The 115,343-nt window shown below is 35.9% G+C and carries 121 protein-coding genes and 1 pseudogene (2 of these 122 running past the window's edge); 24 read left to right on the forward strand and 98 right to left on the reverse strand.

What is annotated here, in order from left to right:
* The 22 genes from REB14_RS02595 to tpx (REB14_RS02700) all read right to left on the reverse strand — a co-directional run.
* A protein-coding gene (locus REB14_RS02595; RefSeq protein WP_309521418.1) for a S9 family peptidase crosses the window boundary here: on the reverse strand, positions 1 to 253 show its 5' end (the start). The gene continues 1,751 nt to the left of window position 1, outside the view; 253 of the gene's 2,004 nt are visible here — the first part of the coding sequence; the start codon lies at positions 251 to 253; its stop codon lies beyond the left edge, outside the window.
* A gap of 173 nt (positions 254 to 426) precedes the next feature.
* Positions 427 to 885 (reverse strand): DoxX family protein, encoded by a 459-nt coding sequence (locus tag REB14_RS02600; protein WP_309521419.1) that lies wholly within the window; start codon positions 883 to 885, stop codon positions 427 to 429.
* A gap of 109 nt (positions 886 to 994) precedes the next feature.
* Positions 995 to 1,453: an SRPBCC family protein gene (locus REB14_RS02605; protein ID WP_309521420.1), complete on the reverse strand. Its 459-nt coding sequence runs from the start codon at positions 1,451 to 1,453 to the stop codon at positions 995 to 997.
* Positions 1,454 to 1,543: 90 nt separating this feature from the next.
* Positions 1,544 to 1,972 (reverse strand): SRPBCC family protein, encoded by a 429-nt coding sequence (locus REB14_RS02610; RefSeq protein ID WP_079242148.1) that lies wholly within the window; start codon positions 1,970 to 1,972, stop codon positions 1,544 to 1,546.
* A 119-nt stretch (positions 1,973 to 2,091) separates the two neighbouring features.
* The gene (locus tag REB14_RS02615; protein ID WP_309521421.1) at positions 2,092 to 2,958 is read right to left on the reverse strand and encodes a VOC family protein; all 867 of its coding nucleotides are present in this window, start codon (positions 2,956 to 2,958) and stop codon (positions 2,092 to 2,094) included.
* Positions 2,959 to 3,099: 141 nt separating this feature from the next.
* Positions 3,100 to 3,339, reverse strand: coding sequence for a helix-hairpin-helix domain-containing protein (locus tag REB14_RS02620; protein WP_238594261.1), 240 nt, complete (start codon positions 3,337 to 3,339; stop codon positions 3,100 to 3,102).
* 34 nt (positions 3,340 to 3,373) lie between these two features.
* Entirely contained in the window at positions 3,374 to 3,787 is a 414-nt protein-coding gene (locus REB14_RS02625) for an SRPBCC family protein (protein ID WP_079242150.1), read from the reverse strand.
* A 75-nt stretch (positions 3,788 to 3,862) separates the two neighbouring features.
* Positions 3,863 to 4,294, reverse strand: coding sequence for a VOC family protein (locus REB14_RS02630; RefSeq protein ID WP_079242151.1), 432 nt, complete (start codon positions 4,292 to 4,294; stop codon positions 3,863 to 3,865).
* An 89-nt stretch (positions 4,295 to 4,383) separates the two neighbouring features.
* A complete protein-coding gene (locus tag REB14_RS02635; protein WP_309521422.1) occupies positions 4,384 to 5,163 on the reverse strand; it encodes an alpha/beta fold hydrolase in 780 nt (259 codons plus the stop codon).
* The gene (locus REB14_RS02640) at positions 5,163 to 5,663 is read right to left on the reverse strand and encodes a DinB family protein (RefSeq protein WP_238594263.1); all 501 of its coding nucleotides are present in this window, start codon (positions 5,661 to 5,663) and stop codon (positions 5,163 to 5,165) included. The genes REB14_RS02635 and REB14_RS02640 overlap by 1 nt, the downstream gene beginning before the upstream one ends.
* A 226-nt stretch (positions 5,664 to 5,889) precedes the next feature.
* Positions 5,890 to 6,351, reverse strand: a complete 462-nt coding sequence (locus REB14_RS02645; RefSeq protein ID WP_309521423.1) for a hypothetical protein — start codon at positions 6,349 to 6,351, stop codon at positions 5,890 to 5,892.
* 29 nt (positions 6,352 to 6,380) lie between these two features.
* Positions 6,381 to 6,791, reverse strand: a complete 411-nt coding sequence (locus REB14_RS02650; RefSeq protein WP_079242154.1) for a VOC family protein — start codon at positions 6,789 to 6,791, stop codon at positions 6,381 to 6,383.
* Between the two features lie 97 nt (positions 6,792 to 6,888).
* Positions 6,889 to 7,296, reverse strand: a complete 408-nt coding sequence (locus REB14_RS02655) for a VOC family protein (RefSeq protein ID WP_309521424.1) — start codon at positions 7,294 to 7,296, stop codon at positions 6,889 to 6,891.
* A gap of 77 nt (positions 7,297 to 7,373) precedes the next feature.
* Complete coding sequence (locus REB14_RS02660; RefSeq protein ID WP_079242156.1) at positions 7,374 to 7,964, reverse strand: Crp/Fnr family transcriptional regulator; 591 nt, start codon at positions 7,962 to 7,964, stop codon at positions 7,374 to 7,376.
* 255 nt (positions 7,965 to 8,219) lie between these two features.
* Positions 8,220 to 9,431, reverse strand: coding sequence for a DUF763 domain-containing protein (locus REB14_RS02665; RefSeq protein ID WP_309521425.1), 1,212 nt, complete (start codon positions 9,429 to 9,431; stop codon positions 8,220 to 8,222).
* A 63-nt stretch (positions 9,432 to 9,494) separates the two neighbouring features.
* Positions 9,495 to 10,625 (reverse strand): FAD-dependent oxidoreductase, encoded by a 1,131-nt coding sequence (locus REB14_RS02670; protein ID WP_309521426.1) that lies wholly within the window; start codon positions 10,623 to 10,625, stop codon positions 9,495 to 9,497.
* 49 nt (positions 10,626 to 10,674) lie between these two features.
* Positions 10,675 to 11,508, reverse strand: coding sequence for a helix-turn-helix domain-containing protein (locus REB14_RS02675; RefSeq protein ID WP_079242159.1), 834 nt, complete (start codon positions 11,506 to 11,508; stop codon positions 10,675 to 10,677).
* Between the two features lie 36 nt (positions 11,509 to 11,544).
* Positions 11,545 to 11,949, reverse strand: a complete 405-nt coding sequence (locus REB14_RS02680) for a glyoxalase superfamily protein (RefSeq protein WP_309521427.1) — start codon at positions 11,947 to 11,949, stop codon at positions 11,545 to 11,547.
* An 11-nt stretch (positions 11,950 to 11,960) separates the two neighbouring features.
* Positions 11,961 to 12,308 carry a VOC family protein gene (locus REB14_RS02685; RefSeq protein WP_079242161.1) on the reverse strand — a complete coding sequence of 116 codons (348 nt, stop codon included), beginning with the start codon at positions 12,306 to 12,308 and terminating at the stop codon, positions 11,961 to 11,963.
* An 86-nt stretch (positions 12,309 to 12,394) separates the two neighbouring features.
* Positions 12,395 to 13,084 (reverse strand): alpha/beta hydrolase, encoded by a 690-nt coding sequence (locus REB14_RS02690; RefSeq protein WP_309521428.1) that lies wholly within the window; start codon positions 13,082 to 13,084, stop codon positions 12,395 to 12,397.
* A gap of 77 nt (positions 13,085 to 13,161) precedes the next feature.
* On the reverse strand, positions 13,162 to 13,737 hold the full coding sequence (locus REB14_RS02695; RefSeq protein WP_079242163.1) for a Crp/Fnr family transcriptional regulator: 576 nt from the start codon (positions 13,735 to 13,737) through the stop codon (positions 13,162 to 13,164).
* 84 nt (positions 13,738 to 13,821) lie between these two features.
* Positions 13,822 to 14,322, reverse strand: a complete 501-nt coding sequence (gene tpx / locus REB14_RS02700) for a thiol peroxidase (protein ID WP_079242164.1) — start codon at positions 14,320 to 14,322, stop codon at positions 13,822 to 13,824.
* Positions 14,323 to 14,678: 356 nt separating this feature from the next.
* Here tpx (REB14_RS02700) and REB14_RS02705 point away from each other — a divergent pair, with 356 nt between their 5' ends.
* Positions 14,679 to 16,898: an NADP-dependent isocitrate dehydrogenase gene (locus REB14_RS02705; RefSeq protein ID WP_309521429.1), complete on the forward strand. Its 2,220-nt coding sequence runs from the start codon at positions 14,679 to 14,681 to the stop codon at positions 16,896 to 16,898.
* 202 nt (positions 16,899 to 17,100) lie between these two features.
* On the opposite strand, the gene REB14_RS02710 is transcribed toward REB14_RS02705, so the two are convergent.
* The gene (locus REB14_RS02710; RefSeq protein WP_047377604.1) at positions 17,101 to 17,436 is read right to left on the reverse strand and encodes a winged helix-turn-helix transcriptional regulator; all 336 of its coding nucleotides are present in this window, start codon (positions 17,434 to 17,436) and stop codon (positions 17,101 to 17,103) included.
* A 101-nt stretch (positions 17,437 to 17,537) separates the two neighbouring features.
* Here REB14_RS02710 and REB14_RS02715 point away from each other — a divergent pair, with 101 nt between their 5' ends.
* From REB14_RS02715 to REB14_RS02745, 7 genes are all read left to right on the forward strand, one after another.
* A complete protein-coding gene (locus REB14_RS02715; RefSeq protein ID WP_167595392.1) occupies positions 17,538 to 18,284 on the forward strand; it encodes an SDR family oxidoreductase in 747 nt (248 codons plus the stop codon).
* Between the two features lie 243 nt (positions 18,285 to 18,527).
* Complete coding sequence (locus REB14_RS02720; RefSeq protein WP_309521430.1) at positions 18,528 to 19,427, forward strand: heme-binding domain-containing protein; 900 nt, start codon at positions 18,528 to 18,530, stop codon at positions 19,425 to 19,427.
* A complete protein-coding gene (locus REB14_RS02725) occupies positions 19,424 to 19,867 on the forward strand; it encodes a hypothetical protein (RefSeq protein ID WP_309521431.1) in 444 nt (147 codons plus the stop codon). The genes REB14_RS02720 and REB14_RS02725 overlap by 4 nt, the downstream gene beginning before the upstream one ends.
* A gap of 80 nt (positions 19,868 to 19,947) precedes the next feature.
* The gene (locus tag REB14_RS02730) at positions 19,948 to 20,961 is read left to right on the forward strand and encodes a sensor histidine kinase (protein ID WP_309521432.1); all 1,014 of its coding nucleotides are present in this window, start codon (positions 19,948 to 19,950) and stop codon (positions 20,959 to 20,961) included.
* Positions 20,942 to 21,700: a LytR/AlgR family response regulator transcription factor gene (locus REB14_RS02735; protein ID WP_079242169.1), complete on the forward strand. Its 759-nt coding sequence runs from the start codon at positions 20,942 to 20,944 to the stop codon at positions 21,698 to 21,700. Before REB14_RS02730 ends, REB14_RS02735 begins: the two co-directional genes overlap by 20 nt.
* A gap of 336 nt (positions 21,701 to 22,036) precedes the next feature.
* Positions 22,037 to 22,813, forward strand: coding sequence for a DUF1223 domain-containing protein (locus tag REB14_RS02740; RefSeq protein ID WP_309521433.1), 777 nt, complete (start codon positions 22,037 to 22,039; stop codon positions 22,811 to 22,813).
* 39 nt (positions 22,814 to 22,852) lie between these two features.
* Positions 22,853 to 23,245 (forward strand): DoxX family protein, encoded by a 393-nt coding sequence (locus tag REB14_RS02745; RefSeq protein WP_309521434.1) that lies wholly within the window; start codon positions 22,853 to 22,855, stop codon positions 23,243 to 23,245.
* Positions 23,246 to 23,599: 354 nt separating this feature from the next.
* Here the strand turns inward: REB14_RS02745 and REB14_RS02750 are convergent, their stop codons facing one another.
* The 4 genes from REB14_RS02750 to REB14_RS02765 all read right to left on the reverse strand — a co-directional run bounded on the left by REB14_RS02750 (position 23,600) and on the right by REB14_RS02765 (position 27,244).
* Positions 23,600 to 24,592 carry an MBL fold metallo-hydrolase gene (locus REB14_RS02750; protein ID WP_079242172.1) on the reverse strand — a complete coding sequence of 331 codons (993 nt, stop codon included), beginning with the start codon at positions 24,590 to 24,592 and terminating at the stop codon, positions 23,600 to 23,602.
* 85 nt (positions 24,593 to 24,677) lie between these two features.
* Positions 24,678 to 25,679: an aldo/keto reductase gene (locus REB14_RS02755; protein WP_079242173.1), complete on the reverse strand. Its 1,002-nt coding sequence runs from the start codon at positions 25,677 to 25,679 to the stop codon at positions 24,678 to 24,680.
* Between the two features lie 86 nt (positions 25,680 to 25,765).
* Positions 25,766 to 26,671 carry a helix-turn-helix domain-containing protein gene (locus REB14_RS02760; protein ID WP_079242174.1) on the reverse strand — a complete coding sequence of 302 codons (906 nt, stop codon included), beginning with the start codon at positions 26,669 to 26,671 and terminating at the stop codon, positions 25,766 to 25,768.
* 114 nt (positions 26,672 to 26,785) lie between these two features.
* Positions 26,786 to 27,244, reverse strand: a complete 459-nt coding sequence (locus REB14_RS02765) for a hypothetical protein (protein ID WP_309521435.1) — start codon at positions 27,242 to 27,244, stop codon at positions 26,786 to 26,788.
* Positions 27,245 to 27,773: 529 nt separating this feature from the next.
* Between REB14_RS02765 and REB14_RS02770 the strand changes: the two genes are divergently transcribed.
* Positions 27,774 to 28,061, forward strand: coding sequence for a GNAT family N-acetyltransferase (locus REB14_RS02770; RefSeq protein ID WP_034697278.1), 288 nt, complete (start codon positions 27,774 to 27,776; stop codon positions 28,059 to 28,061).
* Here REB14_RS02770 and REB14_RS02775 read toward each other — a convergent pair whose 3' ends face one another.
* Complete coding sequence (locus tag REB14_RS02775; RefSeq protein ID WP_079242175.1) at positions 28,062 to 29,159, reverse strand: MBL fold metallo-hydrolase; 1,098 nt, start codon at positions 29,157 to 29,159, stop codon at positions 28,062 to 28,064. It lies immediately after the preceding gene.
* Positions 29,160 to 29,331: 172 nt separating this feature from the next.
* On the opposite strand from REB14_RS02775, the gene REB14_RS02780 reads away from it, so the two are divergent.
* On the forward strand, positions 29,332 to 30,870 hold the full coding sequence (locus tag REB14_RS02780; protein ID WP_079242176.1) for a S41 family peptidase: 1,539 nt from the start codon (positions 29,332 to 29,334) through the stop codon (positions 30,868 to 30,870).
* A gap of 41 nt (positions 30,871 to 30,911) precedes the next feature.
* Here the strand turns inward: REB14_RS02780 and REB14_RS02785 are convergent, their stop codons facing one another.
* The 6 genes from REB14_RS02785 to REB14_RS02810 form a co-directional block, all read right to left on the reverse strand.
* A complete protein-coding gene (locus REB14_RS02785; protein WP_079242177.1) occupies positions 30,912 to 31,502 on the reverse strand; it encodes a hypothetical protein in 591 nt (196 codons plus the stop codon).
* A 13-nt stretch (positions 31,503 to 31,515) separates the two neighbouring features.
* Positions 31,516 to 32,025 (reverse strand): RNA polymerase sigma factor, encoded by a 510-nt coding sequence (locus tag REB14_RS02790; RefSeq protein ID WP_309521436.1) that lies wholly within the window; start codon positions 32,023 to 32,025, stop codon positions 31,516 to 31,518.
* A 270-nt stretch (positions 32,026 to 32,295) separates the two neighbouring features.
* Positions 32,296 to 32,655, reverse strand: a complete 360-nt coding sequence (locus REB14_RS02795; protein ID WP_079242179.1) for a DUF7716 domain-containing protein — start codon at positions 32,653 to 32,655, stop codon at positions 32,296 to 32,298.
* Between the two features lie 62 nt (positions 32,656 to 32,717).
* Entirely contained in the window at positions 32,718 to 33,533 is an 816-nt protein-coding gene (locus tag REB14_RS02800; protein WP_309521437.1) for a hypothetical protein, read from the reverse strand.
* A 10-nt stretch (positions 33,534 to 33,543) separates the two neighbouring features.
* A complete protein-coding gene (locus tag REB14_RS02805) occupies positions 33,544 to 34,053 on the reverse strand; it encodes an RNA polymerase sigma factor (RefSeq protein WP_079242181.1) in 510 nt (169 codons plus the stop codon).
* A 155-nt stretch (positions 34,054 to 34,208) separates the two neighbouring features.
* Entirely contained in the window at positions 34,209 to 35,837 is a 1,629-nt protein-coding gene (locus REB14_RS02810; protein ID WP_309521438.1) for an NADP-dependent glyceraldehyde-3-phosphate dehydrogenase, read from the reverse strand.
* 222 nt (positions 35,838 to 36,059) lie between these two features.
* On the opposite strand from REB14_RS02810, the gene tpx (REB14_RS02815) reads away from it, so the two are divergent.
* Complete coding sequence (gene tpx / locus REB14_RS02815; protein ID WP_309521439.1) at positions 36,060 to 36,629, forward strand: thiol peroxidase; 570 nt, start codon at positions 36,060 to 36,062, stop codon at positions 36,627 to 36,629.
* 318 nt (positions 36,630 to 36,947) lie between these two features.
* Here tpx (REB14_RS02815) and REB14_RS02820 read toward each other — a convergent pair whose 3' ends face one another.
* Positions 36,948 to 37,679: a TonB-dependent receptor plug domain-containing protein gene (locus tag REB14_RS02820; protein ID WP_309521440.1), complete on the reverse strand. Its 732-nt coding sequence runs from the start codon at positions 37,677 to 37,679 to the stop codon at positions 36,948 to 36,950.
* 135 nt (positions 37,680 to 37,814) lie between these two features.
* Between REB14_RS02820 and REB14_RS02825 the strand changes: the two genes are divergently transcribed.
* Positions 37,815 to 39,617: an ATP-dependent nuclease gene (locus REB14_RS02825; protein WP_079242186.1), complete on the forward strand. Its 1,803-nt coding sequence runs from the start codon at positions 37,815 to 37,817 to the stop codon at positions 39,615 to 39,617.
* Between the two features lie 349 nt (positions 39,618 to 39,966).
* Here REB14_RS02825 and REB14_RS02830 read toward each other — a convergent pair whose 3' ends face one another.
* From REB14_RS02830 to REB14_RS02840, 3 genes are all read right to left on the reverse strand, one after another.
* Entirely contained in the window at positions 39,967 to 40,728 is a 762-nt protein-coding gene (locus tag REB14_RS02830; RefSeq protein WP_309521441.1) for an MBL fold metallo-hydrolase, read from the reverse strand.
* 243 nt (positions 40,729 to 40,971) lie between these two features.
* On the reverse strand, positions 40,972 to 41,514 hold the full coding sequence (locus REB14_RS02835; protein ID WP_309521442.1) for a Crp/Fnr family transcriptional regulator: 543 nt from the start codon (positions 41,512 to 41,514) through the stop codon (positions 40,972 to 40,974).
* Positions 41,515 to 41,530: 16 nt separating this feature from the next.
* Complete coding sequence (locus tag REB14_RS02840) at positions 41,531 to 43,516, reverse strand: urocanate hydratase (protein WP_309521443.1); 1,986 nt, start codon at positions 43,514 to 43,516, stop codon at positions 41,531 to 41,533.
* Between the two features lie 280 nt (positions 43,517 to 43,796).
* Between REB14_RS02840 and REB14_RS02845 the strand changes: the two genes are divergently transcribed.
* Entirely contained in the window at positions 43,797 to 44,234 is a 438-nt protein-coding gene (locus REB14_RS02845) for an endonuclease domain-containing protein (RefSeq protein WP_079242190.1), read from the forward strand.
* 115 nt (positions 44,235 to 44,349) lie between these two features.
* Here the strand turns inward: REB14_RS02845 and REB14_RS02850 are convergent, their stop codons facing one another.
* The 5 genes from REB14_RS02850 to REB14_RS02870 all read right to left on the reverse strand — a co-directional run bounded on the left by REB14_RS02850 (position 44,350) and on the right by REB14_RS02870 (position 47,447).
* A complete protein-coding gene (locus tag REB14_RS02850; RefSeq protein WP_079242191.1) occupies positions 44,350 to 44,643 on the reverse strand; it encodes a hypothetical protein in 294 nt (97 codons plus the stop codon).
* 49 nt (positions 44,644 to 44,692) lie between these two features.
* Positions 44,693 to 45,679 (reverse strand): 2-hydroxyacid dehydrogenase, encoded by a 987-nt coding sequence (locus REB14_RS02855; RefSeq protein WP_079242192.1) that lies wholly within the window; start codon positions 45,677 to 45,679, stop codon positions 44,693 to 44,695.
* Positions 45,680 to 46,047: 368 nt separating this feature from the next.
* Positions 46,048 to 46,698, reverse strand: a complete 651-nt coding sequence (locus REB14_RS02860; RefSeq protein ID WP_079242193.1) for a protein-L-isoaspartate(D-aspartate) O-methyltransferase — start codon at positions 46,696 to 46,698, stop codon at positions 46,048 to 46,050.
* Between the two features lie 101 nt (positions 46,699 to 46,799).
* Positions 46,800 to 47,105, reverse strand: coding sequence for a hypothetical protein (locus REB14_RS02865; RefSeq protein WP_309521444.1), 306 nt, complete (start codon positions 47,103 to 47,105; stop codon positions 46,800 to 46,802).
* Between the two features lie 18 nt (positions 47,106 to 47,123).
* A complete protein-coding gene (locus tag REB14_RS02870; RefSeq protein WP_309521445.1) occupies positions 47,124 to 47,447 on the reverse strand; it encodes a hypothetical protein in 324 nt (107 codons plus the stop codon).
* Between the two features lie 133 nt (positions 47,448 to 47,580).
* Here REB14_RS02870 and REB14_RS02875 point away from each other — a divergent pair, with 133 nt between their 5' ends.
* From REB14_RS02875 to REB14_RS02900, 6 genes are all read left to right on the forward strand, one after another.
* Positions 47,581 to 48,543: a Gfo/Idh/MocA family protein gene (locus tag REB14_RS02875; RefSeq protein ID WP_079242195.1), complete on the forward strand. Its 963-nt coding sequence runs from the start codon at positions 47,581 to 47,583 to the stop codon at positions 48,541 to 48,543.
* A 358-nt stretch (positions 48,544 to 48,901) separates the two neighbouring features.
* Entirely contained in the window at positions 48,902 to 50,632 is a 1,731-nt protein-coding gene (locus REB14_RS02880; protein WP_309521446.1) for a cellulase family glycosylhydrolase, read from the forward strand.
* A gap of 66 nt (positions 50,633 to 50,698) precedes the next feature.
* Positions 50,699 to 51,577 carry a CGA/CIA family class A beta-lactamase gene (gene bla-A / locus REB14_RS02885; RefSeq protein ID WP_309521447.1) on the forward strand — a complete coding sequence of 293 codons (879 nt, stop codon included), beginning with the start codon at positions 50,699 to 50,701 and terminating at the stop codon, positions 51,575 to 51,577.
* 31 nt (positions 51,578 to 51,608) lie between these two features.
* Positions 51,609 to 52,019 (forward strand): hypothetical protein, encoded by a 411-nt coding sequence (locus REB14_RS02890; protein ID WP_079242198.1) that lies wholly within the window; start codon positions 51,609 to 51,611, stop codon positions 52,017 to 52,019.
* A 10-nt stretch (positions 52,020 to 52,029) separates the two neighbouring features.
* Positions 52,030 to 52,926, forward strand: coding sequence for a 3-hydroxybutyryl-CoA dehydrogenase (locus REB14_RS02895; protein WP_309521575.1), 897 nt, complete (start codon positions 52,030 to 52,032; stop codon positions 52,924 to 52,926).
* A gap of 45 nt (positions 52,927 to 52,971) precedes the next feature.
* Positions 52,972 to 53,211 carry a hypothetical protein gene (locus REB14_RS02900; protein ID WP_002977986.1) on the forward strand — a complete coding sequence of 80 codons (240 nt, stop codon included), beginning with the start codon at positions 52,972 to 52,974 and terminating at the stop codon, positions 53,209 to 53,211.
* A gap of 49 nt (positions 53,212 to 53,260) precedes the next feature.
* Here the strand turns inward: REB14_RS02900 and REB14_RS02905 are convergent, their stop codons facing one another.
* From REB14_RS02905 to dnaN, 5 genes are all read right to left on the reverse strand, one after another.
* Entirely contained in the window at positions 53,261 to 53,671 is a 411-nt protein-coding gene (locus REB14_RS02905) for an META domain-containing protein (protein WP_047433591.1), read from the reverse strand.
* A gap of 542 nt (positions 53,672 to 54,213) precedes the next feature.
* On the reverse strand, positions 54,214 to 56,616 hold the full coding sequence (pheT, locus tag REB14_RS02910; RefSeq protein WP_309521448.1) for a phenylalanine--tRNA ligase subunit beta: 2,403 nt from the start codon (positions 56,614 to 56,616) through the stop codon (positions 54,214 to 54,216).
* 207 nt (positions 56,617 to 56,823) lie between these two features.
* Positions 56,824 to 57,441, reverse strand: a complete 618-nt coding sequence (locus REB14_RS02915; protein WP_309521449.1) for a DUF417 family protein — start codon at positions 57,439 to 57,441, stop codon at positions 56,824 to 56,826.
* A gap of 63 nt (positions 57,442 to 57,504) precedes the next feature.
* On the reverse strand, positions 57,505 to 58,335 hold the full coding sequence (locus REB14_RS02920) for an AraC family transcriptional regulator (RefSeq protein WP_309521450.1): 831 nt from the start codon (positions 58,333 to 58,335) through the stop codon (positions 57,505 to 57,507).
* A gap of 205 nt (positions 58,336 to 58,540) precedes the next feature.
* Positions 58,541 to 59,671 (reverse strand): DNA polymerase III subunit beta, encoded by a 1,131-nt coding sequence (gene dnaN / locus REB14_RS02925; protein WP_034699704.1) that lies wholly within the window; start codon positions 59,669 to 59,671, stop codon positions 58,541 to 58,543.
* 184 nt (positions 59,672 to 59,855) lie between these two features.
* Between dnaN and REB14_RS02930 the strand changes: the two genes are divergently transcribed.
* Positions 59,856 to 60,212 carry a diacylglycerol kinase family protein gene (locus tag REB14_RS02930; protein ID WP_309521451.1) on the forward strand — a complete coding sequence of 119 codons (357 nt, stop codon included), beginning with the start codon at positions 59,856 to 59,858 and terminating at the stop codon, positions 60,210 to 60,212.
* Between the two features lie 141 nt (positions 60,213 to 60,353).
* Here REB14_RS02930 and REB14_RS02935 read toward each other — a convergent pair whose 3' ends face one another.
* The 25 genes and pseudogenes from REB14_RS02935 to REB14_RS03055 all read right to left on the reverse strand — a co-directional run bounded on the left by REB14_RS02935 (position 60,354) and on the right by REB14_RS03055 (position 93,349).
* Positions 60,354 to 60,812, reverse strand: coding sequence for a GyrI-like domain-containing protein (locus tag REB14_RS02935; protein WP_309521452.1), 459 nt, complete (start codon positions 60,810 to 60,812; stop codon positions 60,354 to 60,356).
* Positions 60,813 to 60,994: 182 nt separating this feature from the next.
* On the reverse strand, positions 60,995 to 61,327 hold the full coding sequence (locus tag REB14_RS02940) for a gamma-glutamylcyclotransferase family protein (RefSeq protein ID WP_309521453.1): 333 nt from the start codon (positions 61,325 to 61,327) through the stop codon (positions 60,995 to 60,997).
* A complete protein-coding gene (locus REB14_RS02945; protein ID WP_309521454.1) occupies positions 61,327 to 61,956 on the reverse strand; it encodes an SGNH/GDSL hydrolase family protein in 630 nt (209 codons plus the stop codon). Before REB14_RS02945 ends, REB14_RS02940 begins: the two co-directional genes overlap by 1 nt.
* 365 nt (positions 61,957 to 62,321) lie before the next feature.
* A complete protein-coding gene (locus tag REB14_RS02950; protein ID WP_309521455.1) occupies positions 62,322 to 62,735 on the reverse strand; it encodes a barstar family protein in 414 nt (137 codons plus the stop codon).
* Entirely contained in the window at positions 62,716 to 66,411 is a 3,696-nt protein-coding gene (locus REB14_RS02955) for a phosphoribosylformylglycinamidine synthase (RefSeq protein WP_309521456.1), read from the reverse strand. The genes REB14_RS02950 and REB14_RS02955 overlap by 20 nt, the downstream gene beginning before the upstream one ends.
* A 188-nt stretch (positions 66,412 to 66,599) precedes the next feature.
* Entirely contained in the window at positions 66,600 to 67,571 is a 972-nt protein-coding gene (locus tag REB14_RS02960) for a WG repeat-containing protein (protein ID WP_309521457.1), read from the reverse strand.
* Positions 67,572 to 67,599: 28 nt separating this feature from the next.
* Positions 67,600 to 68,625, reverse strand: coding sequence for a hypothetical protein (locus tag REB14_RS02965; protein WP_309521458.1), 1,026 nt, complete (start codon positions 68,623 to 68,625; stop codon positions 67,600 to 67,602).
* 43 nt (positions 68,626 to 68,668) lie between these two features.
* Positions 68,669 to 70,096: an adenylosuccinate lyase gene (gene purB / locus REB14_RS02970; RefSeq protein ID WP_076597264.1), complete on the reverse strand. Its 1,428-nt coding sequence runs from the start codon at positions 70,094 to 70,096 to the stop codon at positions 68,669 to 68,671.
* Between the two features lie 361 nt (positions 70,097 to 70,457).
* Positions 70,458 to 70,601 carry a bacteriocin-like protein gene (locus REB14_RS02975; protein WP_309521459.1) on the reverse strand — a complete coding sequence of 48 codons (144 nt, stop codon included), beginning with the start codon at positions 70,599 to 70,601 and terminating at the stop codon, positions 70,458 to 70,460.
* A gap of 51 nt (positions 70,602 to 70,652) precedes the next feature.
* On the reverse strand, positions 70,653 to 70,877 hold the full coding sequence (locus tag REB14_RS02980) for a hypothetical protein (protein WP_309521460.1): 225 nt from the start codon (positions 70,875 to 70,877) through the stop codon (positions 70,653 to 70,655).
* Positions 70,878 to 71,167: 290 nt separating this feature from the next.
* Positions 71,168 to 71,653 (reverse strand): hypothetical protein, encoded by a 486-nt coding sequence (locus REB14_RS02985; RefSeq protein WP_309521461.1) that lies wholly within the window; start codon positions 71,651 to 71,653, stop codon positions 71,168 to 71,170.
* Positions 71,616 to 72,692, reverse strand: coding sequence for an RHS repeat-associated core domain-containing protein (locus REB14_RS02990; RefSeq protein WP_309521462.1), 1,077 nt, complete (start codon positions 72,690 to 72,692; stop codon positions 71,616 to 71,618). Before REB14_RS02990 ends, REB14_RS02985 begins: the two co-directional genes overlap by 38 nt.
* 81 nt (positions 72,693 to 72,773) lie before the next feature.
* Positions 72,774 to 73,283, reverse strand: a complete 510-nt coding sequence (locus REB14_RS02995) for a hypothetical protein (RefSeq protein WP_309521463.1) — start codon at positions 73,281 to 73,283, stop codon at positions 72,774 to 72,776.
* A pseudogene (locus tag REB14_RS03000) lies at positions 73,261 to 74,088 on the reverse strand (RHS repeat-associated core domain-containing protein); the annotation flags it as partial. The pseudogene REB14_RS03000 and the gene REB14_RS02995, both read right to left, overlap by 23 nt.
* 66 nt (positions 74,089 to 74,154) lie before the next feature.
* Positions 74,155 to 74,676, reverse strand: a complete 522-nt coding sequence (locus REB14_RS03005; RefSeq protein ID WP_309521464.1) for a hypothetical protein — start codon at positions 74,674 to 74,676, stop codon at positions 74,155 to 74,157.
* Between the two features lie 4 nt (positions 74,677 to 74,680).
* A complete protein-coding gene (locus REB14_RS03010) occupies positions 74,681 to 78,196 on the reverse strand; it encodes a DUF6443 domain-containing protein (protein ID WP_309521465.1) in 3,516 nt (1,171 codons plus the stop codon).
* A gap of 5 nt (positions 78,197 to 78,201) precedes the next feature.
* Positions 78,202 to 81,423: a hypothetical protein gene (locus tag REB14_RS03015; protein ID WP_079242217.1), complete on the reverse strand. Its 3,222-nt coding sequence runs from the start codon at positions 81,421 to 81,423 to the stop codon at positions 78,202 to 78,204.
* Positions 81,424 to 81,429: 6 nt separating this feature from the next.
* Positions 81,430 to 83,067 carry a T9SS type A sorting domain-containing protein gene (locus REB14_RS03020; RefSeq protein ID WP_309521466.1) on the reverse strand — a complete coding sequence of 546 codons (1,638 nt, stop codon included), beginning with the start codon at positions 83,065 to 83,067 and terminating at the stop codon, positions 81,430 to 81,432.
* Positions 83,068 to 83,334: 267 nt separating this feature from the next.
* Entirely contained in the window at positions 83,335 to 83,745 is a 411-nt protein-coding gene (locus tag REB14_RS03025; protein WP_079242219.1) for a hypothetical protein, read from the reverse strand.
* Between the two features lie 119 nt (positions 83,746 to 83,864).
* Positions 83,865 to 84,263: a hypothetical protein gene (locus tag REB14_RS03030; protein ID WP_079242220.1), complete on the reverse strand. Its 399-nt coding sequence runs from the start codon at positions 84,261 to 84,263 to the stop codon at positions 83,865 to 83,867.
* Positions 84,264 to 84,356: 93 nt separating this feature from the next.
* The gene (gene bglX, locus REB14_RS03035) at positions 84,357 to 86,684 is read right to left on the reverse strand and encodes a beta-glucosidase BglX (protein WP_309521467.1); all 2,328 of its coding nucleotides are present in this window, start codon (positions 86,682 to 86,684) and stop codon (positions 84,357 to 84,359) included.
* 81 nt (positions 86,685 to 86,765) lie between these two features.
* Positions 86,766 to 87,473 carry a carboxylesterase family protein gene (locus tag REB14_RS03040; protein WP_309521468.1) on the reverse strand — a complete coding sequence of 236 codons (708 nt, stop codon included), beginning with the start codon at positions 87,471 to 87,473 and terminating at the stop codon, positions 86,766 to 86,768.
* Between the two features lie 100 nt (positions 87,474 to 87,573).
* Positions 87,574 to 88,965, reverse strand: a complete 1,392-nt coding sequence (locus REB14_RS03045) for a glucoamylase family protein (protein ID WP_309521469.1) — start codon at positions 88,963 to 88,965, stop codon at positions 87,574 to 87,576.
* A 75-nt stretch (positions 88,966 to 89,040) separates the two neighbouring features.
* Complete coding sequence (locus tag REB14_RS03050; protein ID WP_079242224.1) at positions 89,041 to 90,507, reverse strand: RagB/SusD family nutrient uptake outer membrane protein; 1,467 nt, start codon at positions 90,505 to 90,507, stop codon at positions 89,041 to 89,043.
* Positions 90,508 to 90,511: 4 nt separating this feature from the next.
* Positions 90,512 to 93,349, reverse strand: a complete 2,838-nt coding sequence (locus REB14_RS03055; protein WP_309521470.1) for a SusC/RagA family TonB-linked outer membrane protein — start codon at positions 93,347 to 93,349, stop codon at positions 90,512 to 90,514.
* A gap of 365 nt (positions 93,350 to 93,714) precedes the next feature.
* Here REB14_RS03055 and REB14_RS03060 point away from each other — a divergent pair, with 365 nt between their 5' ends.
* From REB14_RS03060 to REB14_RS03070, 3 genes are all read left to right on the forward strand, one after another.
* Positions 93,715 to 94,386 carry a DUF4197 family protein gene (locus REB14_RS03060; protein ID WP_079242226.1) on the forward strand — a complete coding sequence of 224 codons (672 nt, stop codon included), beginning with the start codon at positions 93,715 to 93,717 and terminating at the stop codon, positions 94,384 to 94,386.
* Between the two features lie 40 nt (positions 94,387 to 94,426).
* Positions 94,427 to 94,732, forward strand: a complete 306-nt coding sequence (locus tag REB14_RS03065; RefSeq protein ID WP_034699649.1) for a DUF493 family protein — start codon at positions 94,427 to 94,429, stop codon at positions 94,730 to 94,732.
* Between the two features lie 62 nt (positions 94,733 to 94,794).
* The gene (locus tag REB14_RS03070; protein ID WP_079242227.1) at positions 94,795 to 95,268 is read left to right on the forward strand and encodes a hypothetical protein; all 474 of its coding nucleotides are present in this window, start codon (positions 94,795 to 94,797) and stop codon (positions 95,266 to 95,268) included.
* Between the two features lie 52 nt (positions 95,269 to 95,320).
* Here the strand turns inward: REB14_RS03070 and REB14_RS03075 are convergent, their stop codons facing one another.
* The 16 genes from REB14_RS03075 to REB14_RS03150 all read right to left on the reverse strand — a co-directional run bounded on the left by REB14_RS03075 (position 95,321) and on the right by REB14_RS03150 (position 107,850).
* A complete protein-coding gene (locus tag REB14_RS03075; RefSeq protein ID WP_076597252.1) occupies positions 95,321 to 95,671 on the reverse strand; it encodes an arsenate reductase family protein in 351 nt (116 codons plus the stop codon).
* A 92-nt stretch (positions 95,672 to 95,763) separates the two neighbouring features.
* Positions 95,764 to 96,378: a deoxynucleoside kinase gene (locus REB14_RS03080; RefSeq protein ID WP_002977952.1), complete on the reverse strand. Its 615-nt coding sequence runs from the start codon at positions 96,376 to 96,378 to the stop codon at positions 95,764 to 95,766.
* A gap of 26 nt (positions 96,379 to 96,404) precedes the next feature.
* Complete coding sequence (locus REB14_RS03085; RefSeq protein ID WP_079242228.1) at positions 96,405 to 97,367, reverse strand: hypothetical protein; 963 nt, start codon at positions 97,365 to 97,367, stop codon at positions 96,405 to 96,407.
* 143 nt (positions 97,368 to 97,510) lie between these two features.
* The gene (locus tag REB14_RS03090) at positions 97,511 to 98,536 is read right to left on the reverse strand and encodes a glutaminyl-peptide cyclotransferase (protein WP_309521471.1); all 1,026 of its coding nucleotides are present in this window, start codon (positions 98,534 to 98,536) and stop codon (positions 97,511 to 97,513) included.
* Between the two features lie 102 nt (positions 98,537 to 98,638).
* Positions 98,639 to 99,661, reverse strand: a complete 1,023-nt coding sequence (locus REB14_RS03095) for a glutaminyl-peptide cyclotransferase (protein ID WP_079242229.1) — start codon at positions 99,659 to 99,661, stop codon at positions 98,639 to 98,641.
* Between the two features lie 35 nt (positions 99,662 to 99,696).
* Positions 99,697 to 100,080, reverse strand: a complete 384-nt coding sequence (locus tag REB14_RS03100) for a VOC family protein (protein ID WP_309521472.1) — start codon at positions 100,078 to 100,080, stop codon at positions 99,697 to 99,699.
* Positions 100,077 to 100,583, reverse strand: coding sequence for a GNAT family N-acetyltransferase (locus REB14_RS03105; protein ID WP_309521473.1), 507 nt, complete (start codon positions 100,581 to 100,583; stop codon positions 100,077 to 100,079). Before REB14_RS03105 ends, REB14_RS03100 begins: the two co-directional genes overlap by 4 nt.
* A 3-nt stretch (positions 100,584 to 100,586) precedes the next feature.
* Entirely contained in the window at positions 100,587 to 101,012 is a 426-nt protein-coding gene (locus tag REB14_RS03110; protein ID WP_079242232.1) for an SRPBCC family protein, read from the reverse strand.
* A 164-nt stretch (positions 101,013 to 101,176) separates the two neighbouring features.
* Positions 101,177 to 102,790 (reverse strand): Na+/H+ antiporter, encoded by a 1,614-nt coding sequence (locus REB14_RS03115; RefSeq protein WP_309521474.1) that lies wholly within the window; start codon positions 102,788 to 102,790, stop codon positions 101,177 to 101,179.
* 146 nt (positions 102,791 to 102,936) lie between these two features.
* Positions 102,937 to 103,941: a bestrophin family protein gene (locus tag REB14_RS03120; protein ID WP_309521475.1), complete on the reverse strand. Its 1,005-nt coding sequence runs from the start codon at positions 103,939 to 103,941 to the stop codon at positions 102,937 to 102,939.
* Positions 103,942 to 104,018: 77 nt separating this feature from the next.
* Positions 104,019 to 104,696 (reverse strand): DUF2490 domain-containing protein, encoded by a 678-nt coding sequence (locus REB14_RS03125; protein ID WP_309521476.1) that lies wholly within the window; start codon positions 104,694 to 104,696, stop codon positions 104,019 to 104,021.
* A gap of 131 nt (positions 104,697 to 104,827) precedes the next feature.
* Complete coding sequence (locus REB14_RS03130; protein WP_309521477.1) at positions 104,828 to 105,220, reverse strand: DUF1398 domain-containing protein; 393 nt, start codon at positions 105,218 to 105,220, stop codon at positions 104,828 to 104,830.
* Between the two features lie 153 nt (positions 105,221 to 105,373).
* A complete protein-coding gene (locus REB14_RS03135) occupies positions 105,374 to 106,063 on the reverse strand; it encodes a response regulator transcription factor (RefSeq protein ID WP_079242237.1) in 690 nt (229 codons plus the stop codon).
* Positions 106,064 to 106,074: 11 nt separating this feature from the next.
* Entirely contained in the window at positions 106,075 to 106,851 is a 777-nt protein-coding gene (locus REB14_RS03140; RefSeq protein WP_309521478.1) for a sensor histidine kinase, read from the reverse strand.
* Between the two features lie 21 nt (positions 106,852 to 106,872).
* Positions 106,873 to 107,505, reverse strand: coding sequence for a hypothetical protein (locus REB14_RS03145; protein WP_309521479.1), 633 nt, complete (start codon positions 107,503 to 107,505; stop codon positions 106,873 to 106,875).
* A gap of 18 nt (positions 107,506 to 107,523) precedes the next feature.
* Complete coding sequence (locus REB14_RS03150) at positions 107,524 to 107,850, reverse strand: hypothetical protein (protein ID WP_079242240.1); 327 nt, start codon at positions 107,848 to 107,850, stop codon at positions 107,524 to 107,526.
* Between the two features lie 315 nt (positions 107,851 to 108,165).
* Between REB14_RS03150 and REB14_RS03155 the strand changes: the two genes are divergently transcribed.
* The gene (locus tag REB14_RS03155; protein WP_309521480.1) at positions 108,166 to 109,011 is read left to right on the forward strand and encodes a T9SS type A sorting domain-containing protein; all 846 of its coding nucleotides are present in this window, start codon (positions 108,166 to 108,168) and stop codon (positions 109,009 to 109,011) included.
* Between the two features lie 79 nt (positions 109,012 to 109,090).
* Here REB14_RS03155 and REB14_RS03160 read toward each other — a convergent pair whose 3' ends face one another.
* The 9 genes from REB14_RS03160 to REB14_RS03200 form a co-directional block, all read right to left on the reverse strand.
* Complete coding sequence (locus REB14_RS03160; RefSeq protein WP_309521481.1) at positions 109,091 to 109,540, reverse strand: VOC family protein; 450 nt, start codon at positions 109,538 to 109,540, stop codon at positions 109,091 to 109,093.
* Between the two features lie 31 nt (positions 109,541 to 109,571).
* Positions 109,572 to 110,120, reverse strand: a complete 549-nt coding sequence (locus REB14_RS03165; protein ID WP_309521482.1) for an SRPBCC family protein — start codon at positions 110,118 to 110,120, stop codon at positions 109,572 to 109,574.
* Between the two features lie 17 nt (positions 110,121 to 110,137).
* Positions 110,138 to 110,509, reverse strand: coding sequence for a VOC family protein (locus tag REB14_RS03170; protein ID WP_079242243.1), 372 nt, complete (start codon positions 110,507 to 110,509; stop codon positions 110,138 to 110,140).
* Complete coding sequence (locus tag REB14_RS03175) at positions 110,506 to 110,910, reverse strand: hypothetical protein (protein ID WP_079242244.1); 405 nt, start codon at positions 110,908 to 110,910, stop codon at positions 110,506 to 110,508. The genes REB14_RS03170 and REB14_RS03175 overlap by 4 nt, the downstream gene beginning before the upstream one ends.
* Before the next feature lie 2 nt (positions 110,911 to 110,912).
* Positions 110,913 to 111,383 carry a hypothetical protein gene (locus REB14_RS03180; protein WP_309521483.1) on the reverse strand — a complete coding sequence of 157 codons (471 nt, stop codon included), beginning with the start codon at positions 111,381 to 111,383 and terminating at the stop codon, positions 110,913 to 110,915.
* A 13-nt stretch (positions 111,384 to 111,396) separates the two neighbouring features.
* Positions 111,397 to 111,852 (reverse strand): DUF1569 domain-containing protein, encoded by a 456-nt coding sequence (locus tag REB14_RS03185; protein ID WP_034699611.1) that lies wholly within the window; start codon positions 111,850 to 111,852, stop codon positions 111,397 to 111,399.
* A gap of 294 nt (positions 111,853 to 112,146) precedes the next feature.
* Positions 112,147 to 113,355: an ABC transporter permease gene (locus REB14_RS03190; protein WP_079242246.1), complete on the reverse strand. Its 1,209-nt coding sequence runs from the start codon at positions 113,353 to 113,355 to the stop codon at positions 112,147 to 112,149.
* 66 nt (positions 113,356 to 113,421) lie between these two features.
* The gene (locus REB14_RS03195; RefSeq protein WP_309521484.1) at positions 113,422 to 114,378 is read right to left on the reverse strand and encodes an HlyD family secretion protein; all 957 of its coding nucleotides are present in this window, start codon (positions 114,376 to 114,378) and stop codon (positions 113,422 to 113,424) included.
* 11 nt (positions 114,379 to 114,389) lie between these two features.
* On the reverse strand, positions 114,390 to 115,343 hold the 3' portion of the coding sequence (locus tag REB14_RS03200; RefSeq protein ID WP_309521485.1) for a TolC family protein. The gene runs 465 nt beyond the window's last position; the window shows 954 of its 1,419 coding nt (coding positions 466–1,419); its start codon lies beyond the right edge, outside the window; the stop codon is at positions 114,390 to 114,392.

The following is a 115,343-nucleotide window of genomic DNA, read 5'->3' on the forward strand; positions in this document are numbered from 1 at the left end:
GATCTTTTTCTTTATAGGAAAGGTATTTCCCGTCAGGAGAGATTTTAAAGGCCGAGGCTTTTGGTCTTGCAAAGTAATCTTCAACTTTATATTTAAAGTTTCCTTTGTCATAAGAAATCAGTTTCTCAAGATTAGCCTTGGAAGATGGCAAAGTAGGATCTCCCGGCAGTTTGGCAGTAGAACTCTGTGCGTTAGTCATAATGGTGGATAGTACAATAAGGGCTGTACCGAAAATGTTGTGATTTAGGTTCATAACTTCTGTTTAAAAGGTTAAAGTTATAGAAAGCACTCATTTTTAAAACAATAGAAAACAAATGCATTTTATATAATAAGACACATTCCACCTACAAAATGTTACACTTTCATATCATTTAATTAAAAAAATCTCAATTATATAAAAAAGACAGCCTTTACAGACTGTCTTTTTTATTGTAAATAAATTCCGAAATACCAGGTCCAGAGCATCAGAATAATCTGCATGGGAATCCTTTGGATGTAAAGATATCTCATTCCCGGACCGGTGTAATCGGCTTTAAAAATATTAATCTTTTTCTTGGAAGAATTGATATTAGCTATGAAAACCAATACATAAAAAATGATCAGTAAAATAGCTGTGATCTCACGAATAGCCGGAATCATCAATCCGATTCCTGCTGCAATTTCCAGAACTCCTGTAAAGTATACCCAAAACATTCTGGCAGGGATAAAATCAGGAATCATCATCGCCATTCCCTTTTGAAATTTAAAATGGGAAAAACCTGTAAATATGATGAAAACAGCCATTCCCAAATTTCCTGAAAATATAAAGTCCGGCTTCCCCTGAAACAAAAAAGTTGCCAGCAAAGCCAGAATAAAAGTTGCGAAAAGTATGACGAGTAATTTCATTTTTTAGGGTATAGATGATAGGTTATAGGTGGCAGGTAGTAGGTGCAGGGATTAGGGATTAGGGATTAGTATTCAGGATCAAAACCTCAACTTTAAACTTTGAATTTCATTATACTGAACCAAAACTTACACCTTCGGCAAGGCTTTTCACAACCAGCAGTCCTTTTGTAAAGCCTGTGTTCATATGATCCTGCCATTGTTTTTCTACCTGAACTTCAGCGTGAAGTTTTGTTTTCCCGCCAAAGTCTATCAGAAAGTATTTCTCAAAACTTCCGTTCCATTCCATGACTTCTTTACTCTGGGTATCTTCATTTCCCTCTTTATCCACCATTCCCAAGTGTTTAAATACAATCTGGTTAGGCTCATCCAGACTGTCTATGGTTGAAACCATTCCTTCCCCCTGTGCATTAAGGAAATAGGTTTTACCTCCTACTTTCCAGTCGGATTTCATAACAGATCCTGCCCCGAAATACTTGGTCCATTCACTGTACGTTTCAGGATTCCAGAGGATGTCCCATACTTTCTGTAGAGGAGCATCTATTACTGTTTCGTATGATAAAGTTTCCATTTGTTTCATTTTTTTAAGTGGTCATTGTGAGCAAAGTGAAGCAATCTCAAAGCTCAAATGATTTTTTGCTTTTAGTTCAAACCGAATTGTTTATAACTGATTTTCTGAGAGATGTTTCACAATTGACATTGCCTTTGGAAATTTCTCTTCAAAAAATTCTTTAAATTCTGCCGGAGTCTGAATTTCCGCTTTCAGTAAAGTTCCGTCTTCGTTCTCCTCAAGAAAGTAAGCTTCTGTGGCTTCTCCCCAATCCTTAGGCACTTCAATACCGTCATAAATTTCACCCAGATGCAGAAATTTTATTTCTTCATTGGGAATCACTTTTTCTACTCTGCTGTACATCCCATTGTTCTTAGGATCAAGAAATTTGACAATATTATTTTCTTCCAGCGTTCCTTCATAGAAAGAACCGTCTGTAAATGCTGTAGTCCATTGTCTGTAGGTAATATCGCCCCAAAGAACACTCCATACTTTTTCAGGTTCAGCATTGATTTCTATTTCGTATGATAATTTTTCCATATATTTTTAAGGTATTTGGTTACAGGTAATTGGGTTGGAGAGTTTTAGAGTGAGAGGATTTTGTACAATCACTTCTAATTTCCAACCTTTAAATAGCATCAAACAATACGCCGAAAAGTTTAAGAATTATAAGCTTCTTCCAGATCCCGGATGATAATTTTCTGCATTTTCATCATGGCCTGAACTACTTTATATGCTTTTTCCTGATTAGAATCATTCATTAGCTGGATGAGCCTCTTAGGTACAATCTGCCAGCTTAGTCCATACTTATCTTTCAGCCAGCCGCACATGCTTTCTCTTCCTCCGTCTGCTGTAAAAGTATTCCAGTATTTGTCAGTCTGTTCCTGGTCATCTGTCATTACCACCAATGATATTCCTTCATTAAAGTCAAACTGATGATCATAGGAATTATCCATACAGAATAAGCTATAATTATCGATTGTAAAATGAGCATGCTGTACATTTTCTGCCGGTTCTGGTATATCATGACCTTCACTGCCTGCGTCATAGGTTAATATATTCCCGATACTTGAATTGGGAAAAGTTCTGGTATAAAGTTCCATTGCTTCTTTTGCTTTCCCATTATTCTGATGGATAAACATCAGCGTAGGAACTATTTTCTGATCACTTGCTTTTTCACCCAGAAACAACTGCCATGTTACTCCGTATTTATCCTGAACCCATCCGTATTTCGGACTCCATGAGTAAGATCCCAGTTCCATCAAAGCTATTCCGCCATCCAGTAACTGATCCCAGTATTTTTGAACTTCGTCTTCTGTTTCACAGATTACCATAAAAGATATAGAAGCATTTTTTTTGAATTGCGGGCCTCCATTTAGAAGCATGATTCTTTGTCCAAACAAATCAATGTTCATCACAACAGGAGTATCTGCTGTGATTTCGCCTCCAAAAACTTTACAATAAAATTCTGCAGACTGCTTGGCGTCTCCATCATACCAGAGACATGGGAAAATATCGTTATTCATAATTTTAAATTTTAACAAGAAAAATGTATTTATACTTTTAAATTCTCTATACAAAAGCAAAACGGATCTTATGCCTTTACATTGAAACGATACTATTACGCTTTACTGTAAGACACTGCAAGTTTTCCAGTTGTATATTTATTATGCTTCTTTAAAACAGACCTGATTTTCTTTCATATAATTCTTCAGCTTCATCATCGCATTTTTACCGAAACCATGAAGCTGCATGATTTCTTTTTCGGAATAATCTGAAAGTTTTTCCAAAGAATTTATTTTTTCTTTTTCTAAGGCTTTTCTTGCAGGTATTGCAATAACTCCGTAAAGGAATTGCTCTGCAGAGTCATAATTAAAAGCATAAATAGAGTTTAAACTCTTTGACATGATAACTAGATTGATCATGGCTACAAAAAAATTGTTAATGATTCTCAACATATTTGTGGAAGTTGTTGAGAATAGCATACCAGCCATCTCGCTGCATTTCCACAGAATTTTGTTTTTCCGGATCGAAAATTTCAATGACTTTCGTTGTATTCTCATCTATTTTATTGAAAACAACTTCTACTTTCCGTCCGTCTTCCATGTGATACTTAATGACCTCATGAGGAACTATTTCATCATATACTCCTTCAAAATCGAATCCGAAACTTTTGTCTTTCGCTTCCATTCTGTTTTTGAATTTGCCCCCTACGGTAAGGTTATTTTCAGAACTAGGACACTGCCAGGTTTCATGGGCGAAATTCCATTTCGTGATGTGTTTGGGCTCATTGAAATAATTCCAAACCTTTTCCACCGGTGCTAAAATTGTAATGTCTATTTTAATTGGATCCATAGTTCTATTTTTTAAGTTTGCATAAAGAGATGCCCATTTTTGGGCAACTCTTCATATAATTAGTTAAATATAAGATTATTTTGCGTATTCGTCATTATAGTTCACCATCCAATGAACACCGTATTTATCCTGGAAACACCCGAAATAGTCTCCCCAAAACTGATCTTCGATTGGCATTTCTACATTTCCACCATCAGAAAGTTCTTTAAAAAGTCTATCTGCTTCACTTTTGGAATCAGGGAAAATAGAAACATAATTGTTGTTTCCTACAGTAAGAGTCTGCCCAAATCCGGGTACAATATCTGATGCCATTAAAAGATCACCTCCGATAGGCAGAGCAATGTGCATTACTCTGTTTTTTTCTTCTTCCGAAAGGTTTTCTGTTCCGGGAGCATTTCCCATTTTATGAATTCCTCCAACGAATTCACCACCGAAAACAGTTTTGTAAAAATTGAACGCTTCTTCTGCTGTTCCATCAAAATTTAGGTATGGATTTAATTTAGCCATGATTTTTAATTTTAAAGTTATTATTATAAGATATTGTTTCTACTGTTGATCCATTAAGAATTAATTAATTTACTATGAATAAAAAATACTTAATGGTTTAAAAATTTCGCCACTTCTCTGACGGTAAAGTCTATTAGATTGGTATCCAGACTTCCGTCAAAATCCGGCATCATATAAGTGCCATGAGTGGCAGGAAGAATCATTAATCGTGAACCTTTTACCAGCCTCCACATTGCTGCAGTATGTTCCGGCTTCATCACATCCTGATCTCCACTGATAAATAATGTGGGTGACTTTATAGACGTCAGCACCTCATCATCCCAATCTTCAAACGTTTGCATCCTTGTGCAGTCTTTCTCAAAAAGGTTTTCCAGTTTTGAAAAATCCGGATTGAGATTTAAAAAATTAATTTTAAAAGTTTCTGGCATTGATTCGAAAGTGGCTTCCTGCATGCCTTCAAAAAAGCCATCTATCATTCCACTTCTTTTATAAAAAGCTGAAGCAATGACCAATTTTTCAACTATTCCCGGATGACGATGGCCAATCTGCATTACGGTACTTCCTCCGTTGCTAAATCCCCAAAATGAAGCTTTCCCGATAGTAAGTTCTGCTAGAATTCCGGCTACATCATCAGCATCCTGTTCAAATGTTTCTGGAATATCCCGATGTTCACTTCTTCCGTGATTTTGTAAATCGATTCCTATCAACTGAAATTGGTCAGCCATTCTTTCAATGACTTCTTTAAAATCACAGAGCATGGAAGAGCCACCGCCATGGATCAATACCAAAGGCTTTCCTGATCCATAGATCTCGTAATACAATTGGATTCCGTTGACTTTTTTATAGCCTTTTTCTATTGGATTCATCATTAATATTTAAGATTTTCATCCACATCATACTTCATTCCCGGATAATCTAAAATTCTGCGCATTAAACCTATCTGTCCGCATAAATAGTCTTCACGGCCGATACACATTCCGACAAAATTGAGTTTTGTTTCTTTAATGAAAGGGATATTCATTCCTATTTCAAATATTTCATCCAGTTCTTCATCGGTTACTTCATAAAGTTTTTCATATACTTTAGCAGAAATTGAGTGAAAATTTTCTTTCAATTCAGCCAGCGTTGGATATTTAAAGCTTTCATCCAGTGCTTTTCCCTGGAAAAATAAATCGCTGTAAGGATCTTCGTCCCGAAGTCCAAGTACCCAGCCTAATCCATAACGCATGTTGATAAAATTTCCTGCCATCCATACGATGTGATTGGTTTTATTTTCAATTCTTTTCAAGGCGTCTTCTTCCGAAATACCGTCCAAAACATTCATAAAGCTCTGGGAATGCATTCTGTAAGCCGGAATGACGAGTTCCATTTTTTTTGATTTTGGTGTGTTCATTTTTAATTATAGATTAGAAGTTAGAAATTAAAGGTTAGAATTTTGGAGAAACGCAAAGGCGCTAAGAGTTTTACAAACCATGCGTTTTTAAGGCGCGGGGATTTTATCTTCGATAAAATTGACTGTTCTAAAAATGTAATACTAAATATGTCAGCGACGTACTTGTCATTCCGAGCAAAGCAAGGAATCTAAAAATAACATGCTATTTTATTGCTCCAGGTTTTCCTAAAATTCTTCGGAGATAGCCCAACTGCCCGCTGTGATAGATTTCATGAAGGCTTAGCGTTGATATATCTTTAACCATTTCAGATTGAAAATGCTCAAGATTACTAAGTTTTGCTTCCAGCTTATCCTGAGATTGTTTCATATAAGATTTTAAATCTTCAAAGTTGACTAATTCATCTTTTCGATCTAAAGGCATTTCTCCTCTGTTATAGAAAGAAAATTTTTCACTGTCCCAGACAGATTCTTCTCCTAAAATATTCAGTAAAGGATTCCTGATTTGGATCAAATGCCCCAGAATCCAGTTCATACAATTGGCTTCACCATTGGGAAAAATCATAGATTCTTCGTGGGTAATACCATCTATATTCAACGTAATCACATAATAGTTACTGGTTACCTGATTTTTTATGATTTCTATATCGTTTGACTGTGTTTCCATTGGATGTATATATTTGTGATTTGAGCAGACTATTCAGCAGGGATCTGAGAGACATCTCCATGCATTACTTCCCACTGATGGCCATTGATATCTGCAAAACTGCTTTGATACATCCATCCGTAATCTACGGGTTCACTGTATTTTGAACCTCCGTTTTCGATGGCTGTTTTTACCATACTATCTACTTCATCCCGACTGTTTGCCCCGATGGCAAGGAGTACCTGAGTAGTATCTCCTTTTGCAAAAGGTCTGTTGGTAAAGGTTTGGAAAAACTCTTCTTTGAGAAACATCGTGTAAATATGATTTTCTTTCATCACTACACATATTGCTTTATCATCTGAAAACTGTTCATTAATAGAAAAGCCAAGCTTTGTCCAGAATTCTCTAGTTTTTTGAACGTCTTTTACGGGTAAATTGACGTAAATATCGGTAATGTTCATTTTGTAAATTTTAGTGGTGATTGTTATCCAAAATTACCAGAATATGGTAAGATTATGCTTGCCATAGGACAAAATTTGATTTTAATTTGAGCTGAAATTATTCTGTCGGCATTTGAGACAGATCAGCAAAAGTAATATTCCAGCCGTGACCGTCCAGATCCCAGAAAGAATTCTGGTACATCCACCCGTAGTCCTGAGGCTCTTCATGTTGCCACGCTCCGTTCTCTACAGCGGTATTTACTATTGCATCCACTTCTTCACGACTGTTTAAGCCTACTGCTACAAGAACCTGACTGGTATTTTCTTTGGCAACAGGTTTATTGGTGAAGGTCATAAAATAATCTTCCTGCAGAAACATAGCATAGATGGTATCATTCAAAACAACACAGGTTGCTTTATCATCAGAGAATTGTTCATTGATAGAAAAACCTACCTTAGTCCAGAATTCTTTTGTTTTCTGTACATCTTTCACCGGAAGGTTCACATAAATTTGATTGATTTTCATTTTTTGTAATTTTAGTGTTAAACTGTAATCCAAAATTACCGAGGTGCAATGAAAATCTACTTGTCATAGGGCAAGATTTAAATTTTCTTAGGATGGGAAACGATTTCCTTACGGATACGGCTTAAAGAAGTGTCTGTAACTCCCAGATAGGAAGCAATTTGTTTCAAGGGTGCAAATTGGATGACTTTAGATTTCTGCTCAAGCAAATTAAGGTATCTTCTGGTGGCAGAAAGGGTAAACATCTCTACAGATCTTTGTTTATAGGCAAAAAGTTCCTGAGACATCCACGATCTTCCCCATTCTCTGAGGTTTGGAATTTTATGGAACAGCTCCTGGAAAGTGTCATAATCCAGTCTCCAGCATTCACAGTCTGTAATACAAACGATATTTTCCTGAGAGGGAACTCTCTGAAACATTGACAAGACCTCAATAATCACTTCATTCTCTACAAAAAAATGAGTGGTTACTTCGTTTCCGTTGAAATCATTCACATAGGAACGCGCCAATCCACTTTCAAGAATATAATATTCATTGGCCGTTTTTCCTTCTTCAAGAATGAAATCACCTTTCTGGAAAGATGTTTTTTCATGAGCCTGAAATATTTCAGCAAGCTCTTCCGGGAAAAAAAAGGGGAAATCATAGCAGGTTTCTAAAGCTTTATTGGTCATTGGTGTCATTTTTTTAAGTCTTTAAAAGTAAAATTTTTAATTGAATTAGAAGTAAAAAACATTAAACAAAGAATATAATATCTTTATAAAAAGCCATGTATTACACTATAATAAATACTATTTTAAGACCAAATATTTTTAAACAGTCATTTTAAAACCACCCCGTCAAAAATTCTTTGAATTCTTGCCACCCTTCCGGAGGATGGGAATGGTAAAACATTTAGTTGACGGTAATAGAATGATAAAACTTTTTCTTTAAAATAAAGAAAGCTGGATCGCTTTTGGAGGATTAGGTTTCTGGGCATCTCCAAATACAGTTTTTCCACCTAAACGCCATGAGTTTTGTCTTTCTTCTTCAATGACCTGCTGGATATCAAAATCCGGTGTAAAGTCTTTTTCTGCTTCAGTGACAATCTGGTGAAGCTTGTTTAAAGAGTTTAATTTATCAGAATTTCCCAGTTTGGACTTTTCTATTCCTTTTCTGAGAATGCTGATACTTTCATCATAAGTATTAATCGGAACAGGGAAAGGATGTCCGTCTTTACCGCCATGAGCAAAGGAAAACCTTGCCGGATCAGCAAATCTTGAAGGCGCTCCGTGAATCACTTCACTTACCAAAGCTAATGACTGCATGGTTCTTGGTCCTACTCCTTCCAACATCAGCAAGTCTTCAAAATTCTGAGGCTGCTGTTCTCTGGTAACGTATAAAAGTGCTCCCAATCGTTTCAAATCTACATCAGAAGCCTGAACATCATGATGAGCAGGAAGAATCAGTCTTGCAAAATCCTTCATAATCTCAGCCGAATCGGTATGGGAAATATCCAGAATGCCTTTTCTGTTTTCTGAAGCTTCGGTATCAGTAAGGTTAAGAATTCGACCTCTTGAAATTCCATTGATTCCTGTGTGAGGTTTTTCTACAAATGAAGTGATGTTTTCGGAATGCCAGTGATATCTTCTTGCTGTTCCATCAGATTCATGCATTCCCTGTTGAATGACGCTCCAGTTTCCGTTATCTGACAGAATAAAATTGTGCAGATATAGTTGATAACCATCCTGAATGGCTGTATTATCTACTTTTGCAGAAAGTTTGCTGGCTCTTACAAGATCTGTCCCGTTCAATCCGGTTTTATCTGCAATCCTGATCAGTTCTGATGGAGTCTCACGGGAGAATTTCCCTTTTCCACCACAGATATAAAGTCCCAGAGATTGTGAATTAGGGTTAATAGAACGTTTCAATGCTCCCATAACGGAAGTGGTAATTCCTGAAGAATGCCAGTCCATCCCCATCACCGCACCAAAACTTTGAAACCAGAATGGATCTGCTAATCGACGCAAAACCTCATCTTTACCGTAATCCATCAGAATAACTTCAATAATGGACAGTCCCAGAACAGACATACGCTCATACAACCATGGCGGTACTTTTCCATAGTGAAGAGGTAAATCTGCTGTTCCTGAACGTTTCATTCTACTATTAAAATGTAAAGGTAAGTTTTATTCCCCTTATTTTTTAATGATCCGAATCATTAATTATTGGATAAGGCTTGTAAAGGAGAAATTGACATCACGCATTTCCAGTTCATTTTTGCTGGATTCCAGCTGTGCTTCTCCAGCATAAAGAAACATCTCTTTTTCGTAAGCGTTAATGGCTTCGGATATAGTTTGATAGGCTCCTTCAGTTAAATTCTCCGATAAAATTAAAGCATCCATCAGTCCGCTGTTCACTCCCTGTCCTGCAAAAGGAGGCATAAGATGAGCAGCATCCCCAATCAGGGTTACAGGTAAAGGGCGATTATTTTTCCAGGGTTTGTCTAATGGAATTTTCCTTGTCGGCAACCCTACAAAAAAAGAAGTTGAAAGAAATAACTGCTGATACAGCTCATTCCATGAAGACAATCTTTCAGAAAGAAACTGGCGTACCTGTTCCGTATCTTTAAAATCCAAATTACAGCCCTCTTTCCATTCCTCAGGCTTTTTGAATATGACTCCATACGTCAAAGCTCCGTTATTATAAGGATTGGCTACCAATAAATTTTCTTCAAACGCGGCCATTGGTCTTTTCCCCTCACACCAGTTGAAAAATTCGGGACAAGCTTTTTCAGGCTGTGGAACATCTCCCTGAATGATAAAAGTTCCGGTTTCTTCCACTTCTGCTTCCGTGGCGTATTTTCTTACTTTGGACATTCCACCATTGGCACCAATAACAAGATCCGCAGTCACATCAGGTTTATCTTTAAAATGAAGCAGCCATTTTCCGTCATGTTCTTCCATTCCGGTAAAATTCATTTCCCAGATTACGGTATCATCTGCCAGACTGCCAAGCAGTATTTCTCTCAGATGATTTCTGTTAATTTCAGGATTTTCATATTGATTTTCGGGAGTAATTTCTTTTGTAAACAGAACATTTCCCTGTTCATCGGATATTTTTATTCCCATAGGTAAGGCTGTAGCATAATATTGATCCAACAGACCCGCTTTTTTAATGGCTTTCTGTCCTGATTCTTTATGAAGATCCAATGTACCGCCCCAGACTCTTGTCTGTGCATTCAGATCTCTTTCATAAACATTTACTTCAACGCCTTTTTGCTGTAATAAGACTGCCATGGTTAAACCCACTGGGCCTGCGCCGATGATGGCTACTTTTTTATGATTCAGTACCATAATTTTGTGATGTATTTATTATGTCACAAAATTCAGGAATGCAGTTGTATCATGCTTGTACAAATGCGACAAAATCATTGCTTATCGCTTGTTTTCTTTTTCTTGCTTCTCTTGCAAAAGCTGCGGGTGTAGAACCGCTGTATCGTTTAAATTCTCTGCTTAAGTGAGATTGATCGGTGTATCCAAATTCCTGTGCGAGTGCCGCAATAGAAGTTTCAGGAGCATCCCATAAGCGGTTTCTTATCTGTTCAAAACGCATAATTCCGGATACATCTTTTACAGTGTGTCCCGAAGACTGTTTGAATTTTCTTTCTAATGTCCGAACTGTTGTATGAGCAGAATCAGCAACTTGATTTACTGGAATAGCTCCGTAATTTTTTCTCATAGCCGCACCGGCTTTGAAAAGCAGGCTGTCTATGGTAATCTGTGAGTGTAATTTCAGAAAATATTGTTCTACCTGAAAGATAGCGTCCTCTATTTTTCCCCTAGTAATAAAGTCATTCAAGGCAGATTGAAGCTGTGCAACGGGATGTTCAAACCTATGAACTCCGTTTTCTGTTTTTTCTGATGAAAGTCCCAATAAGTCAAAAACTGCCCATGGAAAACACCTGATTCCGATGATTTCCAATTGATTTTGAGCATGAAAAAGAGCAGGCTGATTGAGTAATCCCATGATAAACGGAGAAGGTAAAGCCTGCAAAATTCCCTGATGAGAAATACTGCATCCGCTGCCAAAGTGAAAGATAATTTCGGCATAACCATCCGGCAGTACTGTAAATTCTGACAGTTCTTCTCCATAATCTCTTCTGTTATACCAAAAACATTTTATGGTATCCCGGAGTTCTTCCGGGACTTCAAATTCCTGATGTATATTTGAAAACATAATTTACTAAAAATCAGTTATGTTGTTTGAGTGGAATCATTCATGTGAATACAATTGCAGGTCTTTGTGTTTTGCCTCATCATATTCTTCTTCGAAAGTGATTGTATTCCCAAAAGGATCAGTTACCGTAAAGGATACAGCGCCATAAAACGTTTTTTCGAGTCCCGGACGGTTGTATTTATATTTTTTTTCAATCAGTTCCTTATGATATTCCGGAACGCCTTCACCCCAGATCGACACCTTTGTTCCAGGTGTTCCATCCCCATGATGTTCACTTAAATGGAAAATGATATTCTCTTTTTTCACTTCCATATAAACAGGTGTATTTTCATCAAAATAATGTTCCCATACAATTTCAAATCCCAGCCAGTCTACATAAAATTCTTTTGTTTTCCGATAATCGAAAATTCTTAATACAGGAATAATTCTATCTGCTTTCATTGTACTTTTATTTATTGGTGAGACAGTATATTAATCAGTTTCTGAAATGGATCTTTAACGAAAAATCTGCGGACTCCCCAGTCTTCATTGGTGAGTTCGTAAGTGATTTCAAAGCCGGCATTTTTCATTTTGTCAAAGACTTCATCCACATTATCTACTTCAATGGAAAGATCAGGAACTTCTGTATCGTTTCCTCCCTGTTCAGCAAAACTGATCTGAACTTTTGCCTCCTCGTTATTACCCAATGTTTTGATCCATCCATGATCCATCAAAACATCCAGTTCCAGAATATCCTGATAAAACTGATTGGCTCTGGAAAGATCACTTGTATTGATATTGGCTACTATTCTTTTTACCATTTCTAAAGTATTTTTTCATTAAAAAAAGCCTTGTGAAATTACGTAAAATTCACAAGGCTTAATCAATTATTGTACTGTATTTTGTATTAAACGGAAGCAGCTGCCTCTAAAATTAATTGAGTAACTTCTTCCGGATGTGATGCCAATGAAGCGTGTCCTGCATCTAAAGAGATTATTTTCTTCGGTTCAAGGCGTTCTGCCATTTCTTTTTCTGTTTCTGCAGGGATCATACGATCCTGCAAAGAGATCTGATACCAACTTGGGCGCATTTTCCATGCCGGTTCACCTGCTACATCACCAAAACATTGTCCGTGAATAGGTTTTTGTGATAATGACATTACCAAAGCTTTTTCATCGTCTAAGTCCTGACAGAAAACAGATTTAAATTCATCATATTTAATCCATAAAAAACCTTTGTTATCAGGATAAATACTTGCTCCACCTGGAGATTCTCTTCTTCCTAACAGAGATCCCAGACTGTCTCCTGCATCTGGCGCGAAAGCCGCAATATAAACCAGCCCTGCAACTTTATCATGATGTCCGGCTCCTGAAATAACGGCACCACCATAAGAGTGTCCTACCAGAAGTACTTTCCCTTCCTGGGCATCAATAAGATCTTTTGTCTTGTTAATATCGTCCTGTAACGATGTTAATGGATTCTGAACACTTCTTACTTTATACCCTGCTTTTGTCAGTGAAGGGATAATGTACTGCCAGTGTGATCCGTCTCCCCATGCTCCGTGTACCAAAATAATGGTTAAATCTTTTTGTTCCATAATGATTGTGTTAAAATTTGATGATGTTTGATGATGATAAAGCTACGGTTTAAAACATCAGTGAACGTTAACTTAAGTTAATTAACGATACGGCTTCTGATACGGCTGAGTGACTGTTCTGTTACGCCAAGGTAACTGGCAATGTGTTTCTGGGCAATTTTCTGAAAGAGTGCAGGCTGTTTTTTAACTAAATTGAGATATCTGTTTTCTGGGGAAAAGCATAAAAGATCATCGATTCGTTTTTTGGCATCCAGATAGATCTTTTCACTCATCATTCTCCCGAATTGCTGCCAGTAAGCTTCTTTCTTGTATAAATCCTGCAGACTATCTTTACTCAGCAGTAAAATTTCACAGTTTTCCAGCGCCTGAATATTCATATTAGATACAGTATCGCAGAGAATACTTTCATAATCTGTAAAAAATTCATTCTCAAAATAGAATCCGAAATTGATTTCACGTCCCTGATCGTTGATGTAAAAAGATCTGATGGTTCCTTTTTTAATAAAGCCCAGATACTTGCATTTTTCACCTTGTTTCAGAAAAAAATCAGATTTTAAAAGTTTTGTATCGTGAAGTAAAGTGTAGAATTCTTCAAAGTGATCTGAATCTACCTGAAAAAGTTCTCCATATTTCTTATAATTATTTGACGTCATTTGGTGTGATTTGATTAGGTGTTATATTCAAAAAAAGCCTCGCAAAATTTACATTCACAAGGCTTTTCTACAAAAATTATTTTATTATTTCAATGCTGCCAGAGCGGCATCATAATTAGGTTCATTGGCAATTTCCGGAACCTGCTCTGTATAAACTACTTTATTGTTTTCGTCTGTTACAATCACGGCACGGCTCAATAATCCTTTCATAGGAGAGTCTGCGATAGTCACTTCATAATCATCTCCAAAACTGCTTCTGAAGTCTGAAAGTGTTTCCACATTATTCAATCCTTCAGCTGCACAGAATCTTCCTAATGCGAATGGAAGGTCTTTAGAAACATTGATGATAACCGTATTATCAAGTTTTGAAGCCTCTTCATTGAATTTTCTGGAAGAAGCAGCACAGGTAGGTGTATCAATGCTTGGGAAAATATTGAATACTTTTTTCTTTCCTGCAAAAGTTTCAAGAGTTTTTACAGCCAGCCCTGAATCTACCAGTGTAAAGTCTTTTACTGTAGTTCCTACTGATGGCAATGTTCCTATTGTGTGTACTTCGTTTCCTTTTAAAGTGATTGTCGTGGACATAATATTATTTTTAAAGTTTTTCAAATTTAATCAAAAAAGAAAATTTTATCCGTTTTATTATGGTTAAATTAATCTTAAAGTGAAAATAAAATTTATCCATTTGATAATCAAGTTTCCAAACAAAAGTTCACTATTTCCATACTCTAAAAAATGAAGATTTTATGGGCAAAAAGTTCAGCTTATGAAAATTGTAAAATTGTTTTTAAAATAATTATGAAAGGAAGTGAAGCATAAATTATACAGATATAAAATTAAAGAGTCAAAAGCGTGTTTTTTTTATGGAAATATCTTAAATAAAACAATGATATTTACTAAATTTGTGGGACTTAAAATTTCAAATAAAAAATAACAGTATAATGTCAGAAAAATCAAAAATCTATTACACACTTACTGATGAAGCTCCAATGCTGGCTACTCACTCGTTTTTACCTATCGTAAAAGCTTTCACAAAATCAGCAGATATCGAAATTGCAGTTCCGGATATTTCTCTGGCAGGAAGAATTTTAGCTAACTTCCCTGAGTTTTTAAAAGACGATCAAAAAATCGGTGATGCTTTGGCAGAATTAGGAGAATTGGCAACACAACCTGATGCAAACATCATTAAGTTACCTAACATTTCTGCTTCTGTACCTCAATTGGATGCAGCTATTGCTGAATTACAAGGTAAAGGTTTCGCAGTTCCAAACTATCCTGCAGAGCCTAAAAATGACGAAGAAAAAGCAATCAAAGCTAAATATGCGAAAGTATTAGGAAGTGCTGTAAACCCTGTATTAAGAGAAGGAAACTCTGACAGACGTGCTCCAAAAGCTGTTAAAAACTATGCAAAAGCAAACCCTCACAGAATGGGTAACTGGGCATCTGACAGCAAAACTGACGTAGCTCACATGAACAATGGTGATTTCTACGGTACAGAAACTTCTACAACATTAGAAAATGCTACAAAATACAGAATCGTATTCAAAGGAAACGACGGTTCTGAATCTGTATTAAAAGATTTCGCTGGTCTTCAGGCTGGTGAAGTAATTGATTCTTCTGTAATGAACTTAAATGCATTAAGAGTATTTGTTCAGGAAGCAATCGAGGAAGCTAAGAAAAGAAATGTACTTCTTTCTGCCCACCTTAAAGCGACAATGATGAAAATCTCTGACCCAATCATTTTCGGGGCTATCGTTGAGACTTTCTTCAAAGAAGTATTTACTAAATATGCTGAGACTTTCAAGTCTTTAGATATCAATCCAAACAACGGTCTTGCTGATCTTTTTGACAAAATCAAAGGAAATGCTCAGGAAGCTGACATCAAAGCTGATATTGAAAAAGCGTTAGCTGAAGGACCTAGAGTGGCAATGGTAAATTCTGACAAAGGAATTACTAACTTCCATGTACCTTCTGATATTATCGTTGACGCATCTATGGCCGCTCTTGTAAGAGGCGGAGGCAAAATGTGGAACAAAGAAGGAAATGAGGAGGATACTGTTTGTATCATTCCAGACCGTTCTTACGCAGGTTTCTACCAGTCTGTAATTGATGATATGAAAGCGCACGGAAAATTAGACCCTACCACAATGGGATCTGTTCCAAACGTAGGTTTAATGGCTCAAAAAGCTGAAGAATACGGATCTCATGATAAAACTTTCCAATTAACTGCTGACGGAACTGTAGAAGTTCAGGATGAGGCTGGAAACGTTCTTCTTTCTCAGAAAGTAGAGAAAGATGACATCTTCAGAATGTGTCAGACTAAAGATGCACCTATCCAGGACTGGGTAAAATTGGCGGTTAACAGATCAAGGTTATCTGATACTCCTGCGATCTTCTGGTTAGACAAAGGAAGAGCTCACGACAGAGAAATTATCAAAAAAGTAGAAAAATATCTTGCTGATCACGATACAGCAGGTCTTGACATCAGAATCCTTGATGTAAAAGATGCTATGACTGAAACGTTGAAGAGAGCAAGAGAAGGTAAAGATACCATCTCTGTTTCCGGAAACGTATTAAGAGATTATTTAACAGACCTTTTCCCAATCCTTGAACTTGGTACTTCTGCAAAAATGCTTTCTATTGTTCCATTAATGAACGGTGGTGGTTTATTTGAAACTGGTGCCGGAGGTTCTGCTCCAAAACACGTTGAGCAGTTCTTAGAAGAAGGATATTTAAGATGGGATTCTCTTGGTGAATTCTTAGCACTTCAGGCTTCTTTAGAGCACCTTGCACAAACTCAGGGGAACACGAAATCTCAGGTTCTAGCTGACGCATTGGATGAGGCTAATGCTAAATTCTTAGCTACAGACAAATCTCCTGCAAGAAAAGTAGGTCAGATTGATAACAGAGGTTCTCACTTCTATTTAGCAATGTACTGGGCTGAAGCGTTAGCTAACCAGACTGCAGATGCTGAATTAGCAGCTCAGTTTGCTCCGGTTGCACAGGCAATGCAGGAAAATGAAGAGGTAATCAATGCTGAATTAATTGGTGCTCAGGGTAAACCTCAGAACATTGAAGGATACTACAAAACTGATACGTATAAAACGTATGCAGCCATGAGACCTAGTACAGTTTTAAATGAAATCATTGACGGAATCTAATTTTCGTTCTGATATACAATTAAAAGCTCCTTTTTTAAGGAGTTTTTTTTGTGGATATCATCTCCATGTTAAAACCACCCCGTCAAAAATTCTTTGAATTTTTGCCACCCCTCCGAAAGAGGGGAATACTGAACACATACTTACTCATCAAAGTCCAGCGCTCCCTAATCCCTAATCCCTAATCCCTAATCCCTACAACCCGCTACCTATCCTCCACAATCACTCTCCTATGCTCTCTCCCCCAGTTGATCATTTCCTGGATGATATTTCCAAAAGTCCGGCAGTATTCTGTAGGTTCGTATTCTATTAAAACAGGAGTTTCCGGATAAACGGTGCGTTTTAGCAGTTTATTCAGTTCCATATCTTTCAGTTCTTTTGAAAGCATTCTGGTAGTGATTCCAGGAATACTTCGTTCAATCTCTCTGAAACGTCTGTTTCCGTTACACAGTGAATTGATCACAGGAATCCTCCATTTTCCTCCAATGAAATAAAGGGTATCCTGCAGGGCTCTAAGTTCTTCTGTCTGATCTCTTTCCATAGTTGCAAAGTTAAGTGATATCATTCGTTATACTGGTATACTCTGTGATACTGGTTACAAAAGTATACCATTTTGAAATAACTTTGTCAAAAAATTTTACAATGAAAAAATTAACCCATAAACTGGCTATCGTAACAGGAGGAAACAGCGGAATCGGATTCGCTGCCGCTAAAGGACTCATTTCAGAAGGAGCAACCGTAATCATCACCGGAAGACGGAAAGAAGCTGTAGAAAAAGCAGCTCAGGAGCTTGGAGCAATCCCTTTCATCGCAGATCAGGCTAATCTTGATGATATTGATCTGTTGAAGAAAGAAGTAGAGAAAAAGTTCGGTAAGGCAGATATTCTGTTTATCAATGCAGGAATAACCGGAACTCTGACACCTATTGAAAATATGGATGTTGAAAATTTTGATCAGGTGATGAACATCAATTTCAGGGGAGCCTATTTTACGCTAAGCAAATTCATTCCTTTATTGAATGATGGAGCATCTGTTATCTTTTTATCTTCTATTGTTGCTTCTACCTATAAGCCGAACAGTTCTGCTTATCAGGCAAGCAAAGCCGCGTTGAATTCCATTGCCAAAACAGCAGCAGCAGAATTAGCTCCCAGAAAAATCAGAGTGAATATGATAAGCCCCGGTCCTATACAAACCGAAATTATGAACAAAGCTGGATTGGATGAAGAAACCTTAAAAAATCTTACCAGCCATCTTATTGCCCAGATTCCGTTGAAGAAAATGGGGACAGCTGAAGAAGTTGCAAAGCTGGTTACTTATTTATCAGATAACGAATCTTCCGGGTATATCACCGGAACTGAAATTATAATAGACGGTGGTATTACTTTATAAACTACAGTCTTCATCAAATCCCGGTAAAACAATTGCCGGGATTTTTCATGTGTATTTTCGGGGTTAAAAATTCAGGATTCGCCTTTTGATTTGTCCGGATCAGCCTGTTTTCCGTTTCACAACATACAATACCCACCTACTTTTGATCCAGAAAAATAAAACAATACTCATTATGGATATCGTAAAGAAAAAAAAAATCCCATTGCCATTGTCTTTCTGGCTATACTAGGAATCTTCGGAGGGTTGCAGCTATTCAGCAGACCTTTGGAAGGGAAGCCGGTTACAGGAAAGATTGAAGCCCCAAGGGAAGTGATAAGTATTCTTGAAAACTCATGTTTCAGCTGTCATTCCAATCAGCAGAATTTAAGCTGGTATGATAAAATAGCTCCTGTTTCATGGGCTGTGAATAAAGATATTAAAAGAGCCAGAGAAGTCCTGAACTTTTCAGAATGGGGAAAATCTCCTGCTGAAAATCAAGGAAAAATGTACGCCATTCTCAATATGATGCAAAGCGGAAAAATGCCTCTTCATGAATACACGCTGCTGCACCCTTCTGCTAAAATAACAGAAAAAGATATTGAAACAATTAAAAAATATACGCTTTCACTATCCTCAGTACAGCCATCAGCTCAAACAAAGATGAAAACACCTCAAACTGTATCAACTCCAGCATCAGCAAAGTTTCCGGTTTCTCCCAATGGAGTTCAATACACTCCTGATTTTAAAAACTGGAAGGTCATCAGCATGAGTACTCTTTTTGATAATTCTATCCGTGTAATTTATGGAAATGATATTGCTGTGAAAGCCGTGGAAACAGAAAACTTTCATCCATGGCCAGATGGAAGTATAGTCGTAAAATCGGTATGGAAACAACAGGAATTTCCTAACGGAGAAATCAGACCCGGGAAATTTATCAATGCACAGTTTATGGTAAAAGATTCTAAGCAATATCAAGATACTGAGGGTTGGGGATTTGCAAAATTCTCCGGAGAAGATCTCCATCCAACAGGAAAAACAGCATCTTTCGCCAAAGAATCATGTATTGCCTGTCACAGACAATTGGCTGAAAAAACAGGTTATCTGTTTGATGTTCCGATGAAAGTCAATACCCAAAGATTAATCCAAAATTTACAGAAAAAATGAAAAATACGATCTTCATCTTACTGGTAAGTCTTATTGCTATTACCGCTTGCAGCAAAAAAAACAATGATACAAATAATGGTCTTTCGAGGATTGTTTTTGATCCTGGCCATCTGAAATTCATCTCCAACTCTTTAAACCCTAAGAACAAAACCATGTTGGCTTTATATGGAAATGAAAAAGCTTTGGAAGCTTTATCAAAGGAAAGCCAGACCCCTGAAGCAGGTGCTGTCATGAAACTGGTAACCTGGAAATATCATGATAATCCTCAATACATTGGTGGAACCATCACCGGAGAATTGGTAAGTATTGAAACTGTTCAGGCTGACAATGCCGGAAACGTTTCTTATGATCTTAAAAATGATCTTTCACAAAACAGTCCTCTCAATAAAAAAGAAAGAGTACAGTATTTTATGAGTTACCGCCCTGCAAGCAGGCCTTAATAAAAAACTACAGTTTCACTATTTATCATAATATTTTAAATAAAAAAGATTAATTTAACCTTTTCAAATCAGCAGATTTCATGCAACAGCAAAAAATTAAAATCTCACAATCCATTATCTGGATAAGCTCCATTTTCCTGGGTATTTTATCATCCGTACCTCAGCTGGCATCCCATCAATTCAACTGGAAAGAAGCCGTGGTAAACTCAGCCATTACAGCAGCATTTTCTGTGATCATGTGGTACATTAATATTTATATGCTGAACCGCACGAAAAAACGAAGACAGCATATTTCTTATTCGAGACTGATGGTGGTACTCGCTTTTGGGATGGTAATTATGTTTGGTCTGGCATGGATTCAACAGCTGATTCTCTCCCATATTAATTTTGGTCCGGTGATGCTGATGATTGAGGTAAGAGGAATTCTGATCAATCTGGTGTGCTATATGTTCCTGAACCTACTTCAGAATAATTACACAGGACAACAGGTACAGCTTGAACTGGAAAAGGTAAAAAGCGATAATTTAGGAGCTCAGTATGAATTGTTAAAGCAGCAGATCAATCCACACTTTCTGTTCAACAGTCTGAATACGTTAAAACTAATGGCCGAAACGCGTGATGAAGAAACTGTTGATTTTATTGTAAAACTATCTGATTTTTACAGATTTACTCTTGAAAGCAGAAAACTGGATTTAATCAGCGTTCAGGAAGAAATGAGAATAGTAGATTCTTATCTGTTTCTTCAGAAAGCCCGTTTTGGAGAAGGAATTAAGTTTACCAACGAGCTTGGAACAGAAACCGCTCAAACTCTTATTCCTCCTTTTACGCTTCAGCTTTTGGTGGAGAACTGTATCAAACATAATATTGTTTCGCAGAGCAGAGCATTACATATTAAAATTTATACTGCTGATAATCATATTGTGATCGAAAATCCTATCCAGCGAAAAGTAAACCCCGAAGATTCTTTGGGAGTTGGGCTGGACAACATTAAAATGCGCTATAAACACTTGCTGGAAAAAGATATCATCATTAATTCAGACGAAAAAACGTTTCAGATAAAACTACCATTAATCCATGAATATAATCATTATTGAAGATGAATTCCGGGCAGCGAAATCTCTTCAGAATTTAATCTCAGACCTAAAACCGGACTCAAAAATACTGGGTGTTTATGACAGTATTGAAACAAGTATTGAAGGCTTAAAGGAAATCAAACCTGATCTTATTTTTATGGATATCCATCTTTCGGACGGACTTTCCTTTGAAATTTTCAAATCGGTTGATATTACCTGCCCTGTGGTTTTTTGTACTGCTTTTGATCAGTATATGCTGGATGCTTTTAAAAGTAAGGGAGTTGACTATGTTTTAAAACCATTTTCAAAAGAAGATATTGCCGAAGCCCTGAGAAAAGTTGACGAACTGAAAAAATTCTTCCAGAAAAATGATCTTCCGGATCTGGAATCGATCATACAGAAAATGAATCAACCTACAGGTAAAAGCAGTTTTCTGGTTTTTAAAAATCAAAAATATACAACGATTCCTACAGAAGATATTGCCTATTTTTATATCCATAATGAGATTACTCATCTTGTTACGTTTGCCAAAGAGCAGTTTCCTCTTACCCAACCTTTGGGCCAGGTAGCAGAACAGGTTTCTGACAAGCAGTTCTTCAGGGTTAACCGCCAATATCTTGTTAATTTTAAAGCGATTAAGGAAATGGAACATTATTTTCAGCGTAAAATACTGGTAAAGCTTACCATTGAAACCCCTGAAAAACTTTTGATTAACAAAGAAAAGACCCATAGTTTTTTCACATGGCTGGAGGATAGGTAAAGGAGAAAGGAAGCTGGAGGTTGGATGCTGGAAGTACTTGAAGGCATTATGATCTATAAAAGTCTTATTTAAATAAATTATAGCCCTGATTGAGATGATCAGGGTTTTCTTTTGTTTTAATTTTTTAAGCTTCGTTGCTCATATTTTTACTATCAAAAAATATAAACATCAATTCCTCTTTGCACTCCAAAAACTTCCTTCCTCCCTCTTCCAGCATCCAGCCTTAAAATACTTCCCCTCACAATTTCCGGGTTCACCTCTTAATTTGTCCGGTTGAGCTTTTTTTGCATTTTTTTGCCTTTTCGAAGTATCTACTTTTGAATCAAATTAAATGACATGATACTAAAAAACTTAATCACAGTAAGCGCTTTCACAACATTACTATTTGCTACCTCAGCATTTATTCATCAAAATAAAGAACAAAAGACATCACAATCTCAAGCTTCTGAGAATAATGGATTTGCTGTTTTAGAACTTTTTACTTCAGAAGGCTGTTCAAGCTGCCCTCCTGCTGATGAGCTGATGGGAAAAATTGAAAAAGAATATAAGGACGAACCTGTATATCTACTCTCCTACCATGTGGATTACTGGAACCGCCTTGGATGGAAAGACCGATTCAGCAGCTCTGAAAACTCTCAACGACAACAGCAGTACAGTCGTATATTAAATTCACAGGTTTACACTCCACAGCTGGTAGTGAACGGAAAAACAGAATTTGTAGGTTCTGATGAAAACAATATCAAAAATGCTATTCAGAAAGCCTTGTTTGATACTAAAAAAACAAATGTAGAATTATCTGCAACCGTTTCTCAGAATGCAGTTAATGTTCATTACAAAGCACCCTCCACAGATCCTCAGAATATGCTTCTCATTAATCTGGTGGAAAAACATTCTTCTACCCAAGTAGGAAAAGGGGAAAATGAAGGACGCTATCTCCATCACTGGCAAATTGTTCATCAGCAAAACCAAATTTCACTGAATAAGCAACAGGAAGGAACGACGACACTCAAACTTCCGGAAGGTTTCTTACCGGAAAATTGGGAGGTCATAGCTTTTATTCAAAATCTAAAAACCGGAGCAATATCAGGTTCAGCAAAAACACCTATTAAATAACTTTCTACACAATATAATTATAACAAAAATAATACAACAATGAAAACAAAAACAACAAAAATCATCTATTGGGCAGGAGCCATTTTTATGTCACTTTGGTTTGGAGCTAGTGGTTTCTTTGAACTTACAAAAAATCCGGTTGTATGGGACATTACCCAACAGCTTGGCTATCCTCCTCATTTTATTTATATATTGGGTGTTTTTAAAATTGCAGGAGTTCTGGTTCTTCTTCTTCCCAATAGATTATTAAGACTGAAAGAATGGGTATTTGCAGGAATGTTCTTTGATATTCTCTTTGCTTTCTTTTCAAAAATAGCGGTACTTAGTTTTCTGTCTACAATAGATGCTATAGTCGCTTTTTCTGTGCTCACAATGACTTATCTGATGTTCAGAAAACTCTATTCTCCTGAATTGATATTCGGAGAGGCTTAATGATAAACTCTAATTTTTTCTTATGTTAAAACAGATCCTCTCGTTGCCCGGGAGGATCTGTTGTGTAAAGCTAATGATCAATAAGTTTTGGTTAAAACCGAATGAATAAATATCTATTAAAAAAGCGGACTAAAGTCCGCTTCTATTGATTGGATTATGCGCATGATTAACCATTCCGTTTAGTTAACCACCCCGTCAAAAATTCTTTGAATTTTTGCCACCCCTCCGGAGGAGGGGAATCCTAAGCTCCTCATTACTATTGATTGAGATCACTCGTTTCTATTTATCCCCCTAATCCCTAATCCCTAATCCCTAATCCCTAATCCCTAATCCCTACAACCTATTACCTATTACCTAATTCATAAAACTTTCCGGGAACCATTCAAATGCGCCGGATTTTGTTTTTGTAAATCCAAGTCCAGGCCATGGTAAATGACTGGCAAATGCTCTGGTCTTAGTTTCTGCCAACTGCTGAAGATTTTTTCTTCTTGAAGCGGTTGCAATATCCAGATCAGTGTCTCCGGAAAAACCCCAGTCAGGATGAGGAAAAAGAATGATATCAGAATGGATAAGGTCAGCAATATACAATAGCTTTTCATTCCCCGAAGATATTGTGGTAATGGTTAAACCTGGGGTATGACCGGGAGCCAGCTGAAAACTGAAATACTTATACAGTGGATTCTCAAAATCATAGAACTTCAGTTTCGGCTGAATGGTCTTTAATATGTTTTGAAGAGCAGGAATAATCTGATTGAGAACTTCAGGGTTATTTTTCAAAGCACTGTTATTAAAATCTTTAAGGGAAGCTTTCATCCAGAAATCATGTTCAATTTTTGAAATGAAAATATTGGCATTCGGAAAAACCAGATTCTGTTTTTTATCGATAACGCCCCCAATATGATCAGGATGTGCGTGAGAAATAAAAATATCGGTAATGTCTTTTGGAGAGAACCCTGCTTTTTGAAGGCTTTTTAGTAAAAATCCGGTTCTTTCATCAGCAAAATTCCCCATTCCGGCATCCATCATAATAAGCTTATCTTTTGTTTTAATCAAAAGGATATTCATCGCCAGATCAATATAATGATCCGGTCTGAAATGATCTTTAAGAATCGATTTCAGTTCCGAAACATTGGCTCTCGGAGCAAATGTGTTCACATTTTCTTCACGGATATACCCATCGGTAAGTACAAATAAATCAAGTTCTCCAAGCTTTAATTTTTTAAAACCGGAAAGATCATCTTCAGTTTTTTCAATAAAGGATTTCTTTTCTGCCATTAAACCGGAAAAAGGGATCATACTTAATGTTCCCGCTAATAATCCGTTCTTTAATAATTCTCTTCTGTTCATAGCTTAGCTCTGTTCATTTTAACTATCAAAACAAAAAACTGAGCTCCTTTCATGATCGGGAACTCAGTTTTTGTATTATAGTCTTTTAGTTATTGACCAATTTCATTGAACCTTCTGTATATCTTTCCCCTACGTTCGGGTATTTTTTCAGGATCGCATCAATGGTATCCAGATCTGATTGAGAAAGCTCAATATTGACAGCTGCAATATTTTCTTCAAGATATTTAATTCTTTTCGTACCAGGAATCGGGATAATATCGTCTCCCTGATTCAACACCCATGCCAGTGCAAGCTGAGTTCCTTTTACGCCTTTGGAAGCCGCCAACTCATTGATCTCATTAGCCAGTTTGGTATTATTTTCAAGATATTCCTGCTGGTAACGTGGTAATGATTTTCTAAAGTCATCATCACCCAAATTCTGCACCTCATAAATATTGGTAAAAAGACCTCTCGCCAACGGTGAGTAAGGAACTAAAGAAATTCCAAGCTCTCTGATGGTTGGTAAAATATCTTTTTCAACATCTTTCGTAAGGATGGAATATTCTGACTGTAATGCTGCAATAGGATGAATTTTGTTAGCTTTTCTGATGGATTCTGCAGACGCTTCAGATAATCCGATATATTTTACTTTTCCGGCTTTCACCAACTCAGCCATAGCACCTACGGTTTCTTCTACAGGAACATTAGGGTCTACTCTATGGGCATAATACAAGTCAATAGTATCGATCTTTAATCTTTGGAGGCTTAAATCTACGGCCTGTCTGATCCATTCCGGAGAACCGTCGAAATACGTTCCGGGAGCTCCACTGTGGCTTGCTTTACCATCTTTAAACCTGAATCCAAATTTGGTTGCAATAAAAATCTTATCTCTGTTTGGGACTAAAACTTTAGAGATCAGTTTTTCATTTTCTCCATTGGCATACATATCTGCTGTATCCCAAAAGTTTACTCCTAAGTCCAATGCTCTGTGCAGAGTATTGATACTTTCCTGCTCGTCTGTAGGACCATAAGCAAAGCTCATTCCCATACATCCTAAACCGATTGCTGATAACTGTTCTTCTGTGTTTCCTAATTTTTTAAATTTCATGATAGGTATGATTTAATTTTATATGACAAAATTAGAACATCCGGAAACCTGCCACGATATAGAATTCAAACTAAAAATTATAAAATTCAAACAACATCCATTCTTAATGCATTGGGAGTAATTCCGGTCTGTTTTTTAAAGTAATTGGTAAAATAGGCAGGTTCTTCAAAGCCCAATCCATAGGCAATCTCAGAGATATTCCAGTCTGTATGTTTCAATAAGGCATTGGCTTCCTGAATAATCCTTCCGGTAATCTGCTGACTGGTTGTTTTCCCTGTAATCTCTTTTACCGAACGGTTTAAAGAATTCACATGAATGGAAAGAGTCTGAGCATAATCATTCGGAGTTTTTAATTTCAAAAAAGCCTCAGGGCTGTCGATAGGAAATTGTCTTTCCAATAGTTCCATAAATAAGGACGCTACTCTTTGTGAAGCATTCTGATAAGGCTCAAAACTTTCTGCCGGCTGCATTCTCATCGTTTCATGAATCATCAGATGAAGATATGCTCTCAGTATATCATACTTGTGAATATAATCCGACTGAATCTCCGTCATCATTTTGGTATACATCTCAGAAAGTATCTTCTGCTGTTCTTCATCGACAAAGAAAACCGGAGTTCCCCCAATTTTGAAAAGCGGAGAATCCTGAAGATTTCCTATACGACTTCCGTTATGCAGAAACTGATCGGTAAAAAGGCAGAACCAACCTTTCTGATCTTCATCATCAGCTTCCCAGGAATAAGGAATAATGGGATTGGAAAACAATAAGGCGGGACGATCTACTTTGATCCATTTATCAGCATAATGAAGTTTCCCTTTTCCAATGATGAGTGAAATCTTATAATAATCTCTCCTGCTGTAAGGAGTATGTGGAGAGCAATATTCCCGTGAAAAGACATTGAAGTGCCCCATTTTATTCACCCCAACACATTGTGATGCCAGGTTAGGAGCATTCCTTTCATAAAAACCATTCAGTGATTCGTGTGATTCCATAGATCAAAGTTATAAAAATCAAACAAATTAAATCATAATAATTACGGGATTAAAAAATTAAATGGCTGACAATCCTGCCAGCCATTTAAAAGTGAATATTGAGTTGATAATAATCTAATCCCAATCATCATCATGTCCGTGACCATGATGTTTATTTTGTTTTTTGTAGTATTTCTCCTGATTTTTATAATACTTCTCCTGTTGTTTACGGTATTTTTTATAATCGTTTTTGTTTCTTCCGTAAACAATTACAGGGTTTTGTCCTCTGTAGTATTTCTTTTTAAAGATGATGTACTTTTCTCTCCCCAGAATTCTTTCCAGCTCCGAATAACGGTCGTTTCTCCATCTTCCCGGCTCTACAACATACACTCTGTTCCATGTATCATAATCATGGTATCTGTCATTCAGCACATAGATCTGATTGGCTTGTGCTGTCGAAAGAACAAGGTCGGTAATCACTCTTTGCCAGTTGATATCTGAAATACTCCTTCTGTAGTCATTATAATAATCTGACTGGGCATAACTTAAACTGAATGTCCCAACCAATAATGCTGTTAATATTAACTTTTTCATTTCATTCCACTTTAAAAATAATTATCAAGTGATAGTCAATTAAAGTGCCAATTTTTAATTACAAATACTAATATTTGTTAAGAAAAACTACAAACAACTGATTATCTTTGAAATATTTTCTTTTCTTTCATCAAATTATTGAGTGTTTATTATTTTAAAATAGAATTAAAAAGTAATTAGTTTCATTAGAAAATGAAAGTGAAAAACATTAATAATCAATGGATTGAAGGTTTAAATCTGGAGGTCTAAAATTTATATTTTTAAGTTTTGGCTAAAGCCAATGGATCAATATTTTATTGTTAGATGGGTTAAAAGCCACCTCTATTGAATTTTAACAACAACATCTTTTATCTTTTATCTTTTATCTTTTATCTTTTATCTTTTATCTTTTTACTATTTATGTTATAAAATTCGTTAAGATTCCTAAAAACTATTATTTCATATGTTTTAATTTCGTAATTTTAATGGAAAGAATATTTTTAAAGAAATCTTCTCAAATTATTTTTAATCAACCAAATCTTACATTGTTATGGAAAATATAAAGTTTCAGGTATCTCAATATCAGGATGAATTGCAGCTACTTATCGATGGGAAAAAGGCAGGTTATATGTCCATAGAGGTTGACGGAAGGCTGCTTATTGTATATTATACGAAACTTGACGAAGAGCGTGAGGGAAAAGGATATGCTAAACTATTGCTGGACGAGCTGGTACGTTACGCCGAAGAGAAAGATTTGCTTGTAGACCCGGAATGTGATTTTGTAAGACAACAGTTTGAAAATCATCCTGCAAGGTATAAAGAAATCTGGCATGCCTGATCAGCTTTCCCACCAGGCTGTAAATTGCTGTTCTGACTGATTCAGATGTACTACCTCGCCAATCATCGGAGTGAGGATATCCAGTTTTTTGTCTTTTCCAAGAGCCGTTATTTTTTGTAAAGGTTCATTCCATGGATGAAGTGCCAATGCAAATTTGGCAGCATGAACCGGGATAATACGTTCTGCTTTCAGATCAATAGCAGCCTGAACAACATCTTCCGGCAATGTATGGATATACCTCCATGCCTCTCCATATTGTCCATTTTCAAGAACAGCATAATCGAAAGGTCCATATTGCTCGCCTATTGTTTTAAAATGGGAATCATAGCCACTGTCTCCTCCTAAGAAAAACTTCCTGGTAGGTGTTATCAGAACGTAAGAACTCCAAAGCGTATCATTCTGCCTTATTCTTCTGCCGGAAAAATGTCTGGCAGGAGTAAAAACAATTTTTATATCATTTTTCAGAGCAACTTCTGTTCCCCATTCTTCTTCAATAAGCTTGTTTTCAGCATAGCCCCATCTTTCCAGGTGCGCTCCTACTCCCAAAGGAATAATAGCCATTCCTGTTCTTTCTTCGATAGATTTTACAGTTGGGTAATCCAGGTGGTCAAAATGATCATGCGTTATCACGAGATAATCAATGTTCGGAATATCTTCAGGTTTAAAAATATCTGATCCTTTGAAGGCTTTATTAAAGTACTTAAAAGGTGAACCATAAAGACTCAGGACAGGATCTATTAAAAAGGAAACTCCATCTGTCTGCAGATAATAAGAGGAATGTCCCAGCCAGATCAATAACTCCTCATTTTTATCAATATTTTTCAAATTGGTATGAAGAGAAGGAATGGCTTTTAAAGGTTTCAACAGCGGATCTTTCTTTCCTAAAAAAAAATCGTAGGTTACTTTTGACATTTTGTAGCCTTCTGTAATGGAAGGAGTATGACTGATATTCTGAAACTGTCTGTTTTTATAGAGTTTCGACTGTCTGATACGCTTCAGCCTCTTCCCTTTTGGCACTCCACCAAACGTCTTCATATTGATCACTATAAAAAAAGTAACCGTCAAAACAGCTACGCTCGTAATAATCCAGTAAATCATCTGTACAAAATAAATATCAAATGTATTGACTTTTGTTTTTAAATGAAAATTTATTCCATTTTACTCCGTTTTTTAACTAAATTTATCATGAATTTTTAAAAATTTATTACCCGTTTAGATCGGGATTAATTTTAAACTTTCTATTTTAGCACCCTAAAAAAACTCAGATACATTGAAAAATTATTCGGTAATATTTCTTCTCGCTATTTTTTCGTCTTGTGCCTCTATAAAAAAACACAACGAACAGCGGGCCTCATGTATTCCACCGGAGCAACTGAAAGAAGATGTGGATTTTGCGTATTCAAAATTACAGCAAATGCATCCTCAATTATACTGGTACATCCCCAAGAAAGAGCTGGAACGTAAATTTGACAGCCTTAAACAGACCATCACCGAGCCTCTTACTCCTCTTCAGTTTTATTTCAAGCTTCAACCTGTCATTGCAGGAATTAGAGAAGGACATCTTTCATTGAGAATTCCCAGAAAGAAATTTACCAAAAGTGAAATAAAAAGGCTGGAACATCAGAAAGGAATGTTCAGTCGTTTTGAATATTATATTTCAGGTGATCAGATGTATATTATTCAGAACAGGGATTCTATTGAACATATACAAACGGGAACTGAAATTTTATCCATCAATAATGTTCCTGTATCCTATTATATCAGGAAGTACAGAAGCCTTATCAGCAGTGATGGTGATAATACCACCTTTCATCCGTATTTTTTAAAAGACCTGTTCTTTAATTTTTATACTGCCGAAAATGGTTTTGACAGCAAAGCTACTCTTGAAACCCTTTATAAGGGAGAAAAAAAGACATATACCTTAACCAGAGAAACAAAATCTGATACTGATCTTGAAAAGGATAAGGAAATGCAGAAAAAAACACTGGAAAAGAAACTGAACGATTATGTAGCTTCCAGTAATTCCTATAACAGAAGTTTTAAATTTCTGGACAAAGACAGTACTATTGCTTATATTAAGGTGAAAAGCTTTTCAAGAGACTATTCGGATGAGTTTTATAAAAAGACTTTTGCCAAGATCAATGATGCAAAGTCTCCTTATCTTATCATCGATGTCAGAAATAACTACGGCGGCTCACTGTATGAAATCAATAATCTGTATTCGTATTTAGCGGATACTCCGTTTACCCTGATCAAACCCTCTCAGTTAACTTCAAGGAATGCTCCTTTACGCACCAATTATTTCAGGAAAAGTACTCCTTTAGAATATGCTCTTAAAAGTATTGCCTATCCGAGCTACTTTTTTGCACAGACTTTCAGTACGTATAAAAAGGATGGAAAGGTATTCTACAAAATGAAGGCTGACAAACCTACAAAACCTAAAAAGGATGCCTTCCAGGGAAAAGTTTTTGTACTGATTAACGGAGGAAGTTTCTCGGCATCTTCTATTATTACCGCCAAACTTAAAAATGATAAAAGAGCAACGCTTGTGGGAGAAGAAACAGGTGGTGCCAATGACGGAACTGTTGCCGGTTTTTATTCCTACCAAAAGCTTCCCAATTCTGAAATCAGGTTTCCAATAGGTCTACTTTTGGTACAGCCTAATATCAGTTTTTCAGACTCACGGAAAGGAGTTGTTCCTGATGTGACTATTACTGAAAGCATGCAGGATATTATTGACAAAAAAGATCCACAGCTGGATTGGATAAAAAACGAAATTGCCAAAGAAAAAGAACATAAAGGACGGTAATGAATATAGGTTCGGCGGGCTTTCAGCCCGCCGAACTCTTTTTATCTTTTTAATTCTTCCAAAAGATCTTCAATATATTGGATATATCTTCCATAGTAGCGTTGATACCAAAATCTTCCCATAATATAAAGCAAAAATAATCCTACGATTACTGTACTAATTAAGATCACCGCTATCTTCAATTCACTAAGAGGTTTTGGCCACGGAATAAACTCCAGGACAATAAGAATCTCACATACAAGAAACGGGGCAAAACTGATGTAATACGAGAGATAATACTGTTTATTAAGATTGAGCTGCATCACGAGATCTTTCAAAGAATCATAAGTTTTAGGTGCAGGATTACTGATTTCATTATACAGTTTAAAAAACTTACTAAAAAAGAAAACGGTAACCAAAAGCATGGAAGCAATTAATACCGTGATGTACAACTGAAGTTTGAATGGCCTGCATACAGCGCACACCAGAAAAGCGAAGACAAAGATTCCTATCATCCACCAGAATTCCACGCGCATATTTTTGCGTATCTTTTCAAGAGGAAGATTCAGTTTATTTCTCTGTTCTATGCTTATTTCGGGAGTTTCCTCCACAATATCTTCGTTCCAGGTATTTTTCAATTCATCGATATTCATGGGATTACTGATTTTAATGTTGGTTGGTTTTTATTTGGCTTAAGATATCTTTAAGTTTATTTTTGGCCCGGTTCATTTTCACTCTTGCATTACCTTCTGAGATTCCCATCTGTTCGGCAATCTGCTTTCCAGAAAAATCTTCCAGATAATAGAATATAAAAGCCTTGTCAATAGGATTAAGCTGATGGATTGCTTTATACATTTCAGCCAGACGTTCTTCTTTACGATCATCATAATCTTCCTGAATAATGATCTGATTAGAAAAATCTTCATGGGCAATAAAACTTCTTCTCTTTTCTGATTTCAGGAAAATAATTGCCGTATTCAAAGCAATTCTGTATAGCCATGTAGAAAATTCACTTTCGCCTCTGAAACCAGGAAATGCTTTCCAGAGCTGATAAGTGATCTCCTGAAAAAGATCATCACGGTCGTCTTTTTCAGTCATATACATTTTAGAAATCTTAAACAGGATTCCTTTATGCTGTCCAATTTGACTGATAAACTCTTGTTCTAATGAGGTCATAGCTTGTTACTCTATAGAGTTAGTTTTCGTTTAAAAAAATTGTTACAGATTTTTACAAAAGAAATAAAAAAAACCCGACAGAAAAGTACTGCCAGGTCTCATTGTGTGTTTTTTAAGCTTTTTACTATTTACTCAGAATAGTATGAGTCGAAATAATTTTTTCTGACCTGATCAGTTAGTAGAAAAAAAGTAAAAATGTTACATCCAAAAAAAACAATAACCTGATATTTTTTCACATCAGGTTATTTATTTAAGTATTTAATTCTTTCATTATTTAAAATCTAAGAAATCATCTTTTTCAAGATAATGGTTCAGAGCAGTAATAAGCTGAGAAGAAGTAACATCAGCATGCTGCCTGAAAGCAAGATCCACCACATCCTGAATATTTTCATCTGAACATATATAATGAAGCTTGTTATGAAAAACAAAATCTGGCAAGATTTCATTATCATTCTCACCAATATCCAGAGGATCTCCGATAAAAACTTTCATTTCGGGTTTAAATTCATCTGTTGAAGAATAGACTGCATAATTATATTCCGGATCAAAGGATGCTTTCCTGTCCTGTTTGCTCTTTACTAACTCCAGAAATTCTTCTATAGAATACACTTGATTTTTAAAATCATCCATGTGATATTTTTTTACAACTCAATTTTCTAAAGATAGAAATTTTACAGAAGATAGCGTAATTTCTAATTCAGTTTATTTAAAGCTCTCTGTAATGATCCGATATCCAGAAAATCAAGTTTTGCCCCTACTACGATAATGATCAAAAGAACAATTGTCAGAAATAAAATAACGAAAAAATACATGGATACAAACCATATGACGGTATTCAGGACATTTCCTTTAATCCCCATTTTATTCATAAAAAATTTCTGTGAGCGTTCAAACCACGTTTTTCTCTTGTCAGGTTTTGGACTTACTTCAATTCCGTTAAGTTCATCTACCAAACGTACCACATCATCAATATACCTTCCGTACATATAATAGATCCAGTATTTGATGATAAAAGCAATCAACAGAAGAGTAATCAGAAGGCTGATCCCGAAAATTGCGAGGTTATACTCCCTGTCAAAATGAAAATTGATCTGGATCAGAGATAAAAGAAACCCAAGCGGGATATAAGCAATATAATAGGAAATATAAATTTGTTTCGAGATGAGAAGCTGCGTCTTAAGAGTAAACAAATCATAATTTGTATTGGTACTATTTTTTCTAAGCAGCTTATACAATTTCAGGAAGCGGGAATAAAAATAAACAATAATAGCAACGGTCAGGATGGTGACAAACACAGAAATCGTTTTAATATTGGAGTCTTTAGATGCAAAAGGAAAACCCGTTAAAAGCAAAGGCAATGTTACAATCATCAGCCAGAATTCAGTTTCCATATTCACTTTCAGCATCTCCAACGGAGAATGTATTTCTTTCTGTTTTTCCAGAGAAATTTCAGGAGATTCCTGTCCTGTATCTTTATTCCAAATTTCTTTAAAATTTTCTAAGTCCATAGTGCTATTTTTAATAGGAACCTGTACCCTGCCTGATGATGATCTCTTTCAGCTTTTCTTTTGCCCTTTTCAGCTTTACCCGTGTATTCACTTCAGTAATTCCCAGCTGTACAGCAATCTCTTTTCCGGAAAAGCCCTCTAAAAAGAAGAATATAAGGGCTTTATCAATGGGGCTTAGCTGATGGATAGCTTCATACATCAGCTTCATATTCATATCATCCGTATCATTATAAGGTTCCTGGCGGGCACTCAGCCCATCTACATTCTGATTCTGTATAAAACTACGTTTTTTTTCACTTCGCAAAAAAACAATTGCTGTGTTGAGCGCAGTTCTGTACAGCCATGTGGAGAAATCACTCCTCTTTTGAAAATCACCATATGATTTCCAGGCCTGATAAATGATCTCCTGATAGAGGTCATTCTGATCGTCCTTATTATCCATATACATTTTAGAGATCTTGAAAACAACACCTTTGTGTTTTTCAATTTTCTCTAAAAATTCTTTTTCGGGTGAAGACATGATTTACACACTGATCCTTAGATGATATTTCTAAAAAACACCATCTTATTATAACACAAAACTCTAATTTCCGGCATTAAGTTAAAAAAATCCTCAACAAACCAAGGTGTTTATTGAGGATTTTTATTTTATGTTAAATACGATATCAGTCAGAATCAGAAAATATAATCTGTGCTTAAAAAGTTAGAATCATGTTCTCTGACAATAGTATTCAGTAGTTCTTTGTTGGAATCTGTTAGTTTTGCAGCCACCAGAGACCGGATAGAGAATGAGCGGAGCGCATCAAAAACGGAAAGTGTTCCTTCTGCACTGTCTTTTCTTCCTGTAAATGGAAAGACATCCGGACCTCGCTGTGCCTGGCAGTTGATATTGACACGGCTTACAAGGTTCACAAACGGATCAATCAGTCTTGCAACTTCCTGCGGATCTTCACTGAAAATACTTACCTGCATTCCATGGGAGGCATTCACCTGATATTCTATTGGTTCTTCTATCTCTTCGAATGGAACAACAGGAATCACAGGGCCAAACTGTTCCTCATGATAAAGCTTCATATCACTATTTACCGGATATACAACTGCCGGGAAAACAAAAGATTCATCGGCGTAACCTCCATCTTTATTCAGCACTGCTGCTCCTTTTTGTAAGGCATCATCTATACATTCTTTCAGGTAAGCCGGTTTGTTGACTTCCGGAAGTGGCGTTACTTTCACGTCTTTTTCCCAAGGCAGCCCAGCCTTCAAAGCAGAGACTGCTGCACTTAATTTCTCTGTAAACTCCAATGCCACTTCTTTCTGAACAAATATCAGTTTCAAGGCTGTACAACGCTGTCCGTTGAAAGAAAGTGCCCCCAAAATACATTCACTCACCGCTACATCAAGATTCGCATTTTTAGTAACGATGGCTGCATTTTTAGCATCCAGACTCAGAATAGCTCTTAAACGGTTCACTTTCGGGTGTAGTTTTTTCAGTCCGTTGGCGACTTTACTTGATCCGATAAAGGCAAGAACATTCACTTTTCCGCTTTCCATAATCGGAGTGATAATTTCTGATCCTTTTCCATATAACGTATTTACTGTTCCTTTCGGGAAGGCTTCTTTAAAGGCGTTTAATAAAGGATAATGAGCCAGGACCCCATGTTTTGGAAGTTTAAACAGGATGGTATTTCCCATGATCAAAGCAGGAATCAATGTGGTAAAGATTTCATTCAGGGGATAATTGAAAGGCCCCATACTTAACACCACGCCAAGCGGTGCTCTTCTGATCTGCGCAATGGTTCCTTCCGCCTGTTGAAAACGGGAAGATTCCCTGTCAAGATCCTTCAATGCATCAATGGTCTGATTGATATAATCTACAGTACGGTCAAATTCTTTAGTAGAATCAGCCAGTGTTTTCCCGATTTCCCACATCAATAACCTGATGATCAGATCTCTTTGCTGGATCATCAGATACACAAATTTCTGCATACACTTAATACGTCCTTCTACAGACATTGTCGGCCATTCGCCAAGTCCGTTATCATAGGCTTTTACGCAAGCTTCAAGAACTTCCATCGCCTCGTTCGGTCCAATATTAGGAATACTTCCCAGAAGCTTTCTTTCCAATCCGTTTTCTGTGGGGATGCACACCGGGGAATAAATTTCCGTGACATCGCCGTTCCACTCTATCAGTTCCCCATTCAAAAGATAAGTTCTCTGATGGATGACCGGAACTTTATACTCTTCCGGAATTTCGTTTTCTCTTTTAAAAATGTGATGGAATGATGCTGTATTTTCTGAACTCATAAATCTTTCTATTTTTTTATGTGATAAGATTGAAGACGATCTCAAAAGTGTCAAAATGACAAAAGCCAAACTACTTTGACTCCTGAGACAGCCTTGTTTAATAATATAAAGGTAGAGGTAAAATATTTTGAAAGAAACAATCTGACCATAGATTTGATCTATTTGAATTAAAATTAATCTTAGCTCCTAAAAAAAGAATAATTTAGCTTAAAAATAAATTTCATGTTTTCAAAATTAGTTTGCGGCACACTGCTATTCTTCTCTGCGGTGGGCTTTGCTCAAAAATCTAAAGCTACCAACACGGTTTTAATGGGCGGGAAAGAAGTTCATACTTATGCCAAATTACCAGCACTGAATAAACCAGCTCCTAAGTTTACCCTTACAGATGTGAATATGAATGACCAGACGCTGGATTCCTTCAAAGGAAGGTATGTTATTCTGAATATCTTCCCAAGTGTGGACACCGGTGTTTGCTCTGCTTCTGTACATCATTTCAATGAAGAGGCTGGAAATCTTCCCAATACGGTAGTACTGTGTATTTCCAAAGATCTTCCGTTTGCCCAGAAAAGATTCTGTGGAGCAGAAGGAATTAAAAATGTGATAATGCTTTCCGATTTCCGTTCAGACTTCGGATGGAACTATGGTGTAGAATTGGTAGATTCTGCCATGAAAGGTCTTCTGAGCAGAGCCGTTGTGGTGATAGATCCTTCAGGTAATATCATCTATGAAGAACAGGTACCAGATATCGCTCAGGAACCCAATTATGAAGCAGCTATTGCGACTGTGAAATAATAAATCAGATTAAACCATTAAGAAAAATTAAATAGTTAAGAATATTAAGGTGAAGATCGATATTCTTAATGGTTAAAAAAATAAAACTCAGCGACTTGCTGAGTTTTTTCTGTATCATAGTTTGATCAACACTAAGGCGCAAAATGATATTTAAATGCATTGTTTTAAGGCGTAAGGATTTTATCTCCGATAAAATTTCACACTACCACTGTCATTGCGAAACGAAGGTGAAGCAATCTCAATGTTCTCTCGCAGATGGGGCAGATTAAGCAGATAAACATGAAAAGATCTGTGAAATCTGTGGGAAAATAAAGAGTCTTAATTTGTTTTATATTTTTTTCTTTTTGTAGTAATTACGATTACCCCATCTTTTGCTTTTTCGCCATAATATGCTGTTGCAGAGGCTCCCTTCAGAACATTCATTGTTTTTATCAGATTAGGATCCAGAGCTTTTACTTTTTCATAATCACTGATCTTTCCATCTACAACATACAGTGGATTATAAGATCTAGCTTTGCTTGAAGGCACCCCACCAATACGTACTGAACTTATACTTTGTACTACATTGGGTAATACCTGCGTAGTCAATGGTTGGGCTAAATTGGGGACAGATGTTTTACTTTCCTTTTCTTTACGGTCTATAGCATCAGCAGGTACTACAGAAATTGATCCGAGTAGTTTCCTGTCTTTATGAGTCCCAAATTCAGCAAGGGTAATTTCTTTGATATCTTCAGTTTTTAAAATATCATTGGCGATCTTTTGCTGTGCATTCACACTTACAATTCCTCCTGTTGTCAACATAAATCCTACCGCAAACTTCACAAAAAGAGCATTGATATAAGAATAATGCAGATCTCTGTTGAGCTGTGAAGGAAGAAAACTACCGCAGATCTCATCCGTTGCTTTCGTAAAAACCTCTATAAGCTCATCATCCGAACCTCTTCTGAAATCTCTCACCGTTTTGGAACAGACTGCGCAAAATCTTCCCTTCTCATCAGGTGTCATGGCGTTCCAGTTTTCATGACAGGGTTTTGGTATGGTTATTTTCATAAAACTCTTTTCTTATAAAGATGCAGTGATACAAGAAAAGGTTGGAATGTGTATAAAAAACGGAAAACCGTAATTATGTATGAAGTTAGATTTTTATATTTGAAAATAACATAATATAAATAAACTAACACATACATGAAACTCTATTCATTAAAAATATCAGGTTATAAGAGACTTAAAGAAGTAAATCTCATTTTTGGAGATGCAACATTTCTAATTGGACAAAATAATTGTGGGAAAAGCTCAATAATTAAAGCCATAGATATTTTGCTTTCTGCAAAAAAGCAGTTGTCAACGGTTGACTTTCATTCAATAATAGATGATGAAACGCATGAAGTAAAAGTTGACACTAATACAATTACTCTTGAAGCTGAATTTAGAAATCTTCCTGCTGAAGCTAAAACATGGAGAGGTTTTAAAGGTAGAATTTTTAGTTATGATATACCTGATGATTCTGAAGAAACTGGATTATCCGTAATTTATAGAAAAACATATGAATTAGGTAAAGATGTAATTATTGAATTTAAATCTAAAGTTAGAAACATAAAAGATATTTACTCTGATTGTAAAAAGCCTCAAGATTACATTGACAATGGTCTGTCTCAAGAAACTATTGAAGAGTATTTTCCTGAGTTGCAATCTAATATAGGAAAAGGTAAAGCTGTATTAGAAAAATTAGACTTAATTGATGAGATTTGGGAGATTTCTGAAGAGGAAACTTGGTTTCAAAATCCTGGTGGAATTCCTGGAAATGTACTTAAGATGTTACCGAGGTTCTTATTAATTCCTGTTGATGTTGGATTACATGAAATTCAAGGGTCTGGTAACGGAGTTCTTAGTATAACCCTTGGAGAACTATTTCAAACTGTTAGAGAAAATTCTGAACATTTTAAAAATGCCCAAGTTCACCTAAATAACCTTGCAAAGGAACTGGACCCACAAGATGATGAATCTGAGTTCGGAAAAATGATGAATGAGCTAAACACAGTTTTATCAACTGTTTTTCCAGATTCTAAATTATATGCATCTACAAGCTTAAGTGATCCTTCTAGTCTTAAACCAGCATTTACTGTTGAAATGTCAAGTAATATAAAGACGTCTATTGATAATCAAGGTACTGGTATGATTAGAGCTGCTGTTTTTGGAATGTTGAGATACAGACAATTATGGCTATCAAAAAAAGAAGATGATCATGCTCGTTCATTAATAGTCTGTTTTGAAGAACCTGAAACATATTTACATCCAAGCGCAGCAAATCAAATGAGAGAAGCAATTTATGAATTAAGTTCTAATACATCCCAAATAATTGCTTCAACACATTCACCATATATTATTGATTTATCTCGTAAACCAAAACAAATATTAAATAGACTTTATAATTGCGGTAATCATGTTGAATGTAATACCTTTAGTGTTACCGAAAAATTTAAAGAACTCCAAAGCGTTGATAAAACCTATGTAAAAATGATAATGAAAATTGACAACTATGTATCAAGAATATTTTTTACAAAGAATGTAATAATTGTAGAAGGAGATACAGAAGATATCTTAATACGCGAAACTTTAAAACTTTTGGATAAAGCTAAATATTTTAGAATTTTATCTGACTTTGAGATTGTTAAAGCTCGTGGAAAAGCTGCTATAATTGGCCTAATAAAATATTTAACTTCAATGGGAATAAAACCAATAGTAGTTCATGATTTAGATTTAGGTGAACCAAATGCTGCAAAATACAATCAACCAATTGCAGATGCTTTAGGTGGAAATGGAAGAATTGTTGTAATGGAAAATAGTGTTGAAGAAGAATTAGGTTATGAAGCTAATTCCGAAAAGCCATACAAAGCGTATAAGCAAACATTGGAATGGGATAATAATTGGGATAATTTACCTTCTAATTGGAAAACAAAGATGTCAGAAATTTTTGGCGAATATATCTAAATAAATCACATACTTCAATAGCACACATTATAGAAACAAAAATACACCAAATATTAAAGAATTAGTATTAAAATCCAGTGAGCTCATCAATAGCATCGGGCTTTAGCCCGATATAAAAAGATAAATACCAAAGGCTTTAGCCAAAACTTAATTTTAAATTTCGGCTAAGGTCAATTATATTATGCAAAAAGAAAAACGGGCTAAAGCCCGTTTCTATTGATTTATTTTTATGTACAAAAAAGAGGGTTCCTTCGTCTACGCTCAGGATAATAGCCCGTTCTTATTGATATTGAGATTCTTCATTCCATTGCATTTCACTCAGAATGACAGTTTTCATTACAAATATCAATTAAGATTCTACCAGCATTGCTCCATCTTTTAAAATCAAATACTCCTGTCCTACTTCCTCTGAAATGTTTTTCAAATCCTGATCATCAAAAATCTGAGGGATATAGCATTTCTCATGGGCAAACAATCCGTAATGGATGGGCACCATCTTTTTGGCGTGCAGAAGGTGGGCTGCTGCAAAAGCTTCTTTCAGATTGAGGGAAGCAGGAACCGGACTGTATTCCAACCCGATGATTTCAAAGTTCACTACAACTCCGTTTACCGGTAAAAAAGCATAGTCTATGTTTGGGTTTTCCTTTCCAAGCTTCCAGAACTGGTTGTGCCAGATGGTATCTCCGCCATGAAAGATCTTTGTGGTTCCATCATCAACAATCCATGAAGACTGTATTTCTCCTACTCCATCCATGGCAAATACAGGTTTAAAGGTGATATTATTTTCTGTAAAGGTTTCGTCAAGATTCAGAGTAATAATTTCAACATCTTCAACCAGCTTTTTTACAATGGTTTCCAGTCCTGCATAGACAATCAGTTTTCCATCTTTCTTTAGGCATTTTTGGATGATCCCTTTATCAAAATGATCAAGATGCATATGCGTAAACAGGATGTAATCTGCCTGTACATGATCTGAAAACGCTAAAAGATTTTCTACAGCATCACCCAAAACAGGTTTATAGTAAGAGAAATCTTCTACTGCGTCTATTAGGATGGTTTTGTTGTGAGAAGTGAGGCGGATGCCTGCCCAGTTTAGTTTTTGTATTTCCATATTCTTTTTTAGCAAAGGAATAGACTTACGGAAGGCAAGACAATAAACAAAAGATAATTAATGAATAAGCATGTAGAAAGATAAGAACGCGATGTACGCAAAGAATATATTAATGATGGCTATTTTTTCGATCGCAAGGGCATTTCATTCAGCTACAAAATTATACCATTGCTAAGCAGCAGCACCTTTGCGAACGGAAAAATAAAAGTAAAATTCTTTGCGAGCTTTGCGTTAAAAATAACACTAATGAATACGCTTCCTGATCCGGCTTAAAGAGATGGGCGTAATCCCGATATAAGAAGCGAGATATTTTAAAGGAATATTCTGTATGTAATGAGGTTTGTTTTTCAACAGATATTCATAGAGGTCCTGGGGAGTGTTTTTCAGCAGAAGCATTTCTCTTTTCATAGCCGCATTGAGCTTTCTGCTCAGATAGTAGTTCTGCACAAAACGGCAGTGTGGGTTTACAGCAAATAGATCTTTTACCTCATCCAGAGTGATTTCCCATGCCAGCCCTTTATTCATGGATTCGTAAACGGCATCGGAACTTTTCTCTTCCACTGTAAAAATATCGCCGGGAAAGTAGAATTCTGCACATATTTCTGTATCAATATCTGAGATGCTGTTGATGTAGTATTTACGGACAAGCCCATCTTCTACAAGATAGGCTTTGTTGTCAGTAAATATGTTTTTCTTTGAAAATTCAACCTCAGCAAACTTCTCCCATACAGGATCACTATCCTCTACGTTCAGGTGTGAAAACAATTTTTTGTTGATGGCTGCCAATGTCGAATTTTATGGATTATAATAAATTTTCGTCTACAAAGTTCGGAAGCGTTACTTTCAGATTCGGTTCTGCTTCCATTGCTCTTTTAATAGCGAAAACAGCGCCTTCGTTTCTTGCCCAGCTTCTTCTTGAGATTCCGTTGTTCACATCCCAGAAAAGCATGGATTTTAATCTTCTGTCGGCATCATCGCTACCGTCAAGAAGCATTCCGAAACCTCCGTTGATTACTTCTCCCCAGCCTACTCCACCACCATTGTGAATGGAAACCCAGGTAGCTCCACGGAAACTGTCTCCAATTACGTTGTGAATGGCCATATCCGCTGTAAATCTCGATCCGTCATAGATATTGGAAGTTTCCCTGTAAGGAGAATCTGTTCCTGAAACATCGTGGTGGTCTCTACCTAATACCACCGGTCCGATTTCTCCGTTTTTAATGGCTTTGTTGAAGGCTTCCGCAATTTTCATTCTTCCTTCTGCATCTGCATAAAGAATTCTTGCCTGAGAACCAACCACCAGTTTATTTTCCTGTGCTCCTTTGATCCACTGAATGTTATCTTTCATCTGCTGCTGGATCTCTTCCGGAGAATTTTTCACCATTTCTTCCAATACTGCGCATGCAATATCATCTGTCTTCTGCAGATCTTCCGGATTTCCACTGGAACATACCCAACGGAACGGCCCGAAGCCATAATCGAAACACATTGGTCCCATAATATCCTGCACATAACTCGGATATTTGAATTCTCTTCCTAACGTCGGATTTTCTGCCATTACATCAGCTCCGGCTCTGGAAGCTTCCAGTAAAAAGGCATTTCCGTAATCAAAGAAATACGTTCCTTTTGCAGTATGTTTATTGATCGCTGCAGCATGTCTTCTTAATGTTTCCTGAACTTTTTCCTTGAATAACTCAGGATTTTCAGCCATCATGATATTAGATTCTTCAAAACTTTGTCCGGCAGGATAGTAACCTCCCGCCCAAGGATTGTGAAGGGAAGTCTGATCCGATCCGATATCAATTCTTACATCTTCCTGATCAAATTTCTCCCAAACTTCCACAATATTTCCAAGATAAGCTAAAGACACTGTTTCTTTCCTGGCCTGTGCTTCTCTTACTCTTTTTACCAATGCATCAAGATCTTCATGAATTTCATTCACCCATTTCTGATCGTGACGGATTTTCGTGATCTTTGGATTCACTTCTGCACATACGGTAACGCAACCAGCAATATTTCCTGCTTTTGGCTGAGCTCCACTCATTCCCCCTAATCCTGAAGTTACAAAAAGACCTCCTTTCGGCTCTTTTTTGATTTTTCTGAAAGCATTTAACACTGTAATCGTTGTTCCGTGAACAATCCCCTGAGGACCGATATACATATAACTTCCTGCCGTCATTTGCCCATACTGGGTAACGCCTAATGCATTGAATTTCTCCCAGTCATCCGGTTTTGAATAGTTCGGGATCATCATTCCATTCGTTACAACCACTCTTGGTGCGTCTTTATGAGACGGGAACAATCCCATCGGATGTCCTGAATACATCACCAATGTCTGATCATTATTCATTTCCGACAGATACTTCATCGTCAACAGATATTGTGCCCAGTTGGAGAAAACCGCTCCGTTTCCACCATAGGTAATCAGTTCATGAGGATGCTGTGCCACCGCATAATCCAGGTTATTCTGAATCATCAGCATGATCGCTTTGGCCTGCTCAGATTTTCCGGGATAGTCTGTAATTGGTCTCGCTTTCATTTCATAATCCGGACGGAAACGGTACATATAAATCCTTCCGTAATCTTCCAGTTCCTGCTTAAATTCAGGAATCAGTTCTGCATGAAACTGAGGTTCGAAATAACGTAAAGCATTCTTCAATGCCAGTTTTTTCTCTTCTTCTCCTAAAATTTCTTTACGCTTCGGAGCATGGTTGATATTGGTCTCGTATGGTTTTGGTTGCGGCAGCTGATTAGGAATCCCCTGCTGTATCTGTTCTTGAAATGTCATATTACTATGTAAAGGTCTATGTTTTAAACAATGTTTGAAGTTTTAAAGATATTCAAAATAGGAAATATAGGCAAGAGGGGAAGGGAAGAATGGTTTAAAGTTTAGGGTTTAGGGTTTAGGGTTTAGGGTTTAGGGTTTAGGGAAAGTTATGAAAGTTGTAAACCAGCCGCCATTTGATATTAAATACTATATTTGAATAAATGCACCTCAATTCCCCTCCCTCGGAGGGGTGGATTTCAAAGTTGATAACTTTGAAAGACGGGGTGGTCAAAACACAACAATGAAAGAAACCCTCACCGTCATCAACGGAATTCCTATCCGCAGGAATTTCGTTGAAAATCTACCCTACAATCCCTATTTAAAAGTATTATTAAAAGAAAAGCGTAAAGCCCGGATCTTAGGTGAAGTGATCTTCTGGAAGAAAGTCCGTGCAAAAAAATTTTATACCATTGATTTTGACAGACAAAGGATTATCGGAAATTATATCGTTGATTTTTATGTCAAAACACTTGGGCTCATTATAGAAATAGATGGATCAAGCCATGATGAAAATGAAGTTTATGACAGCATAAGACAGAAATATCTGGAGTCATTGGGATTATTGGTTTTCAGAATAAATGATTTTGATGTAAGGAATAATCTGAGTCTGGTGATGAAGGAGTTGGAGGATTTTATTGTGCTGCATTATGGAACCACCCCGTCTTCAAAAATTTTTTAATTTTTGAATCCACCCCTCCGAGGGAGGGGAATTACCCTTCCCCATATTAGTTGTTATTTCACATAAAAAAAACCTTACTGAAATTCAATAAGGCTGATTTTTGTATCGTTAAAATTTAGGTTAGAACATCATCGTTTTCTTCTTCATGATCATCTTCATTATCGCTGAGACTCCAATAGTTGTTTTCTTCATCTTCCTCTCCTATTTCTTCCATTTCATCATCGTCATCAGCTCCAGGGATATCTAAGCCTTTATCAATTTTATCATCATCAAAATCCTCATCCAAAATAGGATTTCCGTCTCCATCGAGCGAAATATGTTTTTCTCTCTTAAATATATCTTCACTGGGGTTATAATCCATTTGTTCTAACCTCTTGTTTTGCTCATTAATATTTTTCTCTGGTGCCATATTATTTAAGATTTTAGGTTTATATTATCAGAACAAAAATAATTCCAAGTTATGATGATTGAGGAGAATAAACATCAGGATTTGCACAATTGGGCATTTTCTCATTTTTTGCAAAAGCGATAATATTTCCTGCAGCTAGTCTGGCCATTCCATTTCTGGCTTCAACAGTCGCAGAACCGATATGTGGCAGAATACAGACACTTGAAAGCCCCAGAATAGGATCATCTGCAGACATTGGTTCCGGATTAGTAACATCCAGACCTGCTCCCCAGATTTTCTTGTCAACGAGTGCCTGATACAGATCTTTTTGATTGTGAAAACCTCCTCTGGCTGTATTAATGAAAATAGCATTCGGTTTCATCTGCTCAAATATAGACTCATTGAACAATTCTTTCTGTTCAGTAGTAAAGTTGGCATGTACACTCAATACATCTGATCTCCGAATCAGTTCTTCGAAAGAAACATAAGTTGCCCCCAGCTCGTTTTCTGCTTCTTCATTTTGACGACGGTTGTGGTAAATGATATTCATTCCAAAAGCCTTTCTTGATTTCTCAGCCATTTCATAGCCGATACGTCCCAATCCAAAAATCCCAAGTGTTTTTCCGTACAATTCTTGTCCCAACGCATGTAAAGGATCAAAAGCTCCCCAATTGTCATCTTTTACTTTCTGAAAATTATAGCTTGCTCTTCTGGCAACAGACTGCATCAGTAAAAAAGCAACATCTGAAGTGGCTTTGCTCAAAACATCCGGAGTATTTCCTATCGGAATATTTCTTTGCGTAGCTTCTTTAATGTCAACGTGATCAAATCCTACAGAATATAATGCAATAGCTTTGACATTCGGGCAGGTATCAAAAAAATTCTTATCATATCTGAAGTCTCCGCCTACATTAAGTATGGTATCTGTAGTTTTACAGTAATGAATCCATTCTTCATAAGAAAGGTTTTCCTTTTCCGGAAATATAAGCTCCAAACCTGCTTCTTTCAGCATTTCAATTCCTGTTTCGGGAATTCTTTTATTGATAAAAACTTTCATTCTACTGTTGTTTAATGATTTTAATTAAAAAAACCTCACTCGCAAAAAGTAAGGTTATTGAACTTTAATATTAAAAAAATTATTTCTTTTCATCTGAATGTTTGATTCAAAATCTATTTATTTTCTGTGATGGTGATTGTATACTGAGGGTTTTAATTCCATCAATTTTCATTCCGAAATGGAGTTAAAAGATTTTAAATTTTGATTAAATCAGATGAATTTTATCTATGAAAAACTGGTTCTCTAAAAAGTCAAATTATCTGGCTTTTGCCATTCTGACTGAGAAAGAATCTTATTAACTAAACTGTATAAGATTCTTCATTACATTCCATTTCATTCGGAGTGACACACTCTTTAGAAACCTCTTACTATTGATTTGTATTTCCAAGCATCGGAACAAATTTATAGGCTCCAAATTCTTCTTTTTCGAATTCTGTAGGACCTACTTTGGTAAATCTGTATAAAACCTGTTCATCTGTTGGCCCCAATGGGATCACCATTATTCCTCCGACATTCAGTTGTTTTAAAAGTTCTGTAGGCAGCGTGGAAGCACCACAGGTTACGATGATTTTATCAAAAGGAGCAAAAGTAGGAAGTCCGGCAAAACCATCTCCAAAGCTTTGAAACTTTGGAAACAGATGAAGTTCTCTGAGTTTCTTTTTAGAAAAATCAAACAGATCTTTCTGCCTTTCTACCGTATAGACATGGGCTTTCATCGCCATTAAAACTGCAGTCTGGTATCCGCATCCTGTTCCAATTTCCAATACTTTTTCACCTGGTTTTACCTTCAATAGTTCAGACTGTTCCGCTACCGTGGAAGGATGGGAAATGGTCTGATGAGCCAGAATCGGGAAAGCCCGGTCTTCATAGGCAAAATCTTCAAAAATACTTTCGATAAAAAGGTGTCTTGGAACTTCACTCATTGCCGAAAGTACATTTTCGTCTGAAATTCCAATTCTGTTTCGAAGATACTCGACTAAAATCTTTCTTTTTCCTTTATGTACAAACGAATCCTGCATTTGACAAAAGTAAGAAATTAGAAATTAGATTTCAGAAATTGAAGCAAAGAATTATCCACAAAAACAAAGCAATCCATTTTTGATTGCTTTGTTTTTATTTCTTAATTCCATTTTATCGGATAAGGTCCGTAAAAATCGCTGAAGGTATTATCAGCACATTTTTTTCTCACAAAAAAATTATAATTCACTGTTTTACTTAACCCTACATAGATGGCTTTTTGACCTGCAAACACCAAATCTCCACTTGCAGGAGGAGCTGAACTGGTGGTCAACACAGTTTCGTATGTAGAAATTCCATCATTTTCCCAGGACACTGTAGCATCAAAAACAGAAGAATTCACAGAAGAAGTTGTTTTTGAATAGGTTGCATACTCTGGTTTTACACAGGTGGTTGTATGAGTGGCCAAAACAGTAACGGGTCCCGCCTAGTTGCTCCGGCCACCAGCTATTCCGCAATTTTTTCTCACATAAAGGTCGTATTTATTATCTTTATAGAGAGGAAGGTTATAAAAATACTTGTTGGTGACCACTGTAGTTCCCTTTCCCAAAGAGAAACCCTGTTCGCCGTACTGTATTTCATAATATCCTTCGCCCTGGCTGATAAAGCTCCAGGAAAGCCGGTTAGTTCCTTTTTCAAATGTCAGATTTGTTGGCGTTCCACATTTTGCCTGCGGATCATATGGACTATCTCCTATACATCCGGCAGTACATAATCCCAAGATGAATAAAATCGAAATTATTCTTTTCATAGTTATTTTCTGACCGTGAATTTACTGTAATTTCCTTAATGAATAAACATGTTCCATCTTGAATATCTCCAAGTGAAAAGTCATGTATTTTATAAATGTACATTCACTATCTTTACAAAAATTTAATACAGCTATGTTAAAAGCAGGTTTGGTAGGTGCCGGACACTTGGGAAAAATACATTTAAAACTTCTTAATCAGTCAGATCGATATGAATTTGTAGGTTTCCATGATAAAGATGTTGAAAACGGAAAGAAATTAGAAGCCGAATTCGGATATAAATATTTTGAAAATTTTGATGAATTGCTTGAGCAGATTGACATGCTTGATATTGTCACGCCAACAGTTTATCATTATGATTATGCTTTAAAAGCCATCGAAAAAGGGCTGCATTTCTTTATTGAAAAACCGGTAACCCAGACTCTTGAACAGGCAGAAGAAATTCTTAGTTTATGCCAGGAAAAAGGAATCAAAGCACAGGTAGGACACGTTGAGCGATACAATCCAGCGTTTATTGCTACTAAGGAATACATCAGCACTCCGATGTTTATTGAAATCCACAGACTGGCTGAATTTAATCCACGTGGGACGGATGTTTCTGTAGTATTGGATCTTATGATTCACGATCTTGATATTTTATTAAGCATTGCGAAATCTAAAGTGAAAAATATTCACGCTAGCGGTGTTTGTGTAGTAAGTAAAACTCCGGATATTGCCAACGCAAGAATAGAGTTCGAGAACGGATGTGTGGCGAACCTTACGACTTCCAGAATTTCTATGAAGGCGATGAGAAAAAGCAGATTCTTCCAGAAGGATGCTTATATTTCTGTTGATTTCCTTGAGAAAAAGGCTGAAGTAATCAGAATGAAGGATGCTCCTGAAAACCCTACTCCATTTGATATGATCATTGAAAATGCAGAGGGAGAGAAGAACCAGATTCTATTTGAATATCCGAATATCCAGCCTAACAATGCTATTTTGGATGAATTAAATTCTTTCGCAGATGCTATCACAGGTGACAAAAATGTAGAGGTTTCTCTTGAAGACGGAACTGAAGCTTTGAAAGTGGCTTTAGAAATTATGAAACTGATCAGTTAAAAATATACTGTTTTCCTGAACAGTAACAGAGATAATGCTATCTTATTAATCAGAAAAAATTGGTTATGAGGTAGCATTTTCATTTCTGGGTTCACAATTGAGGCAATAAATCTCTGTTCTTAAATATCAAGAGAATAAAAACTTTTCATCAATAATTACTGATTTATTAATAAAAAATCCTTTTCAAAATAAAAAAACAATATATTTGAGGAATAATTCAATAAAGTATTGAAAGATTTTGTTTTACATATATGGATATCGGGCAAACTCAATGAACTGAATACAGGTTCATCTTGTGCTGCCATCATTCATTATAATTTCTAATATTTCCCTATTATTTTAAACCATTGAAACTACTATGAAAAGAGCCATTCTATTATCCGCGCTTTTATTGTCTCAATTTGGGACATCACAATTACTGAAGACTTCAGGGCAAAAAATCGTTAATGATAAAGGTGAAAATATTCAATTGAAAGGTCTTGGACTTGGCGGTTGGATGCTTCAGGAAGGATATATGCTGAAAACTGCTGATTTTGCAGGACCTCAGTATAAGATTAAAGAGAAAATTGCTGAATTAATTGGCGAAGATGGAATGAATGAGTTCTACAAAGCTTATCTTAAAAATGGAATCACCAAGCAGGATATTGACTTTTTAGCCAAAGCTGGATTTAATTCTATCAGGCTTCCGATGCATTACAATCTTTATACATTACCGATTGAAAAGGAGGCTGTCAAAGGAAAAGATACGTGGCTGGAGGAAGGTTTTAAAATGACTGATGATCTTCTTCAATGGTGTACAGATAACAAAATATACCTGATTCTGGATCTTCATGCTGCTCCGGGAGGTCAGGGCAATGATGCGAACATCTCTGATAATGATAAGTCTAAACCTTCACTTTGGGCCAATGAAGAAAACCAGAGAAAAACGATTGCGCTTTGGAAAAAACTGGCCGAAAGATATAAAGATAATCCATGGATTGGAGGGTATGACCTGATTAACGAGCCCAATATTAATTTCACGGGTAAAAATCCTAATGGTACGGATGAATTGTCTAATGCTCCGCTTTGGAAACTTCAAAAGGACATCACTGCAGCCATTAGAGAAGTTGATAAGAAGCATATTATTTTTATTGAAGGAAACGGCTGGGGAAATAATTATAACGGACTTCCGGCTATCTGGGATAATAATATGGCTTTCAGTTTTCATAAATACTGGAATTATAATGATGATCAAACCTTGAAATTCGCATTGGATCTCAGAGAGAAGCACAATATGCCGATCTGGCTTGGAGAAACCGGTGAGAATTCCAATGTATGGTTTACTGAGTTGATTCAGCTTTTGGGTAAGCATAATATCGGATATGCCTTCTGGCCAATGAAAAAGATTGATAATATTGCAGGAATTACCAATGTAAAAATTACTCCTGAATATGAAAAGTTATTGGATTACTGGAAAAACGGAGGTGAAAAGCCATCTAAAGAGTATGCTAAAAAAGCTTTACTACAGATTGCTGATAATTATAAACTGAACAACACTGAGATTAAAAGAGATGTGATTGACGCCATGTTCAGACAGATTACAGATGCTTCTACAAAACCTTTCAGAAATCATCAGGCTCCGGGAAGAATATTCGCTTCAGAATATGATTTGGGAAGAATGGGTGCAGCTTATCTTGATAAGGATTTCATCAATCTTTGGGTAAGTGATCCGGCAAAAAGATCGGAATGGAACTCCGGACAACAGATGAGAAATGATGGCGTAGATATTTATCAATGTAATGATAAGGTTACCAACCAATATTATGTAGGAAAAACAGAATCCGGAGAATGGCTTCAATATACAATCCAGTCAAAAGGAGATAAAAATTATACGTTTGACATCCGATATGCATCAGCCAATGATTCTAAAATAAGAATTGAAACGGCTTCCGGAAAAGTTTTAGCGACGATTTCACTTGTATCAACAGGAGGAAATGAAAACTGGAAAACGGTTTCAGCCAAAAATATCACCTTACAGAAAGGAGAAAATAAAATCAGAATTGTCTTTGAAAATGATGGTGTCAATCTGAATTATTTTGAATTAAAATAGTAATAATTGTCTTAAATTGCAGCTCTCTTCCGATCTTCAGAAGAGGGCTTTTTTAATGATCATACTATGAAAAAAACAGCACTATTTTTCCTTCTGATCTCAGCATTTACCTTTGCTCAGACTTCTTTATTAGAACAGAAAATAAGTTCAATTCTTAAGAACAAAAAAGCTACTGCGGGCGTTTCTGTCTTAGGTTTTGAAAATGGTTTTAAATACAATAAAAACGCAGACAAAAAGCTCCCGATGCAAAGTGTATTCAAGTTTCACATTGCCGCAGCAGTTCTGAACAATGTAGACCATGGAAAACTTTCTTTGGATCAGAAAATAAAATTGGATCAATCAAACTTACTCGAGAATACATGGTCGCCGCTTCGTGATCAATATCCTGGAGGAAATGTTGAAATTCCTTTAAGTGAAGTGATTGAATATACGGTTGCCAAAAGTGATAACAACGGCTGTGATATTCTTCTCAAATTATTGGGAGGAACCCAGACTGTTCAGAAGTTTATGGATTCAAAAGGGGTAAAAGGATTTCAGATCAAATATAACGAAGAAGACATGCATAAAGACTGGAATGTTCAATATGAAAATTACAGCACTACAAAATCAGCAATTGATGTCCTTAAAAAGTTCTATGATGGGAAATTACTATCAAAAAAGTCGACAGATTATCTGATGAAAGTACTATGGTCTACCTCAACGGGAATGAATAAAATAGTGGAACAGCTTCCCAAAAATACGCCTGTGGCAAGAAAAACGGGAGCTTCAGGGAAGAATAATGCGGGTCTAACGGGTGCAGAAAATGAAATAGGAATCATTACTTTACCTAATGGCAAGCACTATGCATTAGCTGTATTTGTCAGTAATTCAACGGAAACGGATGCTGTTAACTGCAGGATGATTTCAGATATTTCCAGAGAGGTTTGGGAATATTTTAATAAGTAAAATTTTAAGCTTATTTTTAAAGCGATTTAACATGAAAAAAATAATAATAACAACGGCTCTATTTGCTTTTACATTCTTTTATTCGCAGAAGAATCAGAATTATTTAGAGATCAGCTACAGAAGTGTATGCTGTGGTCCTGCCTCTGATAAACCTGTGATGAGCTTTCTGAAAGAATTTAAGAACAAAAGCCAGATAAAAAGTATGGAAGTCCTTATCCAGAAAGGGATGGGAAGAGAAGGTGAATTTACGTTATACGTTGGCACAGACTTTCTTACAAAAAATCAGAAAAAACGATTGATAAGAGGATTAACGGCTACTGTTTCCAACCAGAACAATAATAAGAAAAGTCAAAGTACCGGAAATGTTTCCTTTGACTCTACAGCTGTTGTCACACAATCAGATCTTACAGACGTAAAAAATTTAACTATCTATAAAAAATAAAGGAAAAATGATCAAAAACATTGTAGTTATCGGAGCGGGAACCATGGGGAATGGTATTGCACATACTTTCGCACAAAGCGGTTTTAAAGTAAATCTTGTAGATGTATCCCAGGAAGCTTTGGACAGAGGTTTAAAAACCATTACTACCAATCTTGACAGAATCATTGCAAAAGGAAACCTTACAGAGGAGCAAAAGGCTGAAACTTTAGGTAACATCACTACTTTTACAGCATTGAATGATGCAGCAGGTGCAGCAGACCTTATTGTAGAGGCAGCTACCGAAAACCTTGATCTTAAATTAAAGATCTTCGGTCAAATGGATGAACTCGCTCCAGCCAACTGTATCCTTGCAACCAACACTTCTTCTATTTCTATTACAAAAATTGCTGCGGCTACCAAAAGAGCCGATAAAGTAATCGGTATGCACTTCATGAACCCGGTTCCAATTATGAAACTGGTAGAAATCATCAAAGGATATTCTACTTCCAAAGAAACTTTTGATTCAATTTATGAAATGAGTAAAACTTTGGGTAAAGTTCCTGTAGAGGTAAATGATTATCCGGGTTTTGTGGCAAACAGAATTCTAATGCCAATGATTAATGAATCTATCGAAACACTTTATAACGGAGTGGCAGGTGTAGAAGAAATTGATACGGTAATGAAATTGGGAATGGCTCATCCGATGGGTCCACTTCAACTGGCAGACTTTATTGGTCTTGATGTATGCCTTGCCATTCTAAACGTAATGTATGACGGTTTCAAAAATCCTAAGTATGCTCCAAACCCATTGCTTGTAAATATGGTGACAGCCGGAAAACTGGGTGTAAAATCAGGAGAAGGGTTCTACGATTATTCTGAAAGCAAAAAAGCTGAAAAAGTTTCAAAAATGTTTTTGAAGTCATCTTAAATCAATAATTTTATTTATCTTTGAGAAAGTTAAAACATTAAAAAAATGAAATTACCAAAGTTTTTATTAGCAGATAATTCGGAGTTTCCAGAGGATCTATTCGTAGTTCATACAGAATATCCAAGATTTATCCTAAACGTTGAGGAAGAAGAAGTTGAGTGGTTAGATGATCTTGAAGGTGATGATGAAGAAACGATGGCAGACGAGGCTACTAAAGTAGTAGAAGCAGCGTTCAAATGGTGCGACGAAGAGTTGGCTAAGTACGACGAAGAAGAGGAAGATTAATAACACTCTAAACATAAAAAAGGAACTCAATTGAGTTCCTTTTGTTTTTTTATTCTGATTTTGTAAATTTCAATAGCAAAAGATTGTCTTTGTACAATTCTAAAGTATTTCCGGAAACCACATATTTGTTAGCCTTTCCCATCATATCCATAAAGTTCTGCTCTACTCCGATGTTGCTGCACATCATTTTCGTAGATCCCATCTGTCCAGCTGTAAAACTACCTGTAGACGGATCTATTGTAGCCGTTCCGAAATAGTTGTTGCATCCTGCATTTCCAGTGATCTTTTCTCCTTCAATATTCAATGTTGGAACTTTACCTTTTACCGTTTCAGCCAAAGTCCATTTTGTGCTGGCAAGAGCAGGCTGAGCTTTTCCTACTTTAGATGCAGACGGGCTTGTCATGGATCCACATGAAGCCAATACTGCAGCTGTACATATACTTAAAAAAAGATTTTTCATTTTTTTCTTTTTGAATTAACCCAAATTTACGGAAATTATATTATTTAAACGGGTTGCCGTGAATTTTATTATTCTTTAACAGTTGATATTTTGAATATTTTTTTGGTCTAATTGTAGGAATAAAAAGCATTATTCATTATCATAACTGGTATTCTAAAGCTTAAAAGTTGGAAAACGCAAAGACGCAAATAACTTTAATGAGGAACGCTTCTAAGACGCAGGGATTTTATCTTTGATAAAATTTCAACAGTAATTTTGTCATTCTGAAAGAATCTATATTATACTTAGTATCTGAAAACGTACTGCGCCGAGACTCCTACGGAGTGACAAAGATTGTGGATAGACCACTACCGAATCATAAGAAAATATGCAATAAAAACACAATTCAATAGGAACGGGCTTTAGCCCGTTTTTACTTACAACCAATATTCAATGGGCTTTAGCCGAAACTTACGAACATGAATACACTATTCATATTTTAAAACAAAAAACGGACTTAAAAAAGTCCGTCTCTATTTATTAATGAAATATATTTTAAAATATTAAGATCTCAACTCTGCGTTGAATTCCTTCTGGAAAGCTTTGATCAAAGAGTCCATTACTTCGGTAATCTCTTTTTCTTCCAGTGTTTTTTCTTCGTTTAACAGCTCAAAGCTCATAGCATAAGACTTCTTACCTTCAGGAAGATTTTTACCCTCATATACATCGAATAGGTTAATATTCTTAATAAATGGAGATTTGTTCTTTTTAGCTGTCTGATATAAATCCTGATAGTTTACTGTTTTATCAATCAATAAAGCTAAGTCTCTTCTGATTTTGTTGAACTTCGGAATGTCTTTGAATTTCAATTCATTTTTAGAACGTAATTCCTGAGCATATTCCAATTCAATTTCAGCGTAGAAACATTCCTGATCAATATCAAAGTCTTTTAACAAAGCAGGTGCTACTTTTCCTATTCTTACCAAAGTTTTACCTTCTGCCTCGTATGCCAATGCATCAGAGAATCTTTCGTCAGAAAGAGCAACTTCTTTGTAATCTACAGCAAGTCTTTCCAATAAAACTTTTACGTAAGCTTTAAGGTTATAGAAACTTACCGCAGATTTTGGCTGAAGCCAGTTTTCTGCAACATCTCTTCCAGAAACCAGTAATGCCAGTTGTTTTCTTTCTTCATATTTATCTTTTTTGTGATAAATTTTTCCTAATTCGAAGAATTTGATATCCTGATTCTTTCTGTTGATGTTATATACTGTATTCTGAAGAAGTCCTTCTAATAAAGACTTTCTCATGAATGCCAGATCACCGCTTAAAGGGTTCAATAGTTTTACAGCATCTGTTTCGTCTTTTACAGAAGTTAATGAGTTGTTCATTACTTCATTGAAACCAAGGCCTTGTAAAGTTCTTGCCCAGTTATTTTCCAGTTCATCCTGATCGTTAGTACTCAGCTTAACCGGCGTAAATGAAAACTTCTGTGGTGCATCAATTTTATTGTATCCGTAGATTCTTAAAATCTCTTCAATCACATCAATTTCTCTTGTCACATCTGCTCTGTAAGCAGGAACAGAGATTTCGAAACCGTTAGGAATTTCATTTAAAACCTGAATTTCCAACGCTTTTAAGATTTCTTTTACTTTTTCTCTGTGAATTTTTGTTCCTAAAATCTGTTCAATTTTAGAAAACCTGATAATCACATAGTTGTCTTCTATTTTCTTAGGATATTCTTCCAGTAACTCTCCTACTAATTTACCTTCAGCAATTTCCTGAATCATTTTAATAGCGTGAGTGATGGCTGTTCTTGTAAGGTTCGGGTCCACTCCTCTTTCAAATCTGAAAGAAGCATCAGTATTCAAGCTGTGCGCTTTAGCTCCTTTTCTTACAGCAATCGGATTGAAGTAAGCACTTTCAAGGAATATTGTTTTTGTTGTTTCAGATACTCCGGAATTCTCACCACCGAATACTCCGGCAATACACATTGGCTTATCTTTACCGTCTTTGATCATGATTTCAGAACCATTCAATGTTCTTTCAACACCATCTAAAGTCGTAAATTTTGTTCCCGGTTTTACTACTCCTACTTTTACTTTCTTATCTGCAATTTTATCTGCATCAAAAGCGTGAAGCGGCTGCCCGTACCCGTGAAGAATATAGTTGGTAATATCTACAACATTATTGATTGGGCTAAGTCCAATTGCTTTCAGTCTGTCTTTCAACCAAGATGGTGATTCTGCAACTTTTACGTTTTCAATAACAGCTCCGATATATCTTGGACACAATTCAGCATCTTCAATTTCCAGTTTGAAATCATGAGTTCCCTCATTATTCAAAACTTCAGAAGCTACTTTATTGAATTGAGATTTCAATTGATTGGTAGAAAGATAGGCATGTAAATCTCTGGCAACACCATAGTGAGACATAGCATCTGTTCTGTTGGGTGTTAATCCGATTTCAAAAACCTCATCATTGGTAAGCTCAAAATAGTCTGCAAAGTTTTTCCCCACTTCATATTTGGTTTCATCCAGCACCATGATTCCTCCGTGATCTTCGCTAAGACCTAATTCATCTTCTGCACAGATCATTCCCTGAGAAACCTCTCCTCTGATTTTTGCTTCTTTAATTTCAAAAAAGTTTCCGGTTTTGTCATAGATTTTAGTTCCGACAACGGCTACAGGAACAGTTTGTCCTGCATCTACATTAGGAGCTCCGCAAACAATGTTCAACACTTTTCCGGTTCCTACATCTACTGTTGTCTTCTTCAGTTTGTCAGCATTAGGATGTTTTTCGCAAGTCAGTACTTTACCTACAACGATTCCTTCCAGGCTGCCTCTTACACTTTCAAATTTATCTATCCCTTCAACCTCAAGACCAATATCTGTAAGGAATTCACCGATTCTTTCAGTTTTTGATTCCGTTTTTACAAAGTCCTTCAGCCAGTTGTTTGATATTTTCATTTGTTAATCTATCTACTTATTTAATTCGTCAGATGAGTTCTAAGATTTCACCTGCTCTATTTTGAAACTTTTATTTGAAATTCCACACCTTATTCCGGTATGATTTTTCGAGCTACAAATGTCGTGTTTTTTTGAGAAATAGAGAAATTTAGAAGCGATTTTAAGATAATAAATTTTCGTTAATCCTTCTGTTACGGATTTAGGAATCTATTGGCCTAACGGTCTTACGATCTTCTTCAGGCTGTCAGAAAATAATACCAACCCTCCGGCCATCATGATAATATCTTTCAAAACCAAACGTCCTGCTCCTGACAGATAGGGAAAACCATACTGAGGCGTCGCATAATCTCCACCCAGATTGGGTACATATACTTCAGGCGTTGTTATGAGGAATGATAGCGTGACGAATGACATTAAAAATGTTAAAACTCCTCCAACGGCTCCTATTTTAGGAAACCAGATTCCTAGCAGCACTAAAAATCCGATAACAACAATCATTGATCCCAAACCATAGGAAAAGGTATACGTTCTGTTTTCCTTATGCCAGTCGATGTTTTTCTGGATCACTTTCCCTTCAGGGTTTTTATACAGAGTATATTCTGCAACAAGCTTTTTATCTTCATTGAAGACTTTATGATCTGCATTTTTGTAAAAGAAACTCATCAAAGGGCTATTGGCTACGAAAGGTACAATTCCATCCGCTTCATAATGAAAAGCTTTCAAGCTTCCAATCCAGGCCATAACGATGAAAATTGAAATTCTGAGAAAATTGAAAAAGTAATTATCCAATTGTAATAATTGGTGATAAAGTCTGTTGTTTTGCATGTGATTTATTTTTTACCAAAGGTATTCACATGCCTGCAGCACCAACATAGACATTTTAGGACATTACATGGACATTTTCGCCACTACGGATATTCCTACTTTTTCTCTGTAATTTTTAGGGGAGCATCCTACTGATTTTTTGAAATACCTGCTGAAATAAAATTCATCTGCAAATCCTAATTCTGCAGCAATTTCCTTCACAGATCTGTAGGTTAAATGCAGTAGTTTTTTAGATTCCATAATAATTCTCTCGTTGATAAGCTGAGTTGGTGTTTTAGAAAATTCTTTCTTTACTGCTTTACTTAATGTATTATTAGTAATATTGAGTTTATCACTGTAAAATGATAGTTCTTTTTCCGTTTTAAAATAGAATTCCAATAGTTTTTGAAATTCTACTGCGTTTTTATTGTGAAGCTTTTCATGAGAAACCACATTGTTTTCAATACTGCTTTTCTGTTTGCTTCCAATAGCAAGAATAAGCTGAATATAGGTTTTTATAATAGATTCCGAAAATGGATGTTTCTCAGATTCTTCTTTTTTAATATGGTTATAAAGCTCAAGAATATAATGATACCTCTCTTCTGACAGCTCAATGCCCGGATTCAGATAAATATTATTGAAGAGAAGTCCATTACAAGCCACTTCCTCTTTATGATATTCTATACAGTAATAATCGCCATGAAAGAAAAGCATATGAATCGTCTCATTAGATTCCGAAACCAGTTTAACCTTCTGGTAAGGGGAAAGAAATAGAATATTATATCCGCTGTAAGAGTAGTTGATATCATCTACAGAGAAAACACCAGCTCCTTTCCACAGAATGACACTGTAGTTTTCCGTAGTCAATTCTGAGGGAAAATCTGAGGTGTGGTAAGGCTGTACTTTTATTTTCATGATGAGTCCTTTTTAAACACTAATGACACTAATGACTCACAAATAACACAATTCGTATGGTTTCCATTTGTGATTTTTGTGAAAAAATTTGTGTAATTCGTGTTTTAAACAAAAAAACATATTTTCTATTCTTTCAGGAATTACCAATATTCCATAAAAACAAAAGCCGGAAAATTCCGGCTTACTATTATTTGTTATCTTACTATTACAATCCGATTACCGGCATTGATAACATTAAGATATTTTCATTTTCTTCAAGACCGTCAAGAGGTTCAATGATTCCTGGTCTGTTAGGCTGAGACATTTTCATTGTGATATCATCAGATCCTAAGATTGTCAGCATTTCCGTTAAGAATTTTGAGCTGAATCCGATATTGATATCTTCTCCGTTATAGTCGCAAGGAATCTGCATGTCTGCTTTGTTAGCATATTCAGTATCTTCTGCATGAAGGTGAAGAATATTTCCGGAAAGCTTGAATCTTACCTGGTTGGTAGATTTGTTAGACATGATAGATGCTCTTTTGATCGCTCCTAACAACAGGTTTCTGTTGATTGTCAATACATTTGGATTTTCCTTTGGAATTACCGCTGTATAGTTCGGATATTTTCCGTCAATCAGTCTACAGATCCAGATGTGCTTACCAAAAGTAAATTTAGCCATATTCTCATTGAAGTCGATGGTAACGTCTTCATTGGAACTTGCCAGGATATTTTTAAAAATGTTCAGAGGTTTCTTAGGCATGATAAACTCCATCGGCTCAGCATTCATCAGGTCTGCTCTTTTGTACACCACCAATCTGTGGGAGTCTGTAGAAACGAAATTGGTTTCATTTTCTCCAAACTGGAAAAGCACTCCTGTCATTACCGGACGAAGGGAATCGTTACTTGTAGCGAATAGTGTGTTTGTCAAAGCTTCAGACAAAACTCCTGCCGGCATCGTTACACTTTGGGAAGCGTCGAATTCCGGTAATTCAGGATAATCATCAGCATTGTCTAATGCTACTGCGAAATTATCTTTTTCATCTAAAATCTCAAGCTGGCTTCCAGTACCTTCGGCATTGTCTTTTACAACAAATGTCAGAGGCTGTTCACCATATGTCTTGATAAAATCCTGAAAAATTTTAGCAGGAACAGCAAATTTACCTGTATCATCAGACTTTACTTCCAGAGAAGTAACAAGAGTTGTCTCGCCGTCAGATGCTGTAATGGTAACATTATTTCCGTCTAATTCAAAAAGATAGTTTTCTAAAATCGGTCTCGATTGAGAGCTTGATATTACGCCACTTACAGTTTGCAACGCCTTCTGCAGTTCACCACTTGAAATAATAAATTTCATAGATTTATAAAATAAGTTTCTACAAATATAATAAATACATACAACAAAGAAAAGAATAATATGGAGGAGTTTTTAACAAAGATCCTTAATTTGTTTTGAGCCTTGATATTATGCTTAGATTTCAGCGGATATTCATTTTTTTATCAAATACAAAACCTATATTTGTGAAAAAAGTTTGAAAATCATGCAAAAACCTCCTATTCATAAAAGTTTTCTTCATGCTTTCAGAGGTATTTTTATGATGGTAAAAACGGAAAGAAATTTCCAGATTGAGTTCATCGCATTTTTTGTTAATCTCTTTCTTATTTTTTATTTCAAACTGAACAGCACAGACACCGCTTTGGTTATTATCGCCTCATTCGCTGTTTTAAGTGCTGAAATTTTCAATACTGCTATTGAAAAGATCTGTGATATCATTCAACCTGATTTTGACAAAAGAATCGGCTTTATTAAAGATATTGCTGCAGGAGCTGTAGTCCTTACAGCTATTGCAGCGGTGATTGTTGGCGTTTTGGTATACTGGAAATATGTTTTCAATTAAAATTGGGAGATTGTTGACACATGCTGCTAAACCACCCCGTCAAAAATTCTTTGAATTTTTGACACCCCTCCAGAGGAGGGGAATATCACTTCTTCAGTTCAAAAGTTTGTGAAAGCTAGAAATATTTTATTTTTTCATCTTTTATTTCACAGCGATGAAGATATCAACTTCTGCATCGGAAGGATTTTGAGCTTTTTCTCCGTACACTTCAAAATCTGCGGTAAATACCCTTCCTAACTCCATATTCCAGATTTTCATCCATTCATTGATGACTAAATCTTTTGAAAGGTCTCCATTGACTGTAAATTTTAAATATTCTCCACCATCAAATGAATATCCCACCATCCCTTCAGGAATATTATCAAGGTTTTCTACTTGACACCCGAGAACTGTTGTATAAGGCTTTGTGTGGTCTTTTTCGTAATCTGTGTAGATAGAATAGATGGTATTGTCTATTTTATTAGGAATTGAATTGAGAATATCTTCACTGATCATTTTTTCCCATAATACCGGAATATCTTTTCCTGCCTGTCCATTTTCATTGGTTGTTCTTACTGAAATACCAATTACCTTAAAAGGTTCTATTTTTACGTTATTCATTATTAATTCTTTGTTATAGAGCAAAGATAAGGACAGGTTGTGACAAGGGTATGTCAGTAGTTTTTTAAAGTTTTGGCTAAAGCCAATAGATGTATATTTTTTAGGATGAGTGGGCTAAAGCCCACCCCTATTGAATTATTTTAGTAGTGAATTTAATCATTGCTTCGCTTTGCCCGCAATGACTATTTCCCTACATAGATAAACCCTTTTTTTCCGGATTTAAAAACGGATTCGATTCTTTTGTAATCATCAACTTCATATTCGTCTGCCTGAAGAATTTCTTCTTCTGTCACCTCAAAAAGCACTCCTTCTACCTGATCGTTGTCATTTCCTGAAAACTCCAGAACCGGATGGTATTTCTGACCGCTTTTTCGCAGTACTTCCGGATCTGTAATTTCAAGCATACTTAATTTGTAGCCTGATAAAGTGTCTTTTTCACCTTGTAAGAGTCTTCCGAAGGTTTCCATTTGAACTTGCTCTTTTTGCAGCGTTCCGTAAGAAAATAAATTGGGCATTATAAATATTTTTCAATGATTGTGATTGCGATTTCGGCTATCATTCCATAACCTTTTTCATTGGGATGTACACCGTCTGCAGAAAGCATTATCTCTTTATCCGGCAGGAAAGCGGAATAGAAATCAATATAGGTCAGCGAGTCTTCAGTGGCGATATCTTTCAATATCTGATTATAAGCAACGACATCTTCATTGATTCTTTTTTTACCAGAACTCACCACAACTCCATCTATTTTTTGAGAGAAAGGAAGAATGCTTACAAGATAAATTGTATCGGAAAACTGTCTGGCATGTGCGACAGCTTCTTTAATATTATTTTCAAATTTTTCAGGATCTACGATCTGTACTCCATCTTTGACTGCAAGATCGTTGGCTCCGTAACTTAGAAAAACAATATTTCCATCAGCGGAATTTCTTGCGTTTAATTCGTGAGGTATTCTTTTCAGTAATCCTTCTGTGGTTTCTCCTCCTATTCCGAGATTGAAGAGAATCAGTTCATCTCCATTTCCTTCATGAAATTTCTGCAGGGCATATCTTTTCAGAATATCTACCCAACCACCAAAAACTCCGTCATATTCTCCATAGGTAATGCTGTCACCGAAGAACAGCCCGTAAATAATTTTCTTCATTCAACTTTATTGTTTCCTGTTTTGTTGAAGTAAAAGTATTAAGAAAAAACTGTTTAAGGGAAATAATTCTCTCCAATTTGTGTGATTTTTAACGCAAAAGGCGCTAAGTGTTTATATTAATTTTATGTTTTTGTCCACAAGGGCGTTTTACTTAGCTATAGACCGATTTGTACCCTGGTTGAATACACTTATTCGAACCATTAAGATTTTTGAAGAAGTGAAGAATTATTAAGGTAATAGCTGAAGTTATCATTAAAGAGAATACCTTATTCATCATTGATGAATTAACTTTCCTTACAATCTTTATTCTTCTTAACGGTTTAAAAATCCGCACTCATTACTCATTACTCATTACTCATTACTCATCATTCTAGGCTCAGCGTAATATTCGTATGTGATTCTATAATTTCAATCAGGATTTTAAAAAGGGTTTGCCCTTTTCCTTCAGTTAATTCGTCTAATTTCTGCTGAATTAATTCTATATTAAATGGTTTTCCCTGTCTGATTTTATTTTCATAGAATTCACAGGTAGCCTTAAAACCTAAGTCTTCTTTTGACTTCTGTGATTCTTTCCAGATGATTTCAATTTCTTCTTTGTTTTCGAATATTCCGAAACCTCCGTAAAGAATATCATCAAATCCATCTAATGTTCCTACTTTCCAGTCTGTATCTTTCATCAGAACACTGGAAACTTCTTCGTAGAAACCTCCTAAAGACGAAAAATGACCGCCATGGATGACGATCATTTTTCTTGTATTGTTATTTGAAGTATTCAACACCGTTTTTGAATATATTGTGATAATTCGCGGTTGGTATATTCTTCATGAGACCTTCAGCAAAACGCTCCGGGTGTCCCATTCTTCCGTAGATCTTTCCACATGGGCTGGTAACTCCTTCAATTCCGAATAATGAGTTATTAGGGTTGAATGGCATTCCGTGGGCAATATTTCCATCAAGATCAATGTATTGAGTAGCAATTTGTCCGTTTTCATACAATTTCTTGATTTCTTCTTCTGAAGCCATGAAACGTCCTTCCCCGTGAGAAATAGGAATAGTGAAAGTTTGTCCTTTCATTCCTTTTAACCAAGGGCTTTCGTCATTCACTACCTGTACTGTTACCATCTGAGAGATGTGTCTTCTGATCGCATTGTGAGCCAATGTCGGAGAGTTCTCATCCAAATCTTTGATTCTTCCGTAAGGCAGCAATCCTGATTTCACCAATGCCTGGAATCCGTTACAGATCCCGATGATCATCCCGTCTCTGTCTAATAATTCGTGTACTGCATTTTTCATTTTCTCGTTTTTCAGAACGTTTACAATGAATTTTGCAGAACCATCCGGCTCGTCACCTGCGGAGAAACCTCCTGAGAATGCCAGAATCTGAGAAGTTCTGATCTCTTCAACCCAAGCATCAATGCTTTCATCCAGTAACTGGTGGTTGATATTGATCAAAGGTAAGCTGCTTACTACAGCACCTTCTTTCTGGAATGCATTCAGCGTATCATACTCACAGTTGGTTCCCGGGAATACCGGAGCAAAAACTTTAGGCTGTGCAATTCCGTGTTTTTTAATGATAATATTTCTTGGGTGGATTGAGTTTGATTTTTCATCAATTTCAACCGTGATCTTTTCTTTTTCTACTGTTGGGAAAAGGTTCTCGAATGTATTGGTATTAGCAGATACAAGATCTACGATATTGGATTCAAGACCGTTTATTTTTACCATACCAGAATCTTTTACTTCTCCGATCAACTGAAGAGCAGTAAAGCTTAATTCTTCTTTTGCTTCAATGATTAAGCTACCGATATTTTTAGCTAATACTATATTTTCATCAGCATTAACCTCAGCACCTAATCTATTTCCGAAGCTCATTTTTGCTAAAGCTACCGCAAGACCTCCTTCTTTCACTGTTTTCACAGAAACGATTTTTCCTGCTTTGATGTTTTCGAAAATGAATTCAAAAACGTCTTTTAAAGCATTATAGTTTGGAAGTCCGCTTTCCTGAGCAATATGATTGAAGAAATACAGTTTGTTTCCTGCATTTTTCAATTCAGGAGAGATGATATTTTCCTTATCTCCGTTGGCACATGCAAAAGAAATCAGGGTTGGAGGAACATTCAGATCCTGATATGTTCCACTCATGGAATCTTTACCTCCAATGGCAGCCAGACCTAAGTTGATCTGAGCATCATAAGCTCCTAAAAGTGAAGCTAAAGGTTTACCCCATTTTTCAGGGTTCTGTCCTAATTTTTCAAAGTATTCCTGGAAGCTTAGTCTGATATTTTTATAATCACCTCCCATGGCAACAATCTTCGCCACACTTTCAACTACGGCATAAGATGATCCTAACAGTGAGTTTTGTTTTGAAATTTCAGCATCAAATCCCCAGCTTGCCAAAGAAACAGTTTTAATATCTTTTGCTCCTAAAATCGGTAGGGTCTGCACACTTCCCTCCATCAGGGTCTGCTGATATTTTCCTCCTAAAGGCATTGCCACTGTAGTAGCACCAATTGAAGAATCGAACATTTCAAGCAATCCTTTTTGGGAAGCTACGTTTTTATCTTTTAAGATGTTCAGGAAGTTTTCTGCAGTGAAAGCTTTCGTTTCTTCTTTTACGTCTTCAAGGTGAGTGATTTTCACTTCCTGAGATTTTGAACATCCGTTGGTGTCTAAGAAAGCTCTTGAAAGGTCTACAATTTTGTCTCCTTTCCAGAACATCTGCATTCTTCCGGAATCTGTCACTTTTGCCACTTCTACAGCAACAATGTTTTCAGCTTCACAGAATTTGATGAATTTTTCTTTATCCTGAGGATCTACTACCACAGCCATTCTTTCCTGAGATTCAGAAATAGCCAGTTCGGTACCGTTTAATCCTTCATATTTTAATGGTAATACATCAAGGTTTACCTCTAAAGAGTCTGCAATTTCACCAATTGCTACAGAAACACCTCCAGCTCCGAAGTCATTTGACTTTTTAATCAGCTTCGTTACTTCAGGATTTCTGAATAGTCTCTGAATTTTACGTTCTTCTACAGCATTCCCTTTCTGAACTTCAGAACTCATGGTGTGGATTGAAGTCTCGTCCTGCTCTTTTGAGCTTCCGCTTGCTCCTCCAACTCCGTCACGACCTGTTGCTCCTCCTAAAATAATGATTGAATCACCATTTTCAGGTTTTTCACGTCTTACCCAGTCTACAGGAACAGCTCCGGTAACAAAACCTACTTCCATTCTTTTCGCCTTATAACCTTCGTCATAGATTTCAGAAACCATTGTGGTAGCAAGACCAATCTGGTTACCGTAAGATGAATATCCGTTGGCTGCCTGTTTTGTAATTGTTTTCTGAGGTAATTTCCCTGGTAATGTTTTGTCAACAGATTCTAAAACGTCTGCAGCCCCTGTTAATCTCATCGCCTGGAAAACGAAAGATCTTCCGGATAATGGATCTCTGATGGCTCCTCCCAAACACGTTGATGCTCCACCAAACGGTTCAATTTCTGTAGGGTGATTGTGTGTTTCGTTTTTGAATAATAAATACCAAGGTTCTTTTTTACCATCGTATTCAGCTTCGATCTGGATGGTACATGCATTGATCTCGTCTGAAATAACAAGATTATCCAGGTTTCCAGTTTTATGGAAATATTTACCGCATACTGTTGCCAGATCCATTAGGGAAATTGGCTTCAGCTCACGGCCTAAGAATTTTCTTTTTTCGATATAGTCATTGAAGATCGTTTCCAATGTGTGTTTGAACTGACCTTCAAACTGAATGTCTGACAATTCTGTTTCAAATGTAGTGTGACGACAGTGGTCGCTCCAATAGGTGTCTAATACTTTTAATTCTGTTTCCGTAGGATTTCTCTCTTCGGTCTTGAAATATTCCTGAATGAATTTCAGGTCATCCAATCCTAATGCAAAACCATGATTGTTATAGAAACTTTCAAGTTCAGCGTCATTGAAATTGATGAAATTTTCGTGGATAATCACTTTTGATGGGGTTTCATCTGCAGGAATATCCAGAATAGATAAGTCTTTTTCCTGAGATTCCACTTTGTTGATCAAAAGGTCTTTGATTTTAACCAGATCAGCTTCAGAAACTCCTTCAAATTCAATTAATTTTCCACTTCTTACTTTTGATTTTTCATTTTCTGTCAGTAAAGCGATACACTGCTGCGCAGAGTCTGCTCTCTGATCATACTGGCCAGGCAAAAATTCCATTCCGAAATGAATTGTTTTTGCAGGGTTTTCTGTATGCAAAATATCAGTAACAGGGTCTACGAAAGTGTTGTTCACCACTTTTTCAAATTCTCCTTCATTCAGATTGAAAATATCATATACATTGTATACTTTCACGCTTTGAACTGCCGGAACAACCGCTTTTACTTCATCAAAAATTTTTGGACTTTCAACATCGAAAATTCCTCTTTTTTCTACGAAAATTCTTTTGTTATTAGACATTAGATGTCAGATTTTTAATATTAGATTTATTTTTCTTTTTACTTTTTCTGAATTTAAAGTTTCCGTCTTTAAATTCATCTGTATTGGAAATTTTGGGAAAGATTTCTCTCTAACCATTATTCCGTACAAATTTAAAGGAATAAGTCGTATTTTCTTTAAATTTGACCTATGGAATTTCCAAATTTATTTTATTTGTTTATAAATTTATTCGGATTGTCCTTATGTTCTTTCTGAAAGTCTTCTGCATTTTTTATTTCTTCTTTCAGCCAGTTTTCAAAAGGAACTTTCTTTTCATTAAAATCCTCAATGGCATAAAATGTTTTACCATTTTCTGAGACCAGGAATTTGAAACGGTAAAGCATATCCAAATCTTTCTTCTTGTGATTATAGGTATTCACCTGATAATAGGGAAAGTTTTCTTTTGGTCTTTCTACAATTTCAAAAAACAGATTCTTTTCCTTTTCAGACAGTTTATTGTAAAAGTTCACATAATAAAGATCTGAAAGCTTTTTCTTCTGTTTTTCAAAGAACTGAAGGATATTCTTCTCTTTTTCATTGTATTGAAACGGATTCGGGTAGTATTTCCCGTCTATTTCAACATCCTGTTCTGTTGGTTTTGCCAATGGCTGAATGGTTTGTCCTTTGACATTCATTACTCCCCATTTTCCACCTACAACAGATCTGTGCTCGTCATTTGTTTTTTCCCAGTCGCAGCCGTCACAAAAGGTGGCGTATCCGTAATTAAAAGAAAATGCAAAGTCATGCTCAGCTTCAATAATTGTCTTTCCGTTACGGTCTGCAAATCCTACTTTTCCATTTTTAACCAATCTTCTCAGTCCTTCAGAGAAGTAATCTGCTCCGTTGTCATAAAGGAATGGCTGATACAGGAATTTCCCTTTTCTGTCGTACACATATCCCCATGCATTTTTTTCTGACTTTTCACCTTCTTTACTACCATCAAAAAGAATAGTTTCTCCTTCGACAGGATCTCCATCTTTAAGAAATGAAAAGATTTTGAACTGTGCAGGAACAATTATTTTTCCAGCTTTATCTTTTACTCCCACTAAAGAATCTTTGGATTTGAAATAATGTAAATCTTCTTTAGTCTGAGAAAAAGAAATGATTGGTGTCAGTATGATGGTTAAAAGTATTTTTTTCATTGAATTGGAAGTGGTTTCAAGGCTTAATTTACTCGTCTTTGGTGAGATCTGTTTTCTTACGCGAATTTACAATAATATAATACTTATTAGCAACATTATAGTCTACAGAATTGTTTAGCTTCCACTTCTGATAACCTTCATAATCAAACTGATGATTTTCTGGTGGACTTAATAAATAGTTATACTGCTCCATTAAATATTCGTCTATAAAGCCATCATTTCGAAGTTTTGTGAAGAACGAAATCAACTTATCTACAGTGAAATTACCTTCCTTAATTGATGTGGAACTTTTTTTCGTCTTATAATCTATAAAACCATTAATTCCCGCAATGTGAAAATCTAAAAGGACTCCAGGGATTCCTGAAGCTCTTTCATATTTATCAATATTCTCATATATCCATTTCATCTTATTTGTAGCACTACTCATGGTGATTCTTAATAATACTGTGTCACGAGCAGCAACAGGTGCATAAATAATGTTCGAATATCTTGTTAAAGGATTATTTTGTACAATTTTTGCTGGTTGTAGATTCTTTAAAAATTCATCATGCATTTTATCCAGAACTAAAGTATCATTCCCTTTCTGGCTTATTTCTGAAATAAAAACCCAAAAACCTGCATCATAAACCCTTACATTAATCAGTCTGTTAAGATGGTTAAAATAGCTACTGATTCCGTGAAGCTTGAACTTTCCTTCTTTAAAGGTTACCCCTTTATTTACTTTTCCACTTTCTTTAGGAGTATATTTTCTTTCAGTTAAATCTTTATAATAATGATTTAAAAGTCTTTCCTCATCAAGAAAAGCCGGAATAATTTTGAATTTAAATAATGCATCGTTACTCTTATTTTCATATTCTGCAGCAAAAATGCTGTCATTTTTAGAGTTTGTAAACAATGCCGTTCTGGAGAAGTCACCCAAGCTAACAGGAGCGGTCATCCCTGAAACTATATGGCTAAAATCGGCATCGGATCTGATTTTTTTATTCGGTTTTAAATCCTGAGAAAATATCATCACAGGAAATAAAAGCAAAATAAAAAACAGGTAAATCTTCATACGAATTAAATAAAATATGCAGCCCAAAAGACTGCATATTGTTTTATACTTTAAGATCTGCTTCCAATCCTATTAAGTCTTTGTTTTGGTCTATAATCGGCTGTACTTCATTTTTGATGAATTCCTCCGTCTGGATTGGCGCGAAACCAATAAAGTTTTTAGGATCTAAAACTTCTTTCAGTTTTGATTTGTCTAGTTTTAAAGAATCATCGTTTAAGATTCTCTCGATAAGGTCGTTTTCTTTTCCTTCTTCTTTCACTTTCTTGGAAGCTTCCATAGAGTGAACTCTGATTACCTCATGGATTTCCTGACGGTCACCACCTGCTTTTACTTCTTCCATGATGATGTATTCTGTCGCCATGAAAGGAAGTTCTTCCATAATATGTTTGTTGATTCTGTTTGGATACACAACGATTCCGTTCATGATGTTGTTCCAGATTAATAGAATAGCATCAACAGCTAAAAACGCCTGAGGAATTGTTAATCTCTTGTTTGCAGAGTCATCTAATGTTCTTTCAAACCATTGTGTAGAAGCTACCATTGCAGAACTTGTTGTCAAAGACATTACATATTTTGCCAACGCTCCGATTCTTTCGCTTCTCATTGGGTTACGTTTGTATGCCATTGCCGAAGAACCGATCTGGTTTTTCTCAAATGGTTCTTCAATTTCCTTAAGGTTTTGAAGTAGACGTAAATCGTTTGTGAACTTGTGTGCAGATTGTGCAATATTTCCTAATAAAGCGACAACTTTCGCATCAATTTTTCTATCGTAAGTCTGTCCGGAAACTCCGAAAACTTTTTCGAAACCGAATCTTTTTGAAAGTTCTTTATCTAAGTGTTTTACTTTAGAATAATCACCGTTGAACAATTCAAGGAAACTGGCAGCAGTTCCTGTAGTTCCTTTTACGCCTCTGAAACGAAGTGTTTCTAGGAAGAAATCTAATTCTTCAATGTCAAGAACCAAACTCTGTAACCAAAGTGTTGCTCTTTTCCCAACTGTTGTCAACTGAGCCGGCTGGAAGTGTGTGAATCCTAAAGTAGGAAGATCTTTATACTGAATCGCAAAATCCGAAAGATTCTTCATCACGTTCACCAACTTTTTCTTTAGGATTAAAAGTCCGTCACGGATTTGAATTAAGTCTGTATTGTCTCCTACAAAAGCTGAAGTAGCTCCCAGGTGGATAATTCCTTTTGCTGAAGGCGCCACATCACCATATGCGTGAACGTGAGCCATTACATCATGACGGAATTTTTTTTCGTACTCTGCTGCTTTTACGTAATCGATATTTTCAGCATTAGCTTTCAATTCTGCAATCTGCTCATCTGTGATATCAAGTCCAAGGTCTTTTTCAATTTCAGCAAGAGCTATCCAAAGCTTTCTCCAATTCTGGAATTTGTTATTGTGTGAGAAGTTAAATAACATTTCTTCACTGGAGTAGCGTTCTTCCAATGGATTTTTGTAGGAATTCATTCGTTCTTTTACTTTTTAGATGTACAAAAATACGGTTTTTCAGTGAGAGATGAAAATCCTGCTTTTATGATTTTCATTCATGATTTATACTTATACTTTTGCCTTGAAGCAAAAGTATGCAAAAGTTCAAGACGGGAATCATCCGCTAAAAATTTAAATGTACTCCTAAAATTTCCAAACTCGCATGGATCATCCGGTTCTGCTTCGGTTCTGAGTAAGTCCCATGCTCAGACAGTGGAAATTTTTTAATGGATTACATTGAAATTTTCTTAACGCTCCTGATTCCTAAGTTGATTACTGAGAGCACATAAAAAAGCTATCCCATTTCTGAGACAGCATGTTTTTTACTATTTTTAATTAATTAATCGATAATAAGTCCGCATTGTGACCCTACTGGAATACATTTTCTTTCCAATGAGCACCAGAAGTATCCTGCCAGACACATCGGAATACCTCCCTGAACAGTTTTCAATTCTCTTTTTGAAAGTTTTCTTAGATTTTTCATGATAACATTTTTTGATTTTTTTCCTACTCTATATGCTTTTCGGATTACGCTTTAATTTGGTAATACAATATACATTTTTTTCAGTAATCCTGCTCCATTTTTAGCATAGCTTAATCTCGTATTTCCAAGGTGGTCTGTATAATTGTATACATACTTTCCAGTCTCGTAATTAAAATATCCTTCTGAGGTTGGGAAGAATTTCAATACTGAATCTGTATACTGGAAACCATCTAGATAATCGGTTGTCTCTGTTCCGAAAACCTTTCTTACTTTCACTCCGTCTGCTCTGTAAATATAATTGGTTATTTTAGCATTTTGGGTAATCTTGCCGGGTAAATTTAGATAATTCTATTGAATGGAAATATAATTAATAGAACCTTATTTATAAACAACCCTTGCCGTATTTGCAAGGGTTGTTATTTATCCTACCTTGAAAACCAGAGGGTAAGTTTATTTAAAAGCTCAAAGTCTGGAGACTTTGCGCAGTGGGGGCTTTATCTGCCATACAATAAAATCGGTAGCAGGATATTATTTTCTCATTAATATTTGAGAATCACTTAAAAATATTATTTTTTTGTAAGGTAGATTTCTGCTCTAGCTCTTTGTTTTGTCATTTTTCCATTAACAATTCTAAATAGAATAGGGCTTTTCATCATCATTCTATCTCTGTCAATCTTAAATATATAATAAGTTGTATTAAGTGTATCTAAATTTTTAAATTTGTATGTTCCAACTGTTTTATATTTGTCTGCTATTGCTTTATTTTCAAGATTAAACACACCCTGCTCACTAACGGTCACGATTTCATTAACTGCAATTTTATTGGAAGTTCTTCGGTTATCATCAAAATAAACCACATTGGTTAATTCCCATTTACCAAAGGCTTCTATCTGTCGTTCTTCTGACAAATTTACTCCTTCATTTCCTGCTCTATAAACTACAGAATTAGTAATCTGATCATTTTTAATAGTTTCATTTTTTTTACAACAGAATAATGATAGAAGAGCAAAAAAACTAATAACTATTTTTTTGTTGCTGTATTGTTTTAACATCGATTGCTTCATATTTTTTTTGTCCAAATTGTATTTTAGATTGATCTTGTTGTCGGTATAAAGTAGCTCCTTGTAAGCTTCCATAAGCTCTCCCAAATCCTTTATTATAATTCATAATTTCTTGTAATGAACCTTTTGCTGGCGAAGAATCAAAACCAAAATAACTACTCCAAACAACACCACCATTTTTTTTGCCAGTTGCTTCTATCATATGACCATCCCATAACAATATATCTCCAACTTTAAAATTTTTACCTGCTGCTTGAGATGACTTATAACCAGAATCTAATAAGAATCCTCTTATATTTTCTATGCTGTCATCTACAAAAAAATATCCATTAGTTAAAACATATCCATAACAATTTGTAACATTTTGGGTATTTTCATTTAAGAAGTTAGTTCTATTCCAGGGCATCCATCCATACTCTTTATCCCATTGTCCAGCAGTTTGCTTAACATTTAACGTAGCGTTACCGTTTACAGATTTTAAAGTTCCTACTCTCGCTCTTACATTTGCTTGATAAAATTCGACAGTATCTTCAAAATTCCAGTTATTAATAAAACCTGACCAACTAACACCTCCCCAAGAACCTTTTGGACCTGGCCCTGAATCACTTGCAGCATTTCCATTTCCATCAGAAAAATTTCCATTTCCATCATTTGTCCAAGTAGTATTATTTCCCGATTTATTCCACAACTCATCCATAAAAGATTGAGATAATCTTCCATCGGGGTCAATATGACTAATAGGATTATTTAAAACGTAATTATATGGTGACCATCTTCTAGAAACTTCAGCCAACGGATCTATCACTCCCCATCTGCCCAGATCCGGCATGTAAAATCTTGCTCCATAATCATACATTCCCGTCTCCTGCAGCTCCTTACCGTTGTACTTATAATTCTTATAACTACCAGATCCAAAGAACGCATTTCCAGTCTTCAGATGATTCATCCCAAATGGGTAATAGTCGTTTGCATCTGTAATTTCAAGAGCGCCTGCGCTGTTTCTTCCATAAGAAACTCTGACATTTCCCAAATGATCTTTGTACTGGTAAATATACTGATCTTTATCATAATTATAAAAGAGGCTGTCTCAAAAGAGATAGCCTCTTCTTATTTATAAACTTATATTATCATTTTTCTTTCCCCATTTTTGATATAATTGAAAATCATTCATTTGCCTTAGCCTGTAACTTGGTGCATGAGAAATTTCTTTTTGAGATTTAACATTAAAAACTGAAAATCCTTTTTCAAAAACGTCACTTCTTATGTTAAAATTCTTTTCAATTACTGACATACAAGGTAACCCGATAGAATCATTCGGCGGAATAGAAATAGGGGTTAATGCTTCAAAGTTTATCTTAAATGTATCCTTTTCATAAACATGTCTATAGTTTGCTTGAACATCTTTAAGAGAAACTTTAAGAGTATCATTTGTAGGGTTTCCAAATAGTAAAAAAGTTTCTACATTTTTAATATTTATACTATCCTTTGTATAATCACATATCAAATTTTGGAAAGAAGAAACAGCATTTTTATCCTTGGATATAGATTTTTTACAAGATATAAATAAAGCTACTAACAATATTATATAAATATGTAACTTATTTTTGTTTATATTTCTCATAATAGAATTTATCATTGCCATAATTTTTTTTCATTAATTGTTGAAATTGAGGTGTAGTTTTCTTAAAAATAGGAGAAGCCATTTGATGCTCATAAACCTTGACATGTTCTTTTGCTAAATCAAGTGTAGATATATTAACATTGTCAGGATTTACTGTTAAGTGACTTACTTTTCCTCCTTCATGACTCAGTGCAGATATCATATTGTATTTATCATTATATAATTCACTCACTTCTCCATTACCAACCATAAGCGAAACTGTTTTAGAACCTTTATTTGCCTGCATTAGAGCATCTGGATTATATTCACCTCCATTATAACTGGAAACTTTTCCTACCATTTTACCCGCATCAAAATGATAATCAGCAACCCCAACAGAAGTACTATTACCTTTGAGGTTATCTAAATCTATACCTGCATCTTTAGTGTAGTGATTTGCAATATTTGCTAAAACAAATGCATTGTCCTTATTAAATTTATAATCTTTTAATTCTGTCGATAGCCATGGAGCAGTATTCAAACTTCCAGTAATCGGATTTTGAAAATCAATGACAATATTATTTGTCTTTTTATTATCTGTGTATAAAAATTTTCCGAATTGATTAAAGTGATCATCAACTGGTTCTCTACCGTCAGGATCTGTATAACGTATAGGATTATCAAACGCGTAAGCATACGGCGACCAGCTCGGCATTTTTTCCGCAAGCGGGTCAACAACGCCCCATCTTCCTAAATCCGGCATATACATTCTCGCCCCATAATCATACATTCCGGTCTCCTGCAGTTCCTTACCATTATACTTATAGCTCTTACAGCCTACTATAAAGAGAGAGACTACCTCAAAGGCAGTCTCTTAATTTGTTATATAATTTTACTCTTCGTAGTCCTTTGAAAACTTTACTCCTTTTCTCATAAGCAATTCTTTTATTTCTTTTGATTTTCGATATGGAGATGTTATGCGAATAATTTCATTTTTAGAATTAAAGATAATATGCCAATTTTTAACATTGTAATCTATTAGATCTTTTGCTAAATTGAAATTTTCGTATTTAGTTTCTTTAAAAGAGTTTTTTAAAATATTTGATTTTTTAAATGATTCATCTATAATTAATTTATAACCATCTATTTGATAGACTTTAGAGTATTTTACATCTTGCAATAACATTGGATTTACAAAAGTAACATCCACCCAATAGCTATTTTCATAATATTTACTTGTATTAGCTCCAATTAATAATATGTTTTCCTCTTTATTTAGACTCTTTACTGAATTTCTATATTCAATATATGTTTTAACTATATCTTGATATAAGTTATTTTTCCTTTGGCTGTAAAAATTATTTTTACAGCTACAAAGAATTATAAGGCACATTAGTAAAAAAAATCTTTTCATATTTTTATTTTTTTGTTCTACCTGTATATACAGACACTTCGTTACTATATCTAAAATAACCTACATTAGGCGTATATTGATATGAATCTTTAATATTACTATCATATTTTATACGATCACCCGTAGGTAGTGATAATTCACTTACCCATGTTCCATTTCTAAGAAAAGAAGTAAATCCTGAAGGACCTGGTTCTGAACCTGGTATATGAGAGTGAACTCTTTCTTGAATTGTTGCCATATTTATAAAATGAGAAGAACTTGATCCTGGTAGGCTTACATTAACATAACCAATTGTCTTAGTTATACTAGAACTCGAATTAGCTGTATGATTTGTAGTTATAATATTTGTATTAAAACCATCTGAAAAACCTAATCTATCCTGTCCAAATTCGACTTTTGTATTACTAGCAGCAAATTCAAAAAACTGGGTTGCAACATCATAATTTTGAATTTGCAAATATGTATATCTAGATGATCCTGCTTCTCCATCATGACCTTGTGTTACAATGTTTTCTGTCATAGCATCTCCTATCTGCGAATCTCCAGTTGGATTTGATTCTGATACATTTGTACGGGCAATCTGGATAGACTTAGACTCATCTTCGTTTGTAATAGTATCATAAGCATTATTATCTTTTGTTCTCTCTATATTACCATTGTTAAATATTTTAATTTTATCCTCAGCCTGTCTACCATCGGGGTCAATAAATCTAATTGGATTATTCAAAGCATAATTGTATGGAGAAAATCTTCTCGAAGTTTCAGCTAAAGGGTCGATTACTCCCCACCGTCCAATATCCGCCATGTACATCCTCGCTCCATAATCATACATCCCAGTCTCTTGCAGTTCCTTGCCGTTGTACTTGTATTGATAAGCATTCTGGGTAGTCACAGTATAATTATGCAGTAATCCAAAAGGATAATAGTTATTCACTTCTACAATTTCTCCCGGTTTCCATTCTCCAAGGCAACCAAATTTAGGCGAACATGTTGATGTATTATATCTCCTTGGCTGGATAATACCATCTCCATTTGTATCGGTATAACTTAATCTTACATTTCCCAGATGATCTGTAAAATTGTAAACATACTTGTTGAGAAGCGCATCATAATATCCTTCAGAAGTAGGAATGATTCTCAATTTCAATTCTGGAATCTCATTAGGATCAGGAATAAAAGTTCCTTCTCCATCCCATGATTCTCTTAAAAATGTAGTTTTATACTGAAAGCCATCCAGATAATGGGTCTCCAGCTCTCCAAAAAGCTTCTTTACTTTTACCCCGTCTGCTCTGTAAAGATAGCTTGTCAATTTTGAGTTTTGGGTAATCTTATCTGGTAAATTTAAATAATTATATTCAATAGAGGAAATCCCTTTATCCAAATGTTTGGTCATGTTTCCATTCCCGCTGAGATTGCCATTATCATACTCAATAGGATTAGGAACTGTAATGGAAGGATAACCAGATGGATTCTGCTGTTCATCGGTTACTTTTATCAGCCTGTTTCCGGAGTAATCATATTTAAGATTATCTATACTCATTGCCACAGTGCTTCCCGGAAGAATACCTTCGGATCTTTTAAGCCGTGTAATATTTCCGTTAAGATCATATTCCAGTTTTTCAAAATACTCTTTAGCTGCTTCTGCTCCGGCTTTCTGGTAGAACCCTGCTGACAATCTGTTTAAACTATCATAAACATATCCATATCTTTTCAACGGCTCATTATCTTCTGTTAAGGTTTTCCATGATACCTCAGCAATATTTCCGTTATATTTTGGTTTTACCTTTAAATCAGAAAAATCTGAGTTAGGCATTTCCAATCCTTCTACCTGATTATAATTGATCTGATAACCAAACAGATCGCTCCCTAAGTTGGCAGGATCATTGATCTTTGTCATCCAACCCCGGATATTGTATTGATAATCTATGGTCTGTAATGGTGATGCGGCAGCTGTTCCTCCTACTTTCTTAGATTCCAGCTGGGAAATTTCATTGTACTTATTCTGGGCCAGATATTCAACAGGGTTGCTGCCCACCTGATGGGTGTGGGTCAGAAGCCTGTTCTGAGGATCATAGGTGAATTTTTCTACAATGAGTTTTTCAGGATCTGAACCCAGTCTTCTATGGTAGGTATTGGTCTGAAGAACAACTCCAGTATAGTCAAGTTTATTATTGACCACAGTATATCCTCCTAAATGGTTGTTGCTTCTTGAACCGATGTTTCTTCCTTTGGTATCATACCAGATAAAGTTCCTTGTCCACTGATCATCTTCTATATTTTTGATATAGGAGGCGGTAAGGAGTCCTTTGGTAGTTTGTTCATTAGCCGGATTGTCCGTAAGAAGAGGCTGGGCAAACACATTGGTAACTGAAGATGAACCCGGAGGATAAGTATCATAATAATTGACACTTAGTATCTGGCTAACACTGGAAGGAGTGGAAAGTTTGGTATAATATACAGCCATACCATTTAAGGTAAATCCGGCTGCAGCGATCCTGGTTTCATATAAAACGGTATTGACATTGGCACTGTTTTGTATCGATGCCCTGCTGGCAGTATTATTGGTGATTCCGGTGTAGATGGTTCTTCCAAACTGGTCATACTTAGTAAAGAGCCATTGTCCTTTTCCTTTAAGCTCGGTATCCTGAGTCAAAATAAGCTGATCAGCTTTATTATAAACCATATATTCCCAGCCTTTTCCAGGAAGCTTTTTTTCTACCAAACGGTTTCTTACATCATATTTATACTGATAGCATAAATCATTCAGTACGGTATTAGGATCTGCTTCTAAAGAGGCTTTGGGAGGAATTACATATGCCAATTGATTATAATCATTGTAAACATAATAGGTGTCTGCACTTTCTGTGGCACTGATTACTTTTCTAACCAAAACAACTTGTCCCTGCCCATTTTTAAATTCTATGGTTGGGTTTTCGTCTTCATCAGTGACTGTATTTTTATACAGCTGACCTATTCCGTAAGAGCCGGATAAGGTGAGTTGGGAAGTAAAAGTGGTATAGTTAAAAGTGGCGGTATATTTTTTAACCTCGCCATCGGCATTGGCATCGTATCCAAATTGTACGGGTTTGTTATCCCAGGCAGTTCCCACTTGTTTTTGTCCTATAATACGGTCTAATGGTGAATTTTCCAGGATCTTTTCTGAATAGATTTTCTCTGTTCCATAAGGGGTACTACTTACATTGGCTAATGGGTCGGTAATAATACCACCGTTTAATGTTGCTCCCTGAGGAACAGGAAGGTAGTCCTGAACCTGTCTTCCAAACTGATCGTATTTAATGGGGACAACTACATCTTTTCCCAATGGAGAGGCTTTGACATTGACAATTTGTTTGGGTCTCCCCAATCCGTCAAAATACTGAACGGTTTCTGAACTTTTAACATTAGCAAGTGTAGGATCTGATAAATATGTCTTTGAATAGACATAATTTTCTGTATTGGTAAGCTGTGCGTGGGTAGTTCCTATTATGAGGATTCCTATGGGAATTAATATCTTTTTCATCAGTTTTAGTTTTTGTAATTGTATTTCATCTCCTTCAACACTTTGCCATTCACATCGATCACTTTCTGAAGCCTGTTTGCAGAATCGTACACATAGCTTTCTCTGATTCCGGATGGTGGAGTGATGCTTCTTACCCCAACTAATGGATCATACGTAAAAGTAGTGATCTGATAAGCGGATAAGGCAGTATTAGCTCTGAAGGTATTCAATGCAGAAAAGAAATTCGTTTCATCATTGTTGGGACCAGCTAAAGCATCTGTATTGGAAGCATTAACAATGGAATCAATTAAAGACTGCTGGATGTTTGTTAATTTGGCTCCCTCTATTTTTGCAATAGGCTGAGTTTGGTAGTAACCCCAAACGATTACGGTTGAAATACCGTCTTTTGTGGTGTATTGCTGCAGATTCCCTTTGGAATCGTATTGATCATAAATAACTTCGGTAGTAGGATTATTCTGAAGATCATACGACAATGCTGAGCTTGGAAGTAAGGTCAATGGATTATCATATTTGGTTTCCGTTTTTGAAACAATTTTTGCATTAGGATCGTTAATGCTCTGCTTTTTTATTTCTGTTACCTCTAAAGGAACTCCAATCATATTGGCTGTAATTAATTTTTGATTGTTTTTCTCATGAGCAAAACCGAACGCAGACTCATTTACCTTATTATCTGAATAAGTGATTCTTTCCTTTATTGGGTTGAGATGTTTATAATTTGGATCGTAAAGGTATTCTTTACGTTCAGAAAGCTCCTGATTATTGAAATAGGTCTTGGATAATATGCTTTTCTGTTTTACCCAAGCGGAAGAAATCTGATACCGTTCAACACTATAAAATGCTCTATAGCTTGCAGGAAAAGGAGAACCAATATTAATAAATAAATGATAACCACTAACTAAAATAGAATAAGGCTTTATTGTTAAATAAGGCTCTGCAGCATTGTAATCATTAGAAAACTTATTAAAATAATAATCATTTTCATATTCAAAATCTGTACTTTTTACTAATTTACCGGCTGAATTAAAATATTCTTTCTTTTTAATTTGACCAAGATTATATTTACCATCAAAATAGGTAAATACAGTTGGATTTAACCCAATTGGGTTCAGCCCTCTGCTATTGGAATAAGTATCTATAACTTTATAATTTTCCTGATTTCCGATATATTTTGTCTGCACCCTGTCATAAACGATAGGTTTTCCATTAATTGTACTTGAATTAAAGCTACCAATATTACCAATTGTCGTTATCTGACATATATTGCTAGAAGGATCAGTCGGTAAAGGAGAGGTATAAATATAATTAACATCATCACCTACATAATTTCCAGTAGATTTTCCTTGATCATCGTTGTAATTATATTCAACACTCTGAGCTACAGCATCATTTTCATCTCTTTTTATGATCTTTTTTACTCTTAATCCTCCTGTTTTATAATTTCCTGTTGTTTGAGATGTTGATATTTCTGTCCAGCTTAGTCCAAGTGTAGCATAATAATCGTCAAGATTAATGTGCGGTGCCTGGCCACGCAAATTAACTTTTCTAATTCTTAATCTGTATGCATCTTTTTTGTCTAAGGTTAAAGGTAAGGAGCCCGTAAAAATGAAATTAGCCAAAACGTTATCATCAGTATCCATAATTTCACCCTCAAAATAAGATTTTACGGGAAGATCAAGTGTTGTATTTTCAGGATTTACAGGGCTTGAAAAGTAGGAAGTAAAAGTAACTTTATCTCCATAAGAATCTACAATATTATGTCCGGCAATGGAAAATTCATAATAAGGGGTAACATCACTATCAATTGTAACATTTTTTTGTTCAAATTTTACCTGTTTTCTTGTTGTATAGTAATCATCACCTTCATACTCAATTTCCATACTTCCCCCTGTTGGATACTGAATTTTTTTCAGACTGCCCGAAACCGCATACTCAAGATGCTGTTCTTTATCAATATTAGATCCATATGTCTTTCCTGCAAATTGTGTGAATGGTATGCCTGTCTCTGAACCCCCTCCGTTAGAAAAACCAAAATGATCTGTAGCATCTGAAAGTCTGTTTGGTAAAACTTTGTCCTCATTATAGAAAAGTTTATATTTTGAACCATCATTTGAATTAACAACTTCTTTTAATTTTAACCTTTTAGCTGTTGTAGCATCACCTGCAATTACCTCATAACTGTTAAAATAATCTTTAACCAAATCATATGCTAATATCGTTTGATTTCCATTTTTAACAGATATTTTATCAAGTGAAAGTCCATTATTCAAATCCTGCCTATTACTAGAATAAATAAATTCCACTTTCTCATTTCCAAACTCTATACTTTTTATTGATTGTTCATCAAAAACTTCTGTTGTACTTAAAAATTCTCTAAACACAGAATTCGTTGTCGAGTATTGACAATCTTTATAAATTTCATATCTTTTTGTATTGTTGCTTATATATTTATAATAATCTGTTTTAAGGTAATTGAATTTAATTTCTTTACCTGATGGAAGTTTAATTTTATCGATCTCATAATCTGTCATTGATAATAAATAATCATCATCTGTAGGTATAGAACCACCAAGGGTTCTGGTTTGGTTGGCGGGAGAAAAATAATAGGTAATCCCCTGATCATCCGTTATTTCAAACAAAGATCCATTTAATACAATTTTAATATTATTGTAAGGAACCTGAATGACTTGGCCTGTACTGCTTAAATAAAATTCCCCTGAAAACTGCCCAATAGAATAAGAAAAGATATCGGGCTGGGTATCATGTTTTTTACCCGGAATATCTGGAGCATTTGCCTGGAATCCTGTTATAATAGCTGCGAGGCCATTATCATTTTCAACTTCGTTAGGTTTAAATGAGACCGGGTTAACATAAGGAATCCAGCCCCTATCATCTGCTCCAAAGATCTGTTTTGATAAGGAAATACCTCCTAGACTTAATGACCAGCCTAAGCCTACTTTAGTTGCCATCTCTCTGACTTTTACACCTGAAGCATGATTTTTCAACTCAATAGGCAATTTATATCCATCTACATTTAGTGTATAAATGGGAATATCAACACCAATAGTCCCTGTAGAAGTCGCAGTAGGGATATCTATAAATTTAGACAGCTGACTAGCATCGGGACTCTTGACTGAAATTGCAAATTTATTTTCAGGTGAGACCCCTGAACTTTGACCAAATGCAAATAGTGCGGATAATGTCCCCAACAGCATAATTGTTTTCTTCATCGTAGTTTATTTCTTAATTAATTTAGCATTCGCCATTTTATTCGTATCAGTTTTTACCGTCACCAGATAAGCTCCCTGCACCAAAGCCTGGGTATTAATCTTAGTCACTCTGTTTTTGGTTTTTATACTTTGAAGTTGTCTTCCGCTCATGTCATACAAAAGAATATCAGCATCTTTGAAGTCGAAACCGACTTCTACGTATGCATAATCAGAAACAGGGTTTGGATAGATCTTGATATCGTATTTTTCAATCAGCTGATCTACCTGTTTGTCTCCCAGTTTCATGATTTTCCAGTTTTCTTTACCCAGTTCTTCTGCGCTAGTTCCGGCCAGAATAATAGAACCGTCTCTGTTCAGTTTTAAATCAGATAGCCTTTCTTCTTTTTGTCTGGATTCTCCCTTTATGTGTTTTCTCCACTGTTCATTTCCATTCTGATCAAGGTAGAGCATCCAGAAAGTCTCATCATCAGTTTGAATTCTTCCTTCAGCCTGAGTGTAACCTCCCAACAGAATGCCTTTAGACTTCTCGCTTCCATCTTCCAGCCTTCCGCTTACCACACTCATGCCCATCAAAATATCTCTGTTTTTGAAATTGTAGGATTTCTGCCACTGTTCTTCACCTCTTTCATTGAGAGCAATCAGCCAAAGATCTATTCCTTCTTCAATGCCTACGGTTTTGTTTCCTGATCTTTCTGATCTTGACTCTCCACCGATGATAAAGCCATTTGAAGTTAAGGCCAGAGTTCTCAAATGATCATCTCCTTTTCCTCCGAAATTCTTTTCCCATTCTACTTTTCCGTTTTTGTCGAGTTTTACAATCCAGTAATCTCCTTCACCGAAGTTTTCAGTTTGTTTCGAGTTTCGGGATACGGGATTCGGGTTTTGAACATTTGATGCAGAACCCGCACCTCGCATCCCGGAATCTTGTTCAGAACCCGAAACACGAACCTCGGAACTCCTGGAATAAATCCCAAGTAGCGCACCTCCATCTCTCGTTGGAATCATCTTTTCCACTTCATCCAAGCCTTTTCCGCCTAAAATTAATTGAGAAAGTTCTTTTCCRTCTTTGTCTAATCTGGTAATTAAAACATCTTTTGAACCGTATCCTTTGGGTGAGTTCTGTATATTTCCGGCCACAAAAAATCCTAAATCGGTAGTTTGAATAACAGATCTTGCTTCTTCATCAGAAGAACTTCCCAGAGTTTTCTGCCATAGCTCATCTCCAAATTCATTGATTCTGATCAACCAGATATCTGAACCGCCTTTGGAATCGTCTTTTTTGTCAAGTCCTTTTGCTGAATAAGATGTTCCGGCCAAAAGAAATCCGCCATCCTGAGTAGTGACGGTAGCAGACAAATAATCATGGTTTTGTCCTGAAAAATATTTCTCCCAGACTTCCTGTCCCTGCTGGTTAAGTTTTACCAGATGAAAATCATAACCGTTGTTTTGCTTACTGCCTGAAGCCTGTTGTTTATTGCTTTGAATAGAACTACCTGTGATCAAATACTGCTGATCAATGGTTGTGGTGACCTGGCTCAGAAAATCCTGGGTAGAGGATTGGATATCTTTTTGCCACACCACTTCCTGAGCAGATACGCCCAGAATTGTGCATAAGGTAAATGCACAGAGATAAAGTTTTCTCATTCTCGTGTTGTCGTTTTTTGAGTTAGTAATTAGTTTCTTAAAACTTCGCAAATTTAACATTTTTTAAGATAGAAAGTCTCTTTTATGTGGTACCGTTAATCATGTTATTTATCATTTAATTCTGATATATTTTTCATTCTATTATATTGCAAAAATATCTATCCACAACGACAAAACTTGTCGCATTAAAATCCAAATGAATTCATTGATTTCATACCACAAAAAAACCACTCTCCCGAGTGGCTATATATTTTTTTAAGTTTGATTTTACTGATAGATGACTTCATCATTCTTCTTGATCTGGTAACTTTTTTTGTAAGGGCTTAAAACATAGCTGTCTTTCACATGAGCTCCGCTTTTCCATATCTTTGCCTTTCCCTGCTTATCCAAAATAATACTTTTTGCAACTCCATCCGGAATAAATACTTCAGCTTTGGTCATACTTTTATTGAAAATGACTGCCGTCATTGAAGTATAGCTTTTATCTGATTTTACTTCTTTGAGTTTTATTTTCTGATTGAACGTTTGTATACAATTATTTCTTAATTGTGAATACGTATATCCTGCGGAACCAATACAACCATGAACATCTCTGTCTCCTCCCAGAACCGGAGCACTTTTTTGCGCAAAAACGAATGAACCAAGGAACATGGCACTGAGTAAAATTATTTTTTTCATATGTAAAATTTTTGTTTTCTGATGGATTAAAAATATCCCAAAAATGTGATATTAATTAATTTCTCTAAGGTACAAAAAAAACCACTCTCGCGAGTGGTTTTATTTTTTGAAATCGGATTTTACTGATAGATCACGATATTATCTTTTTTAAGCTGATATCCGTTCTTTTTGTAAGGAACCAATACATAACCATCCTTTTTCCATGCTTTGGCTCTACCTCCTGCTCTGGTAAGGATAATACTTCTGTCACCGGCATCTTTTACAAAAACCTCAGCTTTTTTCATGTCTTTACTGAAAATAACTGCAGCTATCGAAGTATAACTTTCTTTAGGAGCGACTTCTGTTAACTTAATCTTCTGTTCAAAAGTTCTTATACAGTCTTTCTTAATTTGAGAATAAGTATATCCTGCAGAACCAATACATCCGTGCGCATCTTTGTCACCACCTTTTATTACTCCTTTTTGTGCAAATGCTAAAGAACCAAGGAACATTGTGCTTAATAAAATTGTTTTTTTCATGTCGATTTGTATATTAATAATTACCCGTGGTATTATTAAAAATCGTGCCAAAAAAATACCATAACACAATCCGGTGAGTTACTTTTTCAGATATTACTTAGTCCAGTTAATCTTTGAATGCTGAACATTGTCAGAGCTAGTTCCGATCATAATATCAAATTCACCTGATTCCCAGTCATATTTCAAATCTCCGTTATAGAATTTCAGATTTTCAGGAGTGATATCGAAAGTTACTTTTTTCGATTCTCCTTTTTTCAAAAATACTTTCTGGAAGCCTTTCAATTCTTTTACCGGTCTTGTTATACTTCCCACCATGTCTCTGATATACAACTGAACAACCTCAGCACCATCATAGTTTCCTGCATTGGTTACTGTAACAGATGCCTGAACAGTCTGATTTCCTTTCGCTGTAGTATTGGAAACTGTCATATCCGAGTAATTGAATTTCGTGTAGCTTAATCCGTATCCGAAAGCATACAAAGGAGTATTACACTCGTCCATATAGTTTGAACGGAATCTTTCATAAGTACATTTGTCTACTTTATCCTGGCTTAGCGGGCGGCCTGTATTTTTAGCATTATAATAGATTGGCACCTGTCCAAGGCTTCTTGGGAAAGTCATCGGAAGTTTTCCGGATGGGTTTACTTTTCCGAACAGAACATCTGCAATGGCATTACCAGCTTCAGATCCTGCAAACCACGCGTTCAAGATAGAATCCGGAGTATCTTTTACATTGGTTAAAGCTAGTGGGCGGCCTGTGAAAAGAACCATCGCGATTGGTTTTCCGGTTTTCTTTAATTCCTTCAGTAAGTCGACCTGAGACTGAGGAATGGTAATTTCTGTTCTTGAAGAAGATTCTCCACTCATTTCAGCAGATTCTCCGATAGCCAGAACAATGACATCTGCTTTGCTGGCAACATCTACCGCTTCTTTTAATAATTCTTCTTTGGAACGGTTGTCTCTGTCTGTTTTTTTACCGTGAGCTGCATAGATTTCTTCCAACTTCGCATCATAGTCTATATTCGCTCCTTTTGCTGATAAAAACTTAACTTCTTTTCCGTAGTTGGACTGCAATCCCTGCATCAGAGAAACTGAAGCAGCGTGTTTTGTAGCAACGCTCCATGTTCCGGCCATATTCATTGAGTTATTCACCAATGGGCCAATGACAGCTACTGTTCCTGATTTTTTTAAAGGCAATACCTGATTATCATTTTTCAACAACACCATGGATTGAGCAGCTGTATTTCTTGCTATATTACGGTTTTCCATATTATAGACTTCTTTTGCCGCTAACTTTGCATCTCCGTGCTTGTATGGATTATCAAATAAACCAAGATCATATTTTGCTTCAAGAATTCTTCTTGCCGCCATATCAATTTCGGCTTGTGTCACTTTTCCTTCTGCCAGAGATTTTTTTAAAGTTGTTAAAAAGCCTTCTCCTACCATATCCATATCAACTCCAGCTTTTAAAGCCAAAGCAGATACCTGCTGAAGATCTCCCATACCATGGTCTACCATTTCATTGATACCCGTATAGTCTGTTACTACGAAGCCTTTGAATTTCCATAGATTTCTTAATACTTCAGTCTGAAGCCATCTGTTTCCTGTAGCAGGCACTCCATCCACTTCATTGAAAGAAGCCATTACCGAAGCAACACCAGCATCCACTGCTGCTTTGTAAGGAGGAAAATATTCATTAAACATTCTTACATGGCTCATGTCAACGGTATTGTAATCTCTCCCGGATTCACCTGCTCCATATAGAGCAAAATGTTTTACGCATGCTAAGATGTTGGTACCGTTAGCAAGGTCTTTCCCCTGATAACCATACACCATGTTTTTAGAAATTTCACTTCCTAAATAAGGATCCTCTCCTGAACCTTCTGATACTCTACCCCATCTTGGTTCGCGGGAAATATCTACCATTGGAGAGAATGTCCAGTTGATTCCGTCAGAAGCGGCTTCTCTGGCAGCTACTTTTGCAGACTGCTGGATAAGGTTCATATCCCATGAAGCAGCCAATCCTAATGGAATCGGGAAAGTAGTTTCATACCCGTGGATCACATCCATCCCAAAAATCATAGGAATTTTCAGACGGCTTTTTTCTACAGCTACTTTCTGAACAGCTTTGATCTTATCTGCTCCTTTTATATTGAATAATCCTCCTACTAGCCCCTGTTCTACCTTCTTTCCAATATCAGAACTCTGTGCCTGTCCGGTAGTGAAATCTCCGGAAGTCGGAAGGTTCATCTGTCCTATCTTTTCATCCAAAGTCATTTTAGACAAAAGATTATCTACAAAAGCTTTCTTTTTAGCCTGATACTGAGCCGTCTGATAAGACTGAACGGGCTTCGTTACCATTTCCTGAGCGGAAAATACAGGAGCCAATGCTAAGGTGGCGATTACAATTAACTTTTTCATAAATCTATCTTCTTAAATTATTGTTTTATTTTTTTGCTTTAATTCGATGAGTTTATCTTTCAATCATTGTGTATTTTGGGGTTATTTTTCTTTCTTTTTAGACAGCATCCATTCATACAAATCTGGGTTTGAATAGGCTGAATCCCATGAATTATGATTGTCGTTCGGGAAGATAACCAATTCTGCTGTTGGGTTTACAGGATGCAGCTTTTGATAAAAATTAAAAGCATTAGCGGGCAATACAATATCATCCATTCCGCCATGAAATATTTTCATATTCAGGTTTTTAAACTGATGAATATTGGCAGTCATTACCTGATCTGTCGGTGCGCAGACTGAAGCTACAGCAGCAAACATTTCCGGATGTTCCATGGCCAGCTTTAAAGTTCCCCAGCCTCCCATGGAAAGTCCTGTGAGATAAATGCGTGAAGCATCAATTTTATATTTCTTCTGAATTTCTTTGATCAGATTATAGACGGTAACGGTATCCCACCATGTTCCTTCCGGACATTGAGGTGCCAGAATGGCTACAGGTTCTTTAATCAGATTTTTATAGGTAAACGGGCTGTGTGCTTTTACTAAATCAAGATTAGTTCCACGCTCTCCGGAGCCGTGTAGAAAAACAATCAAAGGAACATTCCCTTTTGTATTCTTAGGGTAATCCAGAATATAGGAGAGTTTTTCCTGTCTTTTAATTTCTTTATTGAGTTCCCCTTTTATCTCCTGCGCATTCAGTTGCAATGAAAACGGCAATAATAAAAGAGGGATATATTTCAGTTTTAGTTTCATATTGTTATTTAGATTTTGGATAAAGCCAGCGGATTTGATCTTTTTTATTTAAACGGGCTCCCTTCGACTATGCTCAGGATAATAATCCGTTTCTATTGAATTATTTTATTCCATATTTGGCTGACTGGAAGCTTAGTTTTTTTAATCCCTGCTGAATTTCAGGAGCATTCATAAACAGCTTCCAAAGGAATCCTGATCTGTAATTTTCAATCATGGGTGCTATGGTTCCCTGATCAATGGCCAGATATCTTGGGGTAAACCAATTCTTATAATTGATAGACGTAGCATCGTAAGGCCCTGCTGATCCTATAAATTCAGGTTTTTGAGTGTATATAAATCTCAGGAAAGCCATGGATTCTTTAGGTGTATAGGGAAAACTGCTCAATGCAGCTGTAGGAGTGATTACTCCATTATCATTGCCTGGCATATGAGCGGTATAGCCGGTACTTCCGTCCTCGTTTCTTGTATAACCGGCTGTAAGTCCCCAATAGTTTGGTCCATAACCTTTCCATTGTTTTGGATTTTCAACGCAATATTTATAGTCGATGAGGGTTTGATTTTTATTGACGTCAAAATAATTTTTGACAAGTTTATCTGATAATCCAGTCGGATCAAGACCGATATATGAATATTGCGCCCAGAATAGCGGTCCGCCATATTCTTCGGCATAGTTGTGTTTTACGTACAGAGGTAATCCGTATTTTGTTTTATCTGTAAGGTAAGTTCCATTTCTGGTCCAGCCTTTATAATAGGTTTCAGCATCAATGGAATAAGTAGGTGAAGATGCGGCTAAAATATACGTGATCAGACATTCATTATATCCTTCCAGAGGAAAATTCATTTCCCATTGGTAATCCGGTGACCAGTGCCAGTAAAGAACCTTCTGACCTCCTTTGGTATACCAGTTCCATTGAATTCCTTTCCATAACTCATCACATTTTGCTGCCAGGGCTTTTTCTTCTGCATTTCCGTTTTTAAAATACTCCCGGATCATCAGTATTCCTGAGGTAAGGAATGCTGTTTCTACAAGATCTCCTCCATTATCTTTTTTTCCGAAAGGAACTGTTTTTCCTGTTTCCCCGTTGATCCAATGTGACCATGCCCCTTTGTGACGGTCTGCTTTTGCCAGAAAATCCATGATATGAGTAAGTCTTTTCACTGCTTCTTTCCTTGGAACAAATCCTCTTTCTACGCCTACCAGAATAGTTGCCAACCCAAATCCTGAGCCTCCTGTAGTGATCACGTGTTTATCGTTATCCGGATAGATATTGTCTTCATGGTAACGCTCTCTTCCCAGCATTGAGTTGGGTTCTGCGTAATCCCAGAAGTACTTTAAAGCATCTTTCTGTACTCTGTCCATCAGTTGTTCATCTGTGATATTGCTTTTTACCGCTTCAGTTTTTCCAGCTTCCAATTTGGCAACGGGAGCATTTTTACAGGAATACACAAAGAATAAAGAGGTGATAGCCATTGATAATACGTTCCTTTTCATGAGATCTCTTTTTATAGGGTTTTTAACTAAAAGAAGAGGAGAACTTTCATTCTCCTCTAATGTTTATGGTTTATTTTAATAGCCTGGGTTTTGAGCAGATAATCCACCAGCTTCCATGATGAAGTCTTGTGGAAGTGGGAACACTTCATGTTTTCCAACAATGAATTTTTTACCACCATCAGCTGCCATCGCTGCTTGTGCTTGTCCTGTTCTTACAAGATCAAACCATCTGTCATGCTCAAAAGCAAGCTCCAATCTTCTTTGTTTCCAAATATCTAATCTTACATCTGCCTGGGAAGAAGCAGGAGTATTGCCAATGTTAGCTCTGTTTCTTACCTGATTCAGGAAAGGAATAGCCGCAGATGTTTGTCCCAGTTCGTTCATTGCTTCAGCTCTGATTAATAGCACTTCAGCATATCTCAGATAACGAATATTTACATCTGTGGAAGCCTGATCTCTATAATTTGAAGAATAAGCTTTATAGTTATAGAATTTATTTTCTGTATTTGGACCTACGTAATATCCATCATATAAAGTCATATCTCTGTGGATAATCGTAGCATCTCTTCTTGAATCTGTTGCAGAGTATGCATCATACAGACCTTGGGTAGGTGTAGCAAATCCCCAGCCCCATCCTGTAGTACCTCTTGCTCCCTGAACCTGACTGTACTGTTGAATTGCTCTTCCAGCTGTTCCTCCCGTACCGTTGATTTCAAAAACGGATTCAGCATTATTTTCTCCTGAAACCTTATAGATATCCTGGAAAACAGGCGTCAGTGAATAGCCTGTAACCAAATTGGTCTCATCTACAGCCAACTGCCATTTTTTCTGATATAAATACACTTTAGCTAATAAAGCATGAGCTGCACCAACAGATGCTCTCCCTAAGTCACTTGCTCCGTAAGCTGATTTGTTGGGTAGAACGGCAATAGCATCTTTAAGATCCTTTTCAATAAATGCGTAAACTTCTTCTTTGCTTTTTTTGGTAAGTGTCATTTGTTTATCTGCCTCAACTCCTGTTACAGGAACGTGATCTACTAATGGAACACCTCCAAAAGATTTCACTAAAGTAAAATACATGAACGCTCTTAAAAACTTAGCTTCACCTGTTAATCTTGCACGTAGTTGGGGATCAGCTTTATCTAATTGAGGAAGATATTTCAATGCCTGATTACATCTGTTAATCCCTTGATAATTGGAGGCAAACAGCTCTTTGAATGATGGAGTTGCCGCATTAAAATTCAGTGCATCCAGAATATCTTTATCAGAACCTGAATCACTTGGGCTTGAACCTTTATCAGCATCATCTGAAACGATGGATGTTACTCCAATCCATGCAAAAGTACTCATATTCCAGTCTAAAAACTTGGCATAAATAGCAGTTACCAAACTATTGGCTCCTTCATTATTATTATATATTTCACCCAAAGCAGCTTCGGGAATTTTTTCTGTAGGAGATACATCAATAAAGTCATTGCTGCAACTCTGGTTAACAGCTCCTAAAATTAAAAATGCAGCTGCTATGATATATTTCTTATTCATTTTTTTAAAAATTTAGGTTAACACCAAATACAAAAGACCTCAATGTAGGATAAGCATCCAACTCTATCCCAGCACGTTTGTAAGGATCTCCTTCTGCTGTTGGATCTGCAGGATTATATCCTGATAATTCTGACGAATACCCCGAATATTTCTGGAATACAATTGGATTAATTGCGCTCACATAAAGCTTGATAGATTTCATATAATCCGTTACATTTCTAAATGTATATCCTACCGAAATATTATTGATTCTGAAATAATCTCCACTTTCCAAATAGAAATTAGAGGCTACAGGAATACTTGAAGGATTTACAGGGTTTCCAGCATTTGTATTGGATGCTGACCAGAAATTATTGGCTACTGATGCTTCAACATTCTCTCCTCCATTTCTTTGTGCTTTTTTACCATTATAAACTTTAAATCCAAAAGCTCCGTATCCGTTAAGCGCAAAGTCCCAGTTTTTATAAGACATGGAAATGTTTACCCCTAATGTAGATTTCGGTATGTAGGAATCAAAGAAACGTCTGTCTCCTCCATCCATAACACCATTACCGTTCAGATCTTTAAATTTCAGGTTACCATTCGCATCATAACCATCCGTTTCATATAAATAGAAACTTCCTAAAGCATAGCCTATTGCTGAAGCATTAAATAGTTTTGTATCTACTCCGTTCCCCAGGTTTCCTCCAATAATCTGAGAAACCGGTTTTGAGGTATCAATTCTCGCAAGTTTATTTTTATTGTAAGAATAATTAGCTCCAACTGAATAACTGAAATCTTCACTTAATTTATCTGACCAGTTTAAACTCACCTCAGCTCCCTTATTAACGACACTTCCCATATGTGAATAATTCACATCAGAAATACCTGTTGCAAGATAAGGTACTACTCCTAAAATAAGGTTATTGGTTTTTCTGTTATAAACATCAAAGCTACCGGACAACCTCTTATCCAGGATCGCAAAATCCAATCCTAAAGAAGTTTCTTCAGTCACTTCCCATCCTAAATCCGGATCATATCCCTGGTTAACAGTTACTCCATTGCTTACAGGCGATGTTCCAAATCCGTAATTATAAGTTGCTCCAGATGAAAGTGGTAGGTAGTTTAACGGAACTTTCTGATTACCCAGTTTACCCCAGCCTCCTCTTAATTTTAAAAGGTTAAAGAATCCATCCTGCATAAAGCTTTCTTCAGAAATGATCCATCCGGCTCCAAATGATGGAAATGTCCCCCATCTATGCCCCTCAGCAAACTGAGATGACCCGTCTCTTCTGATAGTTCCACTTAATAAATAACGGTTCATGAATTTATACTGAAGTCTTCCGAAATAAGAAAGTGTTGTATTTCTGTTACCTTTTATAGATTCAATAGCTTTGGTTGTATTATCACTAAATAAATTTCCATAGTAATCTACACCATCCAGATTCCAGTAATCTTGTGAAACAGGTACATTCTTTCTGTTGATCACTAAAGTTTCAAGACCATTTGCTACTGAAGTTTCTGTACCGGCTACAATTTCAATATCATGGTTTCCTACTTTTTTGGTATACGTTAAATAGTTATTAAGTACCCAGTTGTAATAGTTCTGGTTTTTATTGGTTAATCTTGTCAGAGGCAGAGAAGCATCATAACCACTTTCAACTCTTGTTGGATCACTATCTAACCAGAATGCTTTAGAGTTTACAAAGTTGTAATATTTATAATTATTGTACTCTCCACTAAACTGAGAAGTAAATTTCAAATCTTTGTAAATATCAATATCTAATTTTAAACCACCCTGCAATAAGAAATTCTTTCCTCTTTGGTTATCATAGGCAAGTTGCATCACCGGGTTTCCAACATTATTAAAACGTCCTCCCACATAACTGATATTCCCATTGGCATCATAAATAGGCTGGCCATATTTGCCATTCGGATAATTTACAGGAACTAGCGGTGACTGCTTGTATGCATTGGTAAAAGCACCAAATGATTTTGGTGTATCATTGGTAAAAGTAGCACTCAAAGTTTGAGCTAATCTGATTCCTTTAGAAATTCTGAACTCGTTATTTGTTCTTACTGTTGTCCTGTTATAATTGGTCCCTTTAAGGATAGATTGCTCTTCATAATTTCCTAAACTCAAGAAATATTTTGCAGCTTCAGAAGATCCTGAAATAGAAACATTATGCTGATTATAAATCCCTGTTCTGGTAATTTCTTTAAACCAATCTGTACTGTAAGGCTGATTAGGATTCAGATAAGTACTTGTTTTGCCCGCATTATTATAATTTGCAAATTCAGATCCATTGGCCATTTTAACCGTTTTTAAAGGACTTCTGAATCCTACTAATCCATCATAAGAAACACTTAATTTTCCTTTACCTGATTTTGTAGTAATAATGATTACTCCGTTAGCTGCTCTGTTACCATAAATGGCTAAGGCTGCCGCATCTTTTAGTACATCATAGGTAAGAATGTCATTGGAATTGATATTATTAATATTATCAGTATATATTCCATCCACCACAAATAAAGGCGTTCGCCCTCCCAATACAGTCCCCAGTCCTCTGATCATTACTGTAGGAGTAGATCCGGGTGCGTCGGATGCAGTTACCTGTACTCCGGCTGCTTTTCCCTGAATAGCCTGTGATGCGTTCAATACTTTGGTTCTGGTTACTTCCTCCGCACTGATAGAACTGATAGCTGTTGTATTATCTACTTTTTTACGGCTACCATATCCAATCATCACGACTTCGTCAATCTTCTGGACTTTAGCAGAATCCTGCGTAACCTGTGCATTCACGTTCATCCCGAAATACAACACGGCAATGAGACATGGATACTTTAAATTACTTTGTTTCATATAGTTTCAATTTTATTCAAATAAATCAAATTCAATTTTGTCTTTAAATAGTGGAGTTATTTAAAATCTCAAAAAAAGACATTAGCCAAAAATATAAAAAATATCGAACAATGTTAAATTATCTTAAATATTTAAACATCGCCCTTTTTTATTAAATCAAAAATGATAAATCTTTAAATTTTATAATTTTATATTCAAAATAATTATCAATTTATCATTATTTTATTAATGTTAAATTAACATTTTCATCCAAAAAATTCACCAAATCCAACACTCAATTTAATATTTTGTTAAATACAGAATAGTAATTACCTTTGGTGCAGTTTTTGAGAAAAGCATTTATAAAGCAAATAATAAAAAGATCAATGAAAAAGTATATCATTGCAGCCGCTCTTATCATCGGGACAGGTGCTGTTATTACCACCAGTGTACAATCTTGCACATCATTGGCCACGTCCGACATGGGGCTTTCCATTATCAAAAGGATTCTGCTCAATGGTATTGATAAGGGAATGGGTATCTACGGAAATAAAGAAGCGTTTCTGCAAAATAATATGGTAGACAAAGCGCTTCCAAAAGAGCTGAGAGATATCAATTCTACGCTGGAGAAAATTGCACCTTCACTGGTAGCTAAAGAAAGAGATTATATTGCACAGGCAGCAGCTTATACGGTTAATACCTCAAAGCCTATTTTGCAGGATGCAGTAAACAGCCTGAATGCTCAGGATGTAACCAGAATTATGCAAGGAACTACCGCAACCCAGATTCTGAAGGAAAAAACATCTCAACAGCTTATTGCAGCGATCGCTCCTAAAGTAGATGAAAAACTGAATGAATATGGGATTGTAAAAACCATTAATACAGCGTTATCAGGAAGTAATTTTCTGGGCAGTCTTTTAGGGGGAAATAATAACACTGTCAATTCCGGAGGATTGAGTAAACTGGCTTCTGAACAGCTGGTAAATGGATTATTCAATATCATAGAAGATTATGAACACCAGAACTCCAAGTCTCTGCTGGGGCCATTTGGAAAATAGGAAATTTTTCGTTATATTTATATTATATTAACAATTGCAGATGGATATATTACAAGGAAATCAACACGCAAGTCCTGAAGATTTTTATCAGTCTTTGAAGGAAAAACTGGAAGATCATCATGATTTTCCGGAGGATTATTTATTTAAATTTATTATTCCTACAGACCAGGCAAAACTTACTGAAATTTACAGAGTTTTTGATGGTATTAAATTTACACTGGGAAACCGCGAAAGCAAAAATGGAAAATACACTGCCTGCAATATTAATGCATTTGTTTTGGATGCCAATCAGGTAGTGAATATTTATAAAGAAGTAGCAAAAATAGAAGGCGTTATTCTATTGTAAAAACAAAGGCCGTTTCATCATCATGAAGCGGTTTTTTATTATTTAAAACTTAAAAACAGAACATGATGAACATCCAACTGATCCTATTTAATATTATTTTGGCAACCTCTGCTACAAGCTGTATGCACAAAAATAACACCGAGAATAATACCAGCAATATTTCCTCTGCAGTTCAACAACAAAAGATTGAACAGATCCAATTGATAGAAAGAACAAGAGGATTCAGCAGAAATATAGTCTTCACCCCTTCTTCAAAAGAATCCAATATTAACGAAGAAATTACTACTACTAAAATATCTCCTGCGGAATGGCAGACGGTTTCCAGACTGGCTCAAACCATTGACTTATCCAAGATATCAGATCTTAAAGCTCCTACAGAGGGCAGGCATTCTGACCGGGCAATGATTGCATCCATTATCATTACCTCTAACGGAAAGGAATATACTTCTTCAGATTTTGATTCCGGACGACCTCCAAAAGAACTGGAAGCTTTATATAAGATAATCAATGGGCCCAACAAAACTGAAACTCAATAACATAAAAAATCCGCTCTTTAAAAGAACGGATTTTTTTATTTATTAAGTTGATCTATTTTTCAATAAAGAACTTTACATTTTCAATAGGTCTTCCCAGCATTGCTACTGATCCTTTTACCAGAATCGGCCTTTGTATCAGAGATGGATTTTCAGAAAGAATCTTAATCCACTCTTCTTCTGAATAGTTTTTATCTGCATAGTTTTCAATATACAGCTTATCTGTCTTACGAATGATATGAAAAACACTTTGGTTCAGCTTTTTCAATACTGTTCTTATTTCAAGCGGACTTAACGGATCTTCAACAATATTAATGATTTCAAAAGGTACTCCGTTTTCGTCAAGATACTCTAATACAGCATTTGACTTTGAACAGTTTCCGTTATGTAAAACTTTAACTACCATGATATAATTAATTATTCAAAAAATTAAACTTGACCTAAACAAATTTAAAAAGAATTACCCTGAGTATGTCTTAATTTTCTGATAAAAATATGTTAAAACAAACCGTGAAGTTCGGCTTCAATTTTCTCCAGAATAAATCCGAAATCTTCAGGTTTTTCAACGAAATCAAGATCATCCACTTCTACAATCAGAAGTTTTCCTTCCGTATAATTGGAAATCCATTTTTCATATTTCTGGTTCAGTTTTGAAAGATATTCAATACTGATGGATGCTTCATACTCACGACCTCTTTTGTAGATTTTTTTAACCAGATTAGGAACATCTGATTTTAAATAGATTAAAAGATCCGGAGCTGATACAAAAGACTTCATCAAATCAAAAACTGATGAATAGTTATTAAAATCCCTGTCTGAAAGAAGATTCATATCATTCAGGTTTTCTGCAAAAATATGGGCATCTTCATAGATGGTACGATCCTGAATAATGTTTTTCCCGCTTTCTCTAATCTCTTTCACCTGACGGAATCTGCTTCCCAGGAAATAGACCTGTAATGCAAAACTCCATTTGCTCATATCGGAATAAAAATCCTCCAGATAAGGGTTATGATCTACATCTTCAAATTGTGCATCCCATCCGTAATGCTTGGAAAGCATCGTTGTCAAAGTTGTTTTTCCGGCTCCGATGTTTCCTGTAACTGCAATATGCATAATATTCTTTTTCCTTGTATTACTGATTAGTTGATAAGTTTTTCGATGGCTTCAGTCTGAACTTTAGAAGTGTCTTCAATCAATTTCTGTAAGGTATTGTCTGAAGGTTTCTCTGCTGTATTCTCATCAGGTTTCTCTTCAGTTGTTTCTGCTGGCTTTTCTGTAGATGGCTGTAGAGATTCCGGCTGAGCTTCGAGCTGTTTTTGCTGTTTGGCTTTCTTTACTTTTTCAAGGCTGTAAAGATAGAGTTTGTTCCCTTTGATTGCAAAATAAGAGAGGATGTTTTTATCCACAATTTGCGCTTCCTGATCTTCAAAAATGGTTGTCATCCCTTTTTCAGGGACATATTGTGAAATGAAATTACTGGCCACCACCAGGATCATATCATTCTCTCTTCGAAAACGTTTTCCGTTTTCCAGAGGGGCTTCGAAAAGTTTTTCAAATTTCAGGCTGTAAATCCTGATATGTTTTCTTGTTAAGATATAGACCTTATTTTCATAGACCAGCATATCCATTAAATCTTCAAAACTGATATCAAAAGGATATGAGTTGATGGTGGTATCGTTTCTGAAATTGTACTGTATCAGACGTTTTGTACTGTCATCCAGGAGCCACATCTGTTGCAGGTCTTCCGCATATGTCATTCTTATAAAACCGAATTTCTGTTTAAAATCAAGCTTTTGAATTTCATTCATATTCTGGTCTACAAATTTCATTTCCTGGGCATTTTCAGAAAATAACGGAACATTCAGAGGATTTTGAACTGTCTGAACTTTGTATGGAACAGTAAGCATCATTTTTCCGATCTGCTTTCCTAAAGAATCATATTTGGTAAAACTGAAATCTTTGTTTTTATAGATATACAAATTTCCATAGTCGTCAGCAAGCATATCTTTGGCCTCCTTTAGTTTCAATGTATCTAAAGGAAGAATATTCTGCGCTGAAACCGTACAGAAAAGGAAAAAAAATATTAAGTTTAAAAGCTTCACTCTGTTTTTTTAATGTCTTGAATTTACTAAAAAATAACGTTACTCAAAAGATGGTTAAGTCTGATAGAATCTTCTTTGAGGTTCATCAAATTTGAGACCATCTTATTGCTGAAAAGGACTGCTCTACAAAAGATATAATAAGTTTATTGAAAAGCGACTTCATAAATTTTCTCCCAGTTTTTACCTGTCACCAGCATATTATCTCCTTTAAAAGCAATTCCGTTTAAAACATGTTCGCTGTCTCCCTTATCATTTTCGTTGGTCAATTGTGTGAAATCAAGTTTACCTACGACTTCTCCGTTTGCAGGATTAATTTTTAGAATGACAGGTTGATGCCAAACATTAGCGTAGATAAATCCCTTGTGATATTCAAGTTCATTGAGTTGATTATAAATGGTAGAATTCCCGCCAACGGCTAAAGTTTTTGCCACTTTTGAAGGATTCTCAACATCCAGAAAATAAAGATTCTTTGAACCATCCGTAGCGATCAGGTTTTTTCCGTCATAGGTCAGCCCCCAACCTTCTCCAATTACGCCAGGCAATGGAAATTCGGATATTTTTTTCAAAGTATTTTTATCATAAATAAAACCAATTTTATTCTGATAGGTCAGCTGATATACCTTATCTCCTACAATTGTACAACCTTCAGAGAAAATATCAGCGGGCTGCTTAGCCAGAATTTTAGGAACTGAAGATCCTAAAGTATATTTGATAAGCTGGGAAGCCCCTTTCATACCATCACTTTCATACACTGTATTTCCTTCTACCACAAAACCTTCAATAAAGTTTTTGGGATCATGAGGATAGTCAGCCACTATTGTATAGGGAATATTCTGCTCAGATGTTTTTGTGAATACATTGATTGTAGCATCCTGATTTAGCACTTCCCCGCTAATGGTCTTAATTACAAAGACCACTTTATTATCTCCTAGTGTGAAAAATTTAGGATCAATCGTTAAGTCTGCTGTTTCTTTATCTCCAAAGCTAATCTTAATGCTTTCTGTATTTTCTGTTACCTCTTTTGGAAGTTCAAGCTTATCTCCGAAATGATATCCTTTTGCTTCTTTTGCATTGTTATAATCCGCCAGAGAATCAAGCATTTTTTCTTTATTACTGCAAGAAACCAAGAATAGAACTGCTGCAAAACCCAAAGTAATGTTTCGCTTCATAAAGGTATTAATCATTTGCCAAAAATACTAAAATTTAATCCTTAAAACGAAAATAACGCTCCCGAGGGAACGCTATTTTTGTTTTTTATCAATAGAATCAGATTATTTGATCTGAACTTCATAAATCTTTGGCCAGTTCTTTCCAGTTACCAGCATATTCTCTCCTTTGAAAGCGATTCCGTTCAGTACATCATCACTTCCTTTGGTATTCTGTTTTGCGATTTCTGTAAAATCAAAAGTTCCCACTACTTCTCCATTGGCTGGATTGATCTTTAAAATAATCGGCTTCTGCCATACGTTGGCATAGATAAATCCGTTGTGGTATTCCAGCTCGTTCAACTGGTCATAAGCCTGAGAACTTCCTGCAACTGCAATATATTTAATCAGTTTTGAAGGATCGTTTACATCAAGGAAATATAAAAGCTTACTTCCATCAGAAGCAATCAGGCTTTTCCCGTCATATGTTAATCCCCAACCTTCACCTAATACATTTGGATAAGCAAATTCTGAAAGCAACTTTAATGAACTTTTATCATAAACATATCCTTTTTTGCTCTGCCATGTCAACTGGTACACTTTATCACCCACGATGGTACTTCCTTCAGAAAAGTCTTCCTGAGCCTGTTTTGTAGAAGCCAACGGAGTGGTTGTTCCCAGCGTGTATTTTAAAATCTGTGAAGATCCGTTTTGTCCGTCACTTTCATAAATAGTATTTCCTTCGATCTGGAAACCCTGTACAAAGTTTTTAGGATCGTGAGGATATTCGGCTACAATCTGATAAGGAATATTTTTTTCAGGATTTTTTGCAAATACATTGATGGTAGCATCCTGATTAAGGACTTCACCTCCCTTTGTTTTAATGTTGAAGGTAACAGCATTGTCCCCTAATGTAAAAAATTTAGGGTCAATTGTTAAATCTGTTGTTTCTTTATCTCCAAAGCTGATTGTTACGCTTTCTGCATTTTCCGTTACCTCTTTCGGAAGCTCAAGCTTATCTCCGAAATGGTATCCCTTCGCCTCCATTGAAGTATTATAAGTGTTTAATGTATTAAGAATCTCTTTATCCTTATTACAAGACGCCAATAATAAAATCGCTGCGAAACCCGCTATTATACTTTTTTTCATTGAATTTCTAAATATTTCTCCAAAAATAGCAAATTTTATTCCGTATTGCCAATATTATCTACGGGTTCACCAAATTGTAATATGTATCCATTGTTGTCATATATTGCAAATTCTCTCATTCCCCATTCAAAAGTTTCAATTTCATAGCAGACTTTGGCTTTTGTTTTAAGGTCTTCCCAAAGATCATCCACCTGATTTACATTGAAATAAAATGATCCTGAAAACCCGATTGAAGCATTGTTTTCATGCTCGTTAGGCTGAGAAAGCATAATGTACACCTCATCTTTTCGAAGAGAAGCCCATTGCCAGTCGTCATTTCTGCCCATCAGTGTAAATCCGAGAACATTCATATAAAATGCGATGGTTTCATCAAGATTTTCTGTCCAGAAAATAGGGCGAAGTCCTGTAAACTCTGTCATGATTCCTGTAATTCAAAGGTATTTTTATTGATTTTCATATTCAGAGAAACCCATGTTTCCTGATCTATTTTGGCTTCACTCTTAACATAAGGATCAAAAGCAAAACCTACTTTCTTGTAACATTCTATAGCTCCGGTATTCCAATCGTAAACGTTCAGTTCTGCTGTTTCTTTATCAAAATGATTGAACCCATATTTCAAAAGCTCCTGCATAACTTTTTTTCCGTAGCCTTTTCCTCTATTGTTTTCGTCCCAGATCAAAATTCTTCCCAGCAGGAATGTTTTTTCTTTTAAAAAAATCTGAGCATGTCCGATTGTACTTCCGATCTGATCTGTAATTTTAAAAAGAGTTCTGTTTTCATCAGACAAATCTTTTTCCAACTGTTCTTCTGTAAGAGGGAAACGGTATACAGGTCCGGCAAACTGAAGAAGCATCTTTTCATCTTTTATCTTTGAAATCAGTTGTGGAGCATCATCTATCGTAAAAAGGTGTAATGTGATCATTTTTTATTTTTCTAAATATTCTTTTAAACTCTGTCCCAAAATTGTGTTCCACCCTTCTGTAAAGTTTTCTCTTGAAAAACCTTCTCCCAACTCTTTGAAATTTTCAATATCCTCATGAGTTAGTTTTACCACAGTCTGTCCGTTTTCGGGCAACAACTCCCAGGTTACAATGGTTTTCAGTGCCGAAAAATCAGGATAAGACCAGGTGTGTTTTAATTTTTGGTTGGGTATAATTTCTAAAATCTCACCATGATGATGGTATTTATTGGCTCCTCCAGGTTCATAGAAATTAAATTCTTGCCTTGCTTCCAATACAAAATCCTGGATATCAAAATACCAGGATTTCATTTCGTTTTTATCAGTTAATGCTTTCCAGACTTTTTCGGCTGGAGCATTGATGGTGTACTGAACAGTGATTGGTGTACTCATATTATGGATTTAATATGTTTAAATGTACACATTTTACCTATAATCTTTAACCACAAAAGGCACAAAAATTTTATCTCTTAATTGTTTAAAGTTTAAGTGTACTTCCACAATTCGAGCTTATTCCAATCTATATTCTTTTGTGACTTTGGTGGTTTTCTTTTTAATTACCCATGTGAAAAACCAGTAATCTTGGCTTCATCAAAATCCAACTGCATTTCAATAGTTCTCATCACATGATCATCAAATATCTTTTCTCTTTTCATTCTGTGCAATTCGTTTCTCTGCGCCTGAATGATCTGTCGAAGCACATCTTTATTTTGATTGATAGCGGTTACATAATCTCCTGTGGAAGCCATGCATTGGGCTTTATCTGCCATCAGCATCATTTCATTTTCCAATTTGTGCTTTTGATGACGTACCAGACTGTTGGTTACGGCTAATTCAGAAAAATCATTATCCAGTTTGTGCAATGCGGTTTCTTTCAGTTTTCGCATAAGGATTACTTCCTGTTTTTCTTCCGGCAATTCACTTCCTGCATCCTGAATATTCAATAATTTCAAGATCGGACTCAGCAATAAACCTTGTCCTACCAAGGTAATCAATATGATAACGAAAGTGACAAATAAAATAATATTTCTGTGTGGAAACGCTTCTCCGTTAGGTAAAAAAGCAGGAATTGACAAGGCTGCTGCCAGCGAAACCACTCCTCTCATTGCTGCAAAGCTGATGATAAACGGTTCTCTCCAATCCGGTTTGGGAACTTTTAATCTTAATTCTTTAGAGCAGACTCTTGGGAAATACATTAATGAATAACTATACAAAATTCTTGTTCCGATAATCGCTCCACCAATCACTACACTGTAGAAAATACCTTCTGAAATAGTATATTCTTTCATTCCTTCCACTACAATCGGCAATTCCAGACCAATCAGGATAAAGATGATGGTATTCATCAGGAATATCAAAACACTCCATACATTTCCGGACTGTATCCTTGAGGTATGACTCAAATAACAATGCGAATTATAGGACATCAGTAAACCTCCGGCAACCACTGCCAATACTCCAGAAAAATGAAAATGCTCTGCTCCCACATACATAATGTAAGGAACAATAAGGGTAATAATGGTATCAATATTGGAATTGGTAGGAATAATCCTCAATAAAGCTCCAAACAGAAAGCCTACTGCCACTCCTACCGCAATCCCTCCAATGGCCATGGTAAAGAAATCCTGAACGGCATCTCTCCAGATAAACTGTCCTGAAATAACGGCAGCCAGAGCAAATTTAAATACAATTAAACTGGATGCATCGTTGATTAAGCTCTCTCCTTCCAAAATATTGGTGATCTTTTTAGGGATTTTCATATGTTTCAGAACCGAAGTTGCGGCTACTGCATCCGGCGGAGAATTCACACCTCCCAGCAAGAATCCCATAGCTACAGTAAGCCCCGGAATAATGGAAGATGAAAGATAAGCCACGACAATGGATGTTAAAAACACCAGTCCGAAAGCCATGGAAAAAATCTGCTTTCTCCATTTATGAAAATCCTGCCATGAAGTAAACCATGCGGCTTCAAATAAAATAGGCGGCAGAAAAATCAGAAAGACAAGGTCAGGTTCTATTTCAATACGCGGCATTCCCGGCACGAAGCTTATCAGTAATCCTGCAATAACAAGGAAAATAGGATAAGCAACTTTTAATTTCTGGCCGATCATTACCAATATCATCACAGACAGCAGTACTGCAATGGATATTATAACATAGCTGTGAATCATTTTTAAATAAGTTTTTTTAAGTGTTAAGTATTTTTATTTGGGTTTGATGTCCAAATCTAATTTCCCAAACCTTATAGGTTTAATTTCATCCAAAGTTTAGACTTTTTCTTTACAACCATCTTCATACATTATAAAAACGGAAAGAATTAAAGTACAATATTATTCTTTGGAGTGATGGCTGGCGGAAGATCAGATTCATCCAACATATCTCTCATATCGATTTCAATAGTACGGCTGATCTGAGTAATCGGCACATCATTGGCACTCCCTTCAAACGGATTAACAGAAGCTTCTCCTACGTTGTCTAAGGTATGGAAACACCAGGTCACCAGTAAAGAAAACGGAATATTGAACCATAATGTCCATCCTTCTACCATGGTTCCTTCCCCTAATTTGTCGAACTCTTTCAATAATCCGAAAGGAACGAAAACAATAAAGAGCAGCAAAAGATACGTGGTGATGGAAGAGAAATTTCTTGGATAGGGAAAGTTTTTAATTCTTTCAGCTTTTCCCTGATCGTCGGTAAACTTCACCAATTGCTGATTGATCTGTGTCCATTGAAAGTCATTCAGTTCTCCTTTTTCATAGGCTTCAGACAAAGCTTTACTCTGCTTCGCCATCAGTTGGGTAGCCCTGTTCTTTTTGCTTAAAATATACTGAAGTTCAGGTTCGGAAAGGTATTTTTTCAATTCTTCATCCAGTTTGGTCAGTCTCTCCGGAATATCATATTTTTTGGCATATTCATCAAACTGGTCTGTGCCCATATTTTCCCATGCTCTCGGTTCACGAAGCTGAAATCTCAATGCAGTAAGCCATGCATAATGACGAAGAAACATTTCTTTTACTTTACCAGGATCTTTAGAGAGCAGTGCATCTCTCAGGATATATCCAAAACTACGGCTGTCATTGATAATAGATCCATAGATTTGTCTTGCTTCCCAGAGTCTGCTGTAGCTGGCATTATTTTTAAATCCAACAATAAAGGCAACAGCTGTCCCCATGATGGCAATAGGCTGCCATGGAACAGAAAGAAACTTCCAGCCTAAAAAGTACAAGACTGTAGGAATAGCTGATAATACAACCAACGCATAAATGCTCCGTCTTGTCCAGATAATGAACTCCCGGGCTCCGAATCTTTTTCCTGAATGCATAAGTGTTTATTTTATAGTGTTTATTATGATCTATTTTTAAATAATGGTTTTCTTCACAGCATTCAGTAAAAGTTTTATTAGTTTTTAGTAAACGGGATGTTGTTATAAAAACCAATCTGAATCTGCCCTCGGTTTCTGTTCTCCTGAATCTGATTCATATACCCTGCTTCAATCCTCATATTTTTGTTGATGACATATCCTAAAGCACCATACACTCTGTTTCTGTCGAAAACCGGACTGTTGAAATGCAGAAAAATTTCATTATATACCGATGCATAAAGAGTTTTTGGCAGCATTTCTTTTTGAGTAATCGGAATATTCAGTCCCAGCATGTAACGGAATCTCATTCTGAAATCATCCTGCAGAAAACGTTCTTCCAAACGGTAACGATGCTGAAGATAGAAACGCCCGAATTTCTGTTTGGTAATATACTGCTGGAAAATTCGGTGTTCAATATTTTCTTTTTTCTCACCGTTTACATAAGGTTGGCTGAGAATGAAGCCGTATCCTAATAAAACATTGTTATTGTTCTCTGTAAGATCATATCCGATTCCTGTACGGATCAGTAACTGTTCCAGGTCTCCTACAGCATCGAAATTACGGTACTGGATTTCATTGTGCCAGTTCAATTTCTTGCTGATTTTATTGTTTCCAAAATACATATACCATGCTCCCAGATCGTTTTTTTGAGCAAATGTCAAAATGGACCCAAAACCTAATACTGTGAATGCCAACTTCGTAAAAACCTTTCTCATGTTTATCAATTACTATTATCTATCGTTTTTAACAAAATTAATATTTTAAATCAATAATAGCAAACAATATTTTATAAGTTATTATAAACAAGTAAGGATGCAATGGTCTGCATCCGTATTTGTGTAAAAGATTATCCTGGAACCTGTTCGGTCAGAACATTCGTTTCATTCTGGTCAAAATAAGTACAGGTCATTGCATGAAGATCCATTGTCCAGCCATTGATTCCGTTTTCTGCACAGTCTTTACAGAAAGTAAGGTAATCTGTTCCGCCTTCTTGGTGAAGCTTTAGCCTTATTTTAAAATTTTCAAGGTTTAAAGTATCGGAAATGGGAAGAGCATCATATTTGTTACCGGTCTGCACAGATTGATTTTCATTATTAAAGTACTCTGTATTTCCATCAGAGACATATGCTTTGTAATGAGAAACACCTAATGCTTTTATGGCTTGAATATATTGAGGAAAATCGGCTCCGGTTTTTACTTTTTGGTGTTCTGCTTTGATGTTTTCGATCGTAAATTTCATTCTTTTGTATTTTTCTGATTGTTATTATTTAAGAATATAAAAGTATTATTTTTTCATAAACAAATCATGTGTATCTGCTTATAATACAAAAACTAATTTAATCAGAAAATATAAATTTCATTTAATTTTTAATGAAAACAACGGCATGAATATTTATTCAAACCTGTCTTTTAAATAGTTCATATCTGCAATTTTACTTTCTATGGCATATACCACTAAACCTGCCGTATTTTTGGCTCCTGTTTTCAGCAGAAGACTGTTACGGTGGCCTTCAACGGTTCTGGAACTTATAAAAAGCTGATCTGCTATTTCAGAAGTGTTGTATTGTTTGCAGATGAGTTCCAATACTTCTTTTTCTCTTTTGGAAATATGGTTGGCATCAAAAATGCTGGAAACTTTTTTCTTAGGTTCTGTAAGGTTTTGATGTAAAGCTTCCATTACCTCGTTGTTATAAAAGAAACCTTTGCTGTGTACTTCCCGGATTGCCGTGAGCAATTCAGCAGGGCTAGAGTTTTTTTTAAGGAAGGAACAGGCTCCGGACTGTATCATATTGACAATAAACGCTTTTGTATTATAACTGGTCAATGCAACAATCCTGATCTGAGGATATTTGACATGAATTTGTTTGGTAGCTTCTACTCCGTTAATTTCCGGCATATTGAGATCCATCAGGATAATATCAGGCAGTTCTTCCAGGGTTATAAGCTCGTCAAGCAGCTCTTTCCCGTTACTGAAATCACTTACCAGTTCAATATCTTTTTCTCTCTGTATCAACAATGAAATTCCCTGACGAAAGAGTGCTTCATCGTCTACGGTTATTACACGAATTATATCCTTTTCCATTTTATAACGATTTAAAATGTAAATTCTACAGCAATCCCTTTATTTTTTTCACTTTCAATTTTAAGTGTTCCATTGATCAATTCTACCCGGCTTCTGATATTTCTTAAGCCTAATCCACCTTTCAATGTATTTTCATTAAGATCAAATCCTTTCCCGTCATCTTTATAGATACAGGTATTTTTTCCGTCTTTTCCCAAAAATTCTATCCCAATATGTGTACTTTCTCCATGTTTTATGGAATTGTTAATAAGCTCCTGAAGTATTCTAAAGATATGCAAATTTTTTTCTTCTTCTGCTTTTGCAAAGTACAAACTATTGGAATAAGTAACCTGCAGGGTTTTGGACAGGTTAATTTCTGAGCACAATGCATCTATTGCGGCATGGAGTCCAAATTTTTCTAAAATCGGAGGAAGGAGATCATGTGAGATCTGCCTGGCACTTTCTGCTGTTTTGTTGACCAGATGTATTATTTTATTTTTCAGATCATTATATTCTTCTCTGGACAAATTATCAAAATCCAAAAGATGGATATTTAAAGAAACCACACTGAGTTTTGAGCTAATATCATCATGCAGATCCTGGGCAATTCTCAGCCTTTCTTTTTCCTGAGCACTGATAATGGCGTGAGTAAGATCTTTCTCATATCTCACCTCCAGCTCTTTTTTCTGAATAAGGTTTCTTGTTATTTTCTTATTCGAAAAATAATAAAATATAATCAGGGTAATGGCCAGTAAGGTAAAAGCCAGAAAGGTATAAACGATAGTGGAAATAATTGTATTTTCATTCATTTTTTAAAATCATAACAGTAATTACACATTTTTTTTTCGGGAAGAAAAATAGTCTATCAGAATAAAGAGCTGGTACACAATGAACATAACAACATTGAATACCCAAATCTCTTTATGCAGTTTTCTGTTCATCACCGTATACAGATTTCCGGACAAAAATATTACGGTACTGCTTATCAGATAAAGTAAAAGTCCCAGACTTATATAATTGTATTTCTTTTTGGTATCCAGTATATTATATAAATGAAATAATGCAAGAATGATAATAGAATAAGAAGTAACAAAAATTTCAAATAGATTAAAAACATAATACTTTTCAGGGTATATGATATACTGTATAACGAGAACTACAGGAATGATAATTAAAAGTGTACGTGCTGCTTTTTTCTGGTATTTTTCTATTAAAATTTCATGAAAGAACAACCCCAGTAACAAAAACTGACCGATCAGATAATAATGAGAGAAAAACAGATTGTTAATCTTCTGAGAATTCAATACATAGAAAACAATTTCACATATTAATATCCAGGCCAGATAGCTGATGAAGAATGTATAGGCTTTTCCTGCTCTTGAAAAGCCCATACAGTATACTGCCAGATTGATCAGCAGAATGCCTTTTCCAATCAATGACAATATTTCAATCCAATGATCCAATAATCTCTGATTTTCAGATTACAGATTCCACCATTTTTCGGCAGAACATACACTTGGACAAGGTGTTGTCATATCATATACATAATCTCCTTTTTCATAGTTTACAATATCATTATCATATGCATCCACTCCTACCATCAGAAACTTAAATTCGCCTTCATTGGTAATGGCATTATATCCGCGATATTTCTCAAATCCTTTGTCTTTAATGAAAATATCATGGATATCCTTTGCAGGGATAAGGTGGGCCTTTATTGAAATTCCGTCAATACCTTTTGTGTTTTGCCAATTTGTGATCCATGTTTTAGCATCATCTAATGAGATTGCGTGTTTTGGTAGTTCCATAGTTTTTCTTGTTTTAAATTATATAATAGGTTTAGAATAAAGTCACTGTAGCTACACATTACAAGTTATGAAAAAAACTAACCATACCGTGAAATAATTTCATTTTAATTAACATAATATTCATTTTTCAAAATTATAATAATAACAAACAACAAAACTGCGTATTTCTACGCATTTTTCAATTAGGCATTTAATACGCTGTTATCTCTTTGTATTTCTTGGTTACTTTGTGGTATCCTTTATAGGAAAACCCCATGAGCATATCAACAGTACAGAAAGTTTATGATCTTCTGTAAACATTAAAAAATCTGTATCATGAAAAAAATTATCTTTTTTGTAATTCTTGCTTTCATAAGCAGTATTACAACGATCAATGCACAGATCACCACTGTAACTTTTGAAACTTCAACTGGTGGCAGCACAAGCTTTACCAGCAATGGATATACATTCAATATTATTTCACAGGCCGGAACTTTTAGAATTCAAAGTAATTATCCAAACACCGGCTGGAACGGAACAGCGAATGACAATGTCTATATTGACAATACAGGAACAACCAATATTAATGCTCCTTCTTTCAGTGTTAAAAGCAATTCTATGTTCACCGTATCCAAGTTTTGGGTCTTCCTGAGTAATACTGCTTTAAACCAGTCTACCTCATCAGGAACACTGATCATTACAGGAAAATTAGGAGGAGTTACAAAGTTTACCACCACAAAAACTTCAGGTTTTAATACAACATTCAATGCAACAATGGGAACAACGGGCATTAACAACGGATTTACCCTGATTGATCTTGCTACTTTAAATAATCAGAATAACAGCAATACAACCATTGATGAACTCCAGCTGCAATCCACCGGAGGATATGTCTATATGTGCCTGGATGCGTTTACATGGACAAAAATTTCCACGCTGGGAACTTCGGAAAATGTCCTCAAAGGCAAAGGGAATATTTATCCGAATCCTACTACTGGTATCTTCTATATGGATGACCTGAAAAAAAACGAAAAAGTTTCATTATACGACCAGGCTGGAAAACTTATGAAATCTGCAGCAGCAGAAAAAGATAAAAATGAGTTTGATATAAGCGAACTACCGGATGGCATTTACCTCATCACAACAGCATCAGGAAGCTATAAAATCATTAAAAAGAAATAAAAGCGGTACAGCTAGTAAATAATAAAAAAACCGACAGCTATCTGTCGGTTTTTGAATATTTTGAATTCAAATATAAATCTTATGGATGCTGCTGCATTTTAGCAGGATCGTCATAGTTTACCATCCAGTTGATTCCGAATTTATCACTAAACATTCCAAAATAAGCTCCCCAGAAAGTATCTGCCATTGGCATTGTTATTTGTCCTCCAGCAGAAAGACCACCGAATAATTTGTCTGCTTCTTCTTTAGATTCAGCATTCACAGAAATAGAGAAGTTGTTTCCTGCTTTGAAGTTGGAAGACCACTCTCCTCCTGTATCGCTTCCCATCAAAATCGTTTCTTTAGAGATCGGAAGTGAAACGTGCATGATTTTGTTTTTGTCTTCTTCAGGCGTTTCTTTTCCTTCCATTGGAGGCATTTCTCCAAATGTTCCGATGTAAGGATATTCTCCTCCGAAAACAGATTTATAAAAATCGAATGCTTCTCTGCAGTTTCCGTTGAATGTCAGGTAAACGTTTACTGTTGCCATAATTGTTTTGTTTTTTTAAGTTAAGTTTATTTTATTGAGGTTTTTCAGATAAGGTTTTTAATCTTGAAAGTCCTTTCTGATAATCTTTTCCAATAGCTTTCTCCATATTCATAAACAGTTTCATCAAAGTAAACGGATAAGGAATCTCTGAAGTAAATCCCCATGTTGCTTTACTTCCGCTTCCTTCCGGAACTACTGTTACATAAGCATTTGCTTCACTTTCATAAGGGGTGAGAAATTTGATTTTTGTATCTATTCTTTTACCTGTTTCATCTATTTTTTCTAATTCCTGACAACCTTTTCCTGCCTGTTTATTTTTACTGTCCCAGCAAACTTTTTCTCCGGGTTGACCGGTTGTTCCTGTCCAGTCTTTTTTCATACCCGGATCAAGATCATTCCATGGACTCCATTGATCCATTGCCTTGAGGGTATTGGTATTTTTCCACACTCTTTCTACCGGAGCATTGATAGAAATCGACTTTTCATATTTACAGTCTCCCGAAATAAAAGCAGCCCAAACCAACAAGATGATTAGTAATGTGGCTAAAAGTAAAAAAATGCGTTTAAATGTTCTCATCATAAATGTGTTGTTAATTATTATCTGTGTTGATCTATAAGAATCATATTTCCATCAGGGTCTTTCAGATAGATATGCTCAGGACCGGAAGTGGTTTCATCGGCTTCTTTCCCGATTTCTACTCCAGTTTCTCTTAACTTTTTCTGAATTTCACGCACATCATCAAAAGATTCCAGATTCTGTGCATTTTCATCCCATCCCGGATTGAAAGTAAGCATATTCCCATCAAACATCGCCTGAAAAAGTCCGATAAGAGTAGACCCGTTTTTCATGATCAGGTAATTTTGTGCTTCTGTTCCTGCCATAGTGGTGAACCCAAGTTTCTCATAAAAGTCTTTGGATTTCTGAAGATCTTTTACACTTAAACTGATTGAAAAAGCTCCTAATTTCATATTTTTATTGTTTTTAAAGCAAGTTTATGTCCTACGAAAACCAGTCCCCATACCAGAATTCCTAAAATCCAGAACCAGATAGGAGAAGGTAAAGATGCCATCATGTAAATGGTCATCAGTAAAAAAATAATTCCACAGATTGCAGCAGCTGTATATTTCCCATTATTTGAGATTTTTGAGGCTACAAAACCTGAAACAATTGCTGCCAAGGCATAGGCAATAATGATAAAAAACAGAGCCATAAAAGGAGCCTGATCTACATACAATTTCAAAGCTTCCATATCTCCGGCCTCTGCCTGTGCAGGTGGTGGGTACAAAGCATGCCCTATCTTTTCCACCACAGTAATACAAACGGATCCTGTGATAAGGCCAACCAATACAGCTAATATTCTTCTCAACATAGTTATTGGTTTTTCAATTGAGTTTTAAACTCCAGAGTTCCGTCATAACTTTTCCAGTCTCCTATAAACTCAATAGATTGTCCTTCAATTTTCTCTGTCTTTCTATTCCATTTGAAGTTATAGACAAACTTTCCTTTGAAAAGTCCCGAATGTTTTCCTTTATTCTCTTCTGCCAGCTCATATTCTCCATATACTGTTCCCTGTTTTTTGGAATCCTTATATTTTGAAATGGTAATTTTCCCTTCAAATTTCGCATAACTGGTATCCACAAGAGAATATCCTGAAACGAAATATTCCTGGTCATTCTTTTTATTCTGTTCAGAAATATTGATCTTCAGTTTCAGTTCCTGGCCTTTGCTCCCAATAGTCCCTATGTAAGGTTTACTATTGTTCAGCCAGGTATTTGAGATATCCGGCATCTGCCCTAATGTAAAATTGGCAGTCAGAATGAGGAGTAATAAAATTTTTTTCATGTTGTGTGATTTATTAAACACCAAATTGTGCCAGATGGTGATTCAGATGTTTAGCAAACATATTATTCCATTCCTGGGAATTCAGTTTTCCGAAAGAAAAAGATTCTTTACCATCGAACGCATCTGCGCCTAACTGCTGAGTCTTTTGAATAAACCCGATCAGTCTTGTTTTTTCTTCGTGAAAATTCTTTCTTGTGGTAATCAAAAACTGTGGAGCGGTAGGAGAATCTCTCGGATATGCTTTTTCTCCCACCACTTTAGGTTTTACGAAAGTTTTTAGTATAAATTTTGCAATCGCTCCCGGCTTTTTGTGTTTTTCCGGCTCATAGATCATTTCATAGGTAATACAACAGTGTGCCAGCATTTGGTCTACTGTCATTTTCCCCCACAAACCGTGAGTATCTTCTACCAATCTGTTGATCCTATCTATATAGTTTTGAGCATCTTTTGCATCAAATACATTTTCCATATAATTTCTATTTTACTATGGACAAATATATCAGTTTTTTTGTTTGATTTTATAGTCGGTTGAAAAAATTGAGAAGTGCTTGTTATGAGATACGAGTTACGGGGTACGGGATTCGAGTTCGAAATTTTTTTGGCTATTTTTCGGGGTATTTTTTATGTGTTTTTTCCTGCTCTTGTTTTAATTCGTCGGGCATAGAAACTGATTATCAGTCAGCCCATATACTGCCAAAAGCAACCAGCAAACCAGCATCCTATTAACATCTAACTTAAAACCCAGCAACAAATTAACCAAAAACTACTCTATCTCTTCCCGAGAAGTTTCCTCAATTGTAATTTCCTGAGGTGTGGATTTTTTGAAAATAAACCAAAGTTTGATCTTTAAAGCAATCCATCCTATAATAGCATATATTACTAAAAGGATAGTTAGATGTTTCAGATATGGGAATGTAAGTTCTACCGAACCCTTTTGAATTAATAAAATTTTGAAAGCCTGTAAGAAAGGAGTCAAAGGAATAATATTCGCGATAAACTGGACGAAAGCAGGCATTGCGCTCAAAGGCCATGTAAACCCGCTGATAATGAAGGCCGGTGAAGCAATTACCATCAGGATTTGTGTCGCTTTCAAAGCATCCGGGATTAGGATACTGATGAATACGCCCAAAAATGAAACTGATCCCACAAAAACGGCTGTGAGGAGTATAAAATTAAGAATTCCTTCCGGCATCGGAACCCTGAAGATCATATGCATAAAGTAATAAATACCTACAATAAGAATAGAAAACACCCAGATTGGAATGACTTTAATAAGCATGGTTGGGAAAGCCCATTTCTTCATTTTGAGATATTCTTTCACAAAAGATCCTCTTTCAAATTCGGCAGCAAAACTTACTGCCATTGCTAATAAAATTACCTGTTGTAATACCACTGCCAGCATTGCAGGCCACATAAAAATAAGATAGTTTCCTGTAGTATTGAAAAGAGTAATATAATTGGCTTTGAAGGGTTCATACTGTGTAGCCGCCTTTGCAGCGGGCATTCCTGCTTTCTGAAGAGCTTTAATGGAAGCTCCGGCAGAAAATGTTCCTATGGTCAGCTGAAGCGCTTTCGATGCAAAATTTGCTGTTAAAACATTCCCTGTATTGATATAAACATTGAGCTCCGGGTATTTTTTCTGCAACATATCTCCTTCAAATCTTGATGGAATAATTACAACAGCTGCTGCTTCATGCCTGATCACCTCATCTTTAATACTGAGAGGTTCCTGCAGATATCTGATAATTTTGATGCTTTTATTATCATCCAGCATTTCCGTCAGTTGGTTAGATAAAGGCGTATTGTCCCTATCAACAACCAAAACAGGAGTATTTTCAACTTTTCCGCTTTTGTAGACAAACCCCAGCAAGGTAGCATAGAAGACCGGTGCCAAAAAGAACACCGTCCTTAAGGTAGAATTGCCGATAAAAAGTTTGAACTCACGTTTCAAAAGACGGAAAAATTCTTTCATCTGTATATTTTTATATGTTGAAGAATAAAATGAAATTCAATTGAAACTTCATCTGTTCTTTTCAATTTATTTCAGGATTACATTCGCGTTGACCAGAATACTTTTAGCCTTATTCATGTCTTTGGGTTTTACTTTGATCTCATAGATCGCATCCTGTAACTGGTAATCAGGATAAGCCGTGGTGATATCAGCATACTTTGTCAACTGCTTAATGTATACAATATTTCCTGTCAGGTTTTCTTTGTTATACACTACCTGCATGGTTACCTCCTGCCCTTTTTTGTATTTTGAGATAGCACTTTCCGGGATGGTAAATCTGAAATATGTACTCTCCGGAATATATCCGTTAAACAGAGCGAAACCAGCGGTTGCCAGTTCCCCTGTATTTAAGCTGATGGTCTCAATTTCCATATCGTTGGTAGCAATGATATATCTTTCGGAATAGGCTACATTAGCTTCCTGCAAAGCTCCTTTGGCTTGTGAAGCCTGCCCTGCCGCCATTTCTATTTTTTCGAAACGGGTTCCTCTGTTTACATCATCCAATTCTGCCACTACAGCATCATACTGAGCTTTTGCGCCTTGTAATTTTGCATAGATTTCATCATGAGCCTGTGGAGACATTAAGCTGTCGCGAAACATATTGTTGGCTCTTTTGTAAGATTTCTGGGCAAATTCATATTGTTCCTTCAATCCTTTATATTTGGCCTGAAGTTGTTTCAGCTGATCGGATGTTGCTCCGTTTTTGGCCATTTGTTCCTGAGCTGAAGCCGCACTTACTGCACCTTGTGCCTGTGCTATTTTTGCAGAAACTTCAGGGACATCAAGCTGAGCCAAAGTATCTCCTTTCTTTACAGTCTGACCTTCAGAAACATATATTTTAAGAATCCTTCCGGTAACTTTAGGAGCGAAAGAGATCACAGCCTTTTTAGTTTTTCCTTCAGGTTCTTTGATTTTTTCATTTTTTTTGTCACAGCTCCCCAATAAAAACAGAGCAGCGAAGAGTATAGATATATTTTTATGCATCATTTAAATTTTTAAGGGATTAAATAAAATTTGGTGATATCCAGCTCCTGGGTAGACCTCATCAGTTCTATTCCCGCTCTTCTCTGGTTGAAAATGGCATTCTGATATTCCAGTTCGGAAGCTTCCAGGTCGTTTTCTGCATCAATAAGCTGTGAAGATTTGCTCATTCCGTATCTGAATTCTTTTTCGGCCTGTACCAACGCATTTTTTGCCAGCTCTTTTTCTTTGGCTTTCAAGGTAATCTGTGCAGAAGCAATATCGTAATTGGTTTGATTATTGGCCAGATTCAACGTCAGCTTCTTCAGCGCGTCTTCTTTCTGGTTCTGCAATACTTCTTTCCCAACTTTGGCTGTTTCTTCTGCATGTTTTCCTTCTTTACCATCGAAGATCTCCCATTTAAAACCGACACCTGCCGTAATCAATGGAAACACGTTGATATTATTGGGTCTCCAGTCCAGCTTTTTTCCTTCATATCCAAGAATTGGCACAGCAGGAATGACATTTTCTGAGGACTTTATTCTGTTTCCATACAATCCGATATAATAAGCAGAAGCCATCAGCTGTACTTTGGGAATCATCCACGTTTTTTCTGCCTTTATTTTATAGTCTGCAGCACTGATCCCATGTTCCAGTGCACGGATTTCTGCTCTTTGTTCAATTCCTTTTTCTGCAGCCAACAATTCTACAGGAGATAATACAGGATCAATCATTCTGAGCCTGTCTCTTTGAATCCCTGTCAAAATATAAAGCTGGGTAAGAAGCAATTCTTTTTTCCCTTCATATTCTACCATTTTAGCATCTAAAGTAGCTTGGGCCAGCTCGATTTTCTTATGATCATAAGGTGTTATCAAACCATAGCCAAGCGCTTTGTCCGCAGTTTTTCTGTTGATATCCAGTCTTTTTTTACTTTCATCCAGAACTTTTTTAGACTGATGAATGAGAGCTAGCTGGTCATATGCTTTAGA

Source organism: Chryseobacterium metallicongregator (assembly GCF_031324065.1).
Taxonomy (GTDB): domain Bacteria; phylum Bacteroidota; class Bacteroidia; order Flavobacteriales; family Weeksellaceae; genus Chryseobacterium; species Chryseobacterium metallicongregator.

Bases quoted from the DNA above. Each gene is read 5' to 3' on its own strand.
- REB14_RS03180 (WP_309521483.1), bottom strand. From the start codon at position 111,383: ATGAAAAAAATTTTATTACTCCTCATTCTGACTGCCAATTTTACATTA.
- REB14_RS02965 (WP_309521458.1), bottom strand. From the start codon at position 68,625: ATGAAGATTTACCTGTTTTTTATTTTGCTTTTATTTCCTGTGATGATA.
- REB14_RS02755 (WP_079242173.1), bottom strand. From the start codon at position 25,679: ATGAAATTTAAAAAATTAGGAAACACAGAAGAACAGTTATCAGCAATC.
- REB14_RS02945 (WP_309521454.1), bottom strand. From the start codon at position 61,956: ATGAAGAAAATTATTTACGGGCTGTTCTTCGGTGACAGCATTACCTAT.
- REB14_RS02615 (WP_309521421.1), bottom strand. From the start codon at position 2,958: ATGAATAACGATATTTTCCCATGTCTCTGGTATGATGGAGACGCCAAG.
- REB14_RS02600 (WP_309521419.1), bottom strand. From the start codon at position 885: ATGAAATTACTCGTCATACTTTTCGCAACTTTTATTCTGGCTTTGCTG.
- REB14_RS03125 (WP_309521476.1), bottom strand. From the start codon at position 104,696: ATGAGAAAGGTTTTTACGAAGTTGGCATTCACAGTATTAGGTTTTGGG.
- REB14_RS02975 (WP_309521459.1), bottom strand. From the start codon at position 70,601: ATGAAAAATCTAAGAAAACTTTCAAAAAGAGAATTGAAAACTGTTCAG.
- REB14_RS02805 (WP_079242181.1), bottom strand. From the start codon at position 34,053: ATGTCTTCACCCGAAAAAGAATTTTTAGAGAAAATTGAAAAACACAAA.
- REB14_RS02845 (WP_079242190.1), top strand. From the start codon at position 43,797: ATGAAAGAAACCCTCACCGTCATCAACGGAATTCCTATCCGCAGGAAT.
- REB14_RS03010 (WP_309521465.1), bottom strand. From the start codon at position 78,196: ATGAAAAAGATATTAATTCCCATAGGAATCCTCATAATAGGAACTACC.
- REB14_RS02840 (WP_309521443.1), bottom strand. From the start codon at position 43,516: ATGACATTTCAAGAACAGATACAGCAGGGGATTCCTAATCAGCTGCCG.
- REB14_RS02915 (WP_309521449.1), bottom strand. From the start codon at position 57,441: ATGCAAAACAACAGACTTTATCACCAATTATTACAATTGGATAATTAC.
- dnaN (WP_034699704.1), bottom strand. From the start codon at position 59,671: ATGAAATTTATTATTTCAAGTGGTGAACTGCAGAAGGCGTTGCAAACT.
- REB14_RS02625 (WP_079242150.1), bottom strand. From the start codon at position 3,787: ATGGATCCAATTAAAATAGACATTACAATTTTAGCACCGGTGGAAAAG.
- REB14_RS02855 (WP_079242192.1), bottom strand. From the start codon at position 45,679: ATGAAAGTTTTTATCAATAAAAGAATTCCCGAAACAGGAATTGAAATG.
- REB14_RS02705 (WP_309521429.1), top strand. From the start codon at position 14,679: ATGTCAGAAAAATCAAAAATCTATTACACACTTACTGATGAAGCTCCA.
- bla-A (WP_309521447.1), top strand. From the start codon at position 50,699: ATGAAAAAAACAGCACTATTTTTCCTTCTGATCTCAGCATTTACCTTT.
- REB14_RS02745 (WP_309521434.1), top strand. From the start codon at position 22,853: ATGAAAACAAAAACAACAAAAATCATCTATTGGGCAGGAGCCATTTTT.
- REB14_RS03195 (WP_309521484.1), bottom strand. From the start codon at position 114,378: ATGCATAAAAATATATCTATACTCTTCGCTGCTCTGTTTTTATTGGGG.
- REB14_RS02730 (WP_309521432.1), top strand. From the start codon at position 19,948: ATGCAACAGCAAAAAATTAAAATCTCACAATCCATTATCTGGATAAGC.
- REB14_RS02660 (WP_079242156.1), bottom strand. From the start codon at position 7,964: ATGACCAATAAAGCTTTAGAAACCTGCTATGATTTCCCCTTTTTTTTC.
- REB14_RS03045 (WP_309521469.1), bottom strand. From the start codon at position 88,965: ATGAAAAGGAACGTATTATCAATGGCTATCACCTCTTTATTCTTTGTG.
- REB14_RS03025 (WP_079242219.1), bottom strand. From the start codon at position 83,745: ATGAAAAAAATAATTTTACTCAGTGCCATGTTCCTTGGTTCATTCGTT.
- REB14_RS02890 (WP_079242198.1), top strand. From the start codon at position 51,609: ATGAAAAAAATAATAATAACAACGGCTCTATTTGCTTTTACATTCTTT.
- pheT (WP_309521448.1), bottom strand. From the start codon at position 56,616: ATGAAAATATCAAACAACTGGCTGAAGGACTTTGTAAAAACGGAATCA.
- REB14_RS02800 (WP_309521437.1), bottom strand. From the start codon at position 33,533: ATGGACTTAGAAAATTTTAAAGAAATTTGGAATAAAGATACAGGACAG.
- REB14_RS02710 (WP_047377604.1), bottom strand. From the start codon at position 17,436: ATGGAAAGAGATCAGACAGAAGAACTTAGAGCCCTGCAGGATACCCTT.
- REB14_RS02630 (WP_079242151.1), bottom strand. From the start codon at position 4,294: ATGGCTAAATTAAATCCATACCTAAATTTTGATGGAACAGCAGAAGAA.
- REB14_RS03190 (WP_079242246.1), bottom strand. From the start codon at position 113,355: ATGAAAGAATTTTTCCGTCTTTTGAAACGTGAGTTCAAACTTTTTATC.
- REB14_RS02715 (WP_167595392.1), top strand. From the start codon at position 17,538: ATGAAAAAATTAACCCATAAACTGGCTATCGTAACAGGAGGAAACAGC.
- REB14_RS02860 (WP_079242193.1), bottom strand. From the start codon at position 46,698: ATGCAGGATTCGTTTGTACATAAAGGAAAAAGAAAGATTTTAGTCGAG.
- REB14_RS02620 (WP_238594261.1), bottom strand. From the start codon at position 3,339: ATGTCAAAGAGTTTAAACTCTATTTATGCTTTTAATTATGACTCTGCA.
- REB14_RS02735 (WP_079242169.1), top strand. From the start codon at position 20,942: ATGAATATAATCATTATTGAAGATGAATTCCGGGCAGCGAAATCTCTT.
- REB14_RS02790 (WP_309521436.1), bottom strand. From the start codon at position 32,025: ATGACCTCATTAGAACAAGAGTTTATCAGTCAAATTGGACAGCATAAA.
- REB14_RS03030 (WP_079242220.1), bottom strand. From the start codon at position 84,263: ATGAAAAAAACAATTTTATTAAGCACAATGTTCCTTGGTTCTTTAGCA.
- REB14_RS03135 (WP_079242237.1), bottom strand. From the start codon at position 106,063: ATGGAAAAGGATATAATTCGTGTAATAACCGTAGACGATGAAGCACTC.
- REB14_RS03065 (WP_034699649.1), top strand. From the start codon at position 94,427: ATGGATATATTACAAGGAAATCAACACGCAAGTCCTGAAGATTTTTAT.
- REB14_RS02690 (WP_309521428.1), bottom strand. From the start codon at position 13,084: ATGGAACAAAAAGATTTAACCATTATTTTGGTACACGGAGCATGGGGA.
- REB14_RS02920 (WP_309521450.1), bottom strand. From the start codon at position 58,335: ATGAAAATAAAAGTACAGCCTTACCACACCTCAGATTTTCCCTCAGAA.
- REB14_RS02985 (WP_309521461.1), bottom strand. From the start codon at position 71,653: ATGTTAAAACAATACAGCAACAAAAAAATAGTTATTAGTTTTTTTGCT.
- REB14_RS03075 (WP_076597252.1), bottom strand. From the start codon at position 95,671: ATGGTAGTTAAAGTTTTACATAACGGAAACTGTTCAAAGTCAAATGCT.
- REB14_RS02740 (WP_309521433.1), top strand. From the start codon at position 22,037: ATGATACTAAAAAACTTAATCACAGTAAGCGCTTTCACAACATTACTA.
- REB14_RS02650 (WP_079242154.1), bottom strand. From the start codon at position 6,791: ATGAACATTACCGATATTTACGTCAATTTACCCGTAAAAGACGTTCAA.
- REB14_RS03165 (WP_309521482.1), bottom strand. From the start codon at position 110,120: ATGATGAGAACATTTAAACGCATTTTTTTACTTTTAGCCACATTACTA.
- REB14_RS03100 (WP_309521472.1), bottom strand. From the start codon at position 100,080: ATGACAGAGTTTACAGGACTTCGCCCTATTTTCTGGACAGAAAATCTT.
- tpx (WP_079242164.1), bottom strand. From the start codon at position 14,322: ATGTCCACGACAATCACTTTAAAAGGAAACGAAGTACACACAATAGGA.
- REB14_RS03090 (WP_309521471.1), bottom strand. From the start codon at position 98,536: ATGAAGCGAAACATTACTTTGGGTTTTGCAGCAGTTCTATTCTTGGTT.
- REB14_RS03080 (WP_002977952.1), bottom strand. From the start codon at position 96,378: ATGCATATTGCAGTTACAGGAAACATCGGAGCCGGAAAAACAACTTTG.
- REB14_RS02930 (WP_309521451.1), top strand. From the start codon at position 59,856: ATGCAAAAACCTCCTATTCATAAAAGTTTTCTTCATGCTTTCAGAGGT.
- REB14_RS02750 (WP_079242172.1), bottom strand. From the start codon at position 24,592: ATGAACAGAAGAGAATTATTAAAGAACGGATTATTAGCGGGAACATTA.
- REB14_RS02850 (WP_079242191.1), bottom strand. From the start codon at position 44,643: ATGGCACCAGAGAAAAATATTAATGAGCAAAACAAGAGGTTAGAACAA.
- REB14_RS02995 (WP_309521463.1), bottom strand. From the start codon at position 73,283: ATGAGAAATATAAACAAAAATAAGTTACATATTTATATAATATTGTTA.
- REB14_RS02665 (WP_309521425.1), bottom strand. From the start codon at position 9,431: ATGAAACGTTCAGGAACAGCAGATTTACCTCTTCACTATGGAAAAGTA.
- REB14_RS03110 (WP_079242232.1), bottom strand. From the start codon at position 101,012: ATGAGTACACCAATCACTGTTCAGTACACCATCAATGCTCCAGCCGAA.
- REB14_RS03155 (WP_309521480.1), top strand. From the start codon at position 108,166: ATGAAAAAAATTATCTTTTTTGTAATTCTTGCTTTCATAAGCAGTATT.
- purB (WP_076597264.1), bottom strand. From the start codon at position 70,096: ATGAATTCCTACAAAAATCCATTGGAAGAACGCTACTCCAGTGAAGAA.
- REB14_RS02830 (WP_309521441.1), bottom strand. From the start codon at position 40,728: ATGGAAATACAAAAACTAAACTGGGCAGGCATCCGCCTCACTTCTCAC.
- REB14_RS03120 (WP_309521475.1), bottom strand. From the start codon at position 103,941: ATGCATTCAGGAAAAAGATTCGGAGCCCGGGAGTTCATTATCTGGACA.
- REB14_RS02940 (WP_309521453.1), bottom strand. From the start codon at position 61,327: ATGCCCAATTTATTTTCTTACGGAACGCTGCAAAAAGAGCAAGTTCAA.
- REB14_RS02675 (WP_079242159.1), bottom strand. From the start codon at position 11,508: ATGTTTTCAAATATACATCAGGAATTTGAAGTCCCGGAAGAACTCCGG.
- REB14_RS02935 (WP_309521452.1), bottom strand. From the start codon at position 60,812: ATGAATAACGTAAAAATAGAACCTTTTAAGGTAATTGGTATTTCAGTA.
- REB14_RS02610 (WP_079242148.1), bottom strand. From the start codon at position 1,972: ATGGAAAAATTATCATACGAAATAGAAATCAATGCTGAACCTGAAAAA.
- REB14_RS03005 (WP_309521464.1), bottom strand. From the start codon at position 74,676: ATGAAAAGATTTTTTTTACTAATGTGCCTTATAATTCTTTGTAGCTGT.
- REB14_RS02810 (WP_309521438.1), bottom strand. From the start codon at position 35,837: ATGAGTTCAGAAAATACAGCATCATTCCATCACATTTTTAAAAGAGAA.
- REB14_RS03175 (WP_079242244.1), bottom strand. From the start codon at position 110,910: ATGTTGAGAAGAATATTAGCTGTATTGGTTGGCCTTATCACAGGATCC.
- bglX (WP_309521467.1), bottom strand. From the start codon at position 86,684: ATGAAAAAGTTAATTGTAATCGCCACCTTAGCATTGGCTCCTGTATTT.
- REB14_RS02825 (WP_079242186.1), top strand. From the start codon at position 37,815: ATGAAACTCTATTCATTAAAAATATCAGGTTATAAGAGACTTAAAGAA.
- REB14_RS03140 (WP_309521478.1), bottom strand. From the start codon at position 106,851: ATGAATGAAAATACAATTATTTCCACTATCGTTTATACCTTTCTGGCT.
- REB14_RS03170 (WP_079242243.1), bottom strand. From the start codon at position 110,509: ATGAAATTAGGAGCTTTTTCAATCAGTTTAAGTGTAAAAGATCTTCAG.
- REB14_RS03130 (WP_309521477.1), bottom strand. From the start codon at position 105,220: ATGAAATTTACGATCGAAAACATCAAAGCAGAACACCAAAAAGTAAAA.
- REB14_RS02900 (WP_002977986.1), top strand. From the start codon at position 52,972: ATGAAATTACCAAAGTTTTTATTAGCAGATAATTCGGAGTTTCCAGAG.
- REB14_RS02605 (WP_309521420.1), bottom strand. From the start codon at position 1,453: ATGGAAACTTTATCATACGAAACAGTAATAGATGCTCCTCTACAGAAA.
- REB14_RS02770 (WP_034697278.1), top strand. From the start codon at position 27,774: ATGGAAAATATAAAGTTTCAGGTATCTCAATATCAGGATGAATTGCAG.
- REB14_RS02635 (WP_309521422.1), bottom strand. From the start codon at position 5,163: ATGATGAATCCAATAGAAAAAGGCTATAAAAAAGTCAACGGAATCCAA.
- REB14_RS02670 (WP_309521426.1), bottom strand. From the start codon at position 10,625: ATGGTACTGAATCATAAAAAAGTAGCCATCATCGGCGCAGGCCCAGTG.
- REB14_RS03040 (WP_309521468.1), bottom strand. From the start codon at position 87,473: ATGAAACTAAAACTGAAATATATCCCTCTTTTATTATTGCCGTTTTCA.
- REB14_RS02680 (WP_309521427.1), bottom strand. From the start codon at position 11,949: ATGAAAGCAGATAGAATTATTCCTGTATTAAGAATTTTCGATTATCGG.
- REB14_RS02785 (WP_079242177.1), bottom strand. From the start codon at position 31,502: ATGAATATCGATGAATTGAAAAATACCTGGAACGAAGATATTGTGGAG.
- REB14_RS02960 (WP_309521457.1), bottom strand. From the start codon at position 67,571: ATGAAAAAAATACTTTTAACCATCATACTGACACCAATCATTTCTTTT.
- REB14_RS03185 (WP_034699611.1), bottom strand. From the start codon at position 111,852: ATGGAAAATGTATTTGATGCAAAAGATGCTCAAAACTATATAGATAGG.
- REB14_RS03015 (WP_079242217.1), bottom strand. From the start codon at position 81,423: ATGAAGAAAACAATTATGCTGTTGGGGACATTATCCGCACTATTTGCA.
- REB14_RS02820 (WP_309521440.1), bottom strand. From the start codon at position 37,679: ATGAAAATAACCATACCAAAACCCTGTCATGAAAACTGGAACGCCATG.
- REB14_RS02875 (WP_079242195.1), top strand. From the start codon at position 47,581: ATGTTAAAAGCAGGTTTGGTAGGTGCCGGACACTTGGGAAAAATACAT.
- REB14_RS03150 (WP_079242240.1), bottom strand. From the start codon at position 107,850: ATGGAACTACCAAAACACGCAATCTCATTAGATGATGCTAAAACATGG.
- REB14_RS02955 (WP_309521456.1), bottom strand. From the start codon at position 66,411: ATGTCTAATAACAAAAGAATTTTCGTAGAAAAAAGAGGAATTTTCGAT.
- REB14_RS02880 (WP_309521446.1), top strand. From the start codon at position 48,902: ATGAAAAGAGCCATTCTATTATCCGCGCTTTTATTGTCTCAATTTGGG.
- REB14_RS02905 (WP_047433591.1), bottom strand. From the start codon at position 53,671: ATGAAAAATCTTTTTTTAAGTATATGTACAGCTGCAGTATTGGCTTCA.
- REB14_RS03160 (WP_309521481.1), bottom strand. From the start codon at position 109,540: ATGGCAACAGTAAACGTTTACCTGACATTCAACGGAAACTGCAGAGAA.
- REB14_RS02760 (WP_079242174.1), bottom strand. From the start codon at position 26,671: ATGGAATCACACGAATCACTGAATGGTTTTTATGAAAGGAATGCTCCT.
- REB14_RS03050 (WP_079242224.1), bottom strand. From the start codon at position 90,507: ATGAATAAGAAATATATCATAGCAGCTGCATTTTTAATTTTAGGAGCT.
- tpx (WP_309521439.1), top strand. From the start codon at position 36,060: ATGTTTTCAAAATTAGTTTGCGGCACACTGCTATTCTTCTCTGCGGTG.
- REB14_RS02645 (WP_309521423.1), bottom strand. From the start codon at position 6,351: ATGGAAACACAGTCAAACGATATAGAAATCATAAAAAATCAGGTAACC.
- REB14_RS03095 (WP_079242229.1), bottom strand. From the start codon at position 99,661: ATGAAAAAAAGTATAATAGCGGGTTTCGCAGCGATTTTATTATTGGCG.
- REB14_RS02655 (WP_309521424.1), bottom strand. From the start codon at position 7,296: ATGAAAATCAATCAAATTTATGTGAACCTTCCGGTGAAAGATGTACAG.
- REB14_RS02695 (WP_079242163.1), bottom strand. From the start codon at position 13,737: ATGACGTCAAATAATTATAAGAAATATGGAGAACTTTTTCAGGTAGAT.
- REB14_RS02795 (WP_079242179.1), bottom strand. From the start codon at position 32,655: ATGGATGATTTTAAAAATCAAGTGTATTCTATAGAAGAATTTCTGGAG.
- REB14_RS03105 (WP_309521473.1), bottom strand. From the start codon at position 100,583: ATGATCACATTACACCTTTTTACGATAGATGATGCTCCACAACTGATT.
- REB14_RS03055 (WP_309521470.1), bottom strand. From the start codon at position 93,349: ATGAAACAAAGTAATTTAAAGTATCCATGTCTCATTGCCGTGTTGTAT.
- REB14_RS02725 (WP_309521431.1), top strand. From the start codon at position 19,424: ATGAAAAATACGATCTTCATCTTACTGGTAAGTCTTATTGCTATTACC.
- REB14_RS03060 (WP_079242226.1), top strand. From the start codon at position 93,715: ATGAAAAAGTATATCATTGCAGCCGCTCTTATCATCGGGACAGGTGCT.
- REB14_RS02685 (WP_079242161.1), bottom strand. From the start codon at position 12,308: ATGGTAAAAAGAATAGTAGCCAATATCAATACAAGTGATCTTTCCAGA.
- REB14_RS02640 (WP_238594263.1), bottom strand. From the start codon at position 5,663: ATGGAACTCGTCATTCCGGCTTACAGAATGCATTCCCAGAGCTTTATG.
- REB14_RS02765 (WP_309521435.1), bottom strand. From the start codon at position 27,244: ATGAAAAAGTTAATATTAACAGCATTATTGGTTGGGACATTCAGTTTA.
- REB14_RS02870 (WP_309521445.1), bottom strand. From the start codon at position 47,447: ATGAAAAGAATAATTTCGATTTTATTCATCTTGGGATTATGTACTGCC.
- REB14_RS03070 (WP_079242227.1), top strand. From the start codon at position 94,795: ATGATGAACATCCAACTGATCCTATTTAATATTATTTTGGCAACCTCT.
- REB14_RS03115 (WP_309521474.1), bottom strand. From the start codon at position 102,790: ATGATTCACAGCTATGTTATAATATCCATTGCAGTACTGCTGTCTGTG.
- REB14_RS02775 (WP_079242175.1), bottom strand. From the start codon at position 29,159: ATGATTTACTGGATTATTACGAGCGTAGCTGTTTTGACGGTTACTTTT.